Source organism: Chitinispirillales bacterium ANBcel5 (assembly GCA_029688955.1).
Lineage (GTDB): Bacteria > Fibrobacterota > Chitinivibrionia > Chitinivibrionales > Chitinispirillaceae > Cellulosispirillum > Cellulosispirillum alkaliphilum.
The window spans coordinates 1-115,343 of the sequence record JARUKZ010000006.1; the positions used below are offsets into that span (position 1 = coordinate 1).

Consider the following 115,343-nt stretch of genomic DNA (forward strand, 5'->3'; position numbering starts at 1 on the left):
CGGTTTCAAGCTCCTCTGGTTGACTACTGTAAGCCCTTTGAAGCATCTCTAATTCATCGCTTACAAGCTGCTGTATCGTCATGGTTATCTTCTCTCTAATCCTGAACCGGAGTAATTGATTCCAGTATCCCCCTTATGTATTCCCTGTCCGGAATACCACCCTCACTGTAGGACCAATGTTTTTGTCCAATAACCCCCTGCCACAATCCTTTATAAATTTTATTGGTGGTATCATCCCACCCCCCTTTTAACTGGTTAATGCTATTGTAGTTTAGTTGTTTTTTTGTAGTGAAATAAAGCTCTGAAATCCAGTTCTCGCCCGCTATAACCGGTATAGACCCTAAAATATCTCTTCTCAGAGGCAAAATGCCAAATCTTGCACCTTCCTCTAACTGATAAGTTCTTGATGTGATGTGCTGAATTAAACTTCTCGAAAGATTCAGATCAGGAGAGTTAATTGGAACCCCCCACCACCATCCACCAGTTTTGACCGATTTCCCCCCTTTACGTTCAGGTATACCATAGTGATCAAGTTCAACAGAGCACACAAAAGGCATCGTTGCAAAAGCCAGGTCAACAGGTTTAATAAATAGTTTTGAAGAACCACCAGTTTTCCTGCGTACAAGTTCAAATACCTCTGATTGGGAGAGGAAAGAAAGAAATACTTCCTCTGTTTGAAATGCCTTATAAATATCCTGGTTTTTCACTTGTCCATCAAGCATAGATGGATCGTAAATTTCATAATAAGTAAACAGTGCTTCCCAGTGAAATAAATCGGCTAATGCCTCAAGTCGATTATTTTCTAGTTCATTTTGTCCTGTACCAAACTGAAAAACATAATCAACGAAACGAGATGACATACCTTTAGAATTGTAGAAAGAGTGTGCTATCCTTGGAGCCTTTCTTCCTGAAAATTCCTGACGAGACCAAATCCATCCCAAAACAAATAAATCATAATAATCCCAATGCTCCGGATCATTTTCGAAGGTGTAATTTGAAGGTAGTCCATGTCCATTTACAGCTACAAGCTCAGAATCTAAAGTGTCCCTATAGCGCCTCCAAATATTACGCACATATTCTACTTTACTTTTTCTGTAAACCATTAATCTTGTTTCTAGTTTTCTTGGAAAAAAATAAAGTGCACCATCAATTTTACCATTTGACGTAAATATATAGTTTTCATTTACACCTTCTATCACACTATCACACATAAACTCTTCAAAGTTTATTATTTTCCCGCTCTCAACATACTGTCCTTCCACACCAAAAGGTATTTCTAAAAGTCCGATATCTTTTTCATTCTCATTAATTAGCTCTAGAGATTTTTGAGTCTCTTTATACTGTATAACAGTAACATCTACATCATTTTTTTTCTCAAAGTCTGGTAATACCACTGTTTCGAAAAAGCTTTTATGATCCTGGTCCATATGCATTACAATACTCATGGACTTCACTGCACATCCTGCCCCCCACAATGGTAAAAGGAGTATAACACCATAGTTAACTATTAATTTAGCATAGTGCCCCATCATTTTCTCTCCTTACCTGGAGTTCACCACTAAACGATTTTAAAATGTTTTGTGAATAAATTCAAGGGTTTAGGCGAAAATATCGATAAAATGAAATCAGTTAAACTTTGCTACCCTTACAACCAGGTTTTATTTTCAAAAATCAGCAAGTGCTGCAGTGTTCTAAAGATTGCTTAGGGTTAGAAGAAACGGAGTCAAAATCCCACCCCCCAAAATTACATGGCTATGGACAAAACTAAATTAAAAGAACAGGTAGAAAGTATACGCCAGACATTTGGTTATATGAAGAGATTTAAGGGAGAGACCTTTGTGATAAAGATTGATAGCTCTCTTATTAATCATGATCTCTTTGCGATTTTAATTAAAGATCTCACTCTTTTGCACAATATGGGGATTAAAATTGTACTTGTCCCAGGTGCCCGAAGCCGAATAAATGAAGTGCTTTCAACTTTTAAAGTCCAATGCCAGACTGTAAATGGTGTACGCATCTCATCATCTGAAGCAATACCATTTATAAAAATGGCGGCATTTGATGTCTCAAACCGTGTAATGACCATGCTCGCAGAAAACGGGGCAAATGGGATCATTGGAAATTGGGTTAAAGCCAGAGGTATGGGGGTACGAAACGGAGTAGATTTTCAAAACTCCGGTATAGTCGAAAAGGTACAGAGCAAAATACTTAACAGTGTACTTGAGGACGGCTTTATACCAATATTTCCCAATATTGGCTGGAGTGGAACCGGAAAACCCTACAATCTCTCTTCCAACGAACTTGCTTTCAATCTCAGCCGGGAACTAAGAGCTGCGAAGCTATTTTTTATTACCAATTATTGTGGTATTGAAAGCAAGTCATTCAATCTGCCAAAAGATATCTATGTATCAGAGGATGGCATCATTTCACAGCTCAATGTGGATCAGGCAGGATACTTTGTAGAGATGAATGAAGGAGAAGGGTATAACGAACAGCTTGAGCTTATTTCTCTTGCCTATAATGCCTGCAAACAAAGTGTTAAAAGGGTACATATTGTAGATGGTCGTGTGGAGGGAATGGTTCTTCAGGAAATTTTCTCTAATGTAGGGCAGGGAACAATGGTCTACTCCAATCTCCATGAAAATATCCGAAATATGGAAATAGCAGATATTCCGGAAGTACTTGCTCTTATGCAGCCACAAATTGAAGAGAAATTGTTGGTGGCACGGCACGCCTCAGACCTGGAAGAAAAGGTTAATGATTATGCGGTGTATGAAGTAGACGGAACGATTCACGCCTGCGGAGCTCTTCACCTCTACCCTACGGGACAAGGGGAGATTGCTGCAATAGTTGTGGATAAACAGTATGCAAGCCGCGGCATCGGGCGTAAAATGATCTCCTATTTTATCGATAAAGCAAGAAACATGCACCTTAAATCTGTTTTTGTGCTTACAACCCAAACATCTGACTGGTTTTTACAGATAGGATTTAAGGAAGCTCACAAAAGTATACTTCCACCCCAGAAGCAAAAAACCTATAATGAACGGAGAAATTCAAAAATCCTTGATTATCAGCTAAGCCAAAAGCCGAAGATTAACTGCCATGTAGACTAATGGTTCATCTTCGCCTTACAGCAACCCAATAAGGAATACCACTATCATCCCTTAAACGAATAATTCCGTCATCAAACCGTATCTCTTTTGCCATAATGAAAACATTATCTCTCAGATTTGCCCTTCTGCCCCGTACTTCCACGTTATCACTTTCACTCAGGTTAATATCCTGATAAAGAACATACCATGCAGGCCCCAGATGCACATCAAGGGAGTCAAATCCACTCTCTATAACCAGTTTTATACCGCTACTCATATCATGCATCGGAGTGACCGTATCGATTGCGATTACTGTTCCTCTGTATTCCTGAAGACTATTGGTTCCATAAAGCTGCTCGTACTGACTGTCATATCCCCACTTTTCACTTCCCCGAAATCTAAGTGTTTGAGAAAAAACAGTAAGTGAAGCACCAAAAATCAGGGCAATTACAGCTGCTTGTTTGTATCTCACAATGTTGCCTCCATCTGTATACAGAATCAAAAATGTAGTCTTTATCAAAATAGAATCTGAGTCTGCTTACTTTCAACCCTTTATAATCCCTAATTTACCTGCTGAGCACCTTTAGTAGTTCAATTGGATCCTTTATCACTACATCTGCTCCATTTTGATACAGTTCGTCCTCGTCCCTAAATCCCCAACTAACCCCTACAGCAACTAGCCCCGCCCCTTTTGCGGTTTTCATATCGGTTGCTGTATCGCCAACATAAAGTACCTCTTGTGCTCTCAAGCCAAGCATATTTAAGATATGCACCAGTGCTTCTGTATCGGGTTTGACTGCAAACCTCCCAGCTCCTAAAGCTATATCAAAGTACCCATCAAAATAGTACTCAACCACTTTTTGAGTGAACTCTTCGGGCTTATTAGATAGTACTCCCAGTTTTACGTTACGCTTTTTTAAAGAGTTAAGTACCTCATCGATCTTATTGTATGGCTTGCTTTTTAGATTCCATCTGGAACCATACTCCTTTTTCATCTCCTCAACGCACTGTTGCACCACTCGCTCACTAACCCCCTCAGGAAGCGAACGGCGGGCAAGCATTACCATACCATCACCCACAAAATATCGGTATTTGTCTAATTCATGTGATCTATACCCCATCCTCTTAAGAACAGAATTCATCGATTCACCAAGATCGGTAAGCGTATCGAGCAAAGTGCCATCAAGATCAAAGACAACTGCCCTGTATTTCATAATTTCCCTTTTTCAGTTATTTTTGTACCCAGCATTTTTTAGTGCACCAATTTCACGTTCCGTAAGCTCCCGTACCTGACCTGGTTTCAATGATCCGATTTTAACCGAACCAAACTGTACTCTTTTTAACTGTTTGACCTCATGTCCCACAGCATCAATCATTCGTCTTATCTGACGGTTTTTTCCTTCAAAAAGGACGACTTCATACCAACACTGTCCATTCTTTGAGCTTATAGCCCGGACTTCCGAAGCTCTCAGTAACTGGTCCCTTGACATAACCCCAGCCTTTAGCTGTTCAATTTCCTCATCTTTAAGGTATCTGGTAGTCCGCACATTATATACTTTTTTTATTTGATATCTGGGGTGTGTAAGGGCATGAACCATTTCCCCATCATTAGTCAGAATCAAAAGACCTTCAGAGTTATAATCAAGCCTTCCCACATATTTTAAGTGTCCAATATCTCTGCCGCTTTTTAGCAGTGCATCATAGATCGTAAGCCTGCCCTCAGGATCAAACCTGGTGACAATCACACCACAAGGTTTATAGTAGACCAAATACTCAATTTTTTTTATAGCAGAAAGAGCCTTTCCCATATATTCCACTTTGTCTTTTTGTGGATCGATCTTTACCCCAAGCTCTGTAACCTTTTTCCCGTTCACAATTACCCGACCGGCAGCGATGAGCTCATCGGCTTTTCTCCTTGATCCAAGTCCACACATAGCAAGATACCGGTTAAGCCTTAGTAGACTATCATTGTGCTGTTCTTTTTCATTACATCCCATTTATATCACCATCTCTTGTTTCTATTTCGTGAATCCCCATACTGTTGCCCGTTTCAATGCAATCCTCAAGCATTGATATTACCCTAAGCGTTACCCCTACTTTTTTTTCAATACGCTCAGAAGAATATCCATCGAGCGTGTACCCGGCATAGCTGAACATAACATCCGGGACATAAACAGCATCGTAGCGATCTTTTTTTAATTGTCTCTTAACCTCCCGAATCACATCTTTTGCCGTCAATAACCCGGCCACAGTGACACTTTCGCCAAAATAGCTGTTATGAACAGGAATTACATTAAATGTATGCGGCACGAGCTCTGAAAGTTCATTAAAAACCTGTGACACATAAGGATGGGCAGAAAGTGAAGTGATAACCAGAACCGATTTTTCATCGGAACTTCCAACACCACGTTTTCCCCTGTCATTTAGTGTACCTTTTAAATCATCCCACGACTCAAGAAATTGGCGAACAAGTCCCACCCCGTTTTCAATCTGAGGATATTCACAGTAGTAAGAAGCAGGTGGAATGGGAAGAGAGGCCCTGATAAAGAGTTCATCAGCAATAAATATCTTCCCCTCAGCTAACCTTTGAACATTCTGTACCAAAGAGATAATTTCCTTGGCACACTCTGCATTAACATCGCTGAGAAATTCATTTCTAAATCTGGTTAAACCAACAGGAACGATTGCTACAGAAAGCAATGATTCTCCCAAACTCAGAAGATCAGAAAGCGTTTGTTTTAAGACTGCTCCGTCGTTATACCCCGGACAAATCACCAGTTGAGTGTGAAAGGAGACGGAGTGGAGTGCAAGAAATGAGAGTTGTTGCAATATCGGGGGGGCTTTTTTGTTTCTAAGCATTGCCCCTCTCACCTGAGGATCTGTAGCATGTACAGATATAAAAAGCGGAGAAAGGCCAAGTTGAGCAACGCGTTCAAGATCAGCTTCAGAAGCGGTGGCAAGTGTAACATAATTGCCATTTAAAAAAGAATGCTTGAAATCCTCATCTTTTATATACAATGATTTTCTAAGCCCAGGCGGCATCTGATCTATGAAACAAAACACACACCTGTTGCCGCAACGGTTTATAGGCAACTGATAAAACTCAACATCCAAAAACGCATCCGGTGGACGTTCAACAGAAATAGTTTTTCTTTTCCCGTTTCTGACACACTCTATGGTGAGAAGTGAATCGGCGCCAAAGAAGAAAAAATCCAGCTCATCACCGATCGAGTTTCCGTTTAAAGCGACAATCTGGTCCCCGCTTCGAAGTCCGGCAGAGAAAAGAAATGAATGCTTGGGAACTCTTTTGATTTTTAGCCCCTGAGTAGGGCATTTTTTAACTGTGTTTAATGACATTTAATAATCTCAATAGATTCATCAAGCCTTAATTTATAAACTAAATGCGATAAAAGGATAATTATATTGTACCAAAATGAAGAGCAGAAATGAGAAGTGCAGAGCCGTTTTACAGGACTCCTTAAAATGGAGGAAGGGGATTGTTTACCGGAATAGATCTTTTATTTTAGACCAGTTTGTTCTTGTTTCTCGGTTTGGCTCTATTACTCTTGCTGACCTGGTAATATTTTGCTCTTTTCTGGCCTGGTTTTCTGAAACCTGTTTGTTTTCTGACTCAATATTGTTTGAAGCCAGAGTATCAACAGTAAGCTCCGCGCTCACAGAACCACTGAGAACAAACAAAAAAAGTATACTGATTACATATCTCTTAATCATACTATTTACCTAAATGATTGCTGAATTTTAATACAGTACACCAATAATATAGGGAAATTTCCATCAGATAGCAATATCTTTTTTAAATTGGTTGAAAATAGTCTTCTTCAGAAGGCAACTCATGTTCACTTAAAATTTTGAAATCATTCTCCATTTTGGCACTGCAAGCAGCACAGTAAAACTCCTCCTCAGAAACATTTGCCCTGCGACACTCTACACACACCGAAACCATTTTCTTTTATTCCCTCCTTAGAACTGCCAACAGAATTGGGCTGAATCTACACCTATTTTAAAGCAAAAAGTTGCCCAATCCAAGAATCCATTCTACTCGTTTTGTCCAAAGTGTTTGTTGAATTTTTCTTTTATCGTGCTGAAATTTAAAGGCTTGCGTATTACATCGTGTATACCCTCTATCCTCAGCAAATTAGACTCAAGATCGCCTTTCCATCCAGTTACCAGAAAAGTTTTAGTATCCTCAGAGATGTTTCTAACCATCCGTGCCACACTTCTCCCCCCCATCTCTCTTACACACAATGACACCAGTACTGCATCAAAGTGGTTGTTTTTAATACTCTCAACTCCCTTTTCGGCTGTATTTTCCACGCTGGTTTCACACCCCAGCCTCCTGAGAGATCTTACAAGGGCTTCCTGAACATCTTTATCGTCTTCTACGATTAATACTCTATGATTTGCTTCCATGTATTTCTATCTTACAAGCTAAAAACGTGCCACTGTTTTCAAACTGCGTAATACCTGTTTAAAGTGAATTCCCCATAAAACTCAGAGAATCCTCTACTAGTAACTTTTAATTAATCAGGTAATATTTACCTGATTTGGTAAACAATTTCCAAGTTGATTTATCAAAACGGGCTTTTCTCTACTCTCTCCAGACCTGGATAAATAGTGCAATATCAAACATTCAGTCCTCTTCCCTGAATCAATATTTATGATGAACCGGTCCACCAGGGTTCTAACCAAATGAAGTCCCCTTCCATGCTCTTCATCCTTCTCACAACTAAGCTTTGAAGTCCTGTCCATCCAATACAACGCCTGGCGTTTGCTTAAGATCCCTCTTGGATCCTCAACCGATACTCCGATTTTTGTGTCATCAACGGCCCAGCGCACAGCTATAGCATCGTTTGAATTTAATCGATACTCCCTGCACCATCGCTCTCTGGGAATACCGGTGAGCTGTAACACTCCATGGAACAATGCATTCGATATCAGCTCATCAACAGCTATCTCCAAAAACAATGCGCCCTTACCAGGATAATGGCCAGAAATGGCTGAACACACGCTCCTGGCCTGATAATAATCAATGATATGTTCCTTTTTTATAGCACATTTGTCGAAATATTTCTCTAAGCCAAAGATCACACCTTCAGCAAGTGACCTTATATAAGTATCAGTTTTAAATGCAGTAATGTCACTATCTTTTTTTATGATGTTACTGATATTGTACTTTCTAATTAAAGGAATATAGCAATCTATATCACCTGAGCTCATTAAGATATGACTAACTGAGGGATACCCGGAGTAGATTTTTTCAAGAATCGAGAAACCATAACTCTCTAAGATATCGGTGTCAGAAAATATGACCAGAGGTCTCGATTTTTCGATTAATTCAAGGGCTTTTTCTGCTGTTTGAGCTCTTAAAACCACAAAAGAACCAGGAACAAAGACCTTTGAGAGACTAGCACAAAAAGCCTCCTCCTTGTCAATAACAACAATTGTCTTTAGGTTTTTATGGTTGTTCAAAAAAAGCTTCTCCAACAAAATATATTGAATATCCTAAATAGAAGTGCTAATATAAATGATTCAGCACGCTCTTTGTAACTACACTTTTTAAATATTGCTTAAAAGTGGAACTTAAACAGTAGCTTAGTGTAGTTATTATGGGCAAATACTATTTTTAAAACTCTAAGAGGAGTTTCATTTTATGATTTTTGGCGTCTATTGGTTACATGCTACAGTTATTATCCTTTTGGGGATCTCTGTTATATTAGCCATCACTAATCTTTTCTCTTATGCAAAAATTTCATCAAAGGTTTCGGTGCTTGAACAAGAGGTGTATAAACAGGCCCACGTTCTCGATACTCAAAGAAGGGGAAAGTCTCCCCAAATGAGTAAATCTGTACACAAACAAAGCGCAGAGGAAAAACAGGGTGATACTTCAAGCGATTCTAACGATACTATAGAGATTGTAAGAAATGTAAGAGGAGCTTTTAATGAATCAACCTCAGATCAGCAGCTCCCCAGAAAAAACCCAGAGCAGCTTACTCCCAGTGCTCACCAACCTACAAAACCAATACCAAGACCAAATACGCCCAAAAAGCCACCGGCTCAATCTCAAAAGGATTTAGACGTATTAGATGTGATAAGCGAGCCGGTACTAGAACAAAACAATGAACTGTATACTCTTCCACTTTACTCTGAAGCATCAAAAGATGCCGATTTTAACCGTATTTGGCAAAAAGCAAATCAGATGATTTTCAGTGGTTCAGGGCCTCAAATTAAGATTGATTTCTCTAATATTTCATTTCTTCATAAAAATGAGATCCTGTGTTTGAGTAAAATTCACAAGCTTGCCTCCGAACAGGGGGCGATAATAGAATTCAGCAACTGTGATGCGGAGATCAGAAACCAACTGGCCTCCATCCCTACTCTGTTTCATTTAATTGAGGATTAATCTATGATAGTTCTGGGACTGGAAACGTCCTGTGATGAGACTTCCGCAGCGGTAATAAAAAACGGTAAATTAGAATCTAATCTTATCTATTCTCAAACAGAGCATTCAGATTTTGGGGGAGTAGTACCCGAGATAGCCTCACGCGCTCACCTGGAAAAAATTGCTCCTCTTACTCAAAAGGCACTCACTGAAGCCTCAGTTAGTGCAGAAGCGGTAGATCTGATTGCAGTTTCAGATAGCCCCGGTCTTGCAGGTGCATTGCTTGTGGGCATAAGTTATGCCCTGGGGATGCATATGGCCCATGGTACAGCTCTCAGTGGGATTAATCATCTGGAGGGGCATATTGCTGCTCTTTTTATCAGTAATCCAGATATACCCCTGCCGTTTCTTGCGCTCGTGGTTTCAGGCGGACACACAGCGATCTATAGAGTAGATGATTTTGGCTGTTATACATTATTGGGACAAACTGTTGATGATGCAGCTGGTGAAGCCTTTGATAAAGTAGGTAAGATGCTTGGATTTAATTACCCGGCAGGAAGGTCGATAGAACAAAAGGCAGCCGAAGCACAAAACCATGATCTGGTAAGTTTCCCTATTGCCAAACTATCGGATTCAAAACTTAATTTTTCATTTTCGGGTCTAAAAACAGCGGTAAAGTATTTTCTTAAAAGTAAAACTTCCCAATATATTACAGAAAACAAAGCAGACATATGCTACGCGTTTCAAAGAGCTGTAATTAAATCCTTGGTTAATAACTTAGCAGAGGCATCCAAAGTAACAAATATTAAAACTTTTGGTGTTGTCGGAGGGGTAGCCTGCAACAGTACGTTGCGAAAAACGCTTACAAGCCGGTTTGGAGAACAACTATTTTGTCCCCCTCCCTCTTTATGTACCGATAATGCAGCCATGATTGCCATGGCAGGCCTCAAAAGAGCTCAGATGAATTGCTGCCGCTTTCCAAAAATGAATCCATCACGAGGTATTTAACGATGCATTTTATTCTTCTATGTCTTGCAGTTTTTTTACTAGCATTCCTTCTGATAATTTGTGTTCAGCTAACGAAAATAGAAAAAACGGTATCTGATATCACAGAACTTACAGAGCAGAATGTAAAAAAACTGTACAGTGGAAAATAAGCCCTGGTACTATTTTACACGATATCACCCAACATAGCTTCCACATAGGCATGCGGGTCAAAGTCCTGCAGATCATCAATCCCCTCACCTACACCAATTTTTCTAATTGGAACGCCAAGTTTTTTAGTAAGCGCTAATGCGACCCCGCCCTTTGCAGTGCCATCAAGTTTAGTAATCACAAGTCCGGTCAAAGGAACTATATCATTAAAAACCTGTGCCTGTTTGATGGCATTTTGTCCTGTGGTTGCATCAACAACCAGCAAAATTTCGTTGGGTGCATGCGGAGTATTTTTCTTTATGACTCTTACAATCTTCTCCAATTCCTTCATAAGATTAACTTTATTATGAAGGCGCCCGGCAGTATCAAGAATTAGTACATCTGAGCTTCTGCTCTTTGCAGCTTCAATGGAATCAAAAGAAACCGAAGCAGCATCAGCCCTCTCATGCTGAGAGACAAAATCACATCCGGTACGCTGCGCCCAGATTCTAAGCTGCTCTATTGCACCGGCTCTAAATGTATCAGCAGCACCAAGTATCACCTTTTTGCCATTGTTTCTCAGTTCATTGGAAATTTTACCAATAGTAGTGGTTTTTCCCACTCCATTTACACCAACGATCAAGATCACCCACGGTTTAGGTGGAAATTCCTCGGGTACTTTTTCTGCGTGCAAATCAGAAACAAGTATCTCTTTTAACGATTCGATGGCATCAGCTGCCTCAGTAATCCCTTTCTGGCTTATATCTTCTCTTAGACGATCGATTACATCAACCGAAAGATCAAGTCCCAGATCAGCTGCAATTAACGCCTCCTCAAGGGAATCAAAGAACGTGTCATCAAACTCTGCCCCCTTGATTATGGAACTAATTTGCAACCGAGTTTTACTTAACCCGCTTTTTAGACGTGAAAATATATCCATCTCTGTTTTATCCCTCTTTAAAAGGCTTATTATACTCCAAAGGAAGTAAAAATATATGGATACATCATAACATATCAACCTGCAGCCGTATTCTCTTGTGATGCTCAAGAGCAGTTGATGCTATAACACGCAGCGATTCACCCTGCAGGTTAACTCGCTTTAAAGCTTCCAGCTTAATTTCCGGCACACTTTCCTTTTCCACAACACCATAGCCAAGCACATGTGCCATGTTGTCTGCAATATGCACAACCTCTCCCAGCATCACATAACCCTCACTCTCTTCCGGTGCATGGTGTGAGCTGATAACAGAGCATAGATCGGGAGGATAAAAGCATTTTTCTGCAAAAAACGCACCCACAGAAACATGAGAGCAGCTGCAGTCTTCACAGTGAAAAAACACCTTGTTTGTGGATGCCACAACCGCTTTGCGTAACTCCTGTGGTCTGTTAGTGCACAAAACAAGTTTTCCAATATCATGAAGCAAACCTGCACAGAAAAGTATATCAGTTTCTATGTACTGGTAGCGTTTAAGGAATTTCCCGATCGACTCTGATATGAGTGCAACGAGCAAAGAATGAGCCCAGAAACGCTTGATAGAGATAGGATATTTTTCTCTTTCCCTCTTTTTACCTAAAATTAAAGATATCTCTAGAAGAGAAAATATTCGTTCCAAACCTAAAAGGTTAATGGCATTTTTAAGGGACGAGACGCTTATACCTACGTTTGGCACAGAGCTATTGGCAAGTCTTATTACCTGAGCAGCAAGAGCAGGGTCCAGTTTTAAAGCATTAAGAATTTCTTCTCTGTTTAAATCCCGTTTCTCTAACATTTCGACGATATACTTTGTAACAGGCAAAGGCGAAGGCAAAGGGTCGAACATTTTGCAGTTGATGGGGTCTAATTCCTGTTCCATTATACATTCCCCAGTATATCTATACTATAATAATAAAAAAAACAGACCAGGATATCTACTTGATAATGGAAAGAAATTCCATAGAGTTTTCCATGGTTTTTTCTATAGTGTCTCGTATTTTAAGATACTCGGTTTCAGCGATGTTTAGATATCTTAATGCACTTTTGCATTTTGCGGAACAAATCTCATCTTCCCACAAATCACAACCAAGTTCATGTGAGATAAAGTTAGCGACATGCACTGTTGCAACCAACTCAGAGGCAATTTCTTTTTGATCCGGACTGTGGTGATGAACCAAACAATTTCCGAGTTCGATGGGTAAAGCCCATCTGTCGGCCAGAATACTTCCGATACCAGCATGGGTTACCCCCAATATTTGCTCTTCGGCTTTAATCAGCGGTACGGATTCCTTTTTTGCATACTCACATGTTTCATAATAGTCGTCCGAAGCATACTGATTTAATATGAGCTTACCAATATCATGGATAATACCTGAACAAAAAGCACTCTCAGGATCCATCATCCTAATATTCATAAAGTGTCTTGTAATGGTTTTGGCAGCCATGGCAGTTACAATCGAGTGTTTCCAAAAAGCATCATTGCTAAAAGCATATTTCTCACCTGAAAACATTTTCACAAGTGACGCACTGAGGACTAAGGACCTTATTGTGTTAAAGCCAAGTATAACAACAGCACTTGAAACAGAAGAGATACTTCTTGGGATACCATAAAAAGCACTATTGGCAAGACGTAACATTTTACTTGTTAGAGCAGGATCTTTTTCTATGAGTGAAGCCGCATCTTCAGCAGATGTATCTGGTGAATTTACAATCTTAAGTAACCTAAGTACTATTGCAGGAAGAGATGGTAACTGGTCCAGGTTTTCGATTATCCTGTGATATCGCTCACTGTTTTGTGCAGAACTGATAGAGCTGTTCTGATTCATATTTCCCCTTATTTCACTGGCTCAGCAAGACACCTGCCCTTGCAGCACAGTTCAGTTAATTTTACTTCAATCCAGGAATTATGCTCAGCACTTTTACCCGGTAATTCGACTCTGATATAATTTGATGTCACTCCACGCACCGGTCCCTTAGATTCGACAAGTATTCTATGATGCCTTTCTTTCTGCTTTGAAAGAAAATTTAATCGTGAGTGATTTAATTCTTCCCTAAGAAGCTCACCTCTTTGGCTTTTAAGCTTTTCGGTCACCTGGTTATCAAATTTTTGAGCCTTAGTCCCGGGCCGGGGAGAATATCTAAAAACATGACCGTAGGAAAACTCAAGTTCCCTTATACCGTTTACTGTCTCCATAAACATGTGATCTGTTTCTCCCGGAAATCCAACTATAAAATCTCCCCCAAGGCTTATGTCAGGTCTTTTTTCCCGTAAGCGTTTGATTTTTATCTTCAAATCATTCACCCCTTCAAAAGGACGTCCCATGCCTAAAAGTACATCCTTGCTGAAGCTCTGTACGCTTACATGTATATGATCACATATTTTCCCCTCTTTTGCAACAGTTTCTAACAGCTCATCAGTTAGATCCCTGGGATCCAAAGAGCTAAGCCTGATTCTATAGTCGCCATCAACTTCTGATATTTCCTCTATCAGACCACTAAGTGATGTTCCTGTAGCAGGGTCTCTGTATTGGCCAATGTGTGTACCAGTCAGAACGATTTCTTTATATCCGTAACGAACCGCTTTTTTTAGCACCGCTACAAGATTGTTTAAATCCGAACTCCGGGAAGGTCCACGCAAAGCAGGAACTATGCAATATGAGCAGCAAAAGTTGCAACCTTCCTGTATTTTAAGACTAAATCGTGTTCTCTTTGAGTGCTCTGGTGGCAGAACAACTGTACTAAGAAAAATTGTATCAGAAGCATATATATTCTTACAGTGCAGTCCCACTCTACCGTTCTCTATAATAGGAAGAATACTACCTTTCTCTACATTACCTACCACCCATTTCACATTTTCATAGTCGGTAAGTTCATCTTTTAACTGCTGAGCCAGGCATCCTGTCACCAAAATTTGAGCCCGGGGCGCACTACGCGGTATCGACCGAAGAAATCGTTTTGTTTTGGATTCTGTGCATGAGGTTACAGAGCAGGTGTTTACAATGATTAAATCAGCTGTTTCTATTTGGCTGACCACTGAATACCCTGCAGATGTAAACACATTTTGAAGTGAAGCAACCTCCTCCTGATTAGTTCTGCACCCTACAGAGTGAAAAGCAACAGCACCTTTTTTATTTTCAGCATCCATTTTCATTTCCAACTATTAAGGGCAGCTTCGCGATCTGCATGAAGGGGGATTATGGAATTTAAGTTGAGTGTAGAGAAAGTATCTTTCACATTGGAATTAGCACAGCAAACTTTTAGACCACCACCATTTTCTTTCAAAAGCTTACTTATTTTCAGTACAGAACCAATGCTGAGAGTATCAAAGAAAACTAAACGTTTAAAATCCAAAATGATTTTACAGTGTTTTGCCATGCTCATGAGCATATTCTTTTTGAAAAAATGTGAACCTTCTGGATGATTCATAACGCCGATAAGCTCTAGGATACAAATATCCTCAACCTCTTCTTTAACTATTTTCAATCTCAGGTCTTCACTCTGATCACTTACACTAACTTCTGCAGCAGGCTTAATTCGGCCAAAGTTTTCAATATCGAAAAATGAAGCTATACCGGTATCAGTAAATATTCTTAAGAGACTCTGACGTAATTCACAAAGCACAAGTTTCAACCCCTTAGGCCGTATCTGCTGTGAAACAGTCACCAACCCTCCTATGCCAGTACTGTCTATCATCTCAGTATCAGCAAAATCCAGAACGATCCCGTATGAACACTCATCAACCAGCCCCCGAATTTCATTTAGAACTGATTTCACCTCCATGCCGGTGAACAATCGGGGCATTTTGATTACCCGGTTCACAGATTCGTTTTGTTCACCCATTGTAACCTCCCAATTACCTAAGAAAACGTCGCGTAAGCTCATCAAGAGACATTCTCACTAAAGTTGGTCTTCCGTGAGGACAAGTGTAGGGATTCTTGGCAGAAAAGAGTGAATTCAATAAAGCGTTCATCTCTTCCTGACTCAACTTCTGACCACTTTTAATAGCAGCTCCACAGGCAAAAGCAGCAGCGAACCTTTTAGTTGGCTCACCGAAAGCATCACTGCCACGTCCATCCAGGAGATACCGTATCATCTCCCTAATAGTGTTCTCAACCTGACCATCCTTTAAAAAAGCCGGTATAGCAGAGACAGAGATCGTATTACCGCCAAAATCGGCTATCTCAAAACCAAAACCTGAGAAATACTCCTTTCCCGATTCAATAATCGCCTTCTCTGTAGGCGAAACCTCAAAGAGAACAGGAAACAAAAGTTGCTGCGAAGCAGTTCGTCCTGAGTGCAAATCCTTTAAGGCCTGCTCAAACAGTACCCTCTCATGAGCAGCATGCTGATCAATAAGCAGAATACCATTCTTTATGGGTGCCAGAATAAACATACCATGAATCTGATAGCATGGTATGAGATTCCAGAGCACATCTTTATCATCATTATCCAATTGTACACTGCTTTCTGCTTTATGATCAAGCTCTTTTTCGGAGTATCTCTTTGATGCAGGGAAAGGGAGTATAGTCTGAAATGCAGATTCTTCCTCTTTAGGTTTCTCTCTTTGTGCCCCGGTGTCTTTTCCACCCCCCTCTTCCCCAGCATTTGAATGGAGTGCAGGGTAGGTATCTGAGAGATTTTCAATATCAGTTTTCGCTGACTCTCGGAAATCATCTTTGGATATGAGCATTTTTTCAATCCCACTTTTAACAGCACGGTATATAAATCCAAAAATGCGTCTGTCTTCATCAAATTTTATCTGCTGTTTAGTTGGATGAACATTCACATCAATACATCCCGGATCAATATCAAGAAAGCAGAAAAAGGAAGGACGATTACCATGCCCCAGGAACCGTGAAAATGCTTCCCTTACAGCGAAGGTAACAGAATCGTTATCTATGCGCCTCAAATTAACGTAAAGCGACTGAAATCGTGGCCTTTTCTGAAGTGTTTCCGGGGTGGAAACATAGAGAAGAGCAGACACACCATCGTTCTCTTCACTGCACTCTATTAGATTTTGGGCAAATTTTGTTCCCCCAACAGCGGCAATCCTCTCCCTTGGACTCCCGCATTCCGGAATCTCCATGACTTTTTTACCATCCACAGTCACGGTAAAATGAATACCAGGGAAAGGAATAACCATCTGCTCCAGCATTCTCACAATAGCAAGCTGCTCTGCCCGCTGGGTTTTCATAAACTTTTTTCGGGCAGGCACGTTATAAAAAAGGTCGCGCACCGTTACTTTAGTTCCCCTAAGGTGCTGTTGCGGTTCTATCCCCTTTACTACTCCCCCCTCGCTGCTAATAGCATACCCTAATCCTGAATCATTATCACTGCTAACCACATTCAACCGACTTACGGCCGCCACACTGGCCATTGCCTCACCCCTGAACCCCATAGTCGATATCATAAAGAGATCGTCTGCGGAGTTGATTTTGCTGGTTGCATGCCTTACCACGCATTTTTCCAGGTCAGTAGAGGACATTCCCAGACCATTATCACTTACTCTGATTAAAGAAAACCCTGCACCTTCAACCGTGATTTCAATTTTTGTGGAGGATGCATCAATTGAATTCTCGACCAGCTCCTTAAGCACAGAAGCCGGACGTTCGATAACCTCACCTGCTGCAATTTTTTCAATCACAGAGGATGAGAGCACTTTAATTGTATTTTTTTTTGTTTTCATCATGAAGACCAGCGGGAGGGAACTAATGCTTTGAATGCGGAAGGGGGGACTCGAACCCCCACAGGCTTGCGCCCACTAGAACCTGAATCTAGCGCGTCTACCAATTCCACCACTTCCGCGGTAAATATAAGCAAAGAAAATATTATCTGCAGATTGAAAGAGGAAGTGTTTTTTTAATCCACATATGGGCCATTATGATAAATGGGCTCCCTATGTGGTTTTCCTGTCAGGAATAGAAAACCGGATGAATCAACAGCTTTAAATATATCTCCAGGGGAGAGTTTAAGTGTTATACCCTGCCCAGAACCACACTCTAAGCCTTTGCACAACACTTTACCTCTATAAACGTATATAAAGGAACTAAACTGAGGATGAAAAAGAGGGCTATAACTATAGCCTGCTCTAAGCCTGATATCAAAGTAAGAAACGGTAGTATTCACTTTCAGCGGTGATTTATCCCCAATGACCGTTCTTACGGTGCCACCAGGCACTTCAAAAACAGTAAGATTCCCCTTATCGACCTGCTGATAAGAGGGTTCTATGTGTTTTAGGCGTTTGGGAAGATTAAGCCACAGCTGTATACCATGACACACAGAAACACCCCTCCCGGGCATCTCAGAGTGAAGTATCCCCCTTCCGGCGGTAAATCTCTGTACTCCTTCTTGCCCCACTTCGGTATCATTGCCCAGAGTATCTTTGTGCCTAAATGATCCCTCGAGCATATAGGTTATTGCTTCAAAACCTCTGTGTGGATGTTCAGGAAAACCGGCAAAAGGATCTACAAAAAACTCATCAAAAAGAACAAAGGGATCAAAATCCCTGATTTTGCTTGAAGGAAACAAACGTTTTACCCTTGCCCCTTCTCCTTCAGCAATTATTTCTGCAGAGAGTAGAACAGATGTTTCCATATTATTTCGCTCCCTATTGGGTACGTAACTCTCTTACCGTAAGAAGGTGTGGTGTTCCTGCTGTATTATCGCTTTAAAGATATTGCTGTAATCACGCACAAATGCTTCAAACGTATGAGGCTTTCTTTGAATTATTTTTTCAAAATCTGTTGTAGTTTCACCAAAACGGCCTGAACGCTGCAGCGAGTATAACTCTACAAACCCTTTTGCAAGCCACTGAGCCATACCTGTACTTTCAAGAACATGGAGAGAGGTTTCTTCAGAGATATCGATATAACTTATGTGATAGCCCACAGCTTTTGTAATCGTCATAGCAATGTCTTCAGGAGTAAGTGCCTGGGGGCCCGTTAGCTCAAAACGACAGCCCTGGAATTCTTGTGCCCGTAAGATTACCTCGGCACAAAACCTTGCAACATCGCGCATATCTATATAACTCACAGCAGCATCATCCAAAGGAAGGTAAATAAAACTTCCTGCCGGTTGCACATAACGTACAAAATTTTGCATCATTGCATTTGGACGAATAAACGTATAAGCAATGCCAGATTTTTCTATGTAGATTTCAGACTGCTTATGCCACCTGGTAAATTGTATTCCAGGAAAATCATCAACCCCCATCATTGATATTTTTACTATATGAGATACCCCCCATAACTGTGCTCTATCGATGATTCTACGAGTAAACTCAACCTGTTCCCTTGCAATAGGTGTCAAAAGAAAAAGAGTTTCAACTCCTTCAAGCGCCCTGTCGATAGTAGCGAAATCACCGTATTCAAAAGGAACAGTCTGCACACCGGTCATCTTCACATACTCTTCTTTGGCATGCGTATGCACAGCCACTCTTATTTCTCTGTCAGTATGTGCAAGGTATTGTACCACTCTGCGTCCCAGAGGGCTTGTTGCGCCGGTTATGAATATTCTGCCAGCCATTTCACTCCCTCCTTTTCACAAACCTACTCCTCTTCATGCTCGACCAACTCTCTAAACAAATCCGCATTATCTCTTACAAAATCCACAAATAAGCCTGCTGCGTTTCCTGTAACTCTCTCATAGTCATGAGTAACTTCAGAAGCTAACCCCACCCGCTGAAAAGCATAGTGCTCAATAGTGGCATCAATTAATAGTCCATTAATCGCAGAACCTTCTAAAACATGACGAGCGGTCTCTTCGCTTATATCAGCATATTCAACGTGTGTTCCGATAACCTCAGAAATTAAACTGGTGGTTTGGAACATCGATAACCCCTGAGAACCGGTAAAGGTATAGATATTACCCTTATGAGCCCTGGGAGCAAGAAGAATATCGTATGCTGCGGCAGCGAAATCTTTGGCATCAAAGTAACTTACCGCCCCCTTACCAAGGGGTAGATAAATAAGTCCCCCCGTGGGTTGCATACGGGTGAGAAAATTTTGCATAAACATATTGGGGCGTAGAATCGTAAAATCCAAACCCGATTCTTTAACTATCTGCTCCGCCTCGTGATGCCAAAGCATATACTTTATTAAAGGCACCTTATCGGTACCAAACATAGAGAGTCTGACTATGTGAGAAACGCCACTCAGGCGAGCCCGCTCAAGAAAAATCCTCACATACTCCGCCTGCTCAGGTACAGCCGGCGTGATTAACAGTACAGTTTTTATCCCCTCAAGTGCAGTATCAACCAGTTTTTGATCAGCAAAATCGAAACGGACTGGTTCAATAATCCCAGGATAGAGACGCTCAAGAGCACCTTTTTGCCGATGAATTGCAGCTCTGACCTTTATGCCCATAGCACCAAAGCGCCTGATCACCTCTAAGCCAGCTACCCCGGTAGCACCGGTTATAAGAATTTCTGAGCCCATAAATCGTCCCTTTCTTTCATTAAAAGAGAGCGAGTTAATCTTAAGTCTTTTCTCTATAAATAATTACGCCCTTTGGCGGTACCATATTTTGAAACAAAAAATAACCCGGCTAAACACTGATACCACGGATTAAGCCTCTTTTACCTGCAGTCCTTAACCTATAGAGAAGCCCTGATCGTTTCGGCTCCCGAACCCCTATTTCCCATCTCCTCTATATCGTTTATTTTAGGTATATCTTTTAACTTAATACTCAAATCGTACTCTTTTAAAAAGACATCATCACAGTCCGCAAGAGAATACCTCACATGTTCAGGTATCTGAGGACCTACTAGATAACTCCGAACAGGTTTACCAAAAGCCAGATGTCTTCTGACCCAGTTTTTATATTTTAGAATCTGACCACTTGAAGCATCAGGATAGTTATCAATTTTCACTTCCACTATAACAAAGGCACCTTCCTTATCTACTGCAAGCAGATCAATGGGACCAAATTCTGTCTCATATTCAACACCATCATTGCCAAATATATCGACATAGAGCTGCAGATCTTTTTCTATAAGATCCAGATTCTTGGCTAAATAATGGCGCAGATGTGTGCTATCGATATACCCCCCTGCAACCAATGCGTTGTCTTTCTTTGATTCACAGTTCTCCTTAACTTCCCTGACAGAAAGTACACCATGTTTGTTTTGTGCAATCTCCCATATGCCATGAATCCTGGTGTCATACAGTTCAAGTTTTCCGGGAGAGGGCCTAAATAGAAAGTCGATCGCATCACAACAGCGCCTTGGACGTTGGTTTTCCTTATAATGAATTCTCGATTCATGATTTACTGTGCACACGATTATTTGATTAAGGATAGTGTTAGTATTAGTGCCCGGATAGTGCTTAAGCACCCACTCTTTTACTTCCATATTGGTGGATTTGTTCCCATGCACCTCAATTGCCTCTTTAATCATCTGCCAGACAAATGGCTTGGGTTGCTGCTTTTCCATTTTTTTCCTCCACTGTTACATACTGTACGGGTGTCTATATACGCTAAAATTCAAAGTATCTCACTTACCAAGACTGCAAACTTGAGACCATATGATTCTCTTTTTTCCCATTCCGTTTTGTTACTTTTTGGTGCCCTTTTTGGTGCCCTTTTTGCTTTTTATAGTAAGTTATTAATCTAAAGCAGCAGGAGAGAACAATGGCTAATCACCAAGAGATTCATTTAGAAAAAAAAATTACCATCCACAGCACCACCAAACATCTCTTTAAAATGTGGCGAAATGTGGAAAACTTACCCTATATACTGGATTTTTTGGAAGAGGTTAAAGCGTTGGATGAGAACAGATCAAAATGGAGTCTTCTCACGGTCCATAACGAAAGAATTGTGTTTGAAATCGAAATAACCGAAGAGGCGCAAGGTAAATTTATCACCTGGCACTCTCAAAAAAGCACAGATCTGCTACATGAAGGGACCGTTTCGTTTTCAAGCACAGCAGAGCCAAGAACAACCCAACTTGAGCTATCCTTACACTTCTACTTTCCCCCCATGGAAGAGAGTCGATCAGAGATGCTGGGTGAAAACTTAGAAGCACGGATTGAAGAAGATCTGCAACGATTTAAAGTTGCAATCCAGGCAAATCAGTTCCCTAAAAAAAGAGAGGGAACGAGCAGATATGAAAATCTGCCCGATTCAGTGCGAACAAAAAGAAGGGAGTTTTTATAGCTTATAAACTACCTGCCGGCAATCGATGCATTTGAAACCTGAGGTACCATCTCCAAACGATCGGTTTCAAAACCCAGGGTCTGGGCAGTATTGACCAAGGAATCAAAGGTCTCCTTATCCATTACAGGCTCTCTGCTCAAAATCCACATATATTTTTTGGAATCTCCGCTGACCAGTGCATAAGTATAATTTACTGTGTCAACTTTTATAACATTGTAGTCAACGGTGAAAAATCTAAATACTCTTAGCTGCATAGCACCCATTTGTGAATCATCGGGTATCGTCACTCTACCACTGAGCCTGGTCTTTCTCCGCCTGCGGGTGGCATTATAGCCCTCAGTTACAAGGCTATAACGTCCCCTGCCCTCTGGAGTAAACGTACAGGTAACATCCTCGAAACCACGCTGATGTCTGTTGGGAAGACGAGCGATCTCATACCATTTGCCGGAAAAAGCCTCCATGTCGAGATGTTCAACAGGTTCAATTTCCTCACCATAAGCGCCTATTATAAAAACACCAAGCATCAAAAAGGAAATAACTTTTAAGCGCACACTGCCCCCTACTTCTCATTTGAGTTGTTTGTAATCATGGTAATTTCACCTCCAATTAATTTGTTGTGTTTTCACTACGCAGTGGTCTAAGCAATATTCTTTAGAGAAGCTAAACATACCAGTTTTGTTTGAAACTGTTTTAACTAATCTACTCCTTTTTCAAAAAAACCTTATACTCCCTGTATTTCAGTAATACCAGCCAGAAACAGCCAAACAAAGCTGCCACACCGAGCAAAAGCTAAATTCAGCTCAGATATTCCATAACTCTAATGAATAAATCCCCTATATCACTACCCCCTCACCCGGAAATATAGTTTTACTGTTTTTTAACAAAGCTTCAAAAATACCTTATAACTATTTGTTATTCATAATGTTACGATGCTATTTTTAATTATCACCGTATACCCAACAGTTAACCTTAGGAATAAAGTATGATAAAAATCACAGGACTCTCTATTCTGAGTATTTTTGCGCTTTTTATTGCTTGCAACGGCTCCCCGGTCACTAACCACTATTCAGTAGGCCCCGCTGCAGATTCCATATCAAAAAGCCATAACCGAGTTGCTTTATCAAACACTTCTGTTCCCTCTATTTTTACCGACATTATCGATTCATTCCCCAATTACTATCAAAGAGACCGTGCTTTTGGTGGTTTTGAGTACAGGGGGAGAGTTTATTGCGGTCCGGTATCAGTTTCAAATGCTTTTATGCGGTTGATAAATAATGGTCACTATCAACTTTTTCCAAGAACAAGTGACGTTGAACATGATCAGCATCAGCTTATAACCCTACTGGGTTCCTCTGAGTATTTCAATACCCGAAATCGTGGTACCAGTCCTCACACTTTAACTAAGGGGTTAGAGAAGTTTTTTAAGGATCGGGGAATAGATGAGGCAAAGATCGTTTATCATGGATGGAGAAAAGTGCCACAGCGCTTTTCAGCAACTGGTGTACAAGTCCCACACTTAAATGACTTAAAAGAAGCCCTCTATACTATGGACGGAGTACTACTTAATTTTGGTTGGTACAGATATAACCCCCAAAAAAATGAATACGAAAGAACGGGAGGACACTGGGTTACATTCGTTGGCTATGGCCATAACGGAATAGATGTTGACCCTTATAGCCTAATCTATCGTGATTCTGAAACCCGAAACCGAATAAACGATTACGTAACGGTTGAAAAAATTGATTCAGGTACTATCACCGGTAATTTAAATAACCTTCCACACGATGCCAAAGGGTACTATAAGTTTAGAGCAACCAGATCGAGGGTAGGCATAATCGATGGAGCGGTTGCTTTTAAATTACCTCCTGCTCGAAAACCCATTGCAGGCAACTTTCACTGAGCCAAACACGCGATTACCTATTATCAATCCAACACCTGGCCTGGTGATCAAATATGAAACTTGTGCTGGAAATCATAAGCATTTGATCATCAGTTGCAATTAAATGAATTCCGGGCAGCAATCTTTAAGGGAGTTTTGGCATTCGAAAGAGTGAATGTTTTACATAAACCAGCTCAAAGCAATTATAGAGAATTCTTTCTGTCGGTATTATGTTATCCAGAGGGAAAATGTGTACAGTCTCTTTGTGAAGAGGATTCACAACCTAAACTGAAACGGTATCGCTGTTTCAGGTAAAATTTTCAGTTAATTTTGACATTGCTGTATTAGGATTCAACCTATAAAGCTTCTAATTTTTTTCTGTGCTGATTAGTTAAACGAAAACTTCGCGTTACCGATCTTTAAACTCGTTTTCTAGTTGAAAGTTATTCAGTAGGTCAGGTTGGGTTGAAATTTCAAATCCCTTAGGATATGGTTTAAAAAGCCTGGTACAGTCTTGAGTGGGAATATTAGGGATAGAGTTCCTCCTTGCACCAGCACAAGAAATTATTTCCAGTCACTGCTATTTTATAATCACAGCCAAATCTCTTCCTCTTGCACTATTCGCTTCCAAACCGTACAATAATAATGCACTTAGCTTCCGTGACTAAGAATTATTCCCGTAAATGACTCAAAGGGACACTTTGGAAAGCAGAAAATCCAGTTACACAATACGTTCAGTAGAGATTCCATGAAAAAACTACTTTTACTATTCCAGCTTATTCTTTTAGCAAATACTGAAATGTTCAGTGAAGTTCGGGTCTCAGGCATAATAGATACTGATACCAAATGGCGCGCTGAAAATGGTCCCTATGTCATTGAAGGAGACATAATAGTCTCTCCACAAGCACGTCTTTCAATTTCACCTGGTACAGAAGTGATTATTTCAACAAAAAACAGATCCCCCTCACCAACCCCCTTTGATCGACTTGATTCATCACTTGTTTCAATCAGGGTCTTTGGTGCTTTTAGTTCTGAAGGGAGCAGAGAAGATCCAATAATCTTCACATCTTCTGAACCTGCTTTTGAAACCTATAACTGGCGCGGGATAATTCTTGAAGACGTAGCCCACCATTTTACCGAAATATCCTTTACAGAGATAAATGGTGCCACCACAGCTATTACCGTAAAGAACTCAAGACCACTTATCAGAAATAATATTATTGAAAACAATAATATTGCTATTCACTGTTTACAGGGTGGATCAGCGCGCATACAAAATAATGTTTTTTCGCGGAATTTCACAGCAGCAATAAAAGTAGAACTTTCTAACCCTGTAATTGTAAACAACATTATCGCATTTAATAGAAATGTTGGGATGTGGTGTGATAATATTTCAAAAATCACGTTCGAGCACAATTGTCTCTTTGCAAACAGAGATGTCGATTTCGTTAACTGTGACCCGGAGATGGGCCTACTCTCAAGAGTTAACCAAAACGGAGACAGTACAGATGCTTTTTACAACCTCTATTCAGACCCAATCTTCTCTGGCACAGCTTCTGAGCGAAGAGCGATTGAACTTGATACAGATCTTCCAACAGAGCGGGTAAATATTGTAGATACCACACTAGCCCAAGTGCTTTATGACCAACTCCCAGACTCTGTTCAAATTAAAAACAGACCGGAAAAATTTAGGAGTCGCTACTCTCTCTCAATATACTCACCCTGTCATAACGCGGGGAAACCACACGAATCATTTAACAATACGGATGGCACAACAAACACAATAGGAGTACAAGGGGGGCCTAATTAAAATCTTACCCCGCCACTTACAACTACATAAAAACATCTTACGTTATAAACTACAGCCAGCTTCAATAACACACAAGCTACTAAACTGCAGTGTATGTGGAAGCTTTAGCCTGTGTACCAGAAAATAATTCTTTGTTATGCATTTTGTATACTTTAAAGCCCCCGGAGAGGTTAAATGCATTAAATCCATTTTGTAGTAATATTCTAACAGCCACGTGTCCCCGTAAACCCACTTCACAAAAAACAATAATATTTTTTCCTTGATCCAATTCTTCAATCCGTTCTCTTAACTGATCAAGTTCGATGTTTTTTGCTCCCATTATTGTTCCGCGCCGAACCTCTCTCTGCGTTCGCACGTCTAAAAGCTCATACCCCTTTTCGATCAGTTCCGGTATCTGCTCAGCATAACACACAGGCATAATTCCGGTGATTATATTCTGAGCAATAAATCCAGCTGTATTAACAGGATCCCTTGCGCTACCATAAGGAGGTGCATATGCCAGTTCAAGGTCACATAGATCGTTTACAGTTAGTTTATGCCTTACCGCCATAGCTAACAGATCAATTCTCTTATCAACTCCTTCTGCACCTGCAATCTGTGCCCCCAAAATGGTGCCATTTTGAGGAGAAAAAAGTATCTTTATACTCATACCTTGCGCACCCGGATAATATGAAGCATGGTTTGGAGAGTAGGAGTATGACTTTAGATACTCTATCCCAAGCATTGCAGCTTTTTTTTCATTGATACCTGTGACGGCTATAGTTAATCCAAAAATCTTACATATTGCCGTACCCTGAGTATGGTGGTAAACGGATTCAATTCCGGCAATTCTATCGGCAACGATTCTTCCCTGACGATTTGCTGGTCCGGCAAGTGGAATATGAGTTTTGGTTTTCGAAATTAGATCCGTACTCTCTATTGCATCTCCCACTGCAAAAACATCGGGAACACTGGTTTTTAGTTGTTCATCTACCTTTATAGCTCCACGTTGAGAAAGTTGTACTGAAGAGCCTTTTAAGAAGTCGGTGTCAGGCTTAACCCCTATAGCCAAAATGACCATATCTGCCTGCAGTTCTGTATTATTTTTGAGCTTTACACCATACTTTCCGGAATCACAAGGAAAGAAAGATTGCACAGCACTATGTAAATGTACATCGATACCATGTTGCTCAAGGTGTTCTGTTACACTGGTTGCAATGTCTGAGTCGGCGGGGGCAAAAAGCTGACCGGAAGCTTCGATCAGCGACACCTTAATTCCTCTTTTTGACAAGTTTTCTGCCATTTCCAGGCCAATAAAACCACCCCCTACAACAATAGAATCTCTAAGTTCAGACGAGTCGATGTAGTTTTTTATCCTATCCATATCGTGAAGCGTACGTAATGTAAATACTCTTTTACTATCCATCCCTGCTAAATCAGGCAGTATGGGAGATGCACCCGGAGAGAGAACAAGATAATCATAGCTCTCATAATACTCTCTGTTTCCATGCTTTACCCTGACCCTCTTTTTTTCTGTATCTACTGCAATCACCTCAGAGTCAACTCTCACCTCCACAGCAAAGCGATTGGAAAAACTCTGCGGTGTCTGGAGCACCAGCTCTTTTCTATGTTCGATCACCTGGCCAATATGATAGGGCATACCACAATTAGCAAAGGATATATACTGTCCCTTTTCAAACATAACAATCTGGGCATACTCATCCACTCGTCGCATCCTTGCGGCAAAACTGGCCCCCCCGGCTACTCCCCCAATAACTACTATCTTTTTGTTCTCTTTACCCAAAACCAAACCTCTTCTGTATCTATCGCTTAGGCTGCAAGCGCGTTTAAATACACCTGCTCAGGCTGTACACCCACAAACTCCCGGTCTATTTGTCCGTTTTTAAAAATTAAAACTGTTGGAATACCCGTGATACCATATTGGGTTGAAACAGTAGGATTATCATCGACATTAAGCTTAAAAACCTTCACTTTACCATCCATCTTCTCTCCAATGCGATCTATTATGGGTCCCAGCATTCTGCATGGTCCACACCAGGGAGCCCAGAAATCAACCAACACCGGGAGATCAGAATCCAGCACGTCTTCTTTAAATTTGCTGTCAGTAGTCTCTATAGCCATAAATCCTCCTTAAAAAATGTGCAACATGTGAACCCTAGATGCAATAAGCATGCCACTTTTTTTTCCTCAATTTTCCCTTCATATAAAATAATACTTCCCCCTGAATGTATTTTACCGTGCAACAGTTGCAACGGTTACCACGTTGCACAGAAAGGAATGCATCAGCTATGAAACACACTCTCTCCCAAAACAACCTAAACAACGAAACATTTGAATTGGTTCTGCAAACACTAACAGAAGGTCTCTTCTTAATTGATAAAGATGGCAAGATCATCTATAGTAACAAAGCTTTGCAAAAAATGACCGGCTTGAATGCCCAACAACTCACTGGAAAAAAGTGTTGTTCAATTATGGCAGATAGCTGCACACCACCACCAGATTGCACACTCTATGCCAAAGAAGCGATAACCAACACCGAATGCAGAATCAAACATCAATCAGGGACAATTATACCGGTGTTAAAAAATGCTCGGGTGCTACGATCGCAAGAAGGTGAAATAATCGGTGCTGTAGAGACCCTCAGTGATCTTTCTAAACTAAAAGCCGCAGAGCAGCGCTTAAAAACCATTGAGCAGAGTAGTTATAAAAAGGGGGGCTTACAGCGGCTCATCGGAGAAAGTACTACTATGCAAGAAGTTTATAATCTTATCGAGCTTGCAGCGGCCTCCAACAGTACAATTCTTATAAGTGGTGAGACAGGAACAGGTAAAGAACTTGTCGCAGACGCTATCCATTCTCTAAGCGACCGTTCATCAGGTCCTTTAATAAAAGTAAACTGCTCAGCACTACCGGAAACGCTCCTGGAAAGCGAACTTTTCGGGCACACCAAAGGAGCTTTTACAGGTGCAGTAAAAGACAAAGCAGGAAGGTTTGAACTTGCAAATGGCGGTACATTATTCCTTGATGAAATAGGCGAACTCTCACCACTAATTCAAATTAAGTTGTTACGTTTTCTCCAGGATAAATCGTTTGAGCGTCTTGGTGAAGGTGTGCCTATAAAATCAGATGTACGCATAATTGCTGCTACTAACCGAAACCTAAGAAAAGAGGTGAAAACAGAAAGATTTCGGGAAGATCTTTTCTACAGACTTAAAGTTTTCCCCATCCATTTACCACCCCTTCGTGAAAGAAAAGAGGATCTGGGAATACTTACTGATCACTTTATCTCAAAATTCAGAGCCCAGACAGGAAAGAACATTTTTAATTTAAAACACCAGGCAACAGTCACACTAATGGATTACTGCTGGCCTGGTAATGTGCGTGAATTGGAACATGCTATTGAACATGCGTTCGTCAGCTGCCAGAAGGATATTATCGATACTTCTGATCTACCATTAGAAATAAGAATGTCACATCTTCGCAGAGATATATGTACAGAACCAGAAGCAGTAACTAATGGCTCTGAAAGCCTTCCCCCTCAGAATATCACAGAAGAAACTATTTTAAAAACTCTCGAACAATGTAAGGGTAATAAAAGTGAAGCAGCGAGAAGGCTTGGTGTAGACAGAAGCACAATCTGGCGTAAACTGAGGCGCATGAAGGGAATGACTTAACCTAAAAATTGGTATTATACCCGGTTAAAAGAACTACCCTGAAAGAATCCAATTGAATCCATGTACCTGTAAATAGCAGCAAGTGAGCTGTTTTTTTGAGCGCTCCAGGCCGGAGCGATAAGTCCATACTCTTTCTTTGAATCTGCCAGGAGTCTATGGATATGTTGGTCTTTCCTTAAAAAGGAAAGAAAGTCACAAAGTAGTTTCTGGTATTGATCCAGGCTAAGAGTGGTAATTTTCCCCTCAGAGAACATTACTTCCATCTCAGTTCCTTCAATAATCATCAGCTGATGGATTTTAACCCCGGTCAAAGGAAGAGATGCAAGCATCTGTGCTGTTTCAATGATCATATCAGAGCCTTCTCCAGGTAAACCAAGCATCACATGAGCGACGCTTTCAACACCTATCGAAGCAAGCGTTGTAACAGCACTGACAAAGTCATAAACTGTGTGCCCTCTGTTAATACCTTTAAGCACTGAATCATGTCCACTCTGAAGCCCAAGCTCTACTGAAAGATAGGTTCTCTTTGAAAGTTCCTCAAGATAGGCATATATTTTCTCATCAAAACAATCGGGTCTGGTGCCTATTGCAAGCCCAACTACATTTGACTGTTCCAGAAGAGGTTCGTAAACCGACCGTAACGTCTCAACATCAGAGTAAGTGTTTGAAAAAGGCTGCAGATAAGGTATAATAAGTTGCGATGCCCGAGAGAATCTTTTTACACTTCCCTTAAGCTGCTCACAGGGGGTTTCTGAATTATGGGATACTGGGCTAAAGGAGCGGTTATCACAGAAAGTACATCCTTTAATACTTTTGAACCCGTCCCGGTTAGGGCAGGAAAATCCTCCATTTACCGGGATTTTTAGAATAGGCCGCCCAAAGCGGCCTTTTAAATATCTTCTGTAAGAGAAATACCTATTCACCAGCTCCTCTGCTTCTCATCTCTTCTAAAATATCAAAGGTAGGTGCAGTATCCTCTCTGTCAGCACCTAACCCTTCAAATGATCCCATTACATCAATCTGAGGTGTTGTTTCCATAACCTGCGTTTGCTGTCTCTTCTCTTCTGTTCGTAGCTCTTGTCTCAGATCTCTCATTTGGCGCTGTGAAACAGGTGTTGTCATCTCATCTTCCTTGCCTTCCAGCATATTGATCCTATTCTGGATTACATCTCTGTTTCTTCTGTCAGAGTAAACCATAGCCCTTCTAAGGGCTCTTATAGCCTCTTCTTTTTCATCTTTATCTTCATATATATTAGCTACCTCAAGGTGATAAACCGGCTCTGAGGGCTGCGCCTGTGCGGCCAGCTCAAACTCCGCAAGTGCATTCTGCTGCTTGCCTTCCTCAAGATAGAGCCTCCCAAGTTGATACCTGGCAGTACCGCTTTGGGGGTCGCTTTCAGCTACTTTTCTAAGATACTCTTTTGCCTCGTCTCCCCTTTTTTCGTTCAGTAACGTTTGAGCTAAATTCATCAGTGCTTCTGTATTATTACTTTCCATCGAAATAATCTCTTTGTACTGAGATATTGCTTCATCTATCATCCCGGCTTCAGTGTATAAAGTGGCAAGATTCATTTTTACCTTTACGTTTTGAGGGTCGTGTGAAACAGCCTGATATAATGCATTGGCAGCATCTTCTTTATCACCATTGTTCTGGTATGCTATAGAGAGATTAATCCATGCAAACACTGATCTTGGGCTAAGCTCTGTTGCCCTCTTAAGCTCTCGAATGGCATTTTGATTCTGCCCCATCTGAAGGTAAGTTAGTCCAAGGTGGTGCTGGGCATCAAAATGCCTGGGGTCCCGGTTTACAACCTGACGAAAATGATTAAGTGCACGATTATACCCGCCACTTTGAAGTAATTGAGTTCCCTTGATCATGTTTTCTTCAATGGATTGAGCCCCGGCACTTAAACTCACCACCAACAAAAAACAAAATACAAATGGAAGAAATGATCTGCTCATAACGCCTGCCTCCATTTTTTATGATAAAAAAAATCTTATAACAAAATACCTATACTATAATATAGGTATCAAGATAAATAGTATGAAAGTTCCATTTCTAATTTTCTATTGAATACGTTAGATTTTCTACAATAACAAAACTATCGAAAAACTAAGCGTTTAAGGCTTTTTTCCATACCTTAGGTCTTGTACTGTTTAAAAGACCACCTGCGAAAATGTATATTTATAAGCTTTATTGTCGCCTTGAGGCATTCAATTACTAAACAGATTTGGAATTTAATTAAACGAAAGCACTTCCATGGGTAGCCAAAATAAAAATAGTTATAGTAACCCCCTACTTGAAAGATATGCAAGCCAAAAGATGTCAGCAGTCTTTTCACCTCAGTTTAAATTCAGTACGTGGCGCAAACTATGGGTAGCACTTGCAGAAGGCCAGCAAGAGCTTGGTTTGCCAATAAGCGATGAACAAATTGAGGAGATGAGAGCGTTTGTTGATGATATCGATTTTGAACTCGCAGCTACATACGAAAAAGAAACTCGTCACGATGTAATGGCCCATGTACACACGTTTGGTTCTCAGTGTCCAAAAGCCAAGCCAATTATTCATCTTGGTGCAACCAGTGCATATGTAGGGGATAATACAGATCTTATTCAGCTTAAAAAAGCTACTGAAATCACTCTTTCACGACTCAGTACACTAATCGCTACATTGCGCAACTTTGCCTGGGAAAACAGGTCAGTCGCAACCCTTGGCTTTACCCATTTTCAGCCAGCACAGCTCACCACAGTAGGAAAACGAGCCAGCCTTTGGCTTTATGATCTTTTGATGGACTTTGAAGCACTTGAAACCTTTCACTCCAGTTTACGATTCAGAGGCGTAAAAGGAACTACCGGCACACAAGCCAGTTTTTTGAGTCTCTTTGAAGGCAATCATCAGAAAGTAAAAGATCTGGACAGTAGTGTTTGTTCAAAAATGAACTTTGAAAAAGTACTTCCGGTAACTGGCCAGACGTATACACGTAAAATAGACTCTCAAATCACATCCATACTTTCTGGTTTAGCTCAGTCTCTCCATAAAATAGCAAACGATATTCGTTTGCTTCAGAATTTAAAAGAGATAGAGGAGCCCTTTGAAACCAAACAAATAGGCTCTTCTGCAATGGCTTACAAAAGAAATCCCATGCGGTCCGAAAGGCTTACAGCCCTTTGTCGATTTATAATGTCAAATTCACTTTCACCGGCAATGACTGCAGCGGAGCAGTGGTTCGAAAGAACATTAGATGATTCAGCCAACAAACGGCTCACTATTCCAGAAACGTTTCTGGGTGCAGATGCTGCCCTTATTATTGGTGAAAACGTCTGTAACGGACTTGTTGTCTACCCTAAAGTCATTGAAAAGCATATAAATGCAGAACTGCCATTCATGGCAACCGAAAATATAATCATGGCAGCAGTTAAAAAAGGGGCCGACCGTCAGGAAATTCATGAGCGAATAAGAATACATTCAATGGAAGCTGCCAAAGAAGTAAAACTTAAGGGTAAAGAAAACGATCTTCTTGAAAGAGTTGCTTCAGACCCTAAGTTTTCGATGTCAAAAGAGGATTTATTATCACTTCTCAAAGTCAGTGATTTCATAGGCAGGGCCCCAGAACAGGTTGAAGAGTTTTTAAGGGAATCTGTAGACCCTCTTATAAAAAAGGCAGATAAGTTTGCAAACACCCAAAAAGAAGATCTAAGTGTTTAAAGGAAAAAAACAGTGCTTGCAGATTATCATATTCACACTCCTTACTGTCGTCATGCCTTTGGCAAAATAGTCGATTATATAGAGAAAGCAATCTCCCTTGGCTTTGATGAGATTGGTTTTTCAGACCATCTTGGACGTTATTACCTCAGTCGGTCGCAAAAAAAACGAAACTGGGACTGGGGAATGAACAATCGGGATCTGGCGCTCTATTTTGATGAACTTAGTACTCTAAAAGAGGCCTATTCAGATCGTATAACAATACGCATCGGTCTGGAGGTAGATTACATTAAAGGTGCCGAAGAACTTGCTTCAGAGATACTCTCCCTTTACCCTTTGGATTATACTATTTGCTCAGTACACTGTCTTCCACACTTTGGCCTTAAGCATCTTGCACAATACAAAAAGGTTGATCCACTTTCAATATATTTGGAATATTTTGATGCAGCCCGAGAAGCCTTGAAGTGTGGGTTATTTCAGTCTCTCGCTCACCTTGATTTTATATGGCGATATATACCCTGGCCAGAAGGCAGTGAAGCCCTTATTTTCAAAGAAATACAAAAAACTGTTGAAACTGCATCACAAAATGAATCAACCAAGCTTGAGATCAATTCAAACGGTTACCTATGGTCAAATAAGTCCAAGATAAGAGATTACGATCCCTTTATAGTTATGATCGAGGAGATAGCAAAACGGGATGTAACAATAACCATTGGTTCAGATGCACACGAACCAGTGTGGGTTGGAAAAGCATTTGATTCTATTTTGTCTCTGCTTATAAAAAAAGGGGTAAAAAATTTCTGTTGTTTTGATAAGAAAAGAGCAATTATACACCCCCTTCAGCCTCCAGATAAATCAAATTGATACTTAGGCTAATTTTTTAGGGTTATTGCCCTCTTACAGAACAATCAATTCCTCTTTCTTTAAACATACCGCTCCAATACTTGAGTTTCTCTAAAGAAAGAGGTGTTTTTTTTCTGTAATCTTCATTGAGAAGCTCTGTACTATTTTGAAATGGCTGAAGGAAAACTTTTTTCACCCCTCTTAAAAGTCGTAAGAATTTATATATTTCATCATCACCAATAAAATCAGGTACGACAGGTATCCTAACTTCTGCGTTTTCAGCCATATTCCGTACCACTGCTATTGATTGCTGAAGTCGTTGAGCGGTATCACTATAAGTAGAACCAAGAAAATTATACTTTTCAGGAACCGTCTTTATATCCAGAGCCAAATAATCTGGTTTAACCCGGTAAATCATTTGAGGATTAAGACCGTTAGTGTCAAGTTTAACGCGAACACCAAGTTCACGAACCGCCTCAAAAAGAGCAGGAAGTTCTCTATGAATCGTCGGTTCACCTCCACTTATTACAACACCATCAATAATCCCTTTACGTTTCTTTAAATGTCCCAATACATCATCGAGGGATATAGCCGGGTTTTCATTTTTAACAATAGTTGGATTGTGGCAAAAGGGGCAATGTAAGTTGCAACCAGAAAGAAAAAGGACGGTAGAAACCGTCCCTGGAAAATCAATGAATGAACTTTTAAGCCAGGCTGAAATGTTCATGCTGTTTGACAAACAGACTCCTGTGTTTGCTTTTCCTCATTAGTTTGTACACCTGATTCTATCTCAACTGGATTATCTATGCCAAAGACGATACGCTCTTTATACTCAGATTTCTTTCCTGGATTCCAGTTCTGAACCGGCCTGTAATACCCAACTATTCTGGCATAAACTTCCGCTTCCTCAGAACAAGTGGGACAAGAGAAGTGTTGACCTCTCAGATAACCATGGTTTCGACATACAGAAAAAACCGGAGATAGAGTAAAGTATGGTATTTGATAATTGTATGCTATCTTTTTCACCATTTCTTTGCACACCTCAATATCATCGATTGACTCTCCAATATGTGCATGAAACACCGTCCCTCCGGTGTACTGTTTTTGAATCTGACTTTGCATATCCAAAGCATCAAAAACATCATCTGTTGAATCAACCGGAAGCTGTGTTGAGTTAGTGTAATAGGGAATATCCCCACCAGAAATAATCATTCTCGAGAACCTGTCTTTATCGATTTTGGCTAATCGAAATGATGTTCCTTCGCCAGGGGTAGCTTCAAGGTTATACAGATGTCCGGTTTCTTCCTGGTAGGTAATGAGCCTATTACGCATATGTTGGAGTACTTCCATCGCAAACTCTCTTGCCTCAACCTCTTTTAGATCTTTGCCCATGAAATTGAGTGTTGACTCATTCATCCCTATAAGACCAATAGTTGAGAAGTGGTTGTTCCAGTGGCGCAGATATCTTTGAGTATATGGAAAGAGCCCCTGATCCATCAGCTTTGTGATCACCTTGCGTTTAATCTCAAGTGAATCTCTTGCCACATCCATGTAATGGTCAAGCTGTCTGAAGTAATCTTCTTTGGTATTTGAGAAGTAGCCAATTCGTGGTAAGTTTATAGTAACTACACCTATTGAGCCAGTGAATTCATCTGCACCAAAAAGACCACCACCCCTGTTACGCAACTCTCTTTTATCTAATTGAAGCCTACAGCACATTGAGCGTACATCACCCGGGTTCAAATTCGAGTTGATGAAGTTTTGAAAATATGGAGTACCATACTTCCCGGTCATCTTGAATAAAAGCTCAGCATTTTCGCTGTCCCAATTGAATGACTCGGTAATGTTATAAGTAGGAATAGGATAGGAAAAGCCTCTTCCTTCAGCATCTCCCTCTATAAGCACCTCGAGAAATGCCTTGTTTATCACATCCATTTCAGGCTGGAAGTCTCCATAAGTAGCATCCATTGGTTTTCCACCAACGATTGCCGGCTGATCTTTGAGATCATCGGGAACAACCCAATCAAGTGTTATATTGGTAAAAGGTGCCTGAGAACCCCAGCGGGAAGGGGTATTAACGCCAAAAATAAAGGATTGTATTTGTTGCTTAACATCCTTGTAGCTTAGTTTATCAGCCCTGATAAATGGGGCAAGGTAGGTATCGAATGATGAAAAAGCTTGAGCTCCAGCCCATTCGTTTTGCAAAATGCCAAGAAAATTCACCATCTGCTGTATCAGTGTAGAAAGATGCTTAGGAGGATGGGAAGATATTTTACCTTTAACACCCCCAAGACCTTCTGAAATAAGTTGCCTTAAGGACCAGCCCGCACAGTAACCGGAAAACATAGAGAGGTCATGAAGGTGAATATCACCGTTTCTGTGAGCATTGGATATGTCATTTCCATAAATATTCTCAAGCCAGTAGTTAGCGGTTATGGCTCCACTGTTGTGGAGAATGAGCCCTCCCAGAGAATAGTTTACATTGGAGTTTTCATTCACTCTCCAGTCCTGTTGTTTCAAATAGCCATTCATGGTGTTTGCTATATCAAGCAACAGATCGTTGGTACTTCGGATACGGCGATGTTGTTCTCTATAAATAATGAAAGCTTTAGCTACTTTTGCATGTCCCTGCTCTATAAGTACCTTCTCGACGATATCCTGAATTTCTTCGACTGCGGGTATCGAATTTGAATGAAATCGTTTAGCAATTACCTCTTCAACATGCTTAGCCAACATCAGTGAAACTCCAAAGTCTCTTCCTCCCACAGCAGATGCGGCCTTAAATATTGCATTAGCTATCTTAAAATTATCATATGGAACCAGCTTCCCGTCACGTTTCCGGATCGTAGAAATCATAAACTCAAGAACCCCCGCATGTAATCAAAGATTTAAGTGTTAAACCACAATGGGTGCTACCTTCTGGGCTCTAACATACAATATATACACAGAGGAGTCAATCATTTCTTTCGATTTCAAAGAAATGATCAATAGAAGCATTTAAAAATGGGTTTAAAACAAAAAAAAACCATGCTCTGTTTCCAGAACATGGTTGTTATTTTAGAATCGGAGGCGTGTTTACAAATCAGCATTTATAATGTGTGGGGTAACAAAAATAACCAGATCATTGTTCTCCACAGTCTTTGTCGATCGTTTAAATAATGCCCCAAGAATTGGTATGTTCTTTAAGACTGGTATACCAGCTTCAGTGTTTCTGCTTTCATTTGAAGTAAGTCCGGCAATGACAACTGTCTCACCGTTTCGTACCATCACATTGGTATTTGCGCTCTGCTCATTTATCACCGGATTTCCATCTGCAAGCAGATAATAAGATTCTTTTCTTGGCTGTAGGGACATCATTATTTTTCCATCACCGGCAACATGTGGGGTAACAGTTAGTGCAGTACCGGCATTAACCATCTGTATTACAGTGTTCCCAGCCTCATCACGCATTTTAAGCGGTATTTGCTGTCCCATAAAGATTCTTGCTTCTTTATTATTCATAGTAGTTATCTGAGGCTGTGCTACAATTTCCCCCTGATTATCCTCAAAGAGATATTCCAGGGTAGCCCCAAATCGCTCAGGCGTAAGAACACCATAGGTAACACGATTCACAGCCTGATCAGGAATAACATTTTCGGGGCTAAGATGTGATGCAGTAACATTGAACTCAGGATCAGTGATATTCCAGTGTATCCCCATTCTTTGTACTACCCCTGAGCTAACTTCTACAATTTTACATGAGATAGAAACCTGTGTTGCCGGAATATCCATTTCACTCACCATTTCTCTGATATCCAGCAGATTCTTTTCTGTATCAAACAGCACTAATGCATTGTTGTGTTCAGAGACTGTCGCCCGTCCTCTCGGTGAAAGGAACGTTTCTACAGGACCTAGCATTTCCTGAGCAGTAGTGAACTGCAGTCTAATAATTTCTCGTTTAAGTGGACCAGCAGATTGAGTCATCTCAACGGCTTCAGCACTGCCGATTCGCCTTTGGTTATACTCACCGGCACTCAAAATATAGATATAGTTTTCTTCGGTAATTGCAGCAAGATTATTCATCCTGCATACAATCCACATTATTTCAAGCCAGGTCTTGTTTGAAACAGCAAGCGATACCGTACCTTCAACGTCTTTGCCTACAACGATATCAACACCACTGTAGGAACTTAGCTGACGGAAAACAGACCTTACTTCCGCTTCATGGACTTCGAAGAAGTCAATAACCTCCTGGTTGCCAGTAGGGCCAGTGTAATTAGCCTCCGAAACTCTTGCAGCGTTGGACTCAACTTCTGCAAATGAAATACCAACGCCTAAAGTCAACAGCATGGTAGTAACAATAGTTAAAGCCTGCACTTTTATCATCTCCGCCTCACATTTCTTGCATCAGGTTTTTCGGTGAGGTTCAACGTGTAAGAACGTGAAACATCAAAATCCCTAATTAAAAATACGACTCTATCTCTGTAAATTCTAAGAACATGTCCATTATCTACCCGATCTTCTTCTCTAAGGGCATAAGCTCTGTTATCATCTCTGAAATTTTCAAACAAAGCGATACGCTCTTCAGAATCTTCAAGAATCCCCACAAGGCGCAATGACTCAACCCTTGGTCTTCCGGGAATCGCAGAAGTATCCTGGTATAGGGAAACAAATGGATCGCGCCCAAATACCCTATATCGGACAACTCTACCATCAGGTTTTTCTCTTGTTACCTCTTTAATCTCCTCTTGTTGCGATGGTGGTGCGATTTCAAATTCAGGAGTTGGAGATTCAACTGCTGCCCGACTGCTCTCAGTAGTTGCTTTCTTGGATGCAGCAGATTGTTTGGCCTTTTCTGTTGTTTTTTCACCTACAGAAAAAACCTTATCTTCAGGAATAGACTTACTTGCATCCTCCACTGCCCTCTTTTCCATCTGCTCAATATCTATTTCAGAGGAGGAGTGTTCAGATATAATAGTAAGCGATGCATCCCACCTGAATTCATCATGTGCATCACGCGTTAAAAGCACAAGCATTTCGTTTTCCCGGTGTCTAATTTCGATGGGCCCTGCTACAGAAGAGGACAGGTTGAGGGCCAGGTCAATTTGAGATGTTTCTTTATTCTCTTTAATCAAAAGTTCTGATACGGGAATAGAAGATTGAAATCTTTTGAACTCATTATGATCTAAGCCGTACCGTGCCCCTCTGAAGGAGATATTCAGATCACTTACCGACTCTCTATCCTGATTATCCACATTTCCCCTTATCGGAGTGTTAGCTTTAACCATTAGTACTAAGCCTCTCTCACTTCCGATAATGCTTATATCCTCAATTGTTGGTGTGTTTGCAATGACCTTTGCTATAAAGCAAAGTACGGTAATTGCAACCAACTGTTTAGTTCTGTGTAACCTTTTACCCTGTTTCATTTTGTCATTTACTTTTCCGTTTTAAGGTTTTGATGAAAAGGTGGTCATTTCAAAAGTGGCTACGATTGATGGTACAAATATATCCGATACATCAGTGCTGTAACGAGCATCATCATAGCCGGGATTGGCCGAAATAATAACCGAACTGAGATTTATTATTAAGGGAAAATTAGCTAAAAAAGCAAAGAATTCTCCCAAATTGTGATACATTCCGGCAACAGCAACATTATATCTGTTTTCAACGTAATGTTCCTGCTCTACATCTGGAAGCGGATTGAATTTTGTGGTAATAATTTGGCTCGCACGAGCAACGGTTGATATTTCCTGTATTAAACCAGGCACTTCCTTTTGATCCGGAAACATTGATCTTAAAGAATCAAGCTGCAGTTCAGCTTCACGTTTTTCTTGTCTAAGCACATTTAACTGAGGCCGTAGAGCAAGAATGGTTCTTAATTCATTTTCCTTTTCATTTTTTTCTCTTGTAGCAACTTCCAGTTGCAGTTTTGCTTCCCGGTAAAACTGCTCATACCACATATACCCTATAGACAATCCTACCAAAATTATAAGAAGTGGATTGCGTATTTTGGGATTCTTCAAATCAAATTTTTTCTTTTTCATCTGCTTGATACCTTTACTGCATCTTCAGAAATTATTTCCATTCCAGCATCAGGATTAATTGAACATACCATTCCAAAACGATATTCACGGCTCCTATCATCAATTTGCTCAATATTTGATAATTCAACATGAGTTATGTATTCGCTCTCTTTTAATCGTGTCATAAATGTAGCAACTTCTGGAAAAGAAAAGGTTCTCCCTTCAATTCTAAGCTTTGAATCTTGTTCTTCCCTTAATGAAGTCAAATACGAATGAGTGGGGAGACGTCTTGCAAATAACTCCATAAGCCTCACCCATTTTTCCCTGTTAACATTAATTCTCTCAAGGGCTCTGACTTTCTCATCAATTATTTGCTTATCGCGTCTAAGTTCATTTATCTCTGTCTGAATGTGCCTGTTTTGCTGAATGTTATTATCTAACATAGCAATTTCGTTTTCAATCTGATTTATACTGTTTCTTGTCCAGAAACTAAAAAGTGTTATCCCTAACGCAAAAAGTAAGAGTCCAAGAATTGGGTATACTGTTTCACGAGGTAATCGCAACCTTCTTGAATGTATGCGATACTCGGCTGGGAGCAGATTTATTTCTATGCGTTCAATCATTACTCTGCCACCTTCCGTAATGCCAACCCCACAGCAACAGTTAAAAGAGCGGAAATATTTTGTGGCTCCACACTGCCAAACAGTTCGGGGTTATATTCTAAATAAGATAAAGGATTAGCAACCTGTACGGTTGTTTGGTGTCGTTTTTCGAGAAATGAAATGAGACTGGGAATATAGGCGCCTCCACCGGAGAGAACGATTTTGTCTATAGTATCGCTTTTTTCAGAGCTTTTATAATAGGAGAATGCCAAATCAATCCCAGATGAAAGCTCCTCTGCAGCATACTCTACACTCTGTCTCAATACATTCATATCCAAATTGGTGGTTGTTCTTCCCTTTATAGCCAATAAAGCCTCTTCACTGCTTAACCCAAGATTTCGCTGAAGGGTACGGTTAAAAAACTCCCCAGCAGTGGATATGTCACGTGTTGAATGGTAAATTCCATCTTTAATAAAGGTAACGTTGGTTAAATCATGCCCGATATTGAGAAGCGCAACAGTTCCGGTATCCGGGAGCCCTGCACATTCAAGAGCATAACAGTTTGTGATTGCAAATGCATCAACGTCAACAATGACAGGCTTGAGCCCTGCGTCATAGAGCAAATCAATATAATTTTGCATTACCTGGTTTTTCGCAGCAACCAGAAGCACTTCAATTTCATTTGTATCGGGATAACGGTGTAAAATCTTGTAATCAAGAGTAATATCATCTACATCAAAAGGACTTCTCTGTCCAGCTTCCCACAGAATAAGTTCTTCTGCATTTTCGTTTTCATCAATTTTAAACAAAAATTTATCAGAAATTATCCCATGTCCAGACATTGATATTACCACTTCAATTATTGAAGGATCGCACTGATTAATCAATGTTGTTATAGCGTCTATCAGCGCATCCCGTTTCTTTATCTCGCTTCCCTCAATAGTACCTGGTGGAAGCTCCTTGATTCCTGTGGCCTCTAAGAAGTGGCCATCCTTGGTATGACGAAGCTTTACCAGCTTTAGAGAATGATTGCCGATATCTAAACCGACCGAAGTTTGCTGACCCTGAATTTTTCCCAGGAGATTCATTTATCCTGCTCTGTTTCTGTTTTTAAAGTTACAGTTAAGTTCTTAATATACTTATTAGCACATAAATACAGTCAATACTAAATATCTGTTCTTTAACGATTAATTTCAACCTATTTTTAATGAATTTTCACCGGAACCCATGAAGAATCACCGTTCTCCACCAATAAACCAAGCACCCAGCGCTTAACCGATTGAGATGTTCCGACCCCACCTATAGATTCTATTTTCACCAATAACGAATCTTCTTTTACTACCTGATCCAAATTCACCTCATACCACCCTTTTGCGCTTTCAGAATACCTACTTTTTTTAAATCCTTCTCTCCAGGAGGGATTTGTACCAAGCTGCTGTAACGCTTTCTGAAGACCATATTCGCTGATTATTACAGCTCGCCGATAATTTTGCTCCTGATGCACGGTTACTGTATCAATTACAAAACTTATGCTTCCCCATACAAATCCAAGTGTCAAAAAGAGTAAAAAGACCCTAAACCAGATACCTCCGCTGCAGGCAACTATATTAACCAGTTTTTTCTTTTTTGACTTTATTTCTGACAATATCTTTACCTTTTTCTTGTTCTGGCCTTTACTAATCAATTTATTACAGCCACACTCTTATTATTAAATTAAAAAAAGAAAATATCAACACCAAACAATTAAAAAAAAAGTTAAACATAGCTAACGCATCTGATTAATCTGACGTAGCTTTTCGAAAACAAAGCGTACTATTTTGTCCCTTCCAGCCGAATCAATTGAAATAAACTGCAGATGGTGTTTGTATTTGGTGCAATCGTTAGTTTCAATAAGTGACACTCGTAAAAGCTTTGCTTTTACACCACTGAGGGTACCATTTGAAAGCATGATATTGAGCAAAAATATATCTCCGGGAACAAAAGACTTGCCGTAAACAATGCTAAGTCCACCCCCACCTATATCTGTAACCCTACCCTGGAGCCATATACCAGCTAAGTCACTGTGTTCGGGTGAAACCGTGGTAATCAGCCTGAAACGAACAGAAAAACTCACTTCGAGGCGCATAAATTGCCTTAGCTGATTGCGTTTGATATCAAAGCTGTGAAAAAACTCGATGCAACCGGGGGTAGATCTCCTTACCTGTGCACAAATATTGTATATACCATCATTATGTCGGGTAAAACACAGATTTAGCATTGAACCCGTTCCCACATCCACTACATCCTCCTGCTCAACCCGGTAACTGAGATAAAAAGATAACTCCTCATTTCTTACTACAAGAGCATTGTTAAGAAGCTCACCTCCATTATGAGTATGCACCGATAAGCGCTGCCCTATACTCATATTTCTGGTCGAAACAAGAGGATGTTCAAATGGAAGAAAATTGTGCCCCAGCTTTTTTCTTATCACTCCCAGTTGCTCATTCATTACTTCAAGATGCTTTTCAGAATCATTTTGGCTAATAAGTTTCTCTACATAATTATGAATACAGCGTTCAAAAAAGCTGCTGGATTGAATCAGCAGATTTGGATTTTCCTCACCTGACATTTCAACCAGAATCTTTTCCTCTCTATCAACCAAACCTGCCTTTTGAATGTATTGGCTAAAAGCATCTCTGGATGCCTCAACGCTAATCTTCTTTGCCTTTTTCTGGGTACGAATGTGTAACACCAGTAGCATAACAAATCCTGAAGTAACAACTGAAACAATACCCATGATAACACCTGGAGTAGCCCTGTTCCAGCCAATTTGGGATATCAAATCCTGCGAAAAGGAGGGGGAAACAAGTACCTTACAGGTTAAAATTGCAAGGTAAATGATATTTTTTATTTCCTTATTCATTTATATAACCTCATTATTTGTATGTATAATAATGTTTCCGGTAATTCAAGGTTTCTTTGAATTGTACTTAAATATATAATTGAACGTAGCTGTAAGGTGGAGTTTGCTGGTCTTTTAGAATGCTAAATTTGAAAAGCAAAAATAGATGATGAAAAAAATACAAGTTGAGCATATTGAAAACGGACAATGTCTGGCCCGGGAGGTTTGTGCTGCATCAGGAAATACCCTTCTCACCAAAGGGCAGACTCTGACACCATGGATGGCCAGAAGGTTAAAAAACTGGGGTATTAGCTATGTTTACATCGAAGGGGAGCAGGAAAGCAAAACTGAGCATAACCCTCACTCTCTTTCTGCACCCAATGAGATAAAAGCTGAGCTCTTGGATATTTTTAATGGCACTTTGAACAACCCAATTATGAAAACAATCTTTGCTGCTGCATACCAATACCGGCAGGGTAAGAAAAACAATGAATACTAGTAAAAATACAGATAAATTAAGCCAAAACCTTCAGAGTACAGACACCATCCCAACAATTCCGGAGGTTATCTGCTCACTTACCGCTTTGCTTGAAAACCCCAGAACTTCAGCTGAAGAAATTGGCAGAGCAATAAAAAGCGATCAGGCTCTGGCCTCTAAAGTACTTAAACTGGTTAATTCTGCCTTCTACGGATTCCCGGGACGGATTGGTTCCATTACACACGCTGTTGTAATCCTTGGCTTTTCAACTGTAAAAAATGTCATCCTTACCGCTTCCATACTCCAAAATTTCAGAACAATCACCAATTCTTCACAGGAATTTGATGCAGAGCAGTTCTGGCTCCACTCTGTTGCCTGTGGAGTAGCAGCGAAATGTATTGCTCGACATCAGGGGCACAGTAACTGTGATGATTTCTTTACTGCTGGCTTAATTCATGACATAGGTAAAATTATTTTCTTTCACTATATGCAGGAAGAATTCTGGGAGACCATAAAGTATGCACGTCAAAAAGATGCACTATTTTTTGATTGTGAAAAGCAACTTTTCTCAATTACACACCAGGAAATAGGAGGTGAATTAGCCAGAAGATGGAATCTTCCCTTGCACTTAAAAGATGCTATTTCGTACCACCACACCCCATCAGTAACACGACATGGTTATGATATTACCGCAGTTGTTCACCTGGCAGATATTTTTGTCAGAGCTTTAAGTCTTGGTAATGGTGGTGATACCAAAATACCGGTAATTAATGAAGATGTATGGCGCTATCTTGGTTTTGAACGTATTTCTCTGATCACCTTATTTGAAAACATCGAGAAAGAGGTTATAAAAGCTAATGTATTTCTTCAGCTTTCATGATCATCTTCAACGGGCTCTATTTCAATAACGTTTTCTATTTCTTGCTTTATAATTTTCGCTCTCAACTCCCTTCTTTGTTTTTCATGTTCTCTGAATGATTCCGGGAGTTTAAAAGTTTTAATCAAGAGCATAAAAACAATAATAATCAATAGCGCACTGATTAGAGAAAGGATTGGGGTTAGATCAGGCATTTATACTACTCCTTTTAACGATATGTCCCAAATTTTGCTATAAATACCATAGTGAGTCAACAATTTTAATATCTTATTACACCTCCCCTTTTTTAATTTAAGTTAAACAAAGTATTGACTTGGTTACTTGTTTTAAATATATTTGATAGACTTATCTATAAGCAAAAAAGCTAATTTAATGGGGATTTTACATGAAAACCATAGTTGTAGACACCAAGTCGATCAAACGCGACTGGTATCTGGTTGATGCAACCGATATGGCACTTGGAAGATTGGCATCAAATGCCGCCGGTGTTTTGATCGGAAAGGGAAAGGTCGCCTACTCACCTAATCAGGACCATGGAGATAATCTTATAATTGTTAATGCCGACAAGGTTAAACTTACCGGCACAAAGTCGGAAAGCAAAGAGTATTTCCGTCATTCAAGATACCCTGGAGGCGGTAAATTTCGCTCCTTTAAAGAGCAGATGGAATTGGATTCCAGTCAGGTTATCATTCATGCTATTAAAGGAATGGTTTCAAAGAACGCATTGGGTAGATCAATCATGAAGAAACTTCATGTTTATCCAACTGAAAGCCATCCACATGTCGCACAACAGCCAAAGAAGCTGGAGCTTTAACCGCTTGGGAAACTAAAAGGAGTTTTGAACTTGGAAAACAGATTTTCTGCTGTCGGAAAACGTAAAAATGCTATCGCATCTGTAATCATTCGTCCTGGAAAAGGCGAAATGAAAGTAAATGGAATGCCTATTAAAGAGTACCTCAAAAGTGATGTCCTGGTAATGGATGTTGAGCAGCCACTTGCAATGCTTCAGGCAGCCGATTCCTACGATATTATTGCCAGAGTTAAGGGCGGTGGTCTTAGCGGCCAATCAGGAGCATTGCGCCTTGGTATCTCAAGAGCACTTGCGCTTGTAAGTGAGGATAACCGTAAACAATTACGCAAAAGTGGCTTCCTGACCCGTGACTCACGCGTAGTTGAAAGAAAAAAATACGGTTTGGCTGGCGCCCGCAGAAGATTTCAGTTCTCGAAACGTTAATTTTTTTTACATACTACACACATTGATTAGCAAAAGACAGGGTGCCGTCCTTATCAGTGGACGGTTCTCTTTTGCATTGAAATCAATGGAGGTATAACCCGTACAAAACAAGGAGCTTTATAGTGGAAAATATCACTCTTCAAGACTTTCTCGATGCAGGAACGCATTTTGGTCATCAGACAAAACGCTGGAACCCAAAAATGAAGCGTTTCATTCTGTGCCCCAAAAATGGTATCTATATTATTGATCTGAATAAAACTCAAACTGCCCTTGATAAATTCATACAAAAAGTGAAAGCAGAAGTTAAAAAGGGTGGTAATGTTCTTTTTGTTGGGACCAAAAAGCAGTTAAAGGATTGTATCAGAGAGGAAGCCACCAGGTGCAATATGCCTTATGTGACCGAGAGATGGTTGGGTGGAATGCTTACCAATTTTCAAACTATACGCCAGAGTATCGCTAAACTTGATAAAATTGAAAGCATGGAGCAGGATGGTACAATGGAAGCCCTTCCTAAAAAGGAACGAGTTCTTCTATACAAAAGAAAAGAAAAACTGATCTCTATTCTCAGTGGTATCAGGCATGTGAGACGTCTTCCATCCATAATTTTTGTTGTTGACACAATCAAAGAACATATTGCAATAGCAGAAGGTAAACGCCTTCAGATACCTATCGGGGCAATTGTAGATACAAACTGTGATCCCGACATTGTAGACTTTCCGATTCCGGGTAATGATGATGCTATTAAATCAGTACAGCTTATTACAAGGGCAATTAGTGATGCGATCCTTGAAGAATCAAAAGAAGGTGTTACTGCTGAGACTATGAAAGAGAGTGAAAAACCTTCTGAGTCCAAAGAAGAGAAAACAAAAGCAGAACAGGATAAAGAAGGTGCACAGGAAGACGAAAGTAAAACAAAGCGTCGTCGTGTAGTACACAAGAAATTTTCCAAAACAGAAGATTCAGAGTAAAAATGGTCCAGAAATATTCTGGACCATTTTTTCTGGTAAAAGAAACCTGCCCTTATTCGAAAACTATTTCTGGTTAAAGGAGTAAATATATGGCGATCACAGCTTCACAGGTTAAAGAACTTAGAGATAAAACAGGTCTTGGTATGATGGTCTGCAAACAGGCTCTCATTGATTCAGAAGGTAATATGGAGCTTGCTATTGAGAATTTGCGCAAGCAGGGACAAGCTACTGCAGCCAAACGTGCTGGTAAGGCTGCTAAAGAAGGTAAGGTTTCTATAATTTCCGATGACAGTACCTCTATTCTCTACGAAATGAATTCTGAAACAGACTTTGTTGCCCGCAATGAGGATTTTATTGATTTTATTGCTAAGCTTGGTAAAGTTTTAATCACCAAAAAGCCAGCTGATCTAAAAGAAGCACTTCAAATTTCTTCGCCGGAGCTTGGCAACACAACCATAGAAAACAGAGTTACCGAACTAATCGGTAAAATCGGAGAGAATATCTCATTTCGCCGCTATTTAAAAATGGATTGTGACCCTTCAAGCGAAAAAATCTTCTCTTATATTCATGGGGATGGTAAGATTGGTGTTCTTGTAAAACTTAGCCTGGAAAAAAGCGACAATCTTAGCTCTGAAACTCTCGAAAGATTAGGTAAAGATCTTGCGATGCAAGTAGCTGCTGCTAAACCAATGGCTGTAGATCGTGACAGAATTTCTGATGAAGTTATCGCAAAAGAAAAAGAGATCTATTTCACACAGGCACAGCAATCAGGAAAACCAGAAAAAATTTGGGACAAAATAGTTGAAGGTAAGCTTGGTAAGTTTTTCCAGGAAGTAACACTTATGGAACAGGGCTTCATTAAAAATCCCGAACTGAATGTTATCAAAAGAGTTGCTGAAACCGAAAAAGAGATCGGTTCATCTATTAAAGTACTCTCCTTTGCTCGCTTTGAATTGGGCGCAGAGGGATAACTGTGGCCTTTGAATATAAAAAAATTCTCCTGAAGCTCTCCGGTGAGGCTCTCGCCGGAAGCAAGGGTTTTGGGATTAACCCTGATATTGCCTCGCAAATTGCACAAGAAATTGCGCAAGTCCACAAAGCAGGTGTACAAATTGGTATTGTAATAGGTGGGGGTAATTTCATCCGTGGTGCTTCTGCCGAAAATGTTTCAAGGGTAGCTGGGGATGCTATGGGGATGCTTGCCACTGTAATAAATTCCATAGCCTTTGCTCAGTACCTTCAAAATTGTGGGGTTGATTCAAGAGTACTTACTGCAGTACGGATCGATAAGGCAGGTGAGTATTATACTCAACCAGCAGCGCTTGAACATCTAAATAAAAACAGAATCGTATTACTTGCAGGTGGAACCGGCAATCCTTTTTTTACCACTGATACGGCAGCAGCTCTACGTTGCGCAGAAATAGGTGGAGAAGTTATTTTAAAAGCAACAAAAGTTGACGGGGTATATGATAGTGATCCTATGAAAAATCCTGAGGCTAAACGTTACGATCAAATAACTCATACAGAAGCACTTTCCAGAAATTTAAAAGTCATGGATTCCACCGCTTTCTCTTTCTGTATGGAGCAAAAATTACCGATAATTGTGTTTAAACTGCTTCAAAAAGGTAACCTACGTAAGGTCCTTGAAGGAGAAGCGATTGGTTCAATCGTAAAAACAGGAGGGTAAGTGTGGCAGATATAGAAACAATAAGCAAAGAAACCAACCAGCGTATGGAAAAATCGCTGGAAAGTCTAAAACGAGATTTCAGTCGAATTAGAACCGGACGTGCTACCCCAGCACTGCTTGATGGTGTTATGGTTGATTACTACGGATCACCAGCCCCGATTAACCAGGTTGCAAACATCTCTGTACCTGATGCCAGGATGATTTTTGTCCAGCCGTGGGAAAAAAGCATGCTTCAGGCAATTGAAAAAGCCATTCAAACGTCTGATTTGGGGCTAAACCCGCAAAATGATGGAAACAAAATAAGTTTACCTATCCCTCCCCTCTCCGAAGAACGTCGTAAAGACCTTTACAAGAACTGCAAAAAAATCGCTGAAGAATGTAAAGTTGCCGTTAGAAATGTACGTCGTGATGGAAATGAGAAATTAAAAAAATCGGAGAAAAATAAAGAAATCACTCAGGATGAGGAGAAAAAAGGTTTGGAGGAGATCCAAAAACTCACTGATAAATATATCAAAAACATCGATGATCTTCTCGCTAACAAAGAAAAAGAGATTATGGAGATTTAATTTCCTGAAATTAGCATCTCAAGGCATTACTATTGATTATGTAATGCCTCCTCTCTTTTATATTTCATTTTACTTTCCTTATAAATTTTTTTTTAACACAACTCGTATTTTTCTTTTTCAAGGCACTCCTTTATTTTTAATTAAATTATTACTTATTAAATCATGTATATTACTGTGATTATACATTTCATTGTTTTACTATATTATATGCGAATAAGTATGCCATAAAAACTTTGGGCTAACAAATTTTATGAGAACTCCAAAACACATTGGCATTATTATGGACGGTAACGGTCGCTGGGCAAAACGACGTGGGCTTCCTCGAACAGCAGGACACCGTGCAGGAACTAATGCAACCCGTGAGATAGTGAGGGCATGTGGTGAACTTAATATATCTTATCTCACCACCTATGTCTTTTCTGCAGAAAACTGGGGCAGACCTTCTCTGGAAGTAAGCATGCTTATGGATTTGTTGGTCGAAATGACCCGCAGAGAACTTGAAAACTTAAATAAAAACAATGTCCGGCTGAATGCTATTGGTGACATGTCAAAACTTCCTCCCAAAACACGCAAGGAATTATTAAATGGTATTGAAAACACAAAAAACAATACCGGCTTAAATCTTATTCTGGCTATTAGCTATGGTGGTCGTTCAGAGATAGTAAATGCTGCCAAAAAATTTGCCAGTGATGTTCTCAAAGATCCAAATGCATTAGAAAATCTTAACGAAAAAAGTTTCAGCAGCTACCTTTATACTAAAAACATTCCGGATCCGGATTTAATTATCCGCACCGGTGGTGACTGCCGTATCAGCAATTTTTTACTTTGGCAATCAGCTTATTCTGAAATATATATAACAGAAACACTTTGGCCCGATTTCGACAAAAACTGTCTTAAAGAGGCTATAGAAGATTACAATAAAAGGGACCGTCGTTTTGGAAAGGTAAAAGATGATTAACTCTGCAAATCTTAAAAAACGCTTACTATTTGCAGCCTGGGCAGTTCCTATTGGATGGTGGGTTATCAATTCCAATTTATCGATTGTTCCCAGAGACATTGCTACAGTTTACCCAGGACATGTCTTAGCCTTAACGCTTGTATTTCTCGCTTTATTTGAATACATCAAAATGCTTACACACTTTTACCCCAAGAACGCGTTTTGGTTGAGTTATTTATGGCTTGGTTTACAGGCATTGCTCTATTTTACTGACCATGCATTACCCGGTACCCTCTCCATCTATCTTCTTTTAGTAATAGTCGCAATAGAAACCTTTTTCTGGGGTGGGAAAGATCAAGGTAAGCGATGGGCCAGAGCCAGTCTTTTGTTTAGTGGTACAGTTTTTTTACATATTGCAATGATTTCCCTGCTTAACCTGTATACGACTCCTTTTCAGCAGCTATTTGTGCAACCCCATCCCCACCCTATGCTCTCTCAGCTGGGTATTGTAACTGTATTAACTTCCATTTTTATGTGCGACACTGCAGCGTACTTTGCCGGCAATCTTATGGGGAAACATCATTTTTCTACCATTAGCCCCAATAAAACGATTGAAGGCAGTGTAGCAGGTCTTCTTGCAGCTACAGTTATTACCACCTTAGGGTGGTTTTTTTTCAGAAACCCCCAATATTCTCTAATTTTAGGCCCTATTATGGGTCTGATCATTGGAGTAATCGCACAGGCCGGAGATCTTCTTGTATCTTTAATGAAAAGAAACTTTCAGGTAAAAGATGCATCTTCTATTATACCCGGCCACGGAGGTATTCTTGATCGTTTCGATAGTGTTTTTTTCACTGCACCAGTTCTTTTTCTCTTCTCATGGCTGGTAGTAAGGATAACCGAATTATAAGTTATGGAAAATTTAAAAATTCTTGTTCTTGGATCGACCGGATCAATTGGAAAAAGTACCTGTAATTGTGTTAAACGGTTTCGGGAGAAGTTCAAAGTAGCTGGTTTGGCAGCAGGAAGTAACCTGGAACTGTTATGCAAACAGATTGAAGAATTTTCACCACAAGCAGTATACATTGCCGAGCCAATTAAGGCCTCCGTTCTCAGGGAAAAATATGGAAAAAAACTCAAAGTCTATGAAGGAGCAGAGGGGCTTGAGGCACTAGTAGAGGAAACTGAATATGATATACTCCTCAATGCGTTAGTTGGTGCAGTAGGATTCCGCCCTACGGTTAAAGCGCTGCAGAGAAATAAGCGGGTAGCGCTTGCAAATAAAGAGAGCCTTGTCATGGGTGGAGACTTTATAAATACGATACTAAAAGGTGGAAAAGGATCTCTTTTACCTGTAGACAGTGAGCACAGCGCAATTCTTCAATGTTTACCCAATTTAGGAGGCCACCATCCCGTAGAATCTATGATCCTCACGGCTTCAGGTGGCCCGTTCAAGAACTTGCCCATAGAAGAGTTTAAAAACATTTCAGTTGAACAAGCCCTTAACCATCCTACTTGGTCTATGGGTAAAAAAATCACCATAGATTCATCTACCATGATGAATAAAGGGTTTGAGGTAATTGAAGCACATCATCTATTCTCTATCCCTTACTCGAAGTTGAGGGTTTGTATTCATCCCCAATCAATCATTCATTCTCTGGTTGAGTTCCATGACGGTGCAGTCATGGCACAGCTTGGGTTACCTGATATGGAATTACCGATTCAGTATGCGCTCTCCTACCCTGAACGATACCCCATCGCCGGCAAAAGACTCTCGTTACCCGAGATCGGTCAACTTGAGTTTTTTGAACCAGATTTAGAAAAGTTTCCCTGCCTTAAGCTCTGTCTTGAAGCTGGGGAGTTAGGGGGGACGGCTCCGGCCATAGTAAATGCTGCCAATGAGGTCGCTGTGGAGCTATTTTTAGCAAAAAAAATCGCCTACACTGAAATTTCGCAAATAGTAGCACAGGCATTGCGTAATCAGGAGGTTGTTGCTGCAAATTCTATACATAGTATAGAAAAGGCAGATAAAGAGACCAGAGAAACTATCCTCTCAGACTATCTTCAAGGGTGTAAAAAGTGACATTTCTGCTTTCAATTGCTATTGGCTTACTTGTTCTCGGAGTTTTGGTATTTGTTCATGAGCTGGGCCATTTTCTTGCTGCAAAGGCCTGTAAAATCAAGGTTTTAACATTCTCGTTAGGTTTTGGGCCTGCTCTGCTTCAAAAAAAACATGGTGATACCGAGTACCGCATCAGTGCGGTCCCTTTTGGTGGGTATGTAAAAATGGCGGGTGATAATCCTGAAGAACACAACAGTGGTTCACCAGATGAATTCAACTCAAAACCAATCTGGCAAAGAGCGATTGTGGCTATTGCGGGACCTGCAGCTAACTTTGTATTCGCATTTTTCCTCCTTTGGTTCATTTCCATATATGGTGTAGAGCAACCATTATACAAAGACAGTACCAATATAGGAGCAGTATTGCCTAATTCAGCCGCATACGATGCCGGTATTCAAGAGGGTGATCGCGTAATCAAGGTTAACGATGAAACAGTAACTACCTGGAATGAACTCGAGTCTCACTTAAACAGGCAAAGAAGATCTTACGACTTAGTAGTAGAACGGGATGCTGAAAAACATACTTTTACACTGAACATAGAGTATAACGACGAAGGCTTCCCTACAGATTACTTAGGTGGTATCTGGCCTTCTATTCCGGCAGTAATTGGTAATGTAGCCCCTAAATCCGCTGCCGATTTAGCAGGCATTAAATCTGATGATACAATCACCCAACTAAATGATACCCCTATTCACTCATTCCATCATCTTTCCTTTATCATCAGTAATTATGATGACCAACAGGGGGATTTGCAGCTTACAATAAATAGAGATGGTGAAACTATTACCACCTCTGCAACACCGCAGTACGATGAAGACAGAGAGGCCTATATGCTTGGAATCGTGATGGCACAGCCCGAAACCAGGCTCATTCGCTATTCCCCTGCTGATGCTGTTGGTAGAAGCATTGATAAAAGCTGGGAATACACTACCGCTATTTTTAGAATAATTGGACAACTCTTTTCCAGGGAAGTTTCAACCAACCAGCTTTCGGGGCCATTAGGAATCATCCCGATGTCAGGTTTTATGGCACTTCAGGGGCTTTCTACAATTTTGGACTTCATGGCTTTAATTGGTATAAACCTCGCTATTTTAAACCTTTTACCATTGGTTATAACTGATGGTGGCCTTCTCTTCTTTATGGGTCTTGAAGCAGTAAGAGGAAAACCTCTGCCAAAAGAAACACAGCTACTCATTAATAAGATCGCTATTTTCTTTTTTCTTGGCTTATTTCTACTGGTTACTTTTAATGATGTGAAAAGACTGCCGATATTATTTGAAATATTTGGTGGCTAAAGTTGCACACTATATTTCAAAACAGGTAGCTACCTACCTGTTTTGAAATAAAAATAGACGAACTTTTATCTTATTTTCCCACTTTTGCAGATTCTTAATTATTTTATATATATGTTGAATATATAAGACTTTACATTTACCTATGGTTTATTATATAATTTATATATGTATGTTTATTTTAAAAATTTAAAGTTATCGTCGCTTTTGCTATAAAAAAGGAGGGATTGTGAGAGTTGTTCCTATACTATTTGTGGCACTTCTGCTCTCTGGGTGTGGTTATTACGAAAACCAAAATGAATTGCGGATAAGAAACGAGGCTTTAGCTGGAATTACTGTAAATTTCAGAGCTAATGTCTACTATATTCCAAGTGGCGGATTGCTTGTAATCGATGAAGTTCCCAATGGTGTATATGACTACGCCACAACTTATCAAGTACCTCCTGGAATCACTGAAGCTTCAGCAGAAGGTGATGCATCGGGTGAAGTTGTTTTTACTTACCGAAACACCAAAAATCAAATATTGTTCTCCTCATTCATTGAACTTAGTGATGATGGCGCCGAGTACATCCTGTCTGCTACCCGAACTTCGACGCATGCCATAGACAACATTGATCTTGTTTCCCCAAAATCTTACGAATAAAAATTTGAGGGTCTCTAAATAGACCCTCTTAATTCATAACTACTATATCTATTACAGTCCAGCACGTTCCTGCAGCCATCTTTCTGCTTCAGTTGCAGCCATACAGCCGCTTCCGGCAGCGGTCACAGCTTGCCTGAACTGATGGTCCTGAACATCTCCTGAAGCAAAAACGCCCTCAATAGAAGTCTTGGTGGACCCGGGTACAGTCTTTATATATCCCAATTCATCAACTTCAAGCTGTCCGTTAAGAAACCCGGTATTAGGAACGTGGCCAATTGCTTCAAATGCACCTACCACAGACAATTCAGAAGTCTCAGAGGTTGCAGTATCACGTAATATTAAACTACTTAGCTGAGTTTCTCCTATAAACTCTTCAACAACTTTATTCCACAATATCTGGATTTTGGGATGAGTCAAAACGCGCTTTTGCATCACCTTACTTGCACGTAATTCATCTCTTCTATGAATAATGTAGACCTTGGAAGCAAACTGGGTGAGATGAAGAGCTTCCTCCAAAGCAGTGTCTCCACCCCCAATAACCGCTAATTCTTTATTTCTAAACGCTGGTAATGCACCATCGCACACAGCACATGCAGAAATACCCTTACCCCACAATCTTTTCTCTGAATCTAAAGGTAAACGCCTGGCTGTTGCACCAGTGGCAATAATGAGTGAATCTGTAGAATACGTTTCTCCACTTATAGATTTTAGAGTAAATGGATAGGTATTTAAATCTACTTCCTCTATATCTTCCATTAAAACACTGGTGCCATGTTTTATAGCCTGCTCCCGCATATTAGACATTAACTGCGGACCAAGAATACCTTCCGGAAAACCAGGGAAATTTTCAACCTCGCTTGTAATCATTAACTGTCCACCAGGCATTCCCCCCTTCTGGAATCCCTCAAAAAGTAATGGTTCCATATTAGCTCTCGCAGCATATATTGCAGCGGTTAATCCAGATGGTCCGGAACCTATAATTGTTAATCGTTTGGGCATATATCCTCCTGAGAGCGCCATTTCTGTAAACTTTCACCAGGTCTTAAACAGAAAATGTGTCAAAAATTAATCAAACAAACCTAGAATATAGTAAATACCTGTTTTCATAGAGAAGATTTTAATACTATTTGCCCGTCAAATATTGCGGATAGTGTTTTTATTATTAATTTACTGTATTTGAATTACGTGCGGTAGTTCTGTCAGTACATTTGTTACACTCTATACAAGCTTCCACAAGACGTTCAATCACTGTTACAGCTGCGAGCACAGTTATAAGCAATAGTATCCAGACCATTGGTTTACCACCCAAAAGGAGACCTATCGCAAAAAGTATTATTCTTTCCGGTCTTTGCAATAGCCCTCTTGAACACGTTAACCCCGCTCCTTCACACCGTGCTTTAACATAACTAACCATAATTGAACCAGCGATCGCAGTAAAGCACAGATATATTCCCCAGCTTCCATATACCGGGTTATGCATGTAATAAACAAGAAGCCCCATGAGCAGTGCTATTTCAGTAACGCGATCACAACTTGAATCCAAAATAGCTCCAAAAACTGTTTGTTTCCCTGTTTCTCTGGCCAATAAACCATCGAGTCCATCCATTAAAGCACCTAATATTAAAATTAACAAAGCGATAGACCATAGCTGCACAGCACAGAGCCATCCAGATGTTGCAAAAAGCAGCAAACCCAAAATTGTGACATGATTGGGATGAATACCTGTATTAGCAAGAACTAAAACAAAAGGGCGCAACACAGAATTATACATCGGTTTAAAATTCTCAAGCATCATTTCACCCAGATAAATATAAGTTTAACTTTAAAATAGATCTTGCCCGAAATAGTTTAAATACAACGGTTTATTAAAGAACCTGACTGAAATAGCAATTCGCTTTGTTTGTCTTTAATCCACATAGTATCCAAAAACCAGCATAGTGGGAAATTATACTGTCTGGTATGAGAGGCATATCACAATATAATTTCGGCATAGCCTAAGTCCGAGATTTTATTGAACCATGGAAATTTGACTTTAACCTGTAGCATTTATTATATTCAGAAATTGTTCTACGACTGAAACTAAGAATACTCTGGAGGCATTATGTCTAAAACATGTGAAGCGTGCGGCAAACATCCTCGTTCGGGAAATACCATATCCCATGCCCACAACGTAAATAAAAGGATTTTCTATCCCAACCTGCGTACTGTTAAGAAGATTATCGACGGGACCCCTAAGAAGATCAAAGTTTGTATGAAGTGCCTCAAAGCCACAGCTAAGGTTTAATACGATCAGTTATAACACTGAGAAAGCCTCGAGCAGAAGTTCGAGGCTTTTTATTTTGATCGAGACTTGTGCTTATATTTTGGGTTAACTTCACGACCTACAGAATATGAACCCAACAACCTGTAAAAAGTTGTAATTTCCCGAAGATGAGACACTGCATTTTTCAAAGATTCATCTCTTATATCACCCTTACAATCCAAGTAAAATAGATACTGAAACCCCTTTGTGTGAACAGGTCTGGATTCAATTTTATATAAATCTATATCTCTTAAGGCAAATACACTTAAAGCTTTAAACAGTGCTCCAGGAATATTTTTAACGGAAAAGACAACAGATGTTTTCACCTCACCAGAATTTCTCTCTCTTCTTTTTTTGGATACTATAAGAAACCGTGTAGTATTCCATGGGTTGTCTTCAATATTAGAATCAAGAACCTGCATATCAAAATCGATTGCAGCCTGCATTGATGCAACAGCAGCTGCGTCCGACAGTTTTTCATCCCTTATCTTTTTTACAGCAAGAGCAGTGTTTGGAAAGGCGATTTGATCCTCTTTGCCAAACTTTTTTAGGTAGGTTTTGCATTGAGCAAACGCCTGTGGATGAGAATATACTCTGCGTATTTGACGTAACGATGTGCCCTTATTGGCAATAAGGTGATGATTAATCCTGAGAAAGATCTCCCCTGTGATATACAGCTTACTCTCAAGCAGAAGGTCGTAGTTCTGGTGAATACTTCCCGCAAAAGAGTTCTCTATGGGAACAACACCAAAACTTTCTTTTCCCCTGGCAACCGCTTTAAATACATTCTCAAACTCAGGATATGGTACAAATTGCTCCCCATTTCTAAAGTATTCCCTTGCGGCAAGTTCAGTGAATGCCCCACGTTCTCCTGCAAAAGCGATACTCATCTAGTAATTCTCCTCATCCCAGCATACCTCCGCCTGTAATAATCTTGATCCAAATTGCTGTATATAACTCCCCTGGAGCTGCTTGCATGTACAAATCTCCTCTCACCCATATAGATACCTACATGATTTATCCTGTTAGAATTACCTCTGAAGAAAACCAGATCCCCAGCTCTTGCATTTGCAGGTAAAATACTTATACCCCGCTCACGCATTTTTCGTGAAGAGTGTGGCAATTGGATATTGTACACTTCATCAAAAACCCTTAACACTAACCCCGAACAATCAATTCCGCTTCGACTTGTTCCGCCAAACTGGTATGGAACGCCCAGGTAAGATTCAACAGCTTGTTTAAGCCTGTCATGCTGAGTAGTGGATGTGTTGGTCTTTTCTCTGTGTGATTCATCACCAGTAGCTCCCGATGCTTGCCGTGTTGAGGAGTGGGTATAGCGCACAGACGGAGTGCAGGCCATAAAATTTAACGTTAAACTGGTTAGAGTTACTAAGTATAAAGATTTACTATACTTGATCAGCAAACTTGCTATCTCCACGCGTCCTGTGAACATTAAGCAGTACTAACCTGTGCAGCATAGGCAGTTTTTAAAAGCAGGTCTTCTCTCCATTGAGGAGCCATAAACTGTACACCCACAGGCAAGTCTTCAATAGTTCCACAGGGAAAACTGATAGCGGGAATACCAGCCAGGTTAGCAGATACAGTATATATATCAGTAAGATACATTTGTAATGGATCCATGCTTTTTTCACCGATTTTAAAGGCAGGCGCAGGAGTAACGGGCGAAACTATAGTATCGCATTTTTCAAATGCCTCATTAAAGTCACGATTGATCAGCGTTCTTACTTTTGCAGCTTTAAGATAATATGCATCATAATAACCGGAGGAAAGGACATAGGTTCCAAGCATAATTCTTCTTTTTACCTCTGAACCAAACCCTTCTTTTCTGGTTTGCATGTACATTTGATCTAAAGAATTCTGCTCCTTGGACCTAAAACCATACTTTACACCATCATACCGTGCAAGATTGGATGAGGCTTCAGCAGTACAAATTATGTAGTAAGTAGCTATTGCATATTTTAGGTTGGGAAGGGAAATATCCACTATAGTTGCACCCATATTTTGCAAAGAGCTTACAACACCTTCAATTTTTTCCCTAACTCCCTGGGAGAGGCCTTCACCGAAATACTCCTTGGGGATTCCGATCCGAAGTCCGTCAACTGCTCCGTTATAGTGTTGAGGGGAGTTGCTGAATACTTTACCTGCACAGGTTGAATCTCTTTTATCCGCTTCTGAAATCACCGATAAGAGAAGCCCTACATCTCTAACGTCCTTTGCAACCGGTCCAATTTGATCCAAAGATGAAGCAAACGCAACCAAGCCAAACCTTGAAACTCTACCATAGGTAGGTTTAAGACCGATAACACCGCAATGGCTGCTTGGCTGACGAATCGAACCACCAGTATCGGAACCTAACGTAGCAGGTACCAAATCTGCGCCAACCGCAGCCGCACTCCCGCCACTCGAACCACCCGGAATATGCTCTAAAGAGTGTGGGTTTTTTGTAACACCATATCTTGAGTTCTCAGTGCTTGAGCCCATAGCAAATTCATCAAGGTTTGTCTTTCCTACTATTACTGCACCGGCTCTTTCTAAAGATTGCACAACTGCAGCATTATAAGGGGGGATAAAACCTTCAAGAAAACGCGAAGCACATGTTGTCTCAACACCAAGAGTGCAGATGTTATCTTTCACTCCAACTGGTATTCCAAGAAGCGGCAAACTCCTTTTCTTTTCAGCGCTTAAACCGTCCAATTCCTGAGCACGTGAAAGTGCCTTTTCGTTTTGAACAGAAATAAAAGAGCCCAGTTTTTGATCTTTAGACTCAATCGCTCCAAGTGCTTTTTCTACTATCTCAAGACAACTTAACTCCCCTTTTACAATTTTCTCAACTGCTCCAGATATGGGCATATCGAAAAAAGACATTGATTGTGATCCTTTCTACTTTTCCGTAATTTGCTCACTTATACCAGCGGAAAAAATAAAGACTCAAAAACACCCCAAGTATAGACAGCAAACTAAACTGGATCTGGAAACCGAGGTAAAAACGTATTGCGTCAAGATCAATTAACACCGGTCTGTTTTCTGCGAAGTCACCGATTCCAAAAGGTATGCTATAGGTAAAAAAAGTTTTCACAACATTTTCACCCGGTAGCATGGATACTACAGAATTGAGAAACGAACCTATGAGAATCCCAACTAACACAACCAAAACCAGGGTCGTAATGCGTTTTTCTTTCAATGGTACAGCCATTTAATTTTCCTTTCTATGTTTTACCCCCCCCCCTATATCGATAAAATATACCACAGGTACACTTTATTTTCTATTTTTTATCGGTCCATTTTGTTTATTTTATACTGTCACTGTATTCTTCAAGGACCATTTCAATGTCTGACTCTTTTCTATCCCTTACAATACATAGATCAACAGAGTCGTTCACAAAATAATCGATAAAGAAACCATCGATATCGGCATGAGAATGGATGGTACGATTACCCATTCTTTTAATTATATCGCCGGGTTTGAGTCCTGCTGCATCACCCGGGCTGCCGGGCTGGACACTTACTACCACAACCCCCTCAACACTATCATAGCCCAATGCATTGGCTACGGATCGATTTAAGTTCTGGACCGAAATACCAGTCCAAACCTGGCGTCTCTGCCCATGGTTGATGAGTTCCTCAGCTACTCTTCTTGCCCTATTGATTGGAATAGCAAAACCGATCCCTACAGAACCTCTGCTTTCAGAACTTCCGGTAAATATAAATGAATTTACCCCTATCACCTCTCCCAGTGCATTAACCAGAGGTCCACCAGAGTTACCAGGATTGATTGCTGCATCTGTCTGTATCATGCCCTGATAGTACACCCCTTCAGACGGAGCAAAATTTCGGTTCAATGCACTGATAACCCCTACAGTAACAGTGGGGTGGGCATCATTGATAAAATTCAAAAACGGATTGCCGATGGCAATACTCCACTCTCCAAGAACCGCTTTATCAGAATCGCCGAATTTAACCGGTCTGAAATTTTTCCCCGGAACAGCTATAACAGCAAGATCAGATCTTTCATCATAGCCCACCACTTCACCTTCAAAACGCCTGCCATTGGAGAAATTAACGTATAGTTTTGCAGCATTCTGTACAACATGGTAGTTTGTAAGTATCATCCCGTCGCTTCTAATGACAAAACCAGAGCCAATACTTTCGACCTGACGATATCGGGGGACCTGCCCACGACCGAAAAAGAAGTTGAAAAAGTCATCATCATAGAAGGGGTTTCTTACCCTCTGAATCTGAGTAACTACAATACCTACTACTCCGGGTGCCACATTACGCGTTGCATTAACTATCGCATTATTGCGGGTAGCAGTAATATCCTCTGAGGCATGTAGCTGTGGAAATAGAAGCTCCCCCTGCCCAAGCTTCTCCTTTTCTGCTCTCTCTATTCGCTGTTCGGCAGTAAAAAACCAGGATGAGTACAGCCGCCTGATTATTTCACCCCCTGTAAAGAAACCGGCTGTCATCCCCACTATTAGAAAAAGCAGGTAAATTCCGATTCTACCTTTAGATCCCATCTTTATCACCGAAACCTTCATAGTTAACATTTTCAAGAACTAAACCATGCGGTGGCGCTGTCTGGCCAACCCTGCTACGTTCTTTTGAGCTAATAATATCATACATCGTTTCCTTGATATTACCTCTGCCGATATCAACAAGAGTACCTACAATTGATCTAACCATCTTATAGATAAAGCGATTCGCCTTGATTGAAAATTGCCATGTACCTGCATCATTGGTAAGTCGCACATCCTTTATCAAACAAATGGTCGAATCGCTTCCACTTCCTGAAGCACAAAAAGCAGCAAAATCATGCGTTCCAATAAGGTGATTGCTATTCTCCTGAACCCTTTGCCAGTTCATTGGGTAGGCGATATGCCAAGCCCTAAGCAGTTGAAGCGGGGTTTTACGATCAACCAGGGTATAGCTATATTCCCTTGATACTGCTGAAAAACGAGCATGAAATTGCCTGCCAACTTCTTGCAAGCCATAAATTGCGATATCTTTAGGCAAAAGTGCGTTAACCGAGTGCTCACACCTGATGATATCTATCCTTGTTTCTGTATCCATGTGTGCACATTGAGCTCTTGCATGGACCCCGGCATCGGTTCTCCCTGCTCCGGTTACACTACATTTATGACGTAAAACAGTTGAAAAAGCGTTTTGAAGCTCTGTTTGAATACTATTACCATTGAGCTGGACCTGCCAACCACAATATCGGCTTCCATCATACTCAATGCGAAAAAAATACCTCATCAAGTACCTGCCAACTCCAAAACCTGCTCTACTCTAACAATTCTGTAACAGAGCATCTGAATTTCATACTGATTTGGATCTACCCGACCGGTTTTCACCCCAACATCAAACTCGCGCAACCACCTGATAATCTCTCTTAGTTCTCTGTTTTTAAATCTCTTAGCATGATAAATTATATTACTCTTTATGATAACAGGATACACTCTTCTCTTATCATTTTTTGATAACAATCCAGAAGCTACCCCTACCTCAAAAGCAGCTTCATTACGCTGCTGATAATTGCTTGAGGATGAGAGCACTATTTTAGCCAAAGCGGGGTTAGCCTCAAGAAATTTCCTGATTCGCAAAAGGGCCCAAAAATGCCTGTAAATTGCAGATATCACAAAAGGTGCACTAAAGCCACAGGAAAAAAGCGTATCAACTATCTCCAGTGCCCTTGGTAACTTTTTTTCACCAAGAGCACCAGCCAGCTCAAAAGGAGTCATGGGCCTTGTTGCCCCTACAACTTTATCAATAACGTCCCGCTCAATTGGAGCTTTAGGGGCCAGATTTATGTTTATTTTCTGAAGCTCTGAGTACAACAAATCCAGGCCACTACCTACAAGATCAACCAAATATTCAGCATCTTCTTTCGCTATTCTCCTTGAGAAAAGAGAGGGTACGTTTGAAACAAGCCATTCTGCAGTTTTGTATTCCGGGGGGCATGAAAAATCTTGTATTTCAATATGTGAAACACGTCCCCGTTTTTTTAGTTGTAGCTTTTTGGTTATTTTCCCCTCTGAAGCTGAAGTACCTTTTTTGGCCCCACTCTGTCCTTCTATTACAAGAAACACATCCGGTATATCATAATCCAGATTTTTGTTGAGCAAAGTAAGCTCGGAATCTGAAAGTGTGTGCGCATGAGTAATTATAAATACCCGAACCTCCTGAAATAGCGAAGGGGTGATCATCTCTTCCATAAAAGTAATGAAGGACTGAGAAGAGGAATCATACCGCTTCTGGATAAGTTCAGGATAGGTATTATTAATACGATCAATGTAACTGTTTCTGAAATGTTCTTTTCCAACCGTGTCATCGCCGGTCAGAATCACGATTTTTGGTATCGTTTCATTCGTTTCACTCATGGGATAAGCGACTCCAGCACCGATTCTTCCTTATTCACTTCATCAGCAAATTTAAGCTGTGCAGTAATAAAACTGCAGGCATCTCTTTTTATCACTCTAACGATTTCGTTGGCAAGCTCAACCCCGTCACCAGCCTTGAAACCAACCCCGGAGTCGATCAGTTTATCGCAACTTTTTTTCTGAGTATAATAATGTGGGCCAAAAAAGAGAGGTATGCCAAATTGAGCAGCATCCCACACATTATGTCCCCCCACCTTTACAAATGAGCCTCCCACAACTGCAGCATCGGCAACTCTGTACATGTCTTCAAGAATACCATATTTTTCTAACACACAAGTTTGCCAGTTTTCCCAGGTTATAGGATCTTTTAAATGAAGACAGTTGTTTTCAAATTCCTGCGCAATCAGCCCGGCATTCTTCAGGTGTCTTGGGATTACGATCATTTTGCATTTAAATCCCTCAGATTGTAACTTATTTAAACATAATTGTAAAACAGTTCCCTCTCCAGGGTGAACACAGCCTGCAGTAATTACAAATGTCTCTTCATTAAGATTCATCTTTTCTCTGAGTGAGGACCATTGTTTATGCTCCGGGCGTTTTACCGTAACCCTACTTTTTAGATTACCTATAACATGAATGCTCTTCTCTTGCATACCAAGGGAACGAAAACGCAACGCGTATTCTTTATCCTGCACTATTACAGTATCGAATTGTTCAAATATATCCCTGAATAGAAAAGAGAAACGTTTAAGATTTCTATACCCCTTCTCTTCAAGCCTGCCGTTAACAACACCAAGAGATACACCAGCCCTTTTACACACATGGAGCATACACGGCCACAGCTCAGTTTCAATCAACCACAAGCGACTAATGCCAAAATGTTCAACAATTCTTTTCATCAAAGGTATGGTATCGTATGGAAGATATCCAAATGCACATACCGATGGCTTTAAATTCTGCTCTAAATACTCAACACCCGTGGTGGTTGTGGCTGTGATAAGATACAGATCATCGGGATGCTTTGATGAAAGATAATCAAGGAATTTAATAAGAAGTTTTGCCTCCCCCAGGGAAGCAGCATGAACCCAGATAACATTTTTTTGCCTGTAATCTTTTAATATTCTGGGTAATTTCTGCCTCTGAGTAAGCCCCCATCGTTTTTTCTTAAATATAATGGAAAGTGGTACTACGGCGACAAAACGAAGCACCTCCATGATGGAGCTATAAATCAAAATCATAAAGAATATCACCTTTGTTTTCATATTGTTTTGTCGCTAACGTTTACCTGATTTTTCCCTTTTCGCTTTGAAGTATACAAGGCCTCATCAGCTCTGGATATCAAAACGTCTTTGTTTAAAGGTTTTCTCCCATCATAAACAGCCACACCGAAACTAACAGTATAGAAAAATTCTGTTTTCCCACTCACAAACGGTTCATCGGCTATTTGTCTGCAAATTCTCTGAGCCAGCTTATGGGCACCATTTTCATCGGAATCCGGAAGAATAAGACTAAACTCCTCACCCCCGTACCGTGAAGCAACATCACTGCTTCGGATATTTGCGCAAAGTCGACGAGTTAGGTCTATAATCACTGCATCCCCGATTTGATGTCCATACGTATCGTTTATCGATTTAAAATCATCAATATCAGCCAAAATTAAAGCAAACACTCCTTTGTGCCTGTTTGCACGTGCAATTTCCCGTTCGAGTGCTTCGTGAAATTGGCGATGATTTGCGATACCGGTGAGACTATCAGTTTTAGCCTGCACTCGCGCCTGCAGATCAGAATAAGCATGCTCAATAACCGAAGAAACAAGAGAGGTAAAGATATGCAGAAACTCATTTTGGGATGATAAATCTTGCTCACAATTTCTGACCACAGCAATAGTACCGATCGTTTTACCACTGATTATCATTGGAACCGATAGGCACTGGAGAGATTCACCTGAACTCGATTTTCCTTCCCTACCCTTATAAAAATACAGTGGTAATTCTTCGCTGCGAAATGATTCTATAGTAAGAAAGGGAAAAGCATCGTTCCAAAAATTTAAGAGGTTATCCCTAACCTGTTTTTCTGATACATCTCCAAAACGAGGCATGGCATATAGTTCCTTGTACCCAAGTATATCCACACCAACAGCACAAAAGTACGCATTGCATTTAGTATTTGCTTCATCCAATACGATTCGCATGATCTCTGTGACTTCAAGAGAAAGCATTATCTTACGGGTAAAAAAGTAAAGAGAAGTGATGTCAAAGAGATGTTCTTTAGCCCCAGGCTCCATTTGCTCCGATTCCTTCATGAGCATAAGACTTTTTAGGTGAAAAAGACGTGAAGCTACAGCCTTTTCTACCTGAAGGAGAAGATCTTCAATCTCGAATGGTTTTGTAAGATATGAAACAGCCCCCATATTAAGCGCAGTTGTTGCAGAGTCCACAGTCGCATGCCCCGTAATCATAATAACTTCACAGAATTCATCACGGTTTTTAGCATACCCAATGATTTCGGTACCGGGCATATCAGGAAGCTTAAGATCCACAATTACGACATCAAAGTAATGCTTCTCAATAAGGGCAATGGCCTCTGAGCCGGTATTGCATGTCATTACTTTATAACTTGAAGACAGTGTGGTCTTTAGAAGCTGACAAACTAATTCTTCATCATCCACAATGAGGATTGTGCATTCAGAAGGACGTTTAACCAGAGTGATTGTACTCATAACTCCCGAAATGTTTCCCTCTGACAGGCTCTGGTCATGGAAGTAACCGGAAAATACCAGAAGTACTGGAGTAAAAAGGAACTAACCGTAATTCTTTAAAATACTATATATACACCTCTTTTAAAAGCCGATTCGAATCAAAATCAAAGAAGCTGCAAAGAGAGTTGAATCGGCTGTAGTTTACCAAACAAGCCTGTTTGAGATAGTACTGTTTTTCCATATACCCCTACCTGGATACTACGTTACGGTGCCACTTCAAAGCTTTTGGCAAAAAAAAGGCCTTATTGCCTCTAATTTTTGACTTCTTTTTAGGGCAAACCTATTTTTTCACACAACAAAGTTACTGGGAAACCTCATGACCCATGCTGATGTACCCAAAACGCCTTATAAAATGGAAGGTGCTATGATAAGAAAAAAGTTTAAGCGATTTGGTATCCTGTTTTTTCTGACAGCCATATTTTTTTCCTGTTCAGAAAGCAATAATATTACTGACCCGGGAAGAGGAGTTATTGAAGATTTTGATCCTGAGCTTTTAGACGTTTCCGGATTATTCAAAACGGTTGCTTTCGACAGCACTGCGTTTTGTGATGGGTTTAGTATTCCCCATTCCAGCGATAACAACTTCATACACCATCCAAACAGACGCAATCTAATTATTGGAAGAAGTGAGGAGCAGTTATTTAAGGGATACGTTGAATTTGCAGTATTACCCACTGATACCACTGAAGGCCCGCGTTATTCTCCAGATAATTCCTTGCAAGCTGTTTATCTTCATATATATGCCGACACAAGACATAAAGACACCTCTGAATTGTTTATGATTCCAGTCTTTTCCTGTGAACCCAAAGACTTGTTTGAAGAGGTAGTGTTAACCGAAGCTATGACTGAAATAGGGAAAGCTGAAATTACCAGTGGTTCCAAAGATTCTATACCACTGCCTGAAGATTTAGCTTCGGCTCTTTTTACCGCTTTGAGCGAATCAGCCAAAACAGACACCTCTGTATTCGCGTTCACCATTGCAGACACAACCGATTCTTTTAAATACCTGCAAAACCCGTTTCTTGTTATGCATATAGCTGACAAAGATGGAGAGGTATTTAAGGATTCTCTGTACGGCTTATCACAACTTACTGTTTACGAAAAAGATTTCGACACTCTTTCTGCACAGCCGGTCTCCAGAAGAATTTCCAACAGAGTAGCAGTCTTTGAATTCGACATCGATCGCTTTTTTGACACCACCTACACCTCAGGAACCTCCTTTGATGAGGTACTTAGTGCTGAGATAATGATGAGAAGACCTCAGGTAAAAAACTTGCCAGAGAACGAAAATATATCCTTTAGGGCCTACCTGGGGGGCGAATATAACAATGCCGGTGAACTGTCAGTTAATTTTGGTAATCGAAGAGTGTTCTCAGATTCTGTTATGTCTTTTCGTTTCGAAAAAGATTTACAAGAAATAACCCGTTCACGTCAATCAAGTGTTTTTCTCTATCTTGAGACAATTAACGAATTCAGCCAGACTTTATGGACCCGTCCAACACATTTTGATGCAGTACTAACAACTATTGATTAAGAGTGAATATTATGATTAGAAAACTATTATTTTTTGTATTAGCTATTGTAGTTTCCGTTTACGCAGAGTCCTATCTTAGCCTCTATTACCCACTGGGCACTCCGTTACAAACTTCTACCGGTTCGGCGCGTTCCATGGGAGGCAGTGGAACAGGTGTAAAAGAGAGTTTCTTTGGGATTTCTCTTAACCCCGCAAACATTGCAAACCACGAGAAATCTGTGTTTTCATCTGTGGCATCATTTGATGTAAACAGCTATAATGACACAGAGCGACACTATTTCTATAACTTTTCTCCATCTATGCTCTCATTAATAGTTCCTGTTGGTGCTTTTGGAAACCTGGGGTTTTCCTTCGCTAACAGAACTAAGGGTGATTTAAACTTCAGGTCTGTAGAAGAGTTACAGTCTCCAGTACCTGAGAGTACTGACACACTCTATACAGGTTTAATCAGAAAAGGTGGTATGAATGAATGGCAAGCTGGTTGGGGATACCATCTTGCTAACGATATTCAAATCGGTTTTACCTATAAACGCCTTTATTATTCTATGCAAACAGACCGTGTTTATGGATTTGCAAGTGGCGAAAGTTCCTATTATCATGAGATCCAAAGAAATACCGAAGAAACTTTCGCTGCAAACGGAGTTAAGGTCGGGGCAATACTTCCTTGGGGTGACTTAACACTAGGTGCTGCCGGCGAATATGTTTTTGTAAACGAATCAGATATTGTTAATTCAAACAAACTTAGGGAAGACACAATTTCCAACAAATCGAATGTAACCATTCACCCTCCGCCTTCAGCAACAATAGGCCTCTCCTACCAACTTACTTCAGAGTGGCTCTTGGCTGCTGATATTCATACTGTACTGTGGGATAGATTCATTTCAGATGATAATTCTTCTCTTCGAAGAACCTATTCCACCTCTGCAGGAGCTCGATACATTCCCAGTCCTGAGTACATATTTGCCACCGATTACTGGAGAACTATTCAGTACAGTACTGGGCTACGGTATGAACAGATGCCTGTAGAAGGTGCCTCTGAAGTCACTTTTACCCTTGGTACAGCTCTTCCAATCCAGCAGTCTTCAGCACTTCTAAACATTGGATTTGAATATAGCAGACGTCGGGATACCAATCTAAACGATTTTACAGAAGATGTGTTTCGCCTTGTAATCGGTTTAAACGGAAGTCAAAAATGGTTTCAGAATAGATAACTCATTCTGATAAAAACTAAAGCAGATAACAGTAACAACTATCACTGGTAATTGTTACTGTTATTGTTTTAGGTGCTGATGGTATAACGTATATTCTAACCTAAAGATTTAATTTATCAGGTGTTGAGATCCAAGCAGTTTTGATTTGATTCAGGTATTTGACTCATTCCTGTTTTGTGCCCAAGTGATACAACATCAAACAAAAATTTTTATGCACGGCAGAAACAGCAAAAAATCCATGATGCGACGTTACTTTCGCAAAAAGTTTGGTAAAACAAGCTCAACCAAACAAACAGCGTCTTTGCGTAGTAATGTCGAAAGTTCAATAAATCAAGATCCCTCTCTTTTTCTAAGTAATGTTTGTCATATAAGCTCAGAGTTGCCTGAAAATTATTCTGAACTCTATATACGCGCTATACCAAGAGACCCCCATTGGCTTTATGTCTACTGGCAGATCTTAGCCGAAAAAATAAAAAAAGAAAAATCTAATAGCAATTTTGCTGCATCCCAAAACACACTTCGCCTACTTAAAATAAATAAAACAAAAAAAGAAAGTGAGCCGGAAAAGATATCTGAAATTAAAATTGGCCCAGGCACCAACAATTGGTATTTCAACATATCTGAACCGGAAAATTTATATATAGTAGAGTATGGGTTAAAAAACAAAGAAGGACGGTTTAAACCACTAACATCTACTTCTCCAATCCAGGTGCCTCTAACTAAACTTGCTGAACCATACTCAGCAGATAATAACAAAGAGATAATGAGCATAACCGAACTTTCAATCGATAATTTGGGTATCGAGATCAGAAATGATTCAGGTAAACTACTAGAACTTGACCCCAGCAAATCAACCCAAAGTTCATCATCCATATTTCCCCAAGCTTCGCTAAGAAATGAGCAATAGCTATAGTAATAAGTCCCTTTTTTTGAAATCGGGAAAACAACCTGAGGGCTTTCTCTGTCTTGTTTTACATGCACACCTTCCATTCGTCCGACATCCTGAAACTGATTACACATTGGAAGAGAATTGGTTCTATGAAGCGCTTACAGAAACATACATTCCACTGCTTGTAATGTTTAGAAATCTCCAAAATGATACTATTCAGTTTCGATTAACGATGTCCCTTACTCCAACACTTTGCAGTATGCTTAATGACTCTTTTTTGCAACAAAGGTATATAAGACATATAAAAAAGCTTATATCGCTTGCAGAAAAAGAGGTAAAAAGAACCAGGTATAACGCTCTGCAAAACGAAAATGCTAAGCTGTATTTAGATAAGTTTAAGATGTGCTACCATCTCTTTGAAAACATATGGCAAAGAGATCTTATCAGGGAATTCAGAACACTTCAGGATGCAGGGCTGCTTGAAATTATCACCTGTTGTGCTACCCATGGCTACTTACCTAACATGCAGGACAACGAACCTGCTGTAAAAGCACAGATAAAAGTTGGTGTAGAATCTTACATCAAAAATTTCGGATGTCATCCCAGAGGTATCTGGCTTCCGGAATGTGGCTATTATCCAGGTTTGGAGAAGTTTCTTTTTAAAGAGGGTTTAAAATTCTTTTTCGTTGACACCCATGGCCTGCTACTTGCAAACCCACAGCCAAGATATGGAGTATACGCACCCCTCTACTGCTCAGAGGCACCTGTAGCGGCTTTTGGCAGAGATGCGGAATCATCACGCTCTGTCTGGAGCGCCCAGCAAGGATATCCGGGGCATCCCGCTTACCGTGATTTTTACCGGGATATTGGTTTTGAACTGGAAATGGATTATATCTCCCCCTATATTGATCCTATCGGCCTAAGAATTCACACCGGTATCAAATATCACAGGGTGACAGATATACATTCAGAAAAAAAAGAATATTACAATCGTCAGGAAGCATTAAATACGGCTGCCCAACATGCCGGCAATTTCATGTTTAACAGACAATTGCAAATACAACATCTTACCACCTTAATGGACAGACCTCCCCTGATTGTCTCACCCTATGATGCAGAACTTTTTGGTCACTGGTGGTACGAGGGGCCGGAATGGCTAAACTATCTTATCAGAAGAAGTCAATGCGAACAAAACTCCTATGAATTTATTACCCCTTCAGATTACCTTTCCCTTTTTGAAGAAAACCAGGTAAGTGAACCCTCTTTCTCCAGTTGGGGTGAAGGTGGGTACTCTTATGTATGGCTTAATGAAACAAATAGTTGGATTTACCATCATATTCATCAAATTGAAAATATAATGACTGAGTGTGCAAGCCAAAATCCACAAGTAAAGGGTGTAAAAAGAAGGATTTTAAACCAGATGGCACGGGAACTGCTTCTTTCTCAATCAAGTGACTGGGCGTTCATAATGAAAACTGGTACTATGGTTCACTATGCCCAAAAACGCACAAAAGAACACATTGCAAACTTTCTTACTCTGTATGAATATTTGAAGAAAAAAACGGTAGATGAGAATTGTCTTTCTTTTCTCGAACAAAAAAACAATATATTTGCAGAAATAGACTATAACATATACTGTCGCCAGAATGTGGCAGGAGGATAGAATGAAAAAAGTGAATATTATCCTTGCAACTATTGTACTAAGTACAACAACTGCTTTTGCTCAAGATTTTGTTAACATTTTTAGTAGTACCGGATACGGTTTTGGGATGGGTGGATACTATCTTGGATCATCAAACACCTTTTTTGAGGACAGAGAAACCCCGCTGGAGACCAACGACCACTTTCTTAATCTCGGACAGGGATTAAAATTTGAAATAGGAGCCGGGTATATGCTTATGCCCTTTCTTGAAGGTCGAGTATCTTTTGATCTCTCTTTAGGTGTTCCATCCCCCACAATAGAAAGTGAACGAACAAACGAGATATTCGAAGACACTACAACTGATTATAGGTTCTCCTCATGGGGTTTGCGGGCAGCTCTTGCTCCTCATTTTGAAATCCTCGAATTGCTCGATATGTACCTTGGTGTAGGTTTAGCCCTGAACTTCGCCTCTGCAAGCTTCGAACGTACAATAATTGAAACAGATGAGGAGCCAATGATTGGTGAAGTTAAATACAACTTTTCCCCTTCCCTTGGATTTATGGGTTTTCTGGGATTTGAAATACCTGTCATGGAATATTTTCTCTATTTTTTCAGCGAAATAAGATTCGAACAAATAAACCATAAACTGGAAAGCACGGAAGTGGTGAGTGGTGAACCGTTTGAACATCCCATCACCTACACCGAAGATGATGTTGAACGCAATCCCCCCCCCAATGTTCCTGCCACTAACTGGGGAATTAGAGTTGGTTTGAAATACTGGATTTTTTGACACTGTTATTTAGAGTGGTATTTTACCCACAACTTTATGCTTTAGAAAAGGGCGTTTTTTCCAATCAGAGGGGATGTGAGCTTTATTGCCAGTCCGGTTTTAAGGGACAGACCGCTTCAATTCCAAATTTCACCAAAAAACCGGTACGGGTACCGCACTTTATTAAATACAGACCACCGCCACACGGTCCTTACACACATCTGCTTAAAGCCGAGAAGCGGATTCGAACCGCCGACCTACTGATTACGAATCAGTTGCTCTACCAACTGAGCTATCTCGGCACTGATAAACAAAATAAAATTTGACAATAATTTAAACCACTACTACGGTTTTTTTTTTGGAATATGTTGAATTTTTGCTATTTTGACAAAGCTCTTTGAGCTAAACGTCTTTCTCTCTGGGCTTCTGAGAGAATGTTGCTAACTCTTCTGCTTATTTCATTTGATAATTGCATATCAGATATATGATCACATTGTTTAACAGCTTGAGTATACTGCATAAGAGCGTTATGTGTTTTTGCAAGTTTTAATCTGCACTGTACTTCATAGTAGTAGTTTCTTCGTGATTCCTGAAGGAGTCTGTTAAGAATCTTTTTATACACGTCTTGTGCTTCAGTGAAACGCTCCAGAGCATACAAGGCCTCAGCTTTTCCCCACTGGAAATCATGTGCATTAGGAAACTTTTTAAGCATCTGATTTGAGACTTGTAATGCATCGTTATAGCGTCTTTCGTTCATATAGATATTGATAAGTTCAACAGATGCGTACACTTTTGAATATATGCCCTTTTGACTTACTTTTTGAAGCATGCGAATACCTTCATCCCTCCTATCCTCAACTCCAGGCATCCACCAAAGTACCCGCATCATTGCACTTCTCCAGTAATGATAGGAACCTATACCATACTGTACATCAATCAAGTTTCCGTTAGGTTGTTCTATATTCATAAACACTGACACACCTTTCCACCCATAGCGAAAAGCAGTTATCCAGCGCTCTTTTTTAAATTCGTAAGTTCCTTTTAATCCATTAGCTCCACCTACGAAAAATTGTGCTATTGGATCATTTGGATTTTTTTCTAAAATTTTTTCACCCTTTTCTATAGCTAAATCACTGTACCTGTAAAAGTGATCCTCTCTTTGAGAACTTCTGAAATAATCGGTCCACTTATCGATTGCAGCAGCCATGAAAAAATATCCTGCCGGGTGTTGAGGATAAGTATCAATAATTATTTGTGCTTTCTGTTCAGCATCTGGATGATTGTTATTAAAAAGGTATTCAATACTTTCCAAGGCCAAAGCATGAATACCAGCAGGCAGAGGTGGATCTGAAGCGAACGACCCATCTATTAAAAGTAGGAAAAATGGCAGGAAATATTTAATTATCGTGCGATGCTTTTTTTTCTGAATAGAAACGATATTCATTTCTAAACCGGTCCCATTTTCCTTGTGAGCTATGATATCTATACCGTCTCACAATTTTTGCATTTACGTTGCGGAGGAAATAAAATTTTACTTCAGCTCTCCTGGTATACCTTCCTTCATGGGTTTCATAAAACACTATTTCATAGAAAGGTTCATCCAATAACGCCTCTTTCTCTATTCCATCAATTATTGCGGAAAGATCATCTTCAAGAATAATATGAAATTTTTCACGAATAATTTCATCACTTTCACCACATGCAAAAAAGAAAAGCATAGTGAGTAAACCAACTATCACACTGATGCTTTTTTTATTCATATACTTCCTCCAGAGAGTATTTCTGATTTTATAATAAACACTACATACATTCAATTAAAATAGTTTGTACTGATAAAAATAATATTTTATAGCTGAAAAAATAATTTTGACTTTATCCTTTAACATACAAAAATAGGTGTTACTATTTAAAGCAACACCTATTCTCTTCTCATTTATTATTAGTGCCTTAATTAAAAACTGTAAGTAGCACTTACCCTATTAAACAGGCTGTATTGTGGTCCACTTATCAGATTGGTAAATGTATAAACGATGTCCTCTGCAGCAACGACATCGATACGCAACCTGTTATCGATATTAATACCAAATCCAAGCCCAACTAAATCAGTATCGGATCCATCAGCTTCTATGTTTTCTCTCCAATGCTTGTTATCTGATGCAGTTTCGGTTCTCCATATCTCCTTTTGCCCACCAACTCTAATCAAAAACCAATCCCATACGATATTTCTTTCTATGCCAAAACTCACTCTAGCACCGTAGGACTGTTCATTTTCTTTGCCGTTAAGGTCATAGTATTCATATAGACCCTGTAGTCCGGTCCAGAAAAATCCTCTGTCAATATTTAAATTAAGACCTATACCCGCATTAATATCTCTTATCAAAGATCTTCCATCTTCAAGATTTACGATTCTTCCTGTCACCTGTGGTACAAAAGATCCATTCAGAGCAGGTACCGAAGAAAATAGTCTAAGATCAAACCGACCAAACCAATCCCGGTCTGCTATTTTAACTTCATTACTATCTCTGTCTTTTCCTTTACCCTGAAGTATGCCACCATTGATAGAAGCTTCGAAATCCATACCGGGACCTAATGGTAGTGTTACTCCAATGGTACCCTTATAAAGTCCTGTATGATGTTCAACTTTATTTGCTCTATGTATTTTTTGATGAGCTATGTAACTCCCAATACCAATAGTAGACCCATTAGCAAGTGAATAGGCAAGCATCAGATCTACTTTTCCAACAGGAGACTCAAGATTAACACTACTATTATGTAGTGCTCTAAACTCAGGGCTGTCCGCATCGATGAAATTTAGCATCTCATCATACCTGTTAAAAACAGTAGAAAATGAGATCCCGGAATGACTTTCCGGTTCCCTGGATAGTCTTGAAACAATAGCCCCAAAATAAGGTTTTTGAGGATCACGGTTTGTTCTTTCAAGAGCTTCTGTTCCAGAATTACCGCCCTCTGGTTTATAAACTCCAAAAGAACCCAACATCATATTTGGATATTGATTAACAGTTGCAGGATTTCTAAAAATACTCACTTCATCACGGTAGAAAGCATCATGCCTTCCCATGACTATTACCCTTGCATCAGTAGCATAGCTGCTAATAACGCATCCTGCAGCAAGTATTAACGCCATTACTCTCCTCATAAACTGGCCTCCATTAGAAGTTTAAGCAAATTGAATCGTAAGTTATTGCCCTGTATCAGAATGTAATAAAACATCCAGCTCCTTTTTCTTGTATTATATAATATTGGTGACAATAAATACAAGTATTAATTAATAGATTCTGAAGAATTATACCATTATGATACTTATTTTCGTAGCTTTCCTTTAGTCAATCTTTCAACCTATGTGTACCAATATAATATTACGCGTAAAGTTGTAGCATTCTAAAATAAAACAGGCTGCATTTTTTTACAATGCAGCCTGTTCTTTTTCTCTAACATCGCTAAATTCTTATTACAAAACTATCATTGAGAGAACACAAATGGATACACAACCTCAGTAACATCTCCAGGTTTATCTATTCTATCAAAGTTCCATCGTCTGATTCTAGCTACGATAGTTTGTTCAAGTTGGGAATCGCCTATGGTAGATTCTTCGATCTGAGCCATCAGCACTTTTCCAAACTCATCAATAGAGAATTTTACAGTGACTCTACCGCCAAGTCCTGGTTTTTCACGCAAACGTCTGTTGTAAGCGTGACGAAGAGCGGCCATATTCTGCATAACAACACGCTGAATACTCGCACGGCTTCTTCCACCAGTAAGTGCTCCACCTCTGTCGAAACCAGGTGATGTAACTTTAAGTTCACCGCGTTTTTTGAGGTCAAGGCCTCCACCGCCTCCCCCCATCAGGCCACCGATCAGATCATCGATTCCTCCACCGGATCCACCGAATCCAGAACCAACACCCTGTCCGTACCCAATACCTGCAGCACCTTTTCGTCCAACACCACCATCACCACCAGATTTCAGTCCACCAACACCTGACAATACCGCATCGATGTCAGTAGCAAATCCACCTTCACCGAAAACGTCAGCTGATTGAACAGACTTCCCTTTAACCTGACCAGAAACAATTCCAAGAACACCCTCCTGAGTTACCCTGGCACGTGGATCACCTCCCCCACCCGTCATACCGCCTTTTCCCTGGTTTTTTTCCGGTGTGAGTTTCTTTTCCTCAGTTGGGACTTCCTCTTCTTCTTCCTCTTCTTCTTCCTGCATAGTGGCATCAATATCATCCACTAACTTAGTAGTTCTTTCTTCAGGAAGTTGTTCGAAGAAGTCGGTTGCAACATCGACGAATTCCATGGTAGTCATCCAGACACCGAGTGCAATAGCCAGCAGTAAGGCAACCAGCTCCACATTTCTGAGCTTTTTATCTTTTTCTACAATAAAGATATCCGCTCTTTCCTTGAGCCTCTGGGCATATTCAGCATCCGTAAGTACTCTTCCTGGTTCATCCTCGTCGTCGTCATCATCCGACCTTGCACCAGCAGCAACTGGCGCCTCTTCGCCGCCGAGTTTTACGAGTTCGACATCAGCACCGATTCCCCCGAATTGAGCTTTAAGCTTTCTGGCCTCATCCTCTCCCGCTTCCTTTCGGATGCAGACCGGCTTTTTAGTGATCGCTTTGAACACTATATCTGCCGTGGTACCAGACCATCTTGCTATTTCTTCTGCAATTCTGGAAGCACGCTGAGCGTCCTCACACTTTTTGATAAGGATCTTGTACTTCACCGTTATTCTTCCCTTTCCATAACTGCAAATTTCATATCATTGTAGCCAACGCCGCCACAAGTGTGCATAATCTTGAAAAGCACATCAAATTCGACGTTCTTATCAATCTGCACGACTATTGACCCCTGAAAAGCATTAAGAGCTCCAAGACGCACCAAATCCTCTTCAGCAGCACGCAGAGCATTGAGTCGCTCTTCTAATTGCTCAATTACTGGATCTGATTCCTCCTGCGGAATACGCCTTATGTCATCAACAGGTACAACAGGTTGATTATCAACCAATACCATATCTGGTGTAACTGCCATCTGGAGATTTACTTCTTCAGGCCTTAGCTTTGATTCTGAATTTGGAAGCACCAGATTATCAGCATTTGTCAAAAGTGCCCCTTCAGCAGAAAAGTTCTGCAAAAGAAACAAAAGGAGTATAACCAGTACATCCAATAATGAAGTAATATTAAAACTTGCTTCATCCTTGGGCTTATTAAACCTGCCATGTTTTCCCATATTTAACTCCTCAGCTTTGCTATGGATATATTGGGATATTCTGCTGCTCGCGCTGCATCCATAATCTGCACTATTTTGTCGAAAATAACTTCGTTTTCAGCTGCAATTATTATATCATCAGCGTCTTCAGCATCCGGATATCTCTCCTTAACCTGCATAAGTCTGTTCCTAAGTTCATCATATGCGGAGAGAGGCCTGGAGACAAACTCAGATGGATCGTTGACTACAATCGTTCTTCTTGGATTGGTAAGTGCCCATACGGTATCTCCTGGGCTTACACTTTCCACAGATTGCCCTTCTGAATCGGTTAGCATTTCTCCATATTGAGTATATAATCTGTTAAGAATATTCCTATCCTGATCGGTTGTATAGAGATAGATCTCATTTCTTTCATGAATAGAAAACGGTCTCCCCGTTTGTGGATGGACAGCCGGATTATCGGGTTCATACTCAATTAGATGTTCAGAATGATCGTCACGATCGATATATTTGTGGTATTCCCTATAAAAAAGACTTGGCATAAAACCACCCCGAGCACCTAATGTCACCACCGAATCGGTAACAATGGCGGTGAGGAGCAGTTTTGTACTTCTGTCTTCTGTAGGGCGTTCTGTTTGAGCCTGTTGAGTCTGAGATCCCCTTTGTTCTGGTAATCTGATTTCGATAACCGAAATTCTTGCGAACTCAGATGTCACCAGAAGCATAGGGATAAGTACCACCATAAGGTTCATGAATGGTTTCAGATCCATTTCGCTCGGTTTAAAACTTGATTTTCTGATTTTGTTAGCCATTAGTTATTCCTCACAGAATAAGACTTTTATTCTTCAACAAGGTTAATCAGTTTAGAAGTTTTCTCATCCAGTTCCTCGATTACACGATCAGATTTTGTTGACAGAAGACCATGAACGAGAAGTGTTGGAATAGCACCGATAAGACCAAAGAGTGTTGTAGACATAGCAACAGAAATACCAGTTGCAAGTGCCTGGGCTCTCTGAGCAGCAGGTACGTTAGCAACAGCGTCAAAAGAAAGCATCAGTCCATAAATCGTTCCCATGAGACCAAGAAGTGTTGCAAGGTTAGCAAGGGTAGGTAACAGAGGAATATTACGACTGATTTTTGGTGTTTCTGTTAAGAAGACTTCATCAACAGCTTTCTGAACTGCTTTAGTTCCTTTTCCACGATTTTGAAGTATAACAGTTACACCTTTTGCAAGGGGGGTTTTCTGAGAGTTTGAGTACTTAATAGCTTTTTCATAATCCCCTGATTTTAAGAACTTAGAGATACCGGCCATAAAAGTACCACCGCTACCACCACATTTTAGAAACAGATACCATACTCTTTCGATAACTAAGCCAATACTAGCGGCCATAATCATAAGAATAGCCCACATTGCAAAGCTTCCCGGCGATACGAATCCGTCAACGATAAATTTGAACAACTGCATTTGGAACTCCTTTCATACAAATCAAACGTGCGGTTATGGAAAAATGTTACATATTTCTTTCAATATTACAAAATAATAATTTAAACAGTATAAGCTCCTTTCTTTTTGGCGCCTTCCTATTGATTTCTTAGTTGGTTTATTCTTTCCTCCTCCATTACAATATTCCTGTTAGCTTCCATTTCGATTCTGTTAAGTTGTCTGATTCTATCTTCAACAGGAATATCCATTGCGACAATATTTCTAATACGCTCCATATTTCTCTCATATTCATCATCTCTGAAATCAAGGCGATGTTCTTCATCAAGAGTAGAAACGTACACTTCCTCTTCTGGTTCCCACGTTTCCAGCTCTACATCAAGGGCTTCAGAGATAGGATCGATTTCAATGATTCTATCTTTGATTTTGTCGATCCATTTGTTATCTGCAATACCAATTTCAGCAGCACCGTATATCCCCTCCTCATACATTGGTAATGCAGCATCCATTGCCTCAAGAAGTTTTTCTTCAAGAATTTGCTGATAAATCATCTGCTCTTCTTCATCAAGACCAGGAGGAATAGGTGCGTTGGCGAATGCACGACCAACTTCTTCCATGATGTGTCCCTTGAGAAAAGCCATTTCCATAAGTTTTTCCATGGACTGTTCGATATATTCTCCCATTATATTTTGATCCTGAGCCCACTGGATATTCTGTAGAAAGTAATTTTGAGCCCTGTCGTAGTATGGTTCTAAAGATGAAAGAACCTGGATTCTACCTGCAATCTGCTGCTCTTCAGTACCAAAGAGTGTTTGTTCTGAGAGCGCTTCAGCCATATCGGCAAAGCCCATACCAATCATGTAAGTAGCTCTCATTGTCCATTCCTGAACCCCGGCTTCTATAGCACGACCAAAATACTTTGCCGGTTCCTGAAGAGCTTCTGTTTTTTCCTGAACTAGCCTCTCCATCTGGCTCTCATTGCTTGCATCAAGTCTTATATCACGGAAACGCTGATAATAAATTTGTCCCAACCTATAGAATGCTTGTGCAACGTTGTTTATATCAATATCAGCGGTTTCCCGATAATTGTCATAAATTTGAGTAGCAAGCAGATAGTTTTCTTCAGCCTCACTGAACCTGTCCATATTAAAATATGCGTTACCAGCTCTTACCAGTGCCTGTACCTGCCTGTATCTGTCTACAGTAAACTGGTTAGCATACTCTGAAAAGGTTTTTGCCATATTTTCATGATCACCCAGCTCTTCATAGCAAAGACCGATGGAAAAGAACGCTTCCGGAGCAAACTCAGAATCAGTAAAACGTTCGGCCAAAATGGCATAAACATTAATAGCATTTTCGTAAAAACCACCAGATTCAAAAATCAGACCCGCATTATAAAGCGCCTGTGGTGTTTTTGGATCGTCCTGGTATCTTTCGAAAATCAATTCATACATTGCTCCTGCTTCTTCAAACATTTCCAGTTTCTGGTAAGCCTCTGATGCATTAGACAAACTTGGTATTGCATACTCTGCATCAGTAATATCATCGGCTGCTGCAAGATAGGTTTCTGCAGCCCTTTCGTACATATCAGCCTTTTCAAAGTTTTCAGCAGCTCTTATATATGCATTTTTCCGAATTTCGGATGTTGGAAAATGTGAACCCAAAACCTTGAAAGTTTCGGCTGCCCGCACCAGGTCATCCATATCTTCATAAGCTATACCTGCTTCAAACCAGGCGCGATCGGCGACCTTACTATTAGGATACTGCTCTCTTATGGACATAAATGTGCTTGCAGCAGCCTCGTGGTTGTTCTGTTCCTTATATTCCTCTGCTTGCCTGTAGATTGCACCGGCAGCAAGGTTAACAATATCAGCATACTCATCAGAATCAGGCTCCTGTTGCGCAAGCAACTGCTCATATGTTCCGATAGCATTTTCATGCTGACCGGAAAATGAGTAACTGTTAGCCAGCATTCTTCTTGTTTCAGAAACGATATCTGCTTCAGAGTAATTGTCAAGAATCTGATTGAGCAATGCAATAGAATTATCATACGATTCTGCGGTATAATGAATATCAGCTGCAAGATAGATAACCTCAGCTGCGTTCGCTGCATCCGGAAATCGCTGAATATACTGAGTTATATAATCGAGAAGTTCTCTTGATTCCGGTAGGTTATAGGCTTCTTTTTCTTCCAACCCTTCCATTGCCATTGCTCTTTTTCTGGCTTTATCAAGTGACACAATCGCGTTAAAGCCAGCATCCTCCTGAGAGATATCAACCGGACTTGTTGCATCCCCTCTTTGAGCCCGCAGCTCTTCAAGTCTCTCCGGATCCATAGCCAGGGTATCTATTTGAGCTCTGTAATCAGGATACTGGGAAAGATCTGCAGAAGCAACAAAATCATATGCTTCAGCAGCCTTTTTATACTCTGAGAGCTGAGTGTAAATTTCAGCTAAGTTGTAATGGTATTCAAAAACTCTCCATTTATCTTCAGGAAACCTCTCGATAAACTCAATATAACGATCTTTTGCTTTTTCATACTCAGACCTGTCTCTTCGGTCCTGTGCAAGCGAGTGATGGTAAATAGCAATATTGCCAAGAGCACTCCTTACAGCTTCTTCTGCAATATCGATCACCCTTCTCTCGTTTGAATTCTGTTGGTACCAAGCACTCCCGGGTCCATAATCATCCACCAATCTTATTCTCTCATTGTTTGCTTCTTCGTGCTCTCTTTGAACTACATAACACTCCATCAGGGCCTGACGGGCAAGCGGAGCTTCCTTATACATAGGAAATTTATCAAGGGCCACCTGAAGCGCATCAATTGCAGCTTCCCACTGACCATGCTCACGGTTTTTCATCCCAATAGTATAAAGAACATAGGCTTCATATGGTCTGCTTCCAATTCTTTGGAAAAATCTAACAGCCTCATTACCTCCATCATACATATCTGAGAAAGCAATAGCCATAAATTCAAGGGCCATATCACGAAACTCTGCTCTTGGATACCTGCCAGCATCACAAGCCTCTACATAGGAGTGAAACAGCTCAACAGCCTTATCGAAATCACCAAGGTTATAGTACACCTCAGCTTTTCTATAATGCACCATTTCCCAGGTACCGATATCTACCTCGTCCTGTCTTACTCCTTCAAGATACCTGATAGCTTCTATATTGTTATGCTCAAGATAAGCAAAATCACCCAGTCGAAATCTGGCAGCAGAAGCTCTTGGATCGTTTGGAAATCTATCTACCAATCTCATAAACCAATCACTTGCAGCATCATAGTCACCGCTGATAAGACTAATATTACCAATCTGATAATATGCATCACTCAGTCTTCTAAAATCAGGGTACTCTTCAATGAGACGTTTATACATTTCAATAGATTTGCTATAATCAGGTCTGGGATTTTCCGGTTCCGGACCAACAGGACGCCTTTCCCACTCCTCTATTAATCTATTATACTCCTCCTGTGCAGCAATGAATTCATCCCGTCCCTCATCATAATAGAGAGAACCAAGAGTAAACATCACGTTAGCACATCGATCTGTTTTTCTTGTAGCACACCCATCAAGGAGATTTTCATACCTTGTAATTATTTCAGCAAGCTGCTCACCTCGGGGCCTTGCTTGTTCTGCAGCATCTCGCTCCGCTTGTGCTTGCTCAGCACGTTTTCTCTCAAGCTCCTCAATTCGACGTCTTATTTCCTCTTGGGTTTGAGAATGTACAGCTGGATTAAATAACACCCCCATCATCACAAGAGAGATAATCAAGGTGATACAATGTTTTCTTTTAGCCATCTACTAAGTCTCCTTTGAAGTCAGGACCGTCATAATTATTCTTCTAATATAATGTGACTATTCACTGTATTCAACAATATCCAAGTAAAATCACAAAATAGCCGAACCCAAAAAATTTATTAAGTATAAAAACAGTAACTCCGGTCACCCATGTATCTAAAAATTGTTATTTCAAATTTAACCTTCATCTTATCTTCTTAATCTAAATTAGGTACCCCCGTAAAAAGCCCACGTGTACGCTATTTTTTTAAACCTTCCCCAAAGATAATATAAGACAATAGCATTCTATCAACATTAAAATGCATGATACTCGTTGAAAATGATGCTATTTTCATAATCTGTAACAAAAAACCAGTAAGTATGATTAAATTCAGACCAGTTTTTTTTAAAAGGAAATGAATCAATTTCACACCAATCATAATTTTAAGGGCTTAAATGGGCTTTTGCCCTAGCCTATAACTGACATGATGAAGAAAATACTTCCCTTGAGAACCTATGTCAAAAAATAAAGCAAAATCAATCTGAAAAATAAATCATTATTCAAAAAAAGTAATTCGCACTCTCACAAGCAAGTCTTTTTTTTCTTCTATACTGTATTTGGGCACAAAAGGCCAAAAGATCTGCAAACGACTTTTTAGCTATCGCATATACCATTAAGTAATTTTTGATAAAAATGACAATTCCACCCCTTTTGAGGACGGTATCTTCAATGAAATTTTGTTTTTCATTATTAATTGCTCTACTACTACCCCTTTCTGCCCTGGGATTTGGGAAAAACAAAGTTCAGTACCAGCAACTTGAATGGAAATATATGAGTTCTCCCTATTACCAACTCTATTTTCATCAAAATCAGTCCCCTCTGCCAGAAATTTCCTATCGCTGGCTGGACCAAATTCATAAAAATCTCAGTGAGCGCTTCAATTTTTTTAATGAGGAACAACTACCAATCATTATTTATAGTGACCATAACACCTTCCAGCAAAGTAATATAATTAACCAAATAATACCCGAAGGCGTAGGTGGCTTCACCGAAATTTTAAAAAACAGAGTAGCACTCCCTTTTAATGGTTCTTATGAAGAGTTTCGTCATGTTTTGCATCATGAGTTGGTCCATGCCTTTGTGTTTAGCTTTTTCAGTGAACGCTCAGTATTTCTGCGTAGCCAGGCTATGCAGGTCCCCCTTTGGTTTCATGAAGGAATTGCAGAATTTCTGTCACTTGGCTGGAATAGTGAAGCCGATATGTTCTTGATGGATTGTATGGTTAATGGAACAGTGCCGCTTCCGGGCCCGGCAATGAATGGGTATATGGCCTACAAAGGCGGACAATCATTTCTCCACTTTCTCCATTCAATTGGTGGTGATAGTCTGTTTAACTCCTTCTTAAGAGACTTTAAGGACAGACGATCTGTAGAAGAATCAATAAAGAAAACGTTCAAGAAGGATTTAAATGAGCTGGGGAGAGAGTGGCATCAGGAACTAAAACGTTTATACTGGCCTGAAATAGGAACCAGAATTGAGCCTTCAAGACAGGGCAAAAAGGTTACAGAAAAATTACACGGCAATTTTCATCTTCGTCCACGGCTATCACCTGATGGGTCAAAAATTGCCTTTTTCAGTGATGTAGCAGATTATACCAGAATTGTAATCACCACCAGAGAGGGCGAAAAACTACAAAGCATAAGTCATCATGGATATGGGAGTTTGATTGAATCATTTTACCCATTCCGTAGTGGAGTTTGCTGGTCGCCTGATGGATCAAAAATTGCATTCATTGCAAAGCGAAATGGTAAAGACGAGATACGGCTAGTCGATATAGAACAAAATAAACTTGTAGAGGTTATCGATTTTCCCTTCTCGACTATAAGTAACCCTGACTGGTCCCCTGATGGTGAAAAACTCATTTTCACCGCCATAGATAACGGCAGACAAAACATCTACATGTACTGTTTCGAAACAAAAAGAACGGTTGCTCTGACAAATACCATAAGCGATCAGAGTCACCCACGCTTTTCACCTGATTCCCGATTTGTTATCTATTCAGCGCAAGACACCTCCGGAGTAGCAAACAGACACTTTTATACTTACGGTAGGCTATCTTCAAACATCGAAATCTTTGATACAGAAAACAATGAAACAAGAGTCTTCACCAACTCAAAATGGAATGATACGTACCCCTGTTTCTCACCTCAGGGTGACTCCATTCTCTTTGTTTCAGACAGAAACGGTATCAACAACCTCTACATTGCCCCTCTTTTTGCACCTGACAGTGCTAAACCTCTCACTGACTATCTTGGGGGAACTTCGTCACCTGACTGGTTCCCTGATGGAACAATCGGGTTTAATCATTTTAAGAGAATGAGTTGGGATATTTATCTTGTGGAAGACCCTCTTTCCGAGCTCCAATCCGATACCCTTAAGCTCACACAATGGGTTAATTCTATGCATCATAGTGAAAATAAGTTCTTTGACGTTTCAAGACTTGCTCCAACAACGAAATCTAACGAAAGTACCGAGGACACCTTAAGTTCGGATGAAAGTATTTACAGTCAGAATGAACAGGAACTGGATTCCCTGAAAGTCGACTTTGAAACAGAACAAGAAATTGAATCTACAAAGAAAGAGCAGGTATCTTTAAAAATTCCTGAGCCATCACCGTATCGACTTTCATTTACGCCTGATATAGTAAGCGCAGGTCTGGGTTTTACCCCTTACTATGGAATGGCCGGTCAGATAATGCTTTCGTTCAGTGATCTTATGGGTGACCACCTTATTACAACAGCTGCAAACATTCAGGGTAATTTCAATGAATATGTATACCTTTTCCTCTCATATTTCAATAGGCGTAACCGAGTTGATATAGGTGGTGGTGGGTATTTTAGCAAAGATTACACTCTGGAAGGCTTCGATGACATTTTTCATGACACTGAAATCGGTGGCTTTTTACAAGTTAGATATCCTTTTTCTATTTTTTCCCGACTCGAATTAGACCTTTTTGGGAAAAGAGTAAAGCGCAGGCCTTACAACAGTGAAGGTGAATCTAAGGTCTCTCATGTAGCACTTCCATCTCTTACATATACCTATGATGACATTTTGTGGGGGATTACAGGTCCACTGAGGGGAACGAGAGCAAGGGCAAGAGTGACACTTTCCCCCCCCGTGAAACTAGTTGATGAGCCATTTCTTTCCTTTGACGGCGATATACGCTCCTACATGCATATCAACCGACGTTTTGTCTGGGCAAATAGGTTAAGAGGTGGTGCAAGTGTTGCACTTGGCGATGCAAGCACTTCTGCAAGAAAATATTTTCTTGGAGGAAACGACAATTGGTTCAATTTTGAAGTTAACAGAGACAATTATGAAAACAGTGTAGGTGATTTTTTCTATTCGGAAATCATTTCTCCACTGCGCGGCTTCAACCTGCTTGACATAACTGGTGAAAGAGCTATCCTTCTGAATTCTGAGCTGCGTTTTCCTTTTATCCGCGAAATATCACTTGTATGGCCCCTGCCTATTCGTGTCCGCTATATAAACGGTGCTATGTTTGTAGATGCCGGCAATGCTTGGGACAGATCAGATCAAAACACTTCCCTTCCCGTGCCGCCAAAACTTTATGGGGGATTTGGATTTGGAATGAGAGCAAACCTGGGAATGTTTGTTCTTCGATTCGATCGGGGATGGCCAACAGACTGGAAACGAATTACAGGATCAGCAATTAACTATTTCTCTCTCGGTGCAGAATTTTAAGCCTAAGGAGTAAACAGACAGCTCAGAACCAGGGGTTAAATAAAAAAAGCATCTTTTACTTAACTCCAATTTTTAGGCACAAAACTATTCCCACTCAATAGTTGCTGGTGGCTTGTGGGTTATATCAAAAAATATGTCGCCAATTCCTTTTATAGCAGAAGCATTATTAAGAATTGTCTCCAAAGTCTCTTGCGCAAGAGGTACAAAACGAGCAGTCATAGCTTCCTGTGAAACGATAGGCCTCAAAACAACACATTCTTCACCAGATTGATTTATCAAAGGTAGCAAAACCACCGGCATCTGCCAGATTTCACCATACTCTCCGGATTTATGAAGAGCTTCGGTAACTACTTTATCGACACTCCTCAGTTTGTCAAGACGCTCACGGGTAAGATATGCCTTATGGAGCTTATATTGATTGTTTCCCTGAGTATTGAGTCCATATATCACCCGGTTAACACTTTTCAAATTGTTTGTAATTCTGGTAGAAATTGATTCAAGTGCAGTCCAATCCGGTTTTTCTCCACAGATCAATGCTGGGTAAGCATATGTTCTTTCATCACCCTGAACTCCAACACTTCGAATAGGGAGAATAGAAGCACTGTAGCCACTATCAGCAGTTATATTTTCAAGTTGATCCTGATCTTGCTGCGAAATCACCACTTGTGCCCCATCTGAACATAAGGTCCTAACACCTAACCCTGGTCCAGGAAAGGGATGGCGCCATACTAAACTCTTTGGAATACCCAGAGCCTCTCCAAGCTCTCTTACTTCATCTTTATAAAGCTGAGCAAGTGGCTCCACTACCAGCCCCTTTTCAATAAGCTCAAGAATAACATCCACCCTGTTATGGTGTGTCTTAATCTTATCGGAGTGTGTAGTACCAGCACTTTCTATCATATCAGGGTAAATTGTACCCTGAGCCAGTATCCACTCATCAGAGTTTAAGCCTAATTTCTCAAAGGCCTTTTCCTTTACTGTGATAAACATTTTTCCGATAATGGCACGTTTCTGCTCCGGGTCACTTACTCCATCAAGAGCTGTAAGAAAATCCTGTGATGCATCCTCAATTTTTAGGTTATCATACCCGTTTTCGTGCATGTACTGAAGAACAGCTGAAGATTCCTGGTGACGCATTAAACCATTATCGATATGAAGCCCCAAAACCTTCTGCGGACCAAGAATTTTGTTTAAAAGCGTAAACGCAACAGTAGAATCAACCCCGCCGGAAACAAGCAGAAAGACTTTTTTGTCGCCACAACGATCTCGTATTTCAGACTCTATCTGTTCAATGAAAGCATCAGAATTCCAAGCTCTTGAACATTTACATATATCGATAAAATTACCCAGGATTTTCATCCCATTTGGAGTATCTGTTACTTCAGGATGAAACTGAAGGCCAAATATTTGCCTTTTTCTATCTCCAACAGCAGCGGTCGGACAATTCTCTGTAGTTGCTAAAATTTCAAAACCCGATGGAAGCATCTCGACAGAATCGCCATGACTCATCCAAATCTGCTCATTTTCTGAAAGGCCGGCTAAAATATCCACCGCCTTAAGCACACTCATTGCAGCTCGCCCATATTCTCTGAATTTGCCTCTGCAGATTTTTCCCCCAAGAGTTCTGGCCAGGACCTGATGACCGTAGCAAAGACCCAATACGGGTATCCCAATATCGATTAGCCCCGGATCAATGACCGGACTTTCATTTTCAAGAACACTACGAGGCCCACCGGAAAGAATTATTCCCCTAAACTCTTTTAACCTACTTGTCTGCACATCGCAGGGAAGAATCTCTGAATACACCCCCAGGCGTCTAATCCTGTTTGCAATCAGATGTGAATATTGTCCCCCAAAATCCAATACCGCTATTTTCTCTAAACCTTGTTCTGTCATCTTTGAATTCCCTGAAAGTCTTAAACTACTGCTATATTGCAAAAAAGTTGTTTTAATTCTATATTAAATTAGAGTAAAACTAAAACAAAAACCGAAAATAGTATTAATTACAGTCAAACAATAGAAAAATTTAAATCTTCCAGCAAAATGGTTAAAAAATTATGTCCTCTCAGCATACCACACCAGAATATGTCAGAAAACCACTAAGAAATTTTTTCATCAAAAAATCGATTCAAACACGAGTCGTCGTACACCTGTTTGTGGCAATGACCTTTTCGGCAATCATTACCACTGCATTGCTTAGCTTTTTTTACCTGAAACGATTTGATGGTGGTAGTTTTTATTTTATGAGCAGCAATATTATGGAAGATTTGCAGCTTATCAGAGTTCTCAGCATTGTACTGCCTGCTCTAATAGTAGCTGAGATAAGCAGTATCTTTATAGCGCTTACCCTAGGGCTTTTTACATCGCGTAAAATAGCTGTCCCGGTGTATAAGATCGAACGATGGGCTTCCCGGCTAAGGGCAGGTAAGTTAAACACCTATATGGGTTTTAGAGAAAAAGAGATGGCTGAGTTGTCATCCCAGTGTAATGCTGTAAGCGAATTTTACAGAGAACTATTAACTCAAATAAAAAACAGTACAGTACTGATCGAAAACAATCGCAATGACAACTCAACTATAAATACGCAACTCCAGCAGATAAAAACGATACTGGATAAAGTTGAGTTAGATTAATACCCCATCTCTTTTAGTTCTTCAAACATTTTTTTTGCTGCCCTGTTAAGCTTTTCAGGTGTACGCACATGAACACGGACAAGAAGATCACCTTGCTCTCTTCTATTAACCACCGGAAGCCCCTTTGACCTCAGTCGAAAAGTTTTCTCGGATTGTGTTCCTGATGGAATCTTTAGGTTCACTTTTCCATCCAAAGTAGGTATAGTCTTTGAGACCCCAAGCGCTGCATCTGAAAAAGACAGATCGATATCACAGGTAAGATCAGCTCCATGACGTTTAAAAAACTCATGAGGTTTTTCTGAGATTAATACTATTAAGTCCCCTGATGGGCCTTTATTTGGCCCCGCATTTCCCTTTCCCGGCACATTGATATAGTTACCTTCAGAAACACCAGCGGGAATATCAACCTCAATAGTAGAGTCTACCTTTTGTAATCCGGTACCGGTACAGGCATTGCATTTATCTGCAACCACATATCCCTCACCCCTGCATGATGGGCACACGCTTTCCTGAATTACCTGGCCAAAAAATGAGTTTGCAACCTGGCGCACCCTGCCACTTCCCTGGCATGTCTGACACACATTTCGCTTCCCGCTTTTTGATCCGGTACCCTTACATACTGAGCAGTGATCCATTCTTTTAAGTTTCAGCGTTTTTTTCACCCCTGTGGCAATCTCCTCCAGAGAAAGGGAGAGTCTTATCTGAAGATCTTTACCACGGGCAGCACCACCTCCAGCGCCTCTTCGGCCTCTTGAGCCTCCCCAGCCAAAAAGATCACCAAAAATGGAATCACCACCAAAATCATTCATGAACGCACGAAGTGCATCAGAGATATCAAACCCCCCGGCTCCAAAACCTCCAAAACCACCCCCGCCTGCAGCAGCCCCTTCAAAGGCAGCATGCCCAAACTGATCATACTGCTGTCTCTTTTGAGGATCTTTTAGTATTTCATAAGCCTGAGTGGCATCACGGAACTTTTCCTCGGCTTCCTTGTCACCGGGATTTTTATCGGGATGATATTTAACGGCCAATTTTCTATAAGCCTTCTTTATTTCATCCTCACTTGCATCTCTGGATACACCTAATATTTCATAATAATCAGATTTGGCCATTTTAGAATTTCCAGTATTAAATTTAAAATTTCGCTACTTCTGAGACGAGCCACTGGATACAATCACTCTTGCATGCTTTACAACTCTTTCCTTGATTTTGTATCCCCTCTCAAATACCTCAGCTATATGATCTTCAGGAATTTTTTCATTGTCTGCTTTCATTAAGGCATCATGAATCTGAGGATCAAATTCTTCCCCTGGCTCACCAAAGGCTTGCAATCCATTTTTTTCCAGCACACTAACAAATTTTGTATAAATAAGCTCGGTACCCTCCAGAAACTGTTTGAGCTCTCCGCCCTGCTCAGCAGCTTTAATTGCACGCTCAAAATTCTCCCTAACCTCTACAAGCTCAAGCATCAGTTTCTCATTAGCAGTTTCTACTAAACGCTCGTAGTCCCTGCTTGCTCTTTTTTTGTAATTTTCAAACTCTGCCATCAGCCTGACGTATTTATCATTCGTTGCCTCAAGCTCGGCTTTGAGTGAATCAAGTTCACTTACTTCAGGCGCTTCCTTTTCCTGGAGCTCTTCTTCTTGCTGGCTCTCAGAGCTATCCTCTTTTAGCTCTTCCTGATCTTTGGATGCTTCTTTCTGGTTTTGATTTTGCTGTTTCTCAACCTCTTCCTCATTAGTAGCCATTCTTAAAACCTCTCTTTTAGATTATCCCAGCGTCTTTTTTTGGTTAATACGAAAAAAAGGAATAAAGGAAAATAAATAACGCCGCAGAGCATATTCAGGTATACAATTCACCCAACAACTTAGCAGTATAGCTTACAGCAGAAACCATTTGTGGATATGGCATGCGCTTTGGACCAATAACCCCTAAACTACCGGTCATGCTTCCGACTTTATAGGTGGTTTTTATGATACTAAAGGAACGGAGCTGAACTTTGCTGTTCTCACCACCTATTGAAATGACAACTTCCGGGCGAGAATGTTTCCTATTCTCTGCCTCAAACAGATGCATCAAGAGCCTTTTTTCCTCAAGGATCTCAATAACAGCCCCGATTCGATCTCTACTGAAAAACTCAGGCTGAAGTATAACGTTGGTTTCACCATCAGCATATACCTCCTCCTGTTCATTTTCTTCAATAATCTTCCTTAATGACGGTACAAGTAACTTTATCACTCCAAGCTCAACCTCACCCACATCCCTTAACTCATTTAGGTGATCCTCACACATCTGGGCCAATGTTTTACCACTGAAGCGTGCATTAAGGATATTGCACGCACTCACCAATCGGTCGTGTGAAAGCTCAGTGTGCAACTCGACCACCATGGTTTTAACAAACCCCGAGTCGATAGCAACATTCATCAAATACCGTCCATTACCAACCGAAAATACGTGAATCGTACGAAATACACCTTTTCTCAGCTTTGGGGCAAGAATCACACCTAACTGATTAGTTGCCCTGCTCAAAGCCTTTGAAGCCGCTTCCATCAACAGATGCAGATCCGCCTGGTCAATAGTCACGATCGAATTACGAATGCTCTGCTTTACCTGCTCGGGCAGATCAATAGGCCCCATCATTCTATCGACATAATAGCGATATCCCTTATCTGTAGGTACACGACCAGCAGAGGTGTGCGGTTGGGTAATAAATCCCCTATCTTCAAGATCCCCCATTACATTTCTAATTGATGCAGCAGAGATCTCAAATCCGTTTTGTTTTGAGAGATATCGAGAGCTTGTAGGAGCAGCACTAAGGATAAAGTTCCTCACTATTGCTTCCAACACCCTCTGTTCTCTATCTGTAAGCATTTCCGGTTCCATATACTCCGGTACCGAAGTGGCAGGTTTTACGCTACAGGAGCACAGAAAAAAGCGCTCCTGTAGCATGGATTAACTATTGTGGTACAATTTACGGTATTACGAATTTGGAATGCAATTATTACATCATACCACCCATACCGCCCATACCACCCATACCGCCCATGCCATCCATGCCGCCCATACCAGGAGCGCCACCGGCAGGTGCCTCGTCTTCCTTAGGCATCTCAGAGACGATACATTCAGTGGTAAGAACGAGGCTTGCAATACTTGCAGCATTCTCAAGCGCAGTACGTGTTACCTTGGTAGGATCGATAACACCAGCCTCAATAAGGTCTTCATACTTATTGGAATAAGCATTGAAACCATATGAGCCTTTACCGTTCTTTACCTCATTGCATACAACTGATGATTCCAGACCGGCGTTGGAAACAATCATGCGCAGAGGTTCTTCGCATGCTCTGCGGATAATATCTACGCCGATATTTTCATCATTGTCATCAAGCGTGAACCCATCAAGTGCACTTGCAGAGCGAATCAGTGCAACTCCACCACCAGCTACAATCCCTTCTTCAACTGCAGCACGGGTTGCATGAAGAGCATCCTCAACTCTTGCCTTCTTCTCCTTCATTTCTGACTCAGTTGCTGCACCGATGTTTATCACTGCAACACCACCGGCTAACTTGGCAAGGCGCTCCTGGAGCTTTTCACGATCATAATCAGATGTAGTTTCCTCAATCTGTTTTCTGATCTGATTAACACGTCCCTTGATGTCATCAGTTTTTCCAGCACCCTCGATAATTGTAGTATTTTCCTTATCGATAGATACTCTTTTTGCCTGACCCAGTGAATCGATTGTAGTGTTTTCGAGCTTAAAACCGGCTTCTTCAGATACAAGAATACCACCTGTGAGTACAGCAATATCCTCAAGCATTGCCTTACGACGGTCACCGAAACCCGGAGCTTTCACTGCAGCGATCTTAAGCGTTCCGCGAAGCTTATTGACAACTAGTGTAGCAAGCGCTTCGCCCTCTACATCCTCTGCAATAATAAGGAGTGGTTTACCCATCTGAGCGACTTTTTCCAGAATAGGCAGAAGATCCTTCATGGCACTTACCTTCTTATCGAAAATAAGAATCATTGGATCATCAAGGATACATTCCATAGTTTCTGGATTCGTTACAAAATAGGGAGAGAGGTAGCCGCGATCAAACTGCATCCCTTCAACGACTTCAAGGTTTGTCTCAATACCCTTAGCCTCTTCAACAGTGATCACACCGTCTTTACCAACCTTTTCCATTGCATCGGCAATAAGATCACCAATTTCTTTGTCATTGTTGGCAGAGATAGCACCAACCTGAGCGATCTCTTTTTTTCCGGCGATAGGTTTAGAATCTTTCTGAAGCCTGTCAACAATTACTCTGACGGCTTTATCAATACCCCGTTTAACGGCCATAGCGTTAGCACCGGCTGTTACATTTTTGATTCCAAAACGGGAGATGACCTGAGCCAACACAGTAGCAGTGGTAGTACCATCCCCAGCGATATCACTGGTTTTTGATGCCACCTCTTTAACCATCTGTGCACCCATATTTTCAAACTTGTCCTCAAGCTCGATTTCTTTTGCCACAGTAACACCATCTTTGGTAACCGTTGGTGAACCAAAGCTTTTCTCAAGTACTACATTACGTCCACGTGGCCCCAGTGTAACACGAACCGCACCGGCAAGAACATCAATACCTTTTAGCAGCTTATCACGTGCAGTGATATCGAAGGCGAGTTGCTTTCCAGCCATAAATAATCTCCTCTATCTAAATGGTTTAAAATTTAACTGTTTTAATCAGGAATTAAAGAGTTGCAAGAACATCGCTTTCACGCATAATGAGGTATTCCTCGTTATCGATAGTCACTTCGGTTCCAGAGTACTTTCCATAAAGCACCTTATCACCCTCTTTAAGGGTCATTTCAATTTTCTGTCCACTGTCACTGATTTTTCCTGCACCAACAGCAACGACTTCCCCTTTTTGTGGTTTTTCCTTTGCATTATCAGGGATGATAATACCGCCTGCAGTTTTCTCTTCGGCACCCATGGGCCGAACGATGATCCGGTCTGCCAGTGGTTTTACGTTCATAATACCTACTCCCTTCGAATGTTGAATAATAATTGGAACTATAAGCTTAATTTTTTGTTAGCACTCATTGAGTGTGAGTGCTAACAGCTATAATTTAAAGTCATTAAACAGTGGTGTCAAGCTTTTTTTATGGACCAGACACTTTTTTTATCGTACAATCTCTTAAAAACGTATTTAGTTGAGCAATGCATTCCTTGAAGCAATAATTGAGCCAAAAAAAACACCAGAAATGTTGATACAACCATTACTTAATACTCTCTCCAGGCTTGGGCTCTCTGAGTCGGAGCAATTTATTATCCTACGGGTTACAAAGTATTCACTGGCTCTTTGCCTCGTTGCAGTAGTGGGCTTCTGGGCAGCTACCTTTTTTACTCACAAAACAACAAATGTACCACTATCCTCATCCGGTTCCCAGCAAAATTTGTCCTTAAACACCCTCGACCTTAAGGCTCACCGATATATCGCCAATTCCCTGATGCAAAAAGGGCAACCTGAAAAAGCTATCAATCATTTTCACAGGCTGCTTGAGACTGATAGCGAAGAGTTCGGTATCAGGAAAAATCTTGCAAATGCATATCTGAATGCAGGACATTTTGAGGAAGCACTTTCTGCACTAAAACAACTTCTTAAAGAAGACACACCCGATTCGTTACACGCTGTTCTTCAGGCCCAAAAGGGTATCACACTCTTTTACCTGGGCGAGCATAATAGAAGTTTAAATGCCCTTAGAAGTAGTCTCGATATTGCACCAAACACGCCTGAAGCACTCTGTTTTATGGGACAGATCGAAGCTTCCAGATCTATTCCCTCCCCGCAGGCTGAGAAGTTACTTAAAAGAAGCATTGAAGTGGATTCTCAGTATGTGGAAGGTTGGTACCAGCTTGCCCGCTACTATACTCAGACAGGAGAGTATTTAGAAGCCCGAAAACTTCTACTTGAAGCATTACATATTAACCCCCTTCATGAGAGAAGTCATTCACGTCTGGGGATGGTATATTATTATCTAAATAAAGCCGATGCGTCCTTGAGGTCATACAAAACAGCCTTAGCCCTTAATCCCGATGATTTCAATACCAGATACAACCTGGGCAAACTTTATTACACTCTCATCGGCGATACACACAAAGCTCTTCACCAGTTCAATCGTGCACTTGAAAAATACCCGTACCATCCAGAAGCTAACTTTAAATCAGGCCTTATTTGTTTAAAAAACGGGATGGTAAAAGAAGCTATCAGGTTTTTTACCAATTCGCTCAAGCAGACTCCAGGCGATGTCCGTAAACTGTTACAACTTGCCAATGCTTATGAACGACTGGGCAACAGAGATGAGGCGTTAAGAGTATACCGCAAGATTACAGATATAGACCCTCTTAACAGTATAGCTTTTCGAAAAATTAGAAGTTTATCGGATTGAGTAAGATGTTTTCATTATCTTTAATTCAGGTTCATGTAATATGTATCTATTTTTCTGATTATATTCTTGATTTAGTCTGCAAATAATTGTATTCTACAAACATACAGGTTCTGATTACTAACTATAACTATAAACACCTGCACTAAGTTGGGAGGAGACTAAAAGGTGGGAAACATAACAAAAAAAGATTTGGTCGAACAGATTTCAGATCGTACAGGATTAACACAGGTTGATACTAAAATTGTGGTAGAGTCATTTCTTGAAGCACTCTCCACGGCGATGTTGGACGGTAATAATATCGAAATACGGGGTTTTGGCAGATTTAAAGTCAAAGAGAAAAATGCTCGCACAGCACGCAATCCCCGCACTAATGAATTTATCCAGGTCGAAGCAGGCTATAAGCCGGTCTTTGAAGCATCAAAGGAGCTGCGCAAGAGAGTTAATGATGCAATCATGGGTCCATCAGAAGAAGTTGACTCCCAAACCCTTTCTACGAGCTAATACAACTCCGGTAAAAAGCCGGGGTTTGCCCCCTAATTGAATTATCGATTGTTCAGTGGTGGTTTATCTGCTCAACTCTTTTGAACGATTAGCGGCTTTAACAACTGCATTCATCACAGTGTGCTTAAAGTTTCCCTGTTCCAGTGCAAAAAGCCCTTGTATTGTAGTCCCTCCGGGTGATGTTACTTTAGCTTTTAAAACAGAGGGATGTTCTGAAGCTTTAAGCACCATCTGTGCAGCACCAATTACGGTTTGAGCCGCAGATTCAAGGGCAGTAGTGAAGGGTAGACCGGCACTAACTCCACCTTCTGCAAGGGCTTCGATAAAGCTATATACAAAAGCCGGACCACTACCTGAAAGTCCGGTTATAGCATCCATCAACTCTTCCTTGATTTCAACAACTTTACCACATGCACCGAAGATGGTTTTGACTAAATTGGAGTCCGCTTCTGTACAGTTTGGGTTCATAGCGTAAGCACTCAAACCTTCACCAATTAAAGCCGGTGTGTTAGGCATAACTCTACAAATCCGTAAACTTTTTGCCAATTTATTTTGCATAAATGAAGTACTTATACCAGCAGCGACAGAGATTATAAGTGATTGAAAATTCTTTTGGTCAAATAGCGGCCTGATAGTAGTAAGGGCATCCTCAAAGTCAGTAGGTTTAACAGAAAGGATGATCACATCAGGCGATTGCCACTTTGCAGGCACGGTCTTATGTACCCTCAAATCCAAATCGTCCAGAGCAGAACTTTCTTTATCGAAGGCATGGATGGTTACATCATCACCAAATGATTTAAGAAGGCCACCAATCAGGGCCTTCCCCATATTACCACACCCAAAAACAGCTATATCCATTTTCCTTCTCCGGGTAGAAACGCTCTTTAGCTTTTCATCACATCCAAAAATTCTCTGTTGTTCTTAGTGTTGGACATTTTCTCTCTAAGAAACTCCATCATCTCAACAGGGCTCATCGTTGCCAGAAACTTTCTCAGAATCCACATTCTGTTAAGTTCCTCTTCGCTAAGCAACAACTCCTCTTTCCGAGTTCCGCTTCTGAGCAAGTCCATAGCAGGGTAGATACGACGATCAGCAATTTTTCTATCAAGCACAAGTTCCATATTCCCGGTGCCTTTAAATTCTTCAAAAATAACCTCATCCATCCGGCTGCCTGTTTCGATAAGCGCAGTTGCTATGATGGTTAAGCTACCACCGTTATCGATGTTTCTTGCAGCACCGAAAAATCTCTTAGGTTTGTAGAGGGCTTGAGAGTCGACACCACCGGAGAGTATACGCCCGGAGTGTGGTGCTACCGTATTATGAGCACGGGCAAGACGGGTAATACTATCCAGTAAAATTACGACATCCCGGTTATGTTCTACCAAACGTTTGGCCCTCTCAATTGCCATCTCTGCTACTACAACATGTCGCTCGGCTGGTTCATCAAAGGTAGAACTAATTACTTCAGCTTTAACAGAGCGCTGCATATCAGTAACTTCTTCCGGACGTTCATCTATTAACAGAACTATCAGAGATGATTCTGGATGGTTGTGAATGATAGCATTGGCGATCGTTTTTAAAAGAACGGTTTTTCCTGTTCTCGGTGGAGCAACAATCAACCCACGCTGCCCTTTCCCTATAGGAGTTAACAAATTCATTATCCGGGTAGCACTATCTTTTTTGTTGTATTCCAGATTAAATCGCTCATCGGGAAACAGCGGTGTCAAATCATCAAAATTTATCTTTTTCTTACACTCTTCGGGATCCTCATAGTTAACCATCTCAACCCGTAAAAGAGCGAAATAGCGCTCTGAATCTTTGGGTGGTCTAACCTGACCGGATACAGAATCACCGGTTTTAAGATAGAACCGTTTGATTTGAGAAGGAGATACATATATATCATCGGGACCGCTCAGGTAGGAGTTTGAAGGTGAGCGAAGGAACCCGAAGCCATCAGACATGATTTCAAGTATACCTTCAGCAAACATCTGCCCACTTTGTGCAGCCTGAGCCTGAAGGATTTTGAAAATCAGTTCCTGGCGGCGAAGACTACGATGTTCTCCTACATTGTGACTTGCGGCCAGATCATTGAGCTCCGTCATTGACATGCTTTTAAGCTCAGCAACATTCATTTAATACACCTCAATTAAAAGGAAGGGTTTATGCTGAAAGTTATATTTCTCTCTTGTGGTTTTTTTCTTCCGAGGGAAACTATCTCCCAGGTTTTTAACTTAGAAACTATCGGGAAATCTAAAACTGTTTATATGAAGGTTTTTGAAACCGAATGCTTTCATGAAGACTATTTAGCACCCGAGCACTCTGCTCTGCCTCACCGTTCCCAGGTACCCTGCCCAATGTCGATAAAATACCTTTTTGGATGGATTCAAATCAATTGAACTACATTACGAGGTCTAACAGGATGCTAAATGTAATGGCAAAAACCATACGACCATAAAATGGTGAAAAACAGAGGTAAAGTCAAGTTTTTTTTCTATTTTCTGCTTTTTTATACATTTCGATTTCAGATCAAATTTATTAATCGACAGTGTATAACTCTCAACCGATTTGTCCTTAGAAAGTTGAACAGTATAACGCCTCTGCATTTTTTACCAACTCTGGTATATTCTTCTGAATAAATTTATATTTACAGGTATTTAGAAAACCATTGAATATGCGTTAGTTGGAAGCATCACTAATAAACAACCAAGGCAAAAATTCACAACCCTGTTTAAGAAAAATGATTAAAGCTAACACTCACGTCCACTCTCCCTATTCTTTTAGCACCTTTGGGTCCATCGATGAAATGGTCACACAAGCTGCAAAAGAGGGTCTTGATGTGCTTGGTATAAATGATTTTAACACATTTGAAGGATATCAGGAGTTTGGTGAAATCTGCCGCAACCACCACATCTATCCTTTATACGGAATAGAGTTCAGAAGTATCAGTGAAACTGAGCAGAAACTTGGTCGCCGGTGGAACGATCCCTATGATGCAGGAATTCTCTATTTATGTGGAAGAGCTTTGCATACCCCTGTCCAAATGTCCCTCGATTCAAAAAACCTAATGAACTCACTATGGAAGCGTAGCCAGGATCATATATGGAAGGTCATCCTAAAACTAAATCAACATCTTAAAGAATGTGGCTTAGATTGTGCACTAAATTATAATTCGATACGCCTCAAATATGCCAAAAATACGGTTCGTGAGCGCCATATAGCTAAAGCTCTGTATGATGAATTGCTTAAAAACCGAACGAATGTATCGGACCTAAACGATGCTTTTAAAACCCTTTTTTCAGTTTCCAGTCTGCCTTTCGATAGTACAGATGCCCCTGCAGTGCAGCAGCAGATCATTAACAGAATCTTTAAATTCAATAAACCTGCTTATGTAGAATACAACGATCAAAATGCTATTAATTGCGCTGATGCAAAAAAGCTGATCACTGAAGCTGGCGGGATACCCTGCTATCCAGTTCTGGGAGATGTATCAAAAACGCCTACCGAAGCTGAAAAAAGTTTAGAAGAACTAATTGACCGACTTAAAAATATGGGTGTTTACGCAGTAGAGTTTATCTCTACCAGAAACAGTATTGAGTACCTAAGGAATTGTGTTAATCACTTCAAAAGAAATGGTTTTTGCATTACATTCGGTACCGAACATAATACCCCCAGCTACTTTCCCCTCATCCCTTCGGCTCGCAATGAAACGCCTTTTGATCCTGCACTTAAATCAGTAGCCAGTGACGGAGCCTGCATTCTTGCAGCTCACCAGGAGCTTATAAATAAGTCCCGGTCAGGATTTGTGGATAATGAAGGAAAGGTGACTGTAAACGCCTGCAATTTACATAAATTTATTGATTTTGGTAAAAACATTTTGTATAAAAAACGAAAACAACGCATCAAAAGCACTTGAGAAAGAGGGGTAGCTTTTGTTACAGTTTAGAATTGGATCCATACTAACCACTCTTGTAGTTGTTTGTATGATAGGATGTTATGAAGAGGAGGGTGAAAGAAGTATTCCACGCACCCCTGATGTTCATTTTGTACCAACACCACACAAAGTTGTAGACGTAATGCTTAACCTTGCAGATGTTCAAAGGGATGATATCGTTTATGATCTTGGTTGCGGTGATGGGCGAATAGTAATTGCTGCTGCAAAAAAGAGTGGGTGTAGGGCATGGGGATTTGATATTGACCCTGAGATGGTTGCAATCTCAAGAGAAAACGTACGCAAAGAGAGGGTTCACAGACTCGTCACTATCGAAGAAAAAGACATTTTTGAACTCGATTTAACTGAAGCCACTGTTATCACCCTGTATCTACTTCCCCACTTAAATGTTCAATTGCTTCCACAACTCGATGAATTAAAACCAGGTACCAGAATTGTCTCTCATGCATTCAATATTGCCGGAATAAAACCAGATGTTGTGGCAAGAGTTTATAGAGAGGATGGTGGAGTAAGTTTCGTTTTCATGTATACAACTCCGCTTGAAAGGGTTTCGGATGAGGAGTTTGAGGATATCTTTGATGAGGACGAGCTTGAAACAACACCAGGATAAATCAGGTTTGAACAACAAAACCGGTAATGTTTTTTGCAAAGAAAACAATGATACCTGTTTTGGCATTTTTATTGCACTATTATTTAAACTATTGCATACTAATAATTTGAGCGGAATCTCTGAACGTTCTCTTCTTCAGAAGTCTTCAGATTGCTTTTTTTTCCGCTTTATCTATTTACACACAATCTCATCGGTGAGATATTTCATGACTCTTTTTACTTTGATACTACTACACACAGCAAGAAAGTATTGCTTCCATCACAGTAGTTTCCCATTTCGGGGAGGCAAATCATGTACATAGTCCAGGTTGCCTCAGAGCTAGCCCCTTTGGCCAAAGTTGGTGGACTTGCGGATGTCGTTTGCGGTCTTTCATGGGAACTTTCTATAAGGGGGAATGAAGTAGAGGTTATACTTCCAAAATATGACTGCATGCGTTATGATCAAATCTGGGGCCTTACTCCTTCTTTTAACGATCTTTGGGTTCCATGGTTTGGGGGGGGCGTCCACTGTACTGTTTGGTTTGGATTTGTGCATGGCAGGAAATGTTTCTTTATCGATCCTCATTCTGGTGATAATTTTTTTAACCGAAATACATTTTATGGATGTAATGATGATGTCCTCAGGTATGCCTTTTTTAGTAAAGCTGCTTTGGAATTTCTGCTTCAAAGTGGAAAACGTCCTGATATAATCCATTGCCATGATTGGCAAACCGGCCTTCTACCGGTAATGCTTTTTGAACAGTACACTCATACTGATATGCAGTTTCAAAGGGCCTGTTATACAATCCATAACTTTAAACATCAGGGAATTTTTGGCCATGAAGTGCTTCATGCAACCGGGCTTGGCAGACCTGAGCATTTTTTTGATCACAACCGTTTAAAAGATAACCACAATCATCTGGCACTTAATTGTATGAAGGGCGGAATAGTTTATTCCAACTTTGTTACCACAGTGTCGCCACATCACGCTTGGGAGGCTCGCTTTACAGACCAAGGCTACGGTCTTAACCACACACTCCACCAGCATCACCAGAAATTTGGCGGCATTTTAAATGGTATCGATTACGCAACATGGAATCCAGAAATCGACCCTCTTCTTGCAGCCCGCTATTCAGCTGAAACAATTCAGGACAAATACATAAACAAAGAAGCTCTGAGAGATCGTCTTTGGCTTAATAGAGGAGTTAAGCCAATAATTGCATACATTGGGCGACTTGATGAACAAAAAGGGTTAGATCTCGTATACCACTCAATACACCATGCATTGAGTAGAGACGCTCAGTTTGTGCTGCTTGGAACAGCTTCCAATCATTCAATACACTGCAAATTTCAGGACCTCAAGCACCAACTCAACGACAATCCTGATTGCCATATAGAACTAAGTTTTAATGAGGAGCTTTCTCATCTTATTTACGCTGGAGCTGATATGGTGATTGTTCCAAGCGCATTTGAACCTTGCGGACTCACACAAATTATTGCCCTAAAATATGGAACAGTTCCAATAGTCCGCTCTGTTGGCGGTCTCTCTAGCACTGTTTTCGATTACAATTACAGCGAAAAACCCATGCTGTCACGCAATGGTTACACTTTTGATAATTTTGATACTTACGCTGTTGAATCGACTCTAAATCGTACTATAGGGCTTTACTATGACTTTCCACATGAATTCAGACAGTTAATGATAAATGGAATGAACTGTGATTACTCTTGGAATCATCCTGGGTCACATTATGTAAATATATTTAACCTTATAAGACACAAATAGGCAACTGGAAAGGAGCATCGCATGAAGGATTCACATTCTCAGTCCGATACTATTGATGGTCTCCCCAATATTATGGTTGTAAAAGAAACAGAAGATGTGGTTAATTCTTCCAAAGGTAAGGCTGTTTATACTCCCAATTCTAAGATTAATTTCAATTCCATAAAAAGCGCATGTGCAATTGCACTGCACATGCATCAGCCCCTGATTCCTGCGGGCGGGTCTGATTTAAGTAGTGCTGAGTTGATCTCTAATCTTCAGCACATGATGGAAAACCAGGGTATTGGTGATAATCACAATGCTCCAACTTTCGCCTGGTGCTACAAAAGAATGGGTGAGTTTGTCCCTCAGCTTTTAAGCGAAGGTAAAGAACCTCGGGCGATGTTGGAATACTCCGGTACGCTGTTTTATGGTTTAAAAAAAATGGGGCTACACGATGTTTTAGATGCGCTTAGGAATGTAACCGTAAATCCGGAAATGCGCCACACCATCGAATGGCTTGGTTGCCCCTGGGGGCACGCGGTGGCACCGTCTACTCCGGTGCAAGATTACAAATTACACGTCAAAGCCTGGCAGCAACACTTTGCTTCCATTTTTGGAAATGAAGCATTAAGCAGGGTTCGAGGTTTTTCTCCTTCGGAAATGGCTCTTCCAAACCATCCTGATATTGCATATGAATTCGTTAAAACTCTGAAGGACTGTGGTTATAGCTGGGTTCTTGTTCAGGAACATACTGTAGAGCAGGAAAATACCGGACACGGCCTCGAAAAGAAACATCTACCCCACCTACTCGTATGCAAAAACAGCGAAGGCAAAGAGATTAGTATCGTTGCACTAATTAAAACTCAGGGAAGTGACACAAAGCTTGTTGCACAGATGCAACCATACTACGAAGCGACCAGTTTGTCCAGATGGGAACTTGCAGGCAAACAGGTACCACCACTTGTAACACAAATTGCTGATGGAGAGAACGGTGGAGTAATGATGAATGAGTTTCCACCAAAATTCCAGGAAGTCGTTCGCAATGCAAGCGGATCTGAAGTGCCTTTAATGAATGGAACTGAATACCTGGAGCACCTCTTTTCCATTGGAATCACGGAACATGATCTACCTAGAATTCAGCCCCTTTTACAGAAAAGAATCTGGGATAGGGTTAATCCTGGTGACGGCCCCGAAAAGCTAAATAAATCTATTGAAGAACTTAAAAAAGAGGACGGAAGTTTCCATGTAGAGGGAGGAAGCTGGACCAGTGACATTTCCTGGGTTAAAGGTTATCAGGATGTACTTGACCCTATCGATAAATTGAGTGCTCAATTCAACCAAAAAGTGCTCGAAAATGGAGCAGAACGAAATGACAGCAAGTATCTAAATGCGCTCTACCACCTGCTGGTTTCTCAAACAAGCTGTTACCGCTACTGGGGACAGGGGATATGGACCGATTATGCAAAAGAGATATGTAGAAGAGGAATGGAAATAGTTAACGCTAACTTTAAATAGGCTTGCCTCAAGACAAAGAGGGTTCTACCCTCTTTGTCTTTGTCACTTGTATATAGACAGTGATCTCTTAAGTTGCAATGTAAAAAAATAAAGAATTTAGGGTGTAATTATTCTTGATGAAGCATATTTATCGATTTTTTTATGCAATTGGTTTTGTTTCTCTTCCAGTATATGTACCATTTCTTCAGGAGAAAAGCAGCTCCAATCTCTCTTCATTGTTCCTGCCCCAAAATCATGACACCCATCTTCGATATTTAGTATTCTTCCCTCTTTATCTAACTGTGAAAAGCGATCAATGCAACGAGCTGCGTAGTATTGAACAATATTATCCATTACCTTTTGTTCATTGTGTGTGTGCTTTGGCATATCTTTTAATATTTCTTTAAAAATAATAGCTGCAGCCTCCATTTTATCTTTTTTAAAATACAGTCTGATACCTTCCTGTAATTTATCCTTCATCTTGTTCTTAAATGCCACCACAGTGGAAGGACTATGGGCATATACTTCATAGACTTCCATCTTTTTGTGGTATCCTTTTACTTTTATTATATCAACAAGCCTGCATTCTTCAAATTCAGTAAGATCTTCAAATATTTCTCTGGTAATAATAATTTCAAGCCCGTAGAGTTTGGCTATATGTTCTAATCGGGAGCAAATATTTACGGCAGCTCCAATATATGTTCTATCAAGTTTTTGCATTCCTCCGATATTCGCTTCAAGTGCATATCCTTTTGATATACTTATTACATTTCCAATCTTTTCAAGCCCAGCAAAGACCAGTTGTTTGTTGTATATCTGTAATCGTCTTCGCATCTCTAGGGCTGCTGTAACGGCTGATGCCCCGTCGGGAAAAACAGCCATGATTGCATCTCCCATTAACTTATCTACTTCTCCACCAGCCTCAAATACAGGATTTATCATCATTTCAAAATACTTATTAATAAATTGAGCCTGAACCTCTGCATTCATCATAGCTGAAGTCAAGGGAGTAAAGTTTCTCATATCACATATAAGAATTGTTTTATCAACAATACGTGGCTTAAAACTACGGGGATCTTTCCCTTCATTAACTTCTGTTAATATTGATGGTCGTACAAAAGTGGAAATAATCATATTACGGGCAAGAAGTTCAGCATTTTTACTTTCAAGAACCAGCCTATTCTTTTCAGCTTCATCGGCTTTTACTCTCATCGATTCCGACTCAAGGGAAATGATATAAAAGACATTAGTAATCAACTTTACAAACCCAAGTACCAATGAAGAAAACCAGCTTATAGTAAATATTCCAAATGTTTGTAAAAAAATAGCTGTTGAGATTCCGGTGTAGAGCATAAATATAGCGACACCCAGATAAAAGCCCACAGGAAATAAAATTAAAGGCATGTATGCTCTTGATGCAAACAAACCATAAAAAATGCCAGCCCACATCAGCGATACAAACCAATATGTCGCCGTTATATTCATAAGAAACATAAAGGTAAAATATACTGGAAGTATGAGAAACATCACTGTATCATAATATTTTTTTTGAAATGAGGTTAGGTCTTTTTTAAATGGGTAGAATACAAGTGGTAAGGTTATGAGAGCTCCGGCCACTCTAAGATAAATTGAATCCCAATATCCCTGAAAGGAGCAGGTAAAATAGAAAATAATTGAAGCTATGGGGCCTGAAATACCTACAACCGGAATTATTTTTCCGGTTAAATAAAAATCTTTTGAAAAAAGAATCTTAGTAGCAGCTTCAAAATATTTCATTTTTTGATTCCTTCGAAAAAGAACATTGTAGTGTATTATACCACCATTTTTTTTCTGTTTCTATATTTATCTCATTGTAACTTATTACTTTTTGCTATATACTGTGATATAGTACCCTTTTTGATCACTGAACCCGCTTAATTTGAGTCAAAAATATGTCACTAAAAGAAAAATTCAATTTTTCTTCTTTCTTTTACTCCGGCACGGAAAAGCGCAGCACGGAACGAGCATTTCTTACTGTTGCAGTTACCATAGAGTTTGGTGATCAAATTATCCGCTGTGCAGAGTGCAGAAATATCAGTCACAGCGGCATGCTCATATACCTTAACGAAGAGATACCGTTGGGTGCTCAGGGAACCGTTACTCTTACAAAAAAGTGTGCGAAACGTCGATACAGTTTTTCTGCTGACTTTGAAGTGGTACGTAAGGAAAAACATAAGATCCACGGTAAGGGGATCGGTATAAAGTTCAGACATCTCTATGAGGAAGACGAGCTGGCGCTTCGACACATTGTAGAATATCACCTTGCTCTGATGTTTAGAAGTAAATTAGATATAAGCGAGGAAAAACTTTCTGGGATTGAATTTAAAATTGCACAGACAAAAGATGAATTAGAGCAGGCATTTAAAATAGTACATGATACGTATGTAATGGAAAAGTTTATCGAGCCACAAGCGCATGGAATGCGATTAACCCTTTATCATAGTCTTCCCTTCACAACCACTTTCATTGGTAAAAACAAGGATGAAGTTGTTGTTGCCTGTACTCTTTTTCTTGAATCAGTGCTGGGGCTTCCAATGGATAAAATCTTTCACAAGGAACTTAAAATTTTAAGAAACAACCGAAGACTCATAGCTGAACTGGGATCTTTTGCAGTAAAGCCAGGTTGGAAAAGCTCGAGTGTAAATTTGGCTATTCACCTTCATAAACTCATAACTCAATATACGATAAAGTATTTCAACCTTGACGATATTGTAATAACGATTAACCCAAAACATAAAACGTATTACCAGCACGTTTGGCTTTTTGAGCCTATTGGACGAGAGAAGGTATACAAAGCAATTAATGGTAACCCCGCAATAGCCATGTACTATAATCTCCGAACAGCAGAGCAGAGGATGAAAGAAAGCTATGAAAACTCTCCGGAAAACTGTAATATCTATGATTTCATTTTCAAGAAAAAAAGCAGCTGTTTACAATGGCCAGACAACCACGCACCCATTATAGTCTGGAACAAGGATTTACTTCATTACTTTTTCGAAGAAAAAACATCAATTTTTGCCGACTCTAATAAAGATGATGTCATGGAAGTTTTGAAACTGTACAGTTAACCTCTACCAAAAATGGTGATACATGAATTCAGATCATAGCTTTGTTGACTCAAAATATCTGCAATCTTTAGCTGATAAAATAAGACCTGTAAAAATCCGGTCCTATGAGTTAATGAATTTAAAGCCCGACTCCATTGTACTTGATGTGGGCTGTGGACCTGGTATTGATACAGCTACCCTTTTCACCCAAAAAGTTAATCAAGGAATAGTAGTAGGTGTTGATATTGATTCAAACATGGTTAAAGCGGCACAAAATGCAACTAAGGACACCACAAGAATCGGTTATTTTCAGGCCAACTCCTATTGTCTGCCCTTTTCGCACCAAAGTTTTGATTCTGTTCGTAGCGAAAGATTGCTTCAACATTTAGATCAACCTCAATGTGCTATTGCAGAGATGAAAAGGGTATGCAGAAAAAACGGTATTATCGTTGTAGTTGATTGTGATCATAGCTCATTATCAATTGATACAACCCAAAAAGATATAGAATGGAAATTAAGACGCTCAAGAACTGAGCAGATTCCAAATGGTTATTCGGGGAGAAATCTTTTTAGACTTTTAAAAAAGCAGGGATTATGTGGTGTTGCAATAGAACTGCATACAATCGCAGTACACAGCTACCACCTTTTCAGAAAATTTTCATGCATGGATGAAGCTGAGCAAAAAGCACTCAGTTCAGGCTGTATTACGGAAAATGAGTTGATTAAGTTAAATGAAGAACTAATCGATTACGATAAAAAAGGTGTTTTTACAGCGTATACCGTTTTCATCATAGCATCCGGTAAGCGCAAACGATAATCGGGCTAAAAAAACGCAGAAATCCGCACCAAAGAACGTATCATAATGGTCTCACATAAAATAAAGGTTTGACGTACCCTTTTTCAGAATGCATTTTCATTTTATCCATAAACTTCTCTGAAAGGGGTAAAAATGAAATTCAAGGCTTTACTTGCACTTTTTGGATGCATTGCCGTGGTTGGGTGTACCAGCAGCACTCCGGAAGAATTTGTAGAAGAAACTTACGATTGTGGCGCAAAGCGTAAGGTTAATACATTTGTTGGAAGAAGAGATAATATCATTCGAACAACCTTCTACTTCCAGGATGGACAGGTTCAGTCAGATCAATTTTTTAAAAATGGTGAACCCGATAGTATTATGGTTATCTTCAACCCCGATGGAAGCAAGCTTCAGGAAACGCATTTCTCTTCGGGCAAAAGGCATGGAGTAAGAAGGGTGTGGCATGAAAATGGCCAACTTCAAAGTGAAACGATGTATGAATATGATAGTCCTGTAGGCGAAGTTATTACCTATTATGATGATGGAACAAAAAAATCAGAAGTAACGTATGTTGATGGCAACAGACATGGAAAAGAAATCACCTATTTCCCATGCGGACAAGAGGAGAGAGTGAGAATTTTCGATATGGGTTTACCGCATGGTGAAGATTTAGAGTATTATGAAAACGGCCAGTTGAAAAGTAAAAGGATGTGGAAAAGTAATGTACTTCATGGTCCATATGTTAGGTATCATGAAAATGGTAGAGTAAATGAAAAGGGAACCTTTGTAGATGGAGCGTACGACGGTGAAAGAGTGAGGTATAACAGTCATGGTCGCCGAACAGCCCTTGTAACCTATGAAAATGGTGAAATGATTGAAGGTGAAAGCTTTTAAAGGGTATCTTATAAATAGATAAAGTCAGGGCTGTTTTGAGATAGATCAAACCAGCCCTGTTTTTTTCTGCATCTAATTCCATCTAACCCCGGTTGAAACGCTTTCTAATATTTTTTCCTGCATGACCCAATTGTCAAATTGTCCGTTTCCTATTCCATTGCATAGAATTGCAAAAGCATACGTTCGATCTTCAAGCAATACGTAACCCGCAAGAGTACTTACATTAAGCGAGTTCAGTGTACCCGTTTTAGCCCTTACAATACCCTTGAGTCTCGATCGTCGAAACCTTCTATCCAAAGTACCATCAACACCTGCGATTGCAAGTGAGCTGAGAAGATCAGGAAAATATGTCCTTTGTTGTGAAATGTAAGAGAGTAGATTAACGATTTGATCGGCACTTATTCTGTTCACATCTCCCATACCTGAACCATTGTTTAATACAAGTTCTCCTGGAAATTCATTCTTATTCCACCATTCTCTTAAGACTTCTACACCTCCACTCCAGGAGCCTGGTATAGCATTTTTTTCTGCAGAAATGGTCTTAAGAACCATTTCAGACGCAAAATTGCTTGAATATTTCAACATCGCTTCCACAGATTCGATTAGAGGTTGACTCCTGAAAACATAAAACGCCCCCTCCTCTTCAAGCGATTCCGGTACTCTTTCTCTAAGAGTCTGGCCATTGAATTCTATTCCAGCCCCGTTAAAAAGATCCCTTATTACGCCACCAAAAATTTCCCATGTCTGCCAAACCTTTCGATAGGTATAGTGAGGCCTATCAAGAGCCGACATTACCCCTCTTACATTAACCTGTGTTTGACCGGATACAGATGAAGTAGATACATCCAAATTACTTCTAAGCCCAGGGGAAGTGGTTTTGGCAGTAGATTTTATCGTAACCCCATCTATTCGGGGAAATATATCTACTATTACCGGTGAACCTATGTCCTGCCCCGATCGCTTATGAATAGCTACTGAGCTAAAATTTGCCGAAAGAGAACTTATAAGAGGTGAATAGGCACGACTTGTCAAAGTATTTGTGTATCCCGGTCCAACAGAAACGGTATCAAAGTAAAAATCATCTAAAATAAGATCACCATTTATTTTTCTTACTCCTCTATGATAGAGCTGCTGAACAAAGAGCCATAATCTTTGAGCATTTAGCCCCGGATCTCCCCTTCCCTGGATGTAGATATTTCCATCTACCACTCCAGAGTCACTATAAAAGGTACTATCAATGAACACTCGTGTAGAAAACCGGTAGCTGGGACCTAAAATATCCAGTGCAGCTGCACTGGTTAGCAGTTTCAAAACAGAGGCGGGATTAAAAAGAGAGTCACTGTTCACTGAGACTAAAACAGAATCTGTCTCCAAATCTTTAATTACTACTCCAATGCCACCAGTAGTGTAACCATTTCTTTTAAGCAATTCTTCAACGATCTCCTGTTTATTGCCCCAGGAATCTAAGACAGGTATTAATACAAGAAAAAGTGAAAAATAGAGAATACCACCCCTGCTCATAATTAAACCTCATTTCTGGTTGTTTTTACTTTTTTCGAAGCTTCCAAAATTCTATTTTAGAACCTGTATGAAATAAATAATAATTTAAATTTTAATGGAGCCCAAAAAATATGCCTAAATATTCTATAGCATTTATTACACCTTCAAAAAGGCAACAAATTAGACATAGAATTATAGAAGAAGAAAACAGAGATTCTGCTTTAGAGAAATTTTTTAATGAAGAAGCGAGCGAATTCTATTCTGCTGACGACCAGGGGTTCTACTATTTTAAAGATGATTTTTTCGATGAGATAACAAGCTCCGGAAGCATAATTGAAATAGATTAATTAGCCCTTAACCAGTACTCAAAAAGTGAGCTGTTTATTTTAAATTTGTCAGCGGCTCAATTTTTGATTCTATCTCTTTTACCTCTGAAATAAATTCAGAAACATCCTTAAATTTTCTGTAAACAGAAGCGAAGCGAATATATGCGATTTCATCCAGTGCATATAATTCCTTCATTACCATTTTGCCTATTTCAGTGCTTGGGATTTCAGATTTTCCATATTTTTCAATCTGATTTTCTATTTTATCTACTACACTTTCAATTTTTTTAGTGCTTATTGGTCTCTTTTTACATGCAGCGACAATTCCCTGAAACAGTTTTTGTCTATCAAAAGACTCTCTTCTTTGATCGTGTTTTATGATTGTTAAAGAGATGCTTTCTATGTACTCATAGGTGGTAAAACGTTTTCCGCAATCAAGGCATTCACGCCGCCTCCTAACCGCCTGTCCTTCCTTACTGGTTCTGGAATCTACAACTTTGTCTTCTTCGTAATTGCAAAAAGGGCAGCGCATTGTTTTTTCTCCTATCCACGATCAGGTTAAGGTTGATCTAAAAATCCACACCAACTTTTAATCCGTATGCATCATTAGCGCTAGTGTAATCCGGTTTAATACTGATAGATGAAAGAGGGGGCCTGTTTTCTCTACGACCAGATGTTCTGGCATCAACAAACGATACGATTCGATTAAGGACCAATGCCCCCAAAAAGAAACTTGATGCAACCTGAAAACGTCTAGAGCTTTCTCTCAGCTCATTAAATTCACCCTGAAACGATTCATCTGCCCATCTCCACCACATAGCGGGATCTACATACATATCACCCGGGCTTCTGTTAAGTTTCATCACGTTATTGTACTCTTTAGAATCCATAAAATTACCCACATTACGCCAATAACTCTCATCTCTCACAGAAGCACTCGCCCCTGCATTAGTACCGGCATATGCAGCTGCACTCGCTGCAAGGTTACGGGATTGGCCGTAGGAGTAGATAAGTCCAACTAAGGAAATAATGTCAACTGCCATGTAGCTAAACGCCGAAACTGGTCTGTCCAGATAGTAGTGCCCCAGCCCTGGAAGTGCGATAGCAAGTGCCATGTTAGCATTACTGGGCTGAGTACTCTCAACTTGAGGAGAGAATAAATCAACTGTATCAGTTACAACATCTTCTTCAATGATGATCTGAGCACTGCTCTGCCCAGCGAATACTAAAATAAAGACCAGAAAAACGATTAGTTTCAAAACTGAACCCTTACAGCAACGCCTGGCACATTTTCAGAACCAGTGTTCACAAGTTGTTGTTCAATGCTCATACGATTCCAAACACTCTCTTCACCTAAAAGCCTCCGATTATGAGCCCTGGCAGTAAAACCTGCATCCAGAGCACTTACTAAATGATTTACGATCAAAGCGTAAAAAGAATAGTATACAGCTCTTGAGTATCTATCCGACCGAACGACCAGGTCATTATATTCGTTAAGATACCGGGAATATCCCGAAATATTAGTATTACCACCCACCATATCTATAAGAAAATCATTAGTTGATGATTTTACAAATTTGTCACCGGCACTGGTTTTTAGAGTGTCCGTAGCATAATATATATCGCTAACAGAAGGTTCATTACTGTCTTTCCAGCCTCTCATATAATAATTTTCTCTGATGCGCTCATAAAACCTACTGTTGCGATCCTGCGCCCATTTATAGAACTTTTCATCAATAATATGAGGACCGATAATCGAATCCAAATCTCTATTTTCATCTTCGCTTATTCTCTTCAACTCAGAATAATACTGCTCAAAGAGCGATGGGTCGTAATGTTCATCAGCAAACTCTCTTGCCTCATTCCTTTTTGAGCGAGATAAAACCGAAAAGGTAATTGAGGTCGAAAGTATTGCTACTTCTGTAGCTATGAACGCTGCGGATTTTACTTTGTTATTTGCATAAGCCTGCCCCAAACCGGGCACAAGCAGTGAGAGAAACATCGCTCTCCGGGGAGATTTGTATTCTTCTAAATTCTGAGCGAAGTTAATAGATTGAGTTTCTTCAATTATTGGAGCTTGTTGCTCTTGAGTCACTACTTCACTTTCAACTGTTTCGGTTGAGGCTGGGAGAGGAGCATCTGGTGAAGTAGCGGGTGAATCATCAGAAAGCTGTTCATCGACAGACTCATGCTGCTGATCATCAACCACCTTCACCTCATCTTCAGAAATATCATCCCCTTTGATATCTAACCCCTGAGATCCTAACAGGTCCTGCTCCCCATCTCCCTGCAGCAATTGTTCTATATCAAGCGGAGCAGCCTTACTGCCTTCATCTACATCATCCAAGACCATATCTTCTACATCATCATCATCGACAATTACTTCCTCTTCTTCAATGATTAGATCTTCCACATAAATATCTTCAAGAATCAGTTCATCTTCAGAACCATCTTGAAGTGAAGAAGAGATGTGGGATGAATCTGCTATAGCCAAAGACAAGAATATAAACAGCAGACTACAGACACGAACAATTGTGCTTTTTTCCATAAAACCTCTCAGTTAGTCTCTTTATTATAACATAAAATTATATTCCGAGCACATCTTTCATGCTATAGAAACCCACATCTTTTGAAGAAATCCATTTTGCAGTCTCAACCGCGCCACGTGCAAACGTGGATCTGCTATGTGCCATGTGGCGTAACTCTATTCTTTCCCCAATTCCGGCAAAGAGAACGGTATGATCTCCTACAATGTCCCCACCTCTGACAGCGTGCATACCCACCTCAGTAGCGGGCCGGGTTTGGGAAGCCATTCCAGAGCGACCATCCACCACAGCTTCATCATAGCTCTTTTCAAGAACCGAAGAGATAATTTCACCTAATCTTTTTGCCGTCCCACTTGGAGAATCCTTTTTAAACCTGTGATGCGCTTCAATAATTTCCATATCAAAACGATCTTTAAGACTCGAAGCGACAAGCTCAGTAAGAGAGAACAATAAATTAACACCAAGGCTTGTGTTAGGACTTACCAGAACAGCTATATGTTTGGATGCATTTTGGGCTAATTGGTAATCATCCTCCTGCAGCCCGGTTGTTCCAATAACCATTGAGAAGTTCCCTTTTTCAGGCAAGTTTTTCAAGTTAGCTCTGGTTGACTCTATTGAAGAGAAGTCAATAACCACTTTTTTTTCAAGGTTGATCTCATCAAGCGAAGGCGCTACAGCAATCCCCAAATGACCGACCCCAATACATTCCCCGTAATCCTTGCCAACAGAAGGATGTGAGGGATATTCAACACATGCTGCAATACTTACATCTTCATCAGCAAGTGCCACTTTTGCGATCTCAACCCCCATACGCCCAAGGGCACCTACTATAATTATTTCAGTTTTCATAGTATTCCTCTCAGGATACAGAAACAGAGTACGATTTTAGTACGTTTAGTAGTTGTTCTTTATTGCTTTCGAGCATTGAAACGAGAGGAAGCCGCACAGTCCCTCCATGGAGCCCGTAATAAGACATAGCCTCTTTAATGGGTACAGGGTTGCTTTCAATAAAGACGATTTTTGTTAATGGAAGAAGCTCTTCATGAATTTTAAGGGCAGATTCGTGTTCACCTTTGAGGTAGTTTTCAATCATCGCACTCATTTTATCCGGCACGATGTTGCCAATCACTGATATAACACCCTTACCTCCCACAGATAGAATGGGCAGAGTTAAACCATCATCACCTGATAAGATTGTTAATCGATCCCCACACCTTCTGTGAATTTGAGAAACCTGGGCAACATCGTTACTTGCTTCCTTTACAGCAACGATGTTTTCAAAATCACATAATCTTTCAAGTGTTTCCGGAAGAAGATTAATACCAGTTCTTCCGGGAACATTGTACACTACAATGGGTAATTTTGAATTGTTTGAAACAGCTGAAAAGTGCTGATACAACCCTTCCTGGGTTGGTTTATTATAATAAGGAGTGATACTCAGGATTGCATCTGCACCATTCTCTGCGGCATCTTTTGCAGCAGAAACGGCTTCTTGAGTGTTATTGGATCCAGCTCCTGCAATAACCTGCACTCTTCCTTTGGCCTGCTCAACAGCAATTTTAACAACCCTATTGTGCTCTTCCCAGTTAAGAGTGGCAGATTCGCCAGTTGTGCCACATGGCACTATACCTGCAGCACCTTTTTTGATAATAAATTCTATATTTGACCTTAAACCTTCTTCATCAATTTTCCCATCAGCTGTAAATGGAGTAATGATAGCTACATAGCATCCTTGTAATTTCATGTTCGAAATAACTCCTTTTTGTTTAAAACTTTCTACATAAAAAAAAGGCCGGATCAAATTGAGTTATAAACTCAACAGCCCGGCAGGCAAATTATCAATGATAAAAGAAAGGACGGGCTATTTTTCCTCTTTTACCACCCATACCTTCAACTTAGCATACACATCTTTATAGAGATTTATCTTTATAGAATAGACACCAAGACTCTTTATCGGCTCATCAAGATCAACATTTCTCTTTTCGACATCAAAACCTTCCTTTTTAAGAAAGTCTGAGATCTCCTGAGCTGATACAGACCCATAAATTTTATCCTCTTCACCCACTTTAACCGGAATAGTACAGGGGACCTGTTCAATTTTCTTTGCTAATTGACGAGCTTCTTTAATCTTTTTCTCTTCTTTATGCTCAGCAGTTTCTTTTACCTGAGCAACTACTTTTTTATTACCCTCGGTAGCTGGAACGGCAATTTGTGATGGTATAAGAAAATTTCTTGCATATCCATCCTTCACAGCAACGACGTCCATTGCCTTGCCGAGGTTTCCATAATCTTTCATGAGAACTACTTCCATAATATTCCTCCAATAATTCCCCGGAAGGTCCTATTTGATGTTTTCAGATACAAATGGTAACAAAGCCAAGTGCCTGGCACGCTTAATCGCCATTGCCAGCTTTCTCTGGTTTTTAGCAGAAACACCGGAGAGTCTGCGTGGAACTATTTTACCTCGTTCGGTAATAAATCTGCTAATTGTTTTGATATCTTTATAGTCAGGTTTGACCTTATTTTGCTCAAACCAGCACACTTTCTTCATTCTTCTTCTAACAAATGCCATTATTAGTTTCTCCTGTTATCAGGTTAATTCCAAATTATTCTTTCTCAGCCGTACTGCTTTCGGTTTCAGCTTCAGAGCTCTCTTGAGCCTCAACCTTCTGCTCTCTACGAGCAACAAGTGCCTCTCTTGCAGCTTCGTTTTTCAGATCTCTTAGTACAGTTAAATGTCTAAGTACCGACTCATTCAGTTTGATATGTTTTTCAAGTGCTGCCGGAACGGTACCCTCTCCCTGATAAAGGAATAGCACATAGTAGCCAGATTTTTTCTTTTTAATGGGGTAAGCAAGCTGTTTTTTTCCCCAAACATCAGCTTTCTCAAAATCTGCGTTAGCAGAAAGAAACTCTTCTACCTGCTTTTGCTCTTTTTCTATCGCATCCTCCGGAAGAGTTCCGTCAAATACGAACATTGATTCATAAGGTCGCTTCACCTGTAAACCTCCTATGGTCGTTAGGCTCCAACTTTCATAAACGGAGCAGGATTATTTCTATTCTATAACTAAAGAATTGTATTCGTTCATTGCGCTATCCAGTCCATTTTTCAACATAAATTGAATAGCAATGACTGCTTTGGAAATAACTTTATCTACCAG

112 protein-coding genes and 2 tRNA genes (1 of these 114 running past the window's edge) are annotated in these 115,343 nt (G+C 40.3%); 39 read left to right on the top strand and 75 right to left on the bottom strand.

Features of this window, described 5'->3' with window-relative positions:
- Positions 1 to 95 precede the first annotated feature (95 nt).
- Positions 96 to 1,532 carry an extracellular solute-binding protein gene (locus tag QA601_04435; GenBank protein ID MDG5814313.1) on the bottom strand — a complete coding sequence of 479 codons (1,437 nt, stop codon included), beginning with the start codon at positions 1,530 to 1,532 and terminating at the stop codon, positions 96 to 98.
- Between the two features lie 222 nt (positions 1,533 to 1,754).
- Here QA601_04435 and argA point away from each other — a divergent pair, with 222 nt between their 5' ends.
- Positions 1,755 to 3,113, top strand: coding sequence for an amino-acid N-acetyltransferase (gene argA / locus QA601_04440; protein ID MDG5814314.1), 1,359 nt, complete (start codon positions 1,755 to 1,757; stop codon positions 3,111 to 3,113).
- Between the two features lie 4 nt (positions 3,114 to 3,117).
- On the opposite strand, the gene QA601_04445 is transcribed toward argA, so the two are convergent.
- From QA601_04445 to QA601_04480, 8 genes are all read right to left on the bottom strand, one after another.
- A complete protein-coding gene (locus QA601_04445) occupies positions 3,118 to 3,564 on the bottom strand; it encodes a hypothetical protein (protein MDG5814315.1) in 447 nt (148 codons plus the stop codon).
- Between the two features lie 94 nt (positions 3,565 to 3,658).
- Entirely contained in the window at positions 3,659 to 4,306 is a 648-nt protein-coding gene (locus QA601_04450) for an HAD family hydrolase (GenBank protein ID MDG5814316.1), read from the bottom strand.
- 12 nt (positions 4,307 to 4,318) lie between these two features.
- On the bottom strand, positions 4,319 to 5,089 hold the full coding sequence (locus QA601_04455; GenBank protein MDG5814317.1) for a pseudouridine synthase: 771 nt from the start codon (positions 5,087 to 5,089) through the stop codon (positions 4,319 to 4,321).
- On the bottom strand, positions 5,079 to 6,449 hold the full coding sequence (locus QA601_04460; GenBank protein ID MDG5814318.1) for a DUF512 domain-containing protein: 1,371 nt from the start codon (positions 6,447 to 6,449) through the stop codon (positions 5,079 to 5,081). The genes QA601_04455 and QA601_04460 overlap by 11 nt, the downstream gene beginning before the upstream one ends.
- Positions 6,450 to 6,593: 144 nt before the next feature.
- A complete protein-coding gene (locus tag QA601_04465; GenBank protein MDG5814319.1) occupies positions 6,594 to 6,824 on the bottom strand; it encodes a hypothetical protein in 231 nt (76 codons plus the stop codon).
- Positions 6,825 to 6,906: 82 nt separating this feature from the next.
- Positions 6,907 to 7,056, bottom strand: coding sequence for a hypothetical protein (locus QA601_04470; protein MDG5814320.1), 150 nt, complete (start codon positions 7,054 to 7,056; stop codon positions 6,907 to 6,909).
- Between the two features lie 92 nt (positions 7,057 to 7,148).
- Positions 7,149 to 7,523, bottom strand: a complete 375-nt coding sequence (locus tag QA601_04475; protein MDG5814321.1) for a response regulator — start codon at positions 7,521 to 7,523, stop codon at positions 7,149 to 7,151.
- Between the two features lie 114 nt (positions 7,524 to 7,637).
- The gene (locus tag QA601_04480) at positions 7,638 to 8,582 is read right to left on the bottom strand and encodes an ATP-binding protein (GenBank protein MDG5814322.1); all 945 of its coding nucleotides are present in this window, start codon (positions 8,580 to 8,582) and stop codon (positions 7,638 to 7,640) included.
- A 181-nt stretch (positions 8,583 to 8,763) separates the two neighbouring features.
- Here QA601_04480 and QA601_04485 point away from each other — a divergent pair, with 181 nt between their 5' ends.
- Both QA601_04485 and tsaD read left to right on the top strand, forming a co-directional pair.
- The gene (locus tag QA601_04485) at positions 8,764 to 9,513 is read left to right on the top strand and encodes a hypothetical protein (GenBank protein MDG5814323.1); all 750 of its coding nucleotides are present in this window, start codon (positions 8,764 to 8,766) and stop codon (positions 9,511 to 9,513) included.
- 3 nt (positions 9,514 to 9,516) lie between these two features.
- On the top strand, positions 9,517 to 10,500 hold the full coding sequence (gene tsaD, locus QA601_04490; GenBank protein ID MDG5814324.1) for a tRNA (adenosine(37)-N6)-threonylcarbamoyltransferase complex transferase subunit TsaD: 984 nt from the start codon (positions 9,517 to 9,519) through the stop codon (positions 10,498 to 10,500).
- Between the two features lie 163 nt (positions 10,501 to 10,663).
- Here tsaD and ftsY read toward each other — a convergent pair whose 3' ends face one another.
- The 11 genes from ftsY to QA601_04545 form a co-directional block, all read right to left on the bottom strand.
- Complete coding sequence (ftsY, locus tag QA601_04495) at positions 10,664 to 11,566, bottom strand: signal recognition particle-docking protein FtsY (protein MDG5814325.1); 903 nt, start codon at positions 11,564 to 11,566, stop codon at positions 10,664 to 10,666.
- 64 nt (positions 11,567 to 11,630) lie between these two features.
- Positions 11,631 to 12,479: an HDOD domain-containing protein gene (locus QA601_04500; GenBank protein ID MDG5814326.1), complete on the bottom strand. Its 849-nt coding sequence runs from the start codon at positions 12,477 to 12,479 to the stop codon at positions 11,631 to 11,633.
- Between the two features lie 55 nt (positions 12,480 to 12,534).
- Entirely contained in the window at positions 12,535 to 13,425 is an 891-nt protein-coding gene (locus QA601_04505) for an HDOD domain-containing protein (GenBank protein MDG5814327.1), read from the bottom strand.
- Positions 13,426 to 13,433: 8 nt separating this feature from the next.
- Positions 13,434 to 14,744, bottom strand: a complete 1,311-nt coding sequence (gene mtaB / locus QA601_04510; protein MDG5814328.1) for a tRNA (N(6)-L-threonylcarbamoyladenosine(37)-C(2))-methylthiotransferase MtaB — start codon at positions 14,742 to 14,744, stop codon at positions 13,434 to 13,436.
- 2 nt (positions 14,745 to 14,746) lie between these two features.
- Positions 14,747 to 15,439, bottom strand: a complete 693-nt coding sequence (locus tag QA601_04515; GenBank protein MDG5814329.1) for an STAS domain-containing protein — start codon at positions 15,437 to 15,439, stop codon at positions 14,747 to 14,749.
- A 13-nt stretch (positions 15,440 to 15,452) separates the two neighbouring features.
- Complete coding sequence (gene mutL, locus QA601_04520; GenBank protein ID MDG5814330.1) at positions 15,453 to 17,288, bottom strand: DNA mismatch repair endonuclease MutL; 1,836 nt, start codon at positions 17,286 to 17,288, stop codon at positions 15,453 to 15,455.
- A 32-nt stretch (positions 17,289 to 17,320) separates the two neighbouring features.
- Positions 17,321 to 17,404, bottom strand: a tRNA-Leu gene (locus QA601_04525).
- Positions 17,405 to 17,458: 54 nt separating this feature from the next.
- Entirely contained in the window at positions 17,459 to 18,193 is a 735-nt protein-coding gene (locus QA601_04530; GenBank protein ID MDG5814331.1) for a pirin family protein, read from the bottom strand.
- Positions 18,194 to 18,226: 33 nt separating this feature from the next.
- Positions 18,227 to 19,123 carry an NmrA family NAD(P)-binding protein gene (locus QA601_04535; GenBank protein MDG5814332.1) on the bottom strand — a complete coding sequence of 299 codons (897 nt, stop codon included), beginning with the start codon at positions 19,121 to 19,123 and terminating at the stop codon, positions 18,227 to 18,229.
- Positions 19,124 to 19,146: 23 nt separating this feature from the next.
- A complete protein-coding gene (locus QA601_04540) occupies positions 19,147 to 20,034 on the bottom strand; it encodes an NAD(P)H-binding protein (GenBank protein MDG5814333.1) in 888 nt (295 codons plus the stop codon).
- 158 nt (positions 20,035 to 20,192) lie between these two features.
- The gene (locus QA601_04545) at positions 20,193 to 21,029 is read right to left on the bottom strand and encodes an endonuclease NucS (GenBank protein ID MDG5814334.1); all 837 of its coding nucleotides are present in this window, start codon (positions 21,027 to 21,029) and stop codon (positions 20,193 to 20,195) included.
- A gap of 197 nt (positions 21,030 to 21,226) precedes the next feature.
- Here QA601_04545 and QA601_04550 point away from each other — a divergent pair, with 197 nt between their 5' ends.
- Positions 21,227 to 21,751, top strand: a complete 525-nt coding sequence (locus tag QA601_04550) for an SRPBCC family protein (GenBank protein MDG5814335.1) — start codon at positions 21,227 to 21,229, stop codon at positions 21,749 to 21,751.
- Positions 21,752 to 21,759: 8 nt separating this feature from the next.
- Here the strand turns inward: QA601_04550 and QA601_04555 are convergent, their stop codons facing one another.
- Positions 21,760 to 22,302: a lipocalin family protein gene (locus QA601_04555; GenBank protein ID MDG5814336.1), complete on the bottom strand. Its 543-nt coding sequence runs from the start codon at positions 22,300 to 22,302 to the stop codon at positions 21,760 to 21,762.
- A 431-nt stretch (positions 22,303 to 22,733) separates the two neighbouring features.
- Here QA601_04555 and QA601_04560 point away from each other — a divergent pair, with 431 nt between their 5' ends.
- Both QA601_04560 and QA601_04565 read left to right on the top strand, forming a co-directional pair.
- The gene (locus QA601_04560) at positions 22,734 to 23,651 is read left to right on the top strand and encodes a hypothetical protein (protein ID MDG5814337.1); all 918 of its coding nucleotides are present in this window, start codon (positions 22,734 to 22,736) and stop codon (positions 23,649 to 23,651) included.
- Positions 23,652 to 24,378: 727 nt separating this feature from the next.
- On the top strand, positions 24,379 to 25,440 hold the full coding sequence (locus QA601_04565) for a right-handed parallel beta-helix repeat-containing protein (protein MDG5814338.1): 1,062 nt from the start codon (positions 24,379 to 24,381) through the stop codon (positions 25,438 to 25,440).
- A 79-nt stretch (positions 25,441 to 25,519) separates the two neighbouring features.
- On the opposite strand, the gene QA601_04570 is transcribed toward QA601_04565, so the two are convergent.
- Positions 25,520 to 27,223 (bottom strand): FAD-dependent oxidoreductase, encoded by a 1,704-nt coding sequence (locus QA601_04570; GenBank protein MDG5814339.1) that lies wholly within the window; start codon positions 27,221 to 27,223, stop codon positions 25,520 to 25,522.
- Positions 27,224 to 27,249: 26 nt separating this feature from the next.
- Positions 27,250 to 27,561 (bottom strand): thioredoxin, encoded by a 312-nt coding sequence (gene trxA, locus QA601_04575; GenBank protein ID MDG5814340.1) that lies wholly within the window; start codon positions 27,559 to 27,561, stop codon positions 27,250 to 27,252.
- A 167-nt stretch (positions 27,562 to 27,728) separates the two neighbouring features.
- Between trxA and QA601_04580 the strand changes: the two genes are divergently transcribed.
- Complete coding sequence (locus QA601_04580) at positions 27,729 to 29,114, top strand: sigma 54-interacting transcriptional regulator (GenBank protein ID MDG5814341.1); 1,386 nt, start codon at positions 27,729 to 27,731, stop codon at positions 29,112 to 29,114.
- Positions 29,115 to 29,128: 14 nt separating this feature from the next.
- Here the strand turns inward: QA601_04580 and QA601_04585 are convergent, their stop codons facing one another.
- Together QA601_04585 and QA601_04590 are read right to left on the bottom strand one after the other, a co-directional pair.
- Positions 29,129 to 30,037, bottom strand: a complete 909-nt coding sequence (locus tag QA601_04585) for a TIGR01212 family radical SAM protein (GenBank protein ID MDG5814342.1) — start codon at positions 30,035 to 30,037, stop codon at positions 29,129 to 29,131.
- Positions 30,030 to 31,076, bottom strand: a complete 1,047-nt coding sequence (locus QA601_04590) for a tetratricopeptide repeat protein (GenBank protein MDG5814343.1) — start codon at positions 31,074 to 31,076, stop codon at positions 30,030 to 30,032. The genes QA601_04585 and QA601_04590 overlap by 8 nt, the downstream gene beginning before the upstream one ends.
- A gap of 298 nt (positions 31,077 to 31,374) precedes the next feature.
- Between QA601_04590 and purB the strand changes: the two genes are divergently transcribed.
- Both purB and QA601_04600 read left to right on the top strand, forming a co-directional pair.
- Positions 31,375 to 32,820 carry an adenylosuccinate lyase gene (gene purB / locus QA601_04595; protein ID MDG5814344.1) on the top strand — a complete coding sequence of 482 codons (1,446 nt, stop codon included), beginning with the start codon at positions 31,375 to 31,377 and terminating at the stop codon, positions 32,818 to 32,820.
- 12 nt (positions 32,821 to 32,832) lie between these two features.
- A complete protein-coding gene (locus QA601_04600; protein MDG5814345.1) occupies positions 32,833 to 33,681 on the top strand; it encodes a histidinol-phosphatase in 849 nt (282 codons plus the stop codon).
- A 22-nt stretch (positions 33,682 to 33,703) separates the two neighbouring features.
- Here the strand turns inward: QA601_04600 and QA601_04605 are convergent, their stop codons facing one another.
- From QA601_04605 to QA601_04645, 9 genes are all read right to left on the bottom strand, one after another.
- Entirely contained in the window at positions 33,704 to 34,399 is a 696-nt protein-coding gene (locus QA601_04605; protein MDG5814346.1) for an anaerobic ribonucleoside-triphosphate reductase activating protein, read from the bottom strand.
- On the bottom strand, positions 34,384 to 36,516 hold the full coding sequence (locus QA601_04610; protein ID MDG5814347.1) for a ribonucleoside triphosphate reductase: 2,133 nt from the start codon (positions 36,514 to 36,516) through the stop codon (positions 34,384 to 34,386). The genes QA601_04605 and QA601_04610 overlap by 16 nt, the downstream gene beginning before the upstream one ends.
- Positions 36,517 to 36,735: 219 nt before the next feature.
- The gene (locus QA601_04615) at positions 36,736 to 38,025 is read right to left on the bottom strand and encodes a hypothetical protein (protein MDG5814348.1); all 1,290 of its coding nucleotides are present in this window, start codon (positions 38,023 to 38,025) and stop codon (positions 36,736 to 36,738) included.
- Positions 38,022 to 39,065, bottom strand: a complete 1,044-nt coding sequence (locus tag QA601_04620) for a hypothetical protein (protein ID MDG5814349.1) — start codon at positions 39,063 to 39,065, stop codon at positions 38,022 to 38,024. The genes QA601_04615 and QA601_04620 overlap by 4 nt, the downstream gene beginning before the upstream one ends.
- 21 nt (positions 39,066 to 39,086) lie before the next feature.
- Positions 39,087 to 39,683: a type 4a pilus biogenesis protein PilO gene (gene pilO / locus QA601_04625; GenBank protein MDG5814350.1), complete on the bottom strand. Its 597-nt coding sequence runs from the start codon at positions 39,681 to 39,683 to the stop codon at positions 39,087 to 39,089.
- Complete coding sequence (locus QA601_04630) at positions 39,680 to 40,285, bottom strand: PilN domain-containing protein (GenBank protein MDG5814351.1); 606 nt, start codon at positions 40,283 to 40,285, stop codon at positions 39,680 to 39,682. The genes pilO and QA601_04630 overlap by 4 nt, the downstream gene beginning before the upstream one ends.
- Entirely contained in the window at positions 40,285 to 41,352 is a 1,068-nt protein-coding gene (gene pilM, locus QA601_04635) for a type IV pilus assembly protein PilM (GenBank protein MDG5814352.1), read from the bottom strand. The genes QA601_04630 and pilM overlap by 1 nt, the downstream gene beginning before the upstream one ends.
- A 116-nt stretch (positions 41,353 to 41,468) precedes the next feature.
- Positions 41,469 to 41,909: a hypothetical protein gene (locus QA601_04640; protein MDG5814353.1), complete on the bottom strand. Its 441-nt coding sequence runs from the start codon at positions 41,907 to 41,909 to the stop codon at positions 41,469 to 41,471.
- A gap of 120 nt (positions 41,910 to 42,029) precedes the next feature.
- On the bottom strand, positions 42,030 to 43,166 hold the full coding sequence (locus QA601_04645; protein MDG5814354.1) for a PilZ domain-containing protein: 1,137 nt from the start codon (positions 43,164 to 43,166) through the stop codon (positions 42,030 to 42,032).
- A 145-nt stretch (positions 43,167 to 43,311) separates the two neighbouring features.
- Here QA601_04645 and QA601_04650 point away from each other — a divergent pair, with 145 nt between their 5' ends.
- Positions 43,312 to 43,644, top strand: a complete 333-nt coding sequence (locus tag QA601_04650; protein MDG5814355.1) for a hypothetical protein — start codon at positions 43,312 to 43,314, stop codon at positions 43,642 to 43,644.
- Positions 43,634 to 44,503, top strand: coding sequence for an HDOD domain-containing protein (locus QA601_04655; GenBank protein MDG5814356.1), 870 nt, complete (start codon positions 43,634 to 43,636; stop codon positions 44,501 to 44,503). The genes QA601_04650 and QA601_04655 overlap by 11 nt, the downstream gene beginning before the upstream one ends.
- On the opposite strand, the gene QA601_04660 is transcribed toward QA601_04655, so the two are convergent.
- Positions 44,491 to 44,694, bottom strand: coding sequence for a hypothetical protein (locus tag QA601_04660; GenBank protein MDG5814357.1), 204 nt, complete (start codon positions 44,692 to 44,694; stop codon positions 44,491 to 44,493). The genes QA601_04655 and QA601_04660 overlap by 13 nt on opposite strands.
- Positions 44,695 to 44,885: 191 nt before the next feature.
- Between QA601_04660 and rplM the strand changes: the two genes are divergently transcribed.
- The 11 genes from rplM to QA601_04715 all read left to right on the top strand — a co-directional run bounded on the left by rplM (position 44,886) and on the right by QA601_04715 (position 53,949).
- Entirely contained in the window at positions 44,886 to 45,314 is a 429-nt protein-coding gene (rplM, locus tag QA601_04665) for a 50S ribosomal protein L13 (protein ID MDG5814358.1), read from the top strand.
- 30 nt (positions 45,315 to 45,344) lie between these two features.
- Entirely contained in the window at positions 45,345 to 45,734 is a 390-nt protein-coding gene (rpsI, locus tag QA601_04670) for a 30S ribosomal protein S9 (protein ID MDG5814359.1), read from the top strand.
- A 122-nt stretch (positions 45,735 to 45,856) separates the two neighbouring features.
- Entirely contained in the window at positions 45,857 to 46,702 is an 846-nt protein-coding gene (gene rpsB / locus QA601_04675; GenBank protein ID MDG5814360.1) for a 30S ribosomal protein S2, read from the top strand.
- Positions 46,703 to 46,791: 89 nt separating this feature from the next.
- Positions 46,792 to 47,673: a translation elongation factor Ts gene (gene tsf, locus QA601_04680; protein MDG5814361.1), complete on the top strand. Its 882-nt coding sequence runs from the start codon at positions 46,792 to 46,794 to the stop codon at positions 47,671 to 47,673.
- 2 nt (positions 47,674 to 47,675) lie between these two features.
- A complete protein-coding gene (gene pyrH, locus QA601_04685; GenBank protein MDG5814362.1) occupies positions 47,676 to 48,389 on the top strand; it encodes a UMP kinase in 714 nt (237 codons plus the stop codon).
- Positions 48,390 to 48,391: 2 nt separating this feature from the next.
- Positions 48,392 to 48,955 carry a ribosome recycling factor gene (frr, locus tag QA601_04690; protein MDG5814363.1) on the top strand — a complete coding sequence of 188 codons (564 nt, stop codon included), beginning with the start codon at positions 48,392 to 48,394 and terminating at the stop codon, positions 48,953 to 48,955.
- Between the two features lie 250 nt (positions 48,956 to 49,205).
- Entirely contained in the window at positions 49,206 to 49,913 is a 708-nt protein-coding gene (locus tag QA601_04695; protein ID MDG5814364.1) for an isoprenyl transferase, read from the top strand.
- The gene (locus QA601_04700) at positions 49,906 to 50,802 is read left to right on the top strand and encodes a phosphatidate cytidylyltransferase (protein MDG5814365.1); all 897 of its coding nucleotides are present in this window, start codon (positions 49,906 to 49,908) and stop codon (positions 50,800 to 50,802) included. Before QA601_04695 ends, QA601_04700 begins: the two co-directional genes overlap by 8 nt.
- Before the next feature lie 3 nt (positions 50,803 to 50,805).
- Complete coding sequence (dxr, locus tag QA601_04705; protein ID MDG5814366.1) at positions 50,806 to 51,975, top strand: 1-deoxy-D-xylulose-5-phosphate reductoisomerase; 1,170 nt, start codon at positions 50,806 to 50,808, stop codon at positions 51,973 to 51,975.
- Entirely contained in the window at positions 51,972 to 53,309 is a 1,338-nt protein-coding gene (rseP, locus tag QA601_04710) for an RIP metalloprotease RseP (GenBank protein ID MDG5814367.1), read from the top strand. Before dxr ends, rseP begins: the two co-directional genes overlap by 4 nt.
- 226 nt (positions 53,310 to 53,535) lie before the next feature.
- A complete protein-coding gene (locus QA601_04715) occupies positions 53,536 to 53,949 on the top strand; it encodes a hypothetical protein (protein ID MDG5814368.1) in 414 nt (137 codons plus the stop codon).
- 51 nt (positions 53,950 to 54,000) lie between these two features.
- Here QA601_04715 and trxB read toward each other — a convergent pair whose 3' ends face one another.
- Complete coding sequence (gene trxB, locus QA601_04720) at positions 54,001 to 54,948, bottom strand: thioredoxin-disulfide reductase (protein ID MDG5814369.1); 948 nt, start codon at positions 54,946 to 54,948, stop codon at positions 54,001 to 54,003.
- Positions 54,949 to 55,111: 163 nt separating this feature from the next.
- Complete coding sequence (locus QA601_04725) at positions 55,112 to 55,744, bottom strand: CDP-alcohol phosphatidyltransferase family protein (protein MDG5814370.1); 633 nt, start codon at positions 55,742 to 55,744, stop codon at positions 55,112 to 55,114.
- Positions 55,745 to 56,050: 306 nt separating this feature from the next.
- Here QA601_04725 and rpmB point away from each other — a divergent pair, with 306 nt between their 5' ends.
- Positions 56,051 to 56,233, top strand: a complete 183-nt coding sequence (rpmB, locus tag QA601_04730; GenBank protein MDG5814371.1) for a 50S ribosomal protein L28 — start codon at positions 56,051 to 56,053, stop codon at positions 56,231 to 56,233.
- A gap of 50 nt (positions 56,234 to 56,283) precedes the next feature.
- Here rpmB and pheA read toward each other — a convergent pair whose 3' ends face one another.
- The 9 genes from pheA to QA601_04775 form a co-directional block, all read right to left on the bottom strand.
- Positions 56,284 to 57,141, bottom strand: coding sequence for a prephenate dehydratase (gene pheA, locus QA601_04735; protein MDG5814372.1), 858 nt, complete (start codon positions 57,139 to 57,141; stop codon positions 56,284 to 56,286).
- On the bottom strand, positions 57,138 to 57,611 hold the full coding sequence (locus QA601_04740) for an NlpC/P60 family protein (GenBank protein MDG5814373.1): 474 nt from the start codon (positions 57,609 to 57,611) through the stop codon (positions 57,138 to 57,140). The genes pheA and QA601_04740 overlap by 4 nt, the downstream gene beginning before the upstream one ends.
- A gap of 92 nt (positions 57,612 to 57,703) precedes the next feature.
- Complete coding sequence (gene gatA, locus QA601_04745; protein MDG5814374.1) at positions 57,704 to 59,137, bottom strand: Asp-tRNA(Asn)/Glu-tRNA(Gln) amidotransferase subunit GatA; 1,434 nt, start codon at positions 59,135 to 59,137, stop codon at positions 57,704 to 57,706.
- A 34-nt stretch (positions 59,138 to 59,171) separates the two neighbouring features.
- The gene (locus QA601_04750; protein MDG5814375.1) at positions 59,172 to 59,465 is read right to left on the bottom strand and encodes a DUF4321 domain-containing protein; all 294 of its coding nucleotides are present in this window, start codon (positions 59,463 to 59,465) and stop codon (positions 59,172 to 59,174) included.
- Positions 59,466 to 59,559: 94 nt separating this feature from the next.
- A complete protein-coding gene (locus QA601_04755) occupies positions 59,560 to 60,789 on the bottom strand; it encodes a trypsin-like peptidase domain-containing protein (GenBank protein ID MDG5814376.1) in 1,230 nt (409 codons plus the stop codon).
- Positions 60,779 to 61,528, bottom strand: coding sequence for a tRNA pseudouridine(38-40) synthase TruA (gene truA, locus QA601_04760; protein ID MDG5814377.1), 750 nt, complete (start codon positions 61,526 to 61,528; stop codon positions 60,779 to 60,781). Before truA ends, QA601_04755 begins: the two co-directional genes overlap by 11 nt.
- The gene (locus QA601_04765) at positions 61,528 to 62,652 is read right to left on the bottom strand and encodes a hypothetical protein (GenBank protein ID MDG5814378.1); all 1,125 of its coding nucleotides are present in this window, start codon (positions 62,650 to 62,652) and stop codon (positions 61,528 to 61,530) included. Before QA601_04765 ends, truA begins: the two co-directional genes overlap by 1 nt.
- Positions 62,649 to 63,890 (bottom strand): glycosyltransferase N-terminal domain-containing protein, encoded by a 1,242-nt coding sequence (locus QA601_04770; GenBank protein ID MDG5814379.1) that lies wholly within the window; start codon positions 63,888 to 63,890, stop codon positions 62,649 to 62,651. Before QA601_04770 ends, QA601_04765 begins: the two co-directional genes overlap by 4 nt.
- Before the next feature lie 20 nt (positions 63,891 to 63,910).
- On the bottom strand, positions 63,911 to 65,371 hold the full coding sequence (locus QA601_04775) for a diguanylate cyclase (GenBank protein ID MDG5814380.1): 1,461 nt from the start codon (positions 65,369 to 65,371) through the stop codon (positions 63,911 to 63,913).
- Between the two features lie 403 nt (positions 65,372 to 65,774).
- On the opposite strand from QA601_04775, the gene QA601_04780 reads away from it, so the two are divergent.
- The gene (locus QA601_04780) at positions 65,775 to 66,944 is read left to right on the top strand and encodes a hypothetical protein (GenBank protein ID MDG5814381.1); all 1,170 of its coding nucleotides are present in this window, start codon (positions 65,775 to 65,777) and stop codon (positions 66,942 to 66,944) included.
- A gap of 11 nt (positions 66,945 to 66,955) precedes the next feature.
- On the top strand, positions 66,956 to 68,155 hold the full coding sequence (locus QA601_04785) for a hypothetical protein (protein MDG5814382.1): 1,200 nt from the start codon (positions 66,956 to 66,958) through the stop codon (positions 68,153 to 68,155).
- A gap of 444 nt (positions 68,156 to 68,599) precedes the next feature.
- On the opposite strand, the gene QA601_04790 is transcribed toward QA601_04785, so the two are convergent.
- Positions 68,600 to 69,145 carry a hypothetical protein gene (locus QA601_04790; protein ID MDG5814383.1) on the bottom strand — a complete coding sequence of 182 codons (546 nt, stop codon included), beginning with the start codon at positions 69,143 to 69,145 and terminating at the stop codon, positions 68,600 to 68,602.
- 29 nt (positions 69,146 to 69,174) lie between these two features.
- Between QA601_04790 and QA601_04795 the strand changes: the two genes are divergently transcribed.
- Complete coding sequence (locus tag QA601_04795) at positions 69,175 to 70,707, top strand: DUF1957 domain-containing protein (protein ID MDG5814384.1); 1,533 nt, start codon at positions 69,175 to 69,177, stop codon at positions 70,705 to 70,707.
- Between the two features lies 1 nt (position 70,708).
- Positions 70,709 to 71,476: a hypothetical protein gene (locus QA601_04800; protein MDG5814385.1), complete on the top strand. Its 768-nt coding sequence runs from the start codon at positions 70,709 to 70,711 to the stop codon at positions 71,474 to 71,476.
- Between the two features lie 208 nt (positions 71,477 to 71,684).
- Here QA601_04800 and QA601_04805 read toward each other — a convergent pair.
- The 9 genes from QA601_04805 to QA601_04845 all read right to left on the bottom strand — a co-directional run bounded on the left by QA601_04805 (position 71,685) and on the right by QA601_04845 (position 81,933).
- Positions 71,685 to 71,757: transfer RNA gene (locus QA601_04805), tRNA-Thr, on the bottom strand.
- Positions 71,758 to 71,834: 77 nt separating this feature from the next.
- Positions 71,835 to 72,899 carry a tetratricopeptide repeat protein gene (locus tag QA601_04810; GenBank protein MDG5814386.1) on the bottom strand — a complete coding sequence of 355 codons (1,065 nt, stop codon included), beginning with the start codon at positions 72,897 to 72,899 and terminating at the stop codon, positions 71,835 to 71,837.
- Positions 72,853 to 73,215, bottom strand: coding sequence for a hypothetical protein (locus QA601_04815; GenBank protein MDG5814387.1), 363 nt, complete (start codon positions 73,213 to 73,215; stop codon positions 72,853 to 72,855). The genes QA601_04810 and QA601_04815 overlap by 47 nt, the downstream gene beginning before the upstream one ends.
- 191 nt (positions 73,216 to 73,406) lie before the next feature.
- Positions 73,407 to 74,600: a hypothetical protein gene (locus tag QA601_04820; GenBank protein MDG5814388.1), complete on the bottom strand. Its 1,194-nt coding sequence runs from the start codon at positions 74,598 to 74,600 to the stop codon at positions 73,407 to 73,409.
- A gap of 335 nt (positions 74,601 to 74,935) precedes the next feature.
- Entirely contained in the window at positions 74,936 to 76,207 is a 1,272-nt protein-coding gene (locus QA601_04825; GenBank protein ID MDG5814389.1) for an AgmX/PglI C-terminal domain-containing protein, read from the bottom strand.
- A gap of 2 nt (positions 76,208 to 76,209) precedes the next feature.
- On the bottom strand, positions 76,210 to 76,710 hold the full coding sequence (locus QA601_04830) for a biopolymer transporter ExbD (protein ID MDG5814390.1): 501 nt from the start codon (positions 76,708 to 76,710) through the stop codon (positions 76,210 to 76,212).
- Positions 76,711 to 76,712: 2 nt separating this feature from the next.
- A complete protein-coding gene (locus QA601_04835; GenBank protein ID MDG5814391.1) occupies positions 76,713 to 77,501 on the bottom strand; it encodes a biopolymer transporter ExbD in 789 nt (262 codons plus the stop codon).
- Between the two features lie 26 nt (positions 77,502 to 77,527).
- Positions 77,528 to 78,154 carry a MotA/TolQ/ExbB proton channel family protein gene (locus QA601_04840; GenBank protein ID MDG5814392.1) on the bottom strand — a complete coding sequence of 209 codons (627 nt, stop codon included), beginning with the start codon at positions 78,152 to 78,154 and terminating at the stop codon, positions 77,528 to 77,530.
- A 116-nt stretch (positions 78,155 to 78,270) separates the two neighbouring features.
- On the bottom strand, positions 78,271 to 81,933 hold the full coding sequence (locus QA601_04845) for a tetratricopeptide repeat protein (GenBank protein MDG5814393.1): 3,663 nt from the start codon (positions 81,931 to 81,933) through the stop codon (positions 78,271 to 78,273).
- Between the two features lie 709 nt (positions 81,934 to 82,642).
- Here QA601_04845 and QA601_04850 point away from each other — a divergent pair.
- Positions 82,643 to 85,678 (top strand): BamA/TamA family outer membrane protein, encoded by a 3,036-nt coding sequence (locus QA601_04850; protein MDG5814394.1) that lies wholly within the window; start codon positions 82,643 to 82,645, stop codon positions 85,676 to 85,678.
- Between the two features lie 84 nt (positions 85,679 to 85,762).
- Here the strand turns inward: QA601_04850 and guaA are convergent, their stop codons facing one another.
- Positions 85,763 to 87,574 (bottom strand): glutamine-hydrolyzing GMP synthase, encoded by a 1,812-nt coding sequence (gene guaA, locus QA601_04855; GenBank protein MDG5814395.1) that lies wholly within the window; start codon positions 87,572 to 87,574, stop codon positions 85,763 to 85,765.
- 161 nt (positions 87,575 to 87,735) lie between these two features.
- Here guaA and QA601_04860 point away from each other — a divergent pair, with 161 nt between their 5' ends.
- The gene (locus QA601_04860; protein ID MDG5814396.1) at positions 87,736 to 88,311 is read left to right on the top strand and encodes a hypothetical protein; all 576 of its coding nucleotides are present in this window, start codon (positions 87,736 to 87,738) and stop codon (positions 88,309 to 88,311) included.
- Here QA601_04860 and dnaJ read toward each other — a convergent pair.
- The 5 genes from dnaJ to groES all read right to left on the bottom strand — a co-directional run bounded on the left by dnaJ (position 88,308) and on the right by groES (position 93,323).
- The gene (dnaJ, locus tag QA601_04865; protein MDG5814397.1) at positions 88,308 to 89,423 is read right to left on the bottom strand and encodes a molecular chaperone DnaJ; all 1,116 of its coding nucleotides are present in this window, start codon (positions 89,421 to 89,423) and stop codon (positions 88,308 to 88,310) included. The two genes, QA601_04860 and dnaJ, sit on opposite strands and share 4 nt — an antisense overlap.
- A 33-nt stretch (positions 89,424 to 89,456) precedes the next feature.
- A complete protein-coding gene (locus tag QA601_04870; protein MDG5814398.1) occupies positions 89,457 to 90,059 on the bottom strand; it encodes a nucleotide exchange factor GrpE in 603 nt (200 codons plus the stop codon).
- 94 nt (positions 90,060 to 90,153) lie between these two features.
- Complete coding sequence (gene hrcA / locus QA601_04875; GenBank protein ID MDG5814399.1) at positions 90,154 to 91,194, bottom strand: heat-inducible transcriptional repressor HrcA; 1,041 nt, start codon at positions 91,192 to 91,194, stop codon at positions 90,154 to 90,156.
- Between the two features lie 118 nt (positions 91,195 to 91,312).
- A complete protein-coding gene (gene groL / locus QA601_04880) occupies positions 91,313 to 92,986 on the bottom strand; it encodes a chaperonin GroEL (protein MDG5814400.1) in 1,674 nt (557 codons plus the stop codon).
- 52 nt (positions 92,987 to 93,038) lie between these two features.
- Positions 93,039 to 93,323, bottom strand: coding sequence for a co-chaperone GroES (groES, locus tag QA601_04885; GenBank protein MDG5814401.1), 285 nt, complete (start codon positions 93,321 to 93,323; stop codon positions 93,039 to 93,041).
- 178 nt (positions 93,324 to 93,501) lie between these two features.
- Here groES and QA601_04890 point away from each other — a divergent pair, with 178 nt between their 5' ends.
- Together QA601_04890 and QA601_04895 are read left to right on the top strand one after the other, a co-directional pair.
- On the top strand, positions 93,502 to 94,737 hold the full coding sequence (locus QA601_04890) for a tetratricopeptide repeat protein (protein ID MDG5814402.1): 1,236 nt from the start codon (positions 93,502 to 93,504) through the stop codon (positions 94,735 to 94,737).
- A 165-nt stretch (positions 94,738 to 94,902) separates the two neighbouring features.
- A complete protein-coding gene (locus tag QA601_04895; GenBank protein MDG5814403.1) occupies positions 94,903 to 95,238 on the top strand; it encodes an integration host factor subunit beta in 336 nt (111 codons plus the stop codon).
- A gap of 63 nt (positions 95,239 to 95,301) precedes the next feature.
- On the opposite strand, the gene proC is transcribed toward QA601_04895, so the two are convergent.
- The gene (gene proC, locus QA601_04900) at positions 95,302 to 96,096 is read right to left on the bottom strand and encodes a pyrroline-5-carboxylate reductase (GenBank protein MDG5814404.1); all 795 of its coding nucleotides are present in this window, start codon (positions 96,094 to 96,096) and stop codon (positions 95,302 to 95,304) included.
- A 26-nt stretch (positions 96,097 to 96,122) separates the two neighbouring features.
- Entirely contained in the window at positions 96,123 to 97,370 is a 1,248-nt protein-coding gene (gene rho, locus QA601_04905; protein MDG5814405.1) for a transcription termination factor Rho, read from the bottom strand.
- 605 nt (positions 97,371 to 97,975) lie between these two features.
- On the opposite strand from rho, the gene QA601_04910 reads away from it, so the two are divergent.
- The 4 genes from QA601_04910 to QA601_04925 all read left to right on the top strand — a co-directional run bounded on the left by QA601_04910 (position 97,976) and on the right by QA601_04925 (position 103,055).
- Positions 97,976 to 99,151, top strand: a complete 1,176-nt coding sequence (locus tag QA601_04910; protein ID MDG5814406.1) for a PHP domain-containing protein — start codon at positions 97,976 to 97,978, stop codon at positions 99,149 to 99,151.
- Between the two features lie 16 nt (positions 99,152 to 99,167).
- Complete coding sequence (locus QA601_04915; GenBank protein MDG5814407.1) at positions 99,168 to 99,797, top strand: class I SAM-dependent methyltransferase; 630 nt, start codon at positions 99,168 to 99,170, stop codon at positions 99,795 to 99,797.
- A gap of 291 nt (positions 99,798 to 100,088) precedes the next feature.
- Positions 100,089 to 101,561, top strand: coding sequence for a glycogen synthase (locus tag QA601_04920; GenBank protein ID MDG5814408.1), 1,473 nt, complete (start codon positions 100,089 to 100,091; stop codon positions 101,559 to 101,561).
- Between the two features lie 21 nt (positions 101,562 to 101,582).
- Positions 101,583 to 103,055: a hypothetical protein gene (locus QA601_04925; protein ID MDG5814409.1), complete on the top strand. Its 1,473-nt coding sequence runs from the start codon at positions 101,583 to 101,585 to the stop codon at positions 103,053 to 103,055.
- Positions 103,056 to 103,151: 96 nt separating this feature from the next.
- Here QA601_04925 and QA601_04930 read toward each other — a convergent pair whose 3' ends face one another.
- Positions 103,152 to 104,810, bottom strand: a complete 1,659-nt coding sequence (locus QA601_04930; GenBank protein ID MDG5814410.1) for an adenylate/guanylate cyclase domain-containing protein — start codon at positions 104,808 to 104,810, stop codon at positions 103,152 to 103,154.
- Between the two features lie 155 nt (positions 104,811 to 104,965).
- Here QA601_04930 and QA601_04935 point away from each other — a divergent pair, with 155 nt between their 5' ends.
- The 3 genes from QA601_04935 to QA601_04945 all read left to right on the top strand — a co-directional run bounded on the left by QA601_04935 (position 104,966) and on the right by QA601_04945 (position 107,810).
- On the top strand, positions 104,966 to 106,141 hold the full coding sequence (locus tag QA601_04935; protein ID MDG5814411.1) for a PilZ domain-containing protein: 1,176 nt from the start codon (positions 104,966 to 104,968) through the stop codon (positions 106,139 to 106,141).
- A 22-nt stretch (positions 106,142 to 106,163) separates the two neighbouring features.
- Positions 106,164 to 106,937, top strand: coding sequence for a methyltransferase domain-containing protein (locus tag QA601_04940; protein ID MDG5814412.1), 774 nt, complete (start codon positions 106,164 to 106,166; stop codon positions 106,935 to 106,937).
- 132 nt (positions 106,938 to 107,069) lie between these two features.
- The gene (locus tag QA601_04945; protein MDG5814413.1) at positions 107,070 to 107,810 is read left to right on the top strand and encodes a toxin-antitoxin system YwqK family antitoxin; all 741 of its coding nucleotides are present in this window, start codon (positions 107,070 to 107,072) and stop codon (positions 107,808 to 107,810) included.
- 72 nt (positions 107,811 to 107,882) lie between these two features.
- On the opposite strand, the gene dacB is transcribed toward QA601_04945, so the two are convergent.
- Positions 107,883 to 109,331 (bottom strand): D-alanyl-D-alanine carboxypeptidase/D-alanyl-D-alanine-endopeptidase, encoded by a 1,449-nt coding sequence (gene dacB, locus QA601_04950; GenBank protein ID MDG5814414.1) that lies wholly within the window; start codon positions 109,329 to 109,331, stop codon positions 107,883 to 107,885.
- Positions 109,332 to 109,441: 110 nt separating this feature from the next.
- On the opposite strand from dacB, the gene QA601_04955 reads away from it, so the two are divergent.
- Positions 109,442 to 109,657: a hypothetical protein gene (locus tag QA601_04955; GenBank protein MDG5814415.1), complete on the top strand. Its 216-nt coding sequence runs from the start codon at positions 109,442 to 109,444 to the stop codon at positions 109,655 to 109,657.
- 34 nt (positions 109,658 to 109,691) lie between these two features.
- Here the strand turns inward: QA601_04955 and nrdR are convergent, their stop codons facing one another.
- The 9 genes from nrdR to pth form a co-directional block, all read right to left on the bottom strand.
- Complete coding sequence (gene nrdR / locus QA601_04960; GenBank protein ID MDG5814416.1) at positions 109,692 to 110,168, bottom strand: transcriptional regulator NrdR; 477 nt, start codon at positions 110,166 to 110,168, stop codon at positions 109,692 to 109,694.
- Positions 110,169 to 110,205: 37 nt separating this feature from the next.
- Positions 110,206 to 110,895, bottom strand: coding sequence for a hypothetical protein (locus tag QA601_04965; protein MDG5814417.1), 690 nt, complete (start codon positions 110,893 to 110,895; stop codon positions 110,206 to 110,208).
- Positions 110,892 to 112,184, bottom strand: a complete 1,293-nt coding sequence (locus QA601_04970) for a hypothetical protein (GenBank protein ID MDG5814418.1) — start codon at positions 112,182 to 112,184, stop codon at positions 110,892 to 110,894. Before QA601_04970 ends, QA601_04965 begins: the two co-directional genes overlap by 4 nt.
- Positions 112,185 to 112,221: 37 nt before the next feature.
- Positions 112,222 to 113,031, bottom strand: coding sequence for a 4-hydroxy-tetrahydrodipicolinate reductase (dapB, locus tag QA601_04975; protein MDG5814419.1), 810 nt, complete (start codon positions 113,029 to 113,031; stop codon positions 112,222 to 112,224).
- Between the two features lie 10 nt (positions 113,032 to 113,041).
- Entirely contained in the window at positions 113,042 to 113,926 is an 885-nt protein-coding gene (dapA, locus tag QA601_04980) for a 4-hydroxy-tetrahydrodipicolinate synthase (protein ID MDG5814420.1), read from the bottom strand.
- A gap of 117 nt (positions 113,927 to 114,043) precedes the next feature.
- Positions 114,044 to 114,493 (bottom strand): 50S ribosomal protein L9, encoded by a 450-nt coding sequence (gene rplI / locus QA601_04985; protein MDG5814421.1) that lies wholly within the window; start codon positions 114,491 to 114,493, stop codon positions 114,044 to 114,046.
- Between the two features lie 30 nt (positions 114,494 to 114,523).
- Positions 114,524 to 114,754: a 30S ribosomal protein S18 gene (gene rpsR, locus QA601_04990; protein MDG5814422.1), complete on the bottom strand. Its 231-nt coding sequence runs from the start codon at positions 114,752 to 114,754 to the stop codon at positions 114,524 to 114,526.
- A gap of 34 nt (positions 114,755 to 114,788) precedes the next feature.
- Positions 114,789 to 115,181, bottom strand: a complete 393-nt coding sequence (rpsF, locus tag QA601_04995; GenBank protein MDG5814423.1) for a 30S ribosomal protein S6 — start codon at positions 115,179 to 115,181, stop codon at positions 114,789 to 114,791.
- Between the two features lie 57 nt (positions 115,182 to 115,238).
- Positions 115,239 to 115,343, bottom strand: partial view of an aminoacyl-tRNA hydrolase gene (gene pth, locus QA601_05000; GenBank protein ID MDG5814424.1) — the end only. The gene runs 525 nt beyond the window's last position; only the last 105 of its 630 coding nucleotides appear in the window; the start codon falls outside the window, past its right edge — the gene reads right to left on this strand; the stop codon is at positions 115,239 to 115,241.

Bases quoted from the DNA above. Each gene is read 5' to 3' on its own strand.
- QA601_04935 (MDG5814411.1), top strand. From the start codon at position 104,966: ATGTCACTAAAAGAAAAATTCAATTTTTCTTCTTTCTTTTACTCCGGC.
- QA601_04785 (MDG5814382.1), top strand. From the start codon at position 66,956: ATGATTAGAAAACTATTATTTTTTGTATTAGCTATTGTAGTTTCCGTT.
- QA601_04545 (MDG5814334.1), bottom strand. From the start codon at position 21,029: ATGGAAAAGCAGCAACCCAAGCCATTTGTCTGGCAGATGATTAAAGAG.
- groL (MDG5814400.1), bottom strand. From the start codon at position 92,986: ATGGCTGGAAAGCAACTCGCCTTCGATATCACTGCACGTGATAAGCTG.
- QA601_04535 (MDG5814332.1), bottom strand. From the start codon at position 19,123: ATGGCTGGCAGAATATTCATAACCGGCGCAACAAGCCCTCTGGGACGC.
- QA601_04810 (MDG5814386.1), bottom strand. From the start codon at position 72,899: ATGAATATCGTTTCTATTCAGAAAAAAAAGCATCGCACGATAATTAAA.
- QA601_04940 (MDG5814412.1), top strand. From the start codon at position 106,164: ATGAATTCAGATCATAGCTTTGTTGACTCAAAATATCTGCAATCTTTA.
- QA601_04645 (MDG5814354.1), bottom strand. From the start codon at position 43,166: ATGAATAAGGAAATAAAAAATATCATTTACCTTGCAATTTTAACCTGT.
- QA601_04485 (MDG5814323.1), top strand. From the start codon at position 8,764: ATGATTTTTGGCGTCTATTGGTTACATGCTACAGTTATTATCCTTTTG.
- hrcA (MDG5814399.1), bottom strand. From the start codon at position 91,194: ATGGAACCGGAAATGCTTACAGATAGAGAACAGAGGGTGTTGGAAGCA.
- QA601_04465 (MDG5814319.1), bottom strand. From the start codon at position 6,824: ATGATTAAGAGATATGTAATCAGTATACTTTTTTTGTTTGTTCTCAGT.
- pheA (MDG5814372.1), bottom strand. From the start codon at position 57,141: ATGAGTATCGCTTTTGCAGGAGAACGTGGGGCATTCACTGAACTTGCC.
- QA601_04860 (MDG5814396.1), top strand. From the start codon at position 87,736: ATGTCCTCTCAGCATACCACACCAGAATATGTCAGAAAACCACTAAGA.
- QA601_04435 (MDG5814313.1), bottom strand. From the start codon at position 1,532: ATGATGGGGCACTATGCTAAATTAATAGTTAACTATGGTGTTATACTC.
- QA601_04655 (MDG5814356.1), top strand. From the start codon at position 43,634: ATGAATACTAGTAAAAATACAGATAAATTAAGCCAAAACCTTCAGAGT.
- trxB (MDG5814369.1), bottom strand. From the start codon at position 54,948: ATGCCCAAACGATTAACAATTATAGGTTCCGGACCATCTGGATTAACC.
- QA601_04615 (MDG5814348.1), bottom strand. From the start codon at position 38,025: ATGATAAAAGTGCAGGCTTTAACTATTGTTACTACCATGCTGTTGACT.
- QA601_04590 (MDG5814343.1), bottom strand. From the start codon at position 31,076: ATGAGCAGATCATTTCTTCCATTTGTATTTTGTTTTTTGTTGGTGGTG.
- QA601_04700 (MDG5814365.1), top strand. From the start codon at position 49,906: ATGATTAACTCTGCAAATCTTAAAAAACGCTTACTATTTGCAGCCTGG.
- QA601_04470 (MDG5814320.1), bottom strand. From the start codon at position 7,056: ATGGTTTCGGTGTGTGTAGAGTGTCGCAGGGCAAATGTTTCTGAGGAG.
- QA601_04455 (MDG5814317.1), bottom strand. From the start codon at position 5,089: ATGGGATGTAATGAAAAAGAACAGCACAATGATAGTCTACTAAGGCTT.
- tsf (MDG5814361.1), top strand. From the start codon at position 46,792: ATGGCGATCACAGCTTCACAGGTTAAAGAACTTAGAGATAAAACAGGT.
- rplI (MDG5814421.1), bottom strand. From the start codon at position 114,493: ATGGAAGTAGTTCTCATGAAAGATTATGGAAACCTCGGCAAGGCAATG.
- rpmB (MDG5814371.1), top strand. From the start codon at position 56,051: ATGTCTAAAACATGTGAAGCGTGCGGCAAACATCCTCGTTCGGGAAAT.
- QA601_04750 (MDG5814375.1), bottom strand. From the start codon at position 59,465: ATGGCTGTACCATTGAAAGAAAAACGCATTACGACCCTGGTTTTGGTT.
- QA601_04725 (MDG5814370.1), bottom strand. From the start codon at position 55,744: ATGATGCTTGAGAATTTTAAACCGATGTATAATTCTGTGTTGCGCCCT.
- ftsY (MDG5814325.1), bottom strand. From the start codon at position 11,566: ATGGATATATTTTCACGTCTAAAAAGCGGGTTAAGTAAAACTCGGTTG.
- QA601_04835 (MDG5814391.1), bottom strand. From the start codon at position 77,501: ATGGCTAACAAAATCAGAAAATCAAGTTTTAAACCGAGCGAAATGGAT.
- QA601_04800 (MDG5814385.1), top strand. From the start codon at position 70,709: ATGAAAAAAGTGAATATTATCCTTGCAACTATTGTACTAAGTACAACA.
- truA (MDG5814377.1), bottom strand. From the start codon at position 61,528: ATGAGGTATTTTTTTCGCATTGAGTATGATGGAAGCCGATATTGTGGT.
- QA601_04970 (MDG5814418.1), bottom strand. From the start codon at position 112,184: ATGGAAAAAAGCACAATTGTTCGTGTCTGTAGTCTGCTGTTTATATTC.
- QA601_04765 (MDG5814378.1), bottom strand. From the start codon at position 62,652: ATGAGTGAAACGAATGAAACGATACCAAAAATCGTGATTCTGACCGGC.
- QA601_04850 (MDG5814394.1), top strand. From the start codon at position 82,643: ATGAAATTTTGTTTTTCATTATTAATTGCTCTACTACTACCCCTTTCT.
- pilO (MDG5814350.1), bottom strand. From the start codon at position 39,683: ATGAAAAAGAAAAAATTTGATTTGAAGAATCCCAAAATACGCAATCCA.
- QA601_04925 (MDG5814409.1), top strand. From the start codon at position 101,583: ATGAAGGATTCACATTCTCAGTCCGATACTATTGATGGTCTCCCCAAT.
- guaA (MDG5814395.1), bottom strand. From the start codon at position 87,574: ATGACAGAACAAGGTTTAGAGAAAATAGCGGTATTGGATTTTGGGGGA.
- QA601_04930 (MDG5814410.1), bottom strand. From the start codon at position 104,810: ATGAAATATTTTGAAGCTGCTACTAAGATTCTTTTTTCAAAAGATTTT.
- dapA (MDG5814420.1), bottom strand. From the start codon at position 113,926: ATGAAATTACAAGGATGCTATGTAGCTATCATTACTCCATTTACAGCT.
- QA601_04530 (MDG5814331.1), bottom strand. From the start codon at position 18,193: ATGGAAACATCTGTTCTACTCTCTGCAGAAATAATTGCTGAAGGAGAA.
- QA601_04740 (MDG5814373.1), bottom strand. From the start codon at position 57,611: ATGGCCTGCACTCCGTCTGTGCGCTATACCCACTCCTCAACACGGCAA.
- rplM (MDG5814358.1), top strand. From the start codon at position 44,886: ATGAAAACCATAGTTGTAGACACCAAGTCGATCAAACGCGACTGGTAT.
- QA601_04550 (MDG5814335.1), top strand. From the start codon at position 21,227: ATGGCTAATCACCAAGAGATTCATTTAGAAAAAAAAATTACCATCCAC.
- QA601_04450 (MDG5814316.1), bottom strand. From the start codon at position 4,306: ATGAAATACAGGGCAGTTGTCTTTGATCTTGATGGCACTTTGCTCGAT.
- mtaB (MDG5814328.1), bottom strand. From the start codon at position 14,744: ATGGATGCTGAAAATAAAAAAGGTGCTGTTGCTTTTCACTCTGTAGGG.
- QA601_04565 (MDG5814338.1), top strand. From the start codon at position 24,379: ATGAAAAAACTACTTTTACTATTCCAGCTTATTCTTTTAGCAAATACT.
- tsaD (MDG5814324.1), top strand. From the start codon at position 9,517: ATGATAGTTCTGGGACTGGAAACGTCCTGTGATGAGACTTCCGCAGCG.
- QA601_04840 (MDG5814392.1), bottom strand. From the start codon at position 78,154: ATGCAGTTGTTCAAATTTATCGTTGACGGATTCGTATCGCCGGGAAGC.
- mutL (MDG5814330.1), bottom strand. From the start codon at position 17,288: ATGATGAAAACAAAAAAAAATACAATTAAAGTGCTCTCATCCTCTGTG.
- QA601_04780 (MDG5814381.1), top strand. From the start codon at position 65,775: ATGATAAGAAAAAAGTTTAAGCGATTTGGTATCCTGTTTTTTCTGACA.
- QA601_04870 (MDG5814398.1), bottom strand. From the start codon at position 90,059: ATGGCTACTAATGAGGAAGAGGTTGAGAAACAGCAAAATCAAAACCAG.
- gatA (MDG5814374.1), bottom strand. From the start codon at position 59,137: ATGTCTTTTTTCGATATGCCCATATCTGGAGCAGTTGAGAAAATTGTA.
- QA601_04650 (MDG5814355.1), top strand. From the start codon at position 43,312: ATGATGAAAAAAATACAAGTTGAGCATATTGAAAACGGACAATGTCTG.
- QA601_04580 (MDG5814341.1), top strand. From the start codon at position 27,729: ATGAAACACACTCTCTCCCAAAACAACCTAAACAACGAAACATTTGAA.
- QA601_04845 (MDG5814393.1), bottom strand. From the start codon at position 81,933: ATGGCTAAAAGAAAACATTGTATCACCTTGATTATCTCTCTTGTGATG.
- QA601_04500 (MDG5814326.1), bottom strand. From the start codon at position 12,479: ATGGAACAGGAATTAGACCCCATCAACTGCAAAATGTTCGACCCTTTG.
- QA601_04770 (MDG5814379.1), bottom strand. From the start codon at position 63,890: ATGATTTTGATTTATAGCTCCATCATGGAGGTGCTTCGTTTTGTCGCC.
- QA601_04540 (MDG5814333.1), bottom strand. From the start codon at position 20,034: ATGGGCTCAGAAATTCTTATAACCGGTGCTACCGGGGTAGCTGGCTTA.
- groES (MDG5814401.1), bottom strand. From the start codon at position 93,323: ATGAACGTAAAACCACTGGCAGACCGGATCATCGTTCGGCCCATGGGT.
- rho (MDG5814405.1), bottom strand. From the start codon at position 97,370: ATGAATGTTGCTGAGCTTAAAAGCATGTCAATGACGGAGCTCAATGAT.
- QA601_04920 (MDG5814408.1), top strand. From the start codon at position 100,089: ATGTACATAGTCCAGGTTGCCTCAGAGCTAGCCCCTTTGGCCAAAGTT.
- QA601_04660 (MDG5814357.1), bottom strand. From the start codon at position 44,694: ATGCCTGATCTAACCCCAATCCTTTCTCTAATCAGTGCGCTATTGATT.
- pilM (MDG5814352.1), bottom strand. From the start codon at position 41,352: ATGAATCTCCTGGGAAAAATTCAGGGTCAGCAAACTTCGGTCGGTTTA.
- dnaJ (MDG5814397.1), bottom strand. From the start codon at position 89,423: ATGGCCAAATCTGATTATTATGAAATATTAGGTGTATCCAGAGATGCA.
- QA601_04820 (MDG5814388.1), bottom strand. From the start codon at position 74,600: ATGGCGTTAATACTTGCTGCAGGATGCGTTATTAGCAGCTATGCTACT.
- QA601_04695 (MDG5814364.1), top strand. From the start codon at position 49,206: ATGAGAACTCCAAAACACATTGGCATTATTATGGACGGTAACGGTCGC.
- purB (MDG5814344.1), top strand. From the start codon at position 31,375: ATGGGTAGCCAAAATAAAAATAGTTATAGTAACCCCCTACTTGAAAGA.
- QA601_04475 (MDG5814321.1), bottom strand. From the start codon at position 7,523: ATGGAAGCAAATCATAGAGTATTAATCGTAGAAGACGATAAAGATGTT.
- QA601_04515 (MDG5814329.1), bottom strand. From the start codon at position 15,439: ATGGGTGAACAAAACGAATCTGTGAACCGGGTAATCAAAATGCCCCGA.
- QA601_04945 (MDG5814413.1), top strand. From the start codon at position 107,070: ATGAAATTCAAGGCTTTACTTGCACTTTTTGGATGCATTGCCGTGGTT.
- proC (MDG5814404.1), bottom strand. From the start codon at position 96,096: ATGGATATAGCTGTTTTTGGGTGTGGTAATATGGGGAAGGCCCTGATT.
- QA601_04815 (MDG5814387.1), bottom strand. From the start codon at position 73,215: ATGAATAAAAAAAGCATCAGTGTGATAGTTGGTTTACTCACTATGCTT.
- QA601_04910 (MDG5814406.1), top strand. From the start codon at position 97,976: ATGATTAAAGCTAACACTCACGTCCACTCTCCCTATTCTTTTAGCACC.
- argA (MDG5814314.1), top strand. From the start codon at position 1,755: ATGGACAAAACTAAATTAAAAGAACAGGTAGAAAGTATACGCCAGACA.
- QA601_04460 (MDG5814318.1), bottom strand. From the start codon at position 6,449: ATGTCATTAAACACAGTTAAAAAATGCCCTACTCAGGGGCTAAAAATC.
- QA601_04790 (MDG5814383.1), bottom strand. From the start codon at position 69,145: ATGGAAGGTGTGCATGTAAAACAAGACAGAGAAAGCCCTCAGGTTGTT.
- QA601_04620 (MDG5814349.1), bottom strand. From the start codon at position 39,065: ATGAAACAGGGTAAAAGGTTACACAGAACTAAACAGTTGGTTGCAATT.
- trxA (MDG5814340.1), bottom strand. From the start codon at position 27,561: ATGGCTATAGAGACTACTGACAGCAAATTTAAAGAAGACGTGCTGGAT.
- QA601_04955 (MDG5814415.1), top strand. From the start codon at position 109,442: ATGCCTAAATATTCTATAGCATTTATTACACCTTCAAAAAGGCAACAA.
- rpsR (MDG5814422.1), bottom strand. From the start codon at position 114,754: ATGGCATTTGTTAGAAGAAGAATGAAGAAAGTGTGCTGGTTTGAGCAA.
- QA601_04630 (MDG5814351.1), bottom strand. From the start codon at position 40,285: ATGATTGAACGCATAGAAATAAATCTGCTCCCAGCCGAGTATCGCATA.
- dapB (MDG5814419.1), bottom strand. From the start codon at position 113,031: ATGAAAACTGAAATAATTATAGTAGGTGCCCTTGGGCGTATGGGGGTT.
- QA601_04560 (MDG5814337.1), top strand. From the start codon at position 22,734: ATGATAAAAATCACAGGACTCTCTATTCTGAGTATTTTTGCGCTTTTT.
- QA601_04830 (MDG5814390.1), bottom strand. From the start codon at position 76,710: ATGGGAAAACATGGCAGGTTTAATAAGCCCAAGGATGAAGCAAGTTTT.
- dxr (MDG5814366.1), top strand. From the start codon at position 50,806: ATGGAAAATTTAAAAATTCTTGTTCTTGGATCGACCGGATCAATTGGA.
- dacB (MDG5814414.1), bottom strand. From the start codon at position 109,331: ATGAGCAGGGGTGGTATTCTCTATTTTTCACTTTTTCTTGTATTAATA.
- QA601_04775 (MDG5814380.1), bottom strand. From the start codon at position 65,371: ATGAGTACAATCACTCTGGTTAAACGTCCTTCTGAATGCACAATCCTC.
- nrdR (MDG5814416.1), bottom strand. From the start codon at position 110,168: ATGCGCTGCCCTTTTTGCAATTACGAAGAAGACAAAGTTGTAGATTCC.
- QA601_04505 (MDG5814327.1), bottom strand. From the start codon at position 13,425: ATGAATCAGAACAGCTCTATCAGTTCTGCACAAAACAGTGAGCGATAT.
- QA601_04755 (MDG5814376.1), bottom strand. From the start codon at position 60,789: ATGGGATCTAAAGGTAGAATCGGAATTTACCTGCTTTTTCTAATAGTG.
- QA601_04610 (MDG5814347.1), bottom strand. From the start codon at position 36,516: ATGATTTCTACGATCCGGAAACGTGACGGGAAGCTGGTTCCATATGAT.